The sequence below is a fragment of the Vibrio cholerae ATCC 14035 genome, from assembly GCF_000621645.1.
In the GTDB taxonomy this organism is placed as follows: domain Bacteria; phylum Pseudomonadota; class Gammaproteobacteria; order Enterobacterales; family Vibrionaceae; genus Vibrio; species Vibrio cholerae.
In genome coordinates, this window is record NZ_JHXR01000018.1 from 1 (window position 1) to 95492 (window position 95492).

A 95492-nucleotide genomic window follows, 5' to 3' on the forward strand; every position below is an offset into this window, starting at 1 on the left:
CCCGAATTTCTATTTGCTCAGGGGTCATAGGTGAAGCTTTAGGTGTTTTCCCTTGGCGTTCTTCTCTAAGCTGGCGAACCCATTTATCCATCGTGGACTTGCCCACATTCATGGCTTGGGCTGCTTCCGTCACTGAGTAATTTTGGTCTAAGACTAGCTGCGCTGCTTCTAACTTAAATTCTGCGCTAAATAGTCGTCTTGTACGTTTTGTCATAATGTCACCTGTTAACTTATGAGGTGATGATATCACCTCTAACTAAGTGACCAAATTCACTATGCCACTACAATTAGCAACAAGAGATGACTTACCATTTCCCGATGATCCAGTTAGTGACAAAACTCGACAGTCACTATCACTTGACCTTACCGACTCTAAGAAATCCCAGATCTCTTTTTGTATGTCATCTCTACCTATAAAGTCTTTTGGACGACAGGGCTTAGGATCCATGATGTCATCTGCCAACACGATACCACTGACGACTTCTCTAGTTACTGGCTGTGATAAGGAAGAGTTTTCGATATTAGAATTCTGTTTATCTTGATACTGCCTAATGTCTAATTCTTCTAGCTTACCTTCAGTATCTAATATTTCTCTCACTCTCTCGGTATTAACAGAATGTCCTTGCCTTACGTATGCTATCAAAGCTGTTGGAGAGCCATTTGAGCTTTCCTGAAATAACCATACAGGGTCGATTTCAGGATGTATCAAGAGAGTTGCGGATGAGATGTTGGCTTGTAGGTTAAGATTATCAATATTTGCAACTAAACCGCTTACTTCCAGTGCAGATAAGATTTCATCACTATCATAAAAGGAAAAGTCTATTCCTTTTGTTATAAAGTTTTCGTAAGTGGTTTGTGCATCCTTGCCTAACTTGACTGTCGAAAATAGAGCAATCTTGTCAAAGTCTCCTCGAAATGACTGCGCAAAACATAAATCAACAATTTTTGAGTCAATGGTGCTCTTGTCGTTGTAAAACTTACATTCTACATATACTTTTTTGCTGGACGGCTTATGCACCGCCTCTACATCAACTTCCATCCCAGATCTTCTAACTTCCCAGCCAGTGATCTCGTATGATTGCTTGCGCAGTATTTGAGCACACAATTTTTCAAAAAAAGCCCCTTTCTTTGAAGTGGTGTAATCAGAAGGGACACTTATTATTATGCTTTTTTCCAAGGGTAAGATAGAACTCATAAGTATTTCATGCAGTTATGTTTTCCAGTAATCTACACTATATGAAACTCAATTTGAACAGCCTCTCAACATCGCTCCAATAGCAAACGCAAAAAACGATACCTGATTAGTGAAAAGCACCTGCTCTAAATAACTTTGGGGCATCTTTGATTCTGACTGATTTGTGCAACAGGCTGTTGCAAAATTGGATACTAGAGTTTGTCCAACAGCCTGTTGGACAAATTATTCTTATGAAGGTTTGCAGCTATCTAAACACATTTTGGGGCAGAACTGATTTAGGACAACCTGACAGATTGCATTCAGACTAATTCATCTAATGTGGCTAAAAACATATCTTTACTCTTCCTCCAAAGATATGTTTTTCAGTGCCTTATCTAAGGTCGGTCTTGATACACCAAAATGTTTTGCTACTTCAGTTTTGGTGATTGAACCGCTAAGTAGCATACCAGCAGCTAATCTCATGTCTTTCCTAGACATACTTGGCTTTCTACCTACATTTTTCCCGCGCCTTTTGGCTGCGGCTAAGCCTGCCTTGGTTCTTTCGCTAATCAGAGAACGTTCAAATTGCGCGATAGCACCGAAAATGTGAAAGATCAGTTCTCCCGCAGGGCTTGAAGTATCAATTGCTTCCGCAATTGATACAAACCCAATGTTTCGCTCTTTTAACCCGTTAACTGTTTCGATAAGGTGAGGCAGGCTTCGTCCCAGTCGATCTAAGCGCCATACAACGAAGACATCTCCTTCACGTAGGTTGTCGAGTGCTTTTTCAAGCTCAGGGCGGTTAAAAGTTTTTCCAGACGCTTTTTCAGTGTATATCTTGTCACACCCCATTTCATTTAGAGCGTCGAGTTGTAGGTGAAGCTCTTGATCATTTGTTGAGACACGGGCATAGCCAATTTTCATAGTATGTTGGTTCCCAAACGGTGTAAAACAAAGCAATAGTTACTTTACATCAGTTTATTTACATATTGTTTTACACTATCGTCAAGGTTTATCTGTTTATTTTGAGTGTTATATGGAGTGTAAATAAATTGACCAGTTTGTTTACACTCTCTACCGTGAGTTAGATCGCTACGCTAACAATACTAATTCAATTTCTCACGCTTTTTGAAGGCTAAAATATTGTCTTGAGATCCCATGTCTTGCACATCAATAATTACTTCAACATGCTTGTTTTCTTCAGGTATGTCATTCCACATGGCAACATTCATTTGATGCATTCTTGCGGCTTGAGACTTTAAAAGTTCTTTGTAATGAGCAAGTCTTCCATCTTTCTGCTCTAACTCTGCTTTGAGTCTTTTTACTTCCTCTTTAGCTTTTTCTAAATCCTCTCTAGCTTTGATATAAATCGGGTGAGCACGCACAACTTCACCTGACACATCGCTCGATCCATGAATACGCTCTGCTTCTGCGTCTTCAATCATTTTTTTTGTTTCGGGATAACGCTTTGCTGCACCATTAGATAGCCCAGCCTCTTTTTCAACATTAGCAACAACAATCTTGAGTTTGTTGGCACTTAGTTTTCGCTTCAACTCCCTGTGGGTCGGCTGTTTGTCAATAAGACGCTTCAGAGCTTCTCTCAACTGCTTTTCTGTTGAGCTTAATTCCGTTCTATCTGTCATGTCTTACGCCACCATTATCGTGTTTATAACTAAACTCCGCACATCTTCTGCAAACTCATACTTATCATGGTCGAATCCCAAATCATCCATGATCGCCTCTGCCGCTTTTACCTGCATAAAGTATTTAGTTGCGGCACTGGAGTTCAAGTCACCGCATTCTTTTAGAAACTCAATATTTCTCATCGCATCCATGCGAGAAGATTCGGCATAAACAGCGTTTTCAATAAAATCGTATTCGCAGTCCACACACTCACTTAAATCAATATTGATGCGCATTGAACATTGAGTGTTGGTGCAATACATACTAGGAGCAACGGCATGTAAGTGCGCCTTACCGTTAGTTAACTGATCAATCCAATAATCAATTGATAACTTGCGTTTGTTTACCCCATTTTCAAAATAGCTTTCACCTTCACGACTGATTTCAGCAACCATTGCTTGACCTTTGCCACCTGCAATCCGTTCACCGTTCGCCATTTTTTGATATATGCGAGCAAAAATTTCAGCCTTTTGAGTGATCCGCTCTTTGCTAATTTCACTGTAAAGCTGTTCAAATGAATGGGCATTACGGGCATACCATCTCGTCATCGCCATCGACAAATGTGACAACTGTTGCTTCAAAGCAGGGAAAGAACATAGCTCATAACCAATTAGGTAATAAGCAAGTGAGCGTCTTGTCTGATGTGTCGTAAAGTGAAACTTATCTCCCAGTTTAAAGGACTTCTGGGCTGGGTCTGAGGCTTGTAAATAGCCCATATCTTCAACCGTCAGAATAAAATCAAATTTGTCTTTATTAAAATTATTTTTGATTGATTTACCTAGCGCCGCCTTTTTTACAGGCTTGAAATATTGATTGTTAGCCAAATTTGCGAACATTCGATGTCTGTCCTTTTCTGGAAACCTGTTTCGATAAGGCGTATGAATGGAATTTAACACATGAAATGCTTTCCAACCCATTTCGGTGGTAACAAAGGTGTCGTTTTTGGTTTGGCTGTTTAGTGTAATTTTTGATTGGCGTGTACTTAAAAAGTAAATAGTTTCATTACCAGTATCGGACTCACAGCCATTTTTATCGAACATCATTTTTTGCGTCCCGTAGACAGGGCTAATTTTGTACAACTCGTCTACACGCATCCCTGATAGCGCTAAACATAACCACGAGGCTTTTGCGCTCAAACCGACCAAATACCTTTTAAAATCACTCCACCCATAACAAGTGTCACCAATCCATACTTTGAAGTTCTTAATTACACTTTGACGTGGCTCAATAAAGGTTTCAAGCGAGATGAATATTTTCATCCATCGTGGATCTTCACCTTTATCAGCCAAGGCAACCCCTTCATTGTCTAGCGCTTGGGTAAATCGTTCCCATGTTTTTCGATACCCTTTAATAGGTGAATAACTATATCCATTTCTTATTTTCAAAGTTCTATTTATTACTTCATTATCATAATAGGAAATCATCTTCTCAACCGCTTGTTCGATTTCATCTCTCAATCCATAGGCGTTTACGACATCTTTGCTGTACTCTGTCAATGCCGAAAAATAGATCCTAGGAGGGATCACTAATTTACCTTCCGACACCTCAGGTCTTGTGTTAAACATCTTATGAGTCAGATGCGAAAAGTTAACCTTGAAGGGCAGTAAGCCTTTTAAAGCGGGAAAAGAGTTTAACCCTCTAAATGGGTGGCTTTTAGATATTTCAAAACATCCTTCATCAACCAAAATTTCAAGGTGCTCTAGATTTAACTCTTCAAATGAAGTGATGCCACGCTTAATAAGTTGAGCAATATCATTCCGAAGAACGTTTACTTTAGTTTTGATGGAACCCAGCTCTATGTGCTTAGCTGAAAACCACATATAAGCTAATGCCGCGCATTTCATTTGATTAACCAAGTGACGCTCATTTTGACGAAGAGCAATGACATTCTCACCTTGTTCTAGCTCAATATTAAAATACAGGTTCGCTATGCCTTTTGCTTTACAAGCAGACTCTCTAAACGCCCATAGATCTTCCTCAAACAAGATAGTCTTTTTCTCATCTTGATAGACAACCATCTTGTCTAATTCTTCCCAGTTACCTCGCAGTAGTGCAGGGAGAAGTACCTGCTGCAAATAATCTTCTTGATCGCCAATGGAGCGCATAGCACCTAATGTTAAGTCTAGATTTTGTGGGTTTTCAAAAGTCAACATAGGTATGCTCCTTATAGAAACTGAGTAACGGAAGATAACGAGTGAAAAAGCGGATAACGTCCTTTTTCTTCAAGTAAATCTTCAGCTTTCTCGATAGTTTCAAAAGGAAGGTCATCAAGATGTTCTTGAAAGCGTTCTATCTTTGACTGGATAACCGAAGCGCGTTCTGGGTATCGATCAATAGCCTCACTAAACACATCGAGAAAGCTCAGTAATTTATAAATTGCGTAAGGGTCATCAACGAGTTTGGCGCTTTTACAAAAAGGGCAAAGATCGTATTGATAGCAGGTGATGTCGTCCCCCTCTTTAATAATTCCCATTTCCTCTGCAAATTTACGCGCTGCATAATGCCAATCTTTCTCTGAATTCAAATCAATTTTACCGTCACAACTAATGCCGTTTGGGTTCGTTGGTTGATTGCGTTTTTTCCAAACCTCGTACTCTAATACGGGAATTTTTAGCTCTGCCTTGACCGATTCTATGGCTTCATTGCGTGTCTCGCCTTCTGCTATGCGAGATAGCGCCATTAGTCCTTGCGAGACTTGCTTATTGTTTTGCACAGGGTGCCCGTTACGGTATTTTTTATCAGCCGTGTCAATGCTGTGCTGCAAAATCTTTTGGGCGGTCATTCCACGCTCTTCTGGTTTGTATTCTAAATCAGAGTGAGTAACACGAATTCGTCGAGAGTTAATGTTTAGAAAGTAATCACCATAACCAATACCGCAATAACTTAACATGCTCGCGCTAATAGGAACCTCACCTTCCTGCCACTGATAAGTCATTGACTTTGTACCTAAAGGCAGTAAGAAAGGAGGTTTGGTTGCATTAGAGTGTCTACCTATACCACCAAGACTACGTTCCTTTGGTAACGGGTTTCTAGTTGCTGCATGACATTCAACTAATTGAAGAAAAGGTAGGTGTTTGGCTGTAACAGTAAATTCGCCTTCCGAGCCATCGACATATTTAAAGGAAACAGTGATCTCTCCATTAGCATCTTTCTCAGCATAGTGCAGTGGTATCAGTGCGTTTCGAAGTGAAACATCCGTCATACATGATAAAGCTGCGTAAGCTATAGGGGTTGATCTTTTTGTTGCAGTTCTTTTATTAAGATAGATGACCTGTTTATTCATTGTCCTTGCGCCATCTTCTCTCTGGGTCCAATTGAAGATGGGCATATTTTGATTCTCAACAATGTCGGTGTAGGTTTTTATCAAATGCTCGGTTAATTCACCTCTTCGGCTAGAAAGCAAATTTAAGTTCTGCGATAGTTTCAATAAAGCATGACTCACATTGACCTTGTCTTTTTCTCCTTCTTTATCAAGAAAATATATCAATGTATCAAAAGGATCATTGCTATAGGATTTAGAGAGGAGTTCGAGAGTTTGAATAAAAGTGATTCCGTCTATTTTTCCAACAGCGTCGCGCTTATTGATTTCGGCAACAATAAACCCTGCCTCTTTTTCAATAGCTTCGGGATGCAAGTTTTCATCTGAACCTGCAAACAACGCTTTTACGTCTTTTGAAGCGCGACTTTTGTAAGCACGAACTTGAGCAGTTTTCGATGTGCGACCTTCTACCTTCGATGTAATCACTTTAATGGGATGGCGAACATCTTTTATTACTGTGTCGTTAAATGCAGTGTAGTAGGCAAATAGGGTGTAAGCTGCCGCCATGCATTGATTAAACGGACTCACAGAGCCGTCCTTGCCCCTCAGTGTAATTGTGATGTCCCGACCATTATTTCTATCAACTACAATGCCTTCTAAGCATTGAGGCGGAGGGGCTTCGGGGTTTTCCTCTTTAAACGCAATAAGTTGAGTTGCTAGAGAGAAAAAGAATAGTTGAGTTCGTTTAACTAATGCATACCATTCACTTGATGTATACGGCTGTGTTGATGATTCACTATTCTTTATTGAGAAGGGTTTAAGCGTGGCTTGCCACTCTGACACATCAAAATCAAGCACTGTAAGTAGTGTATCGAGTAAGGTCTTTTGGATAAAAGCAGTGTCCTCCAACAAGCCAGCCTCTTCACCGTCATGATACTGAAAGTGATATCTTTTGGGCTCATTAGCCGCGTTAACTAAACGCCACAATTGACCTGAGTTACCAACGTAAGAAAGGTATCCCCCCTGAGAAAAAGGGTCGAGCATATTAAAGTCACAAAAAGAAATATACTGCTTTAAACTCGCTAATTTAACTCTTATATAGGCTTCACTACTTTGATTTTTTCTCTCTTGATTAACCCACGCCCTTAGCTTTTGCATCCTATTCAATCGAGACGGTTGTACTAATGGTTTTTGAGGGTCACACTGCTCATGGCACCAATCAAGAAGGTTATATTTGATACTGTATGCCATCCCTCGTTGATGCAATTCAAAGCTCAAGTCTAATGAAGTGACATTATCCTTAGTCTTTAGTTGTGTGATTGGTTTATGTTGATTTCTGGAAACAGATAAGCGACTTTTTGCCATGTGATCATCTCAACGTTTGTTGTGCGAATTGATTTTTACGCTGAGCGAATTCCGACCAGGTTTTATCGTCATTCATGTAGCTAATATATTTTTGGGTAGTAGCGGTACTTTCATGCCCCATTAAATCAGCCAACTCCGACATCAGTGCTTCAAAGGGCTTGCGTGTTTGAATGTGTTTGTTGTACAGCCAGTCAGTTGCGAAAGTGGCACGTAAATCATGAGTGGCAAAATAAATATCAAATCCGCTAATAATCAAATCATTGCGTACCGCTTCCACATACTTTTGAATTGTATTTGGGGCGTAGATACTGCCATTCGATTGAACGAATAGATGGTTATGGCGTAATAATCCGCTTTCAATTGCATCCTTCCTTACCTTGCTTAGCTTGTACTCGTACAAAAGATCCATAACATAGTCTGGGATTTCAATCGTTCTATCTTTTCTGTATTTGGTTAGGCAGCCGTTAATACGCTCACCAATTGGCACTTTAACCACTTTAGCTTTTGGTTTATCTACGACAGAAGCAGGAAAGGTTATCAGTTCCTCCAATCTCAACCCAACCTCCGTTTTTAAGTACAGCATAAGGGCTTTAGTGTCAGATGAATTTTTAACATCGAGATATCGGTAAAGTGCTTGTTTTTCATCTTCACGGAGTGGACGAAGCTCTCGGATATCAGCATCTTGAGGCTTCTGTATATTTTTGAATGGTTTAGTGAGACCTGTTGTATACACGATAATATCTTTACCGTGATAGCCATTAAGATGTGAGAGCATGTCATGTTGCGCTCTCTTATTTTTGTTCCGTATGCGAACTTTCTTTGCCGAAAACTCAAATGGGCGGAAGGTCTTGCTGATTGGAACGATCCGTTGGCGGTGAAGGTAGGTGTAGTAAGCGACAACTTTTAGCACATAGCTCGACGCAGTACTGGGAGAGCCTCCGATTTTTCCGTTTTCATCTTTGATATAAAGATTCTCTAATAGATAATCACGATATCTAACGACTGGACTTTCTTCTATCTTCTCGGTGCAGTCATATATTGTTAAGGAGCGCTTCTCTTCAACCAACACACCTGTTCTTGGGTCAATATGTTCAGGGATTTCTAAGTTCATCCAACGATAGAAGCTTAATAACGCGACTGCATGGGATTCAATTGTCTTAACGGAGGATATATCAGGATTTGACAATAAAGAGTGGAGGTATAAGTTCACTGGCACCACATTCATGCCATCGGGGTCAATTAAAATCGGAAGTGCATGAATAAATGATTTTGAATTGCCTTTTACTTCATGGATGATCTCGCCACTGACAGGGTCTGGCCTGCTTATATATGAAGGATATTTATCCGTATTGACCCACATAAGGCAGTAATCAACACCGAAATCATCTGGAAACGAACCATTCTGTTCAATCACATTGCTACCACAACTAGCTCACGTTATGGTTTTAGCCTAGTCTCACAGAATCCTTCTGTCTAATTTTTATACCAATAACTCTCTAACTTGTGACTCTAACAAAATTCCCAACCTTAGTTCCGGAGTTACACCGGATTCCCTTTTCAGCCATTTTTAGCCATCCAGGCATCTAAATAGCACCAGCTTGGCGCTGATAGTATTGAGTGAATGAAAAATTGTCCAGTACAGATTCCGATCCGCTAGGCTTTACACTGAATATCCCAATCAATATTTGGGCAAAACTGGACAAGCGGCCGAGATTGAATAAAATCTGCGCTCTTTCTGTAATAGCCCATAAAAAGGTACCCGAATGGCGACTCTTGATGTAAACCCTGAACTCTACCAAGCTCAATTGGCAGACAAAATCGCCCGTTTAAAAGCGATGTTTGTTGATTACTCCATGCCTGAGCTGGAAGTGTTTGAGTCGCCAGTGGCGAATTATCGTATGCGTGCTGAATTTCGGATTTGGCATGAAGGCGATGACATGTACTACATCATGTTTAATCAAGAGACGCGCGAAAAGTACCGCGTGGATCAATTTCCAGCGGCGAGCCGCCTGATTAACGATTTGATGCCTCTGCTGATGGATGCGATGAAAGGCAGCCCTATTCTGCGCCATAAACTGTTTCAGGTTGATTTCCTCTCAACCCTCAGTGGCGAGATTTTGGTTTCACTGCTGTACCATCGACAGCTCAGCGAAGAATGGATCACTGCGGCGCAAGCACTCAAACAGCGCCTAAACGATGAAGGGTTCAACCTGAACTTAATCGGCCGTGCTCGCAAAATGAAAGTAGTGCTGGATCGTGATTACGTGGTGGAGAATTTACAGGTCAATGGCCAGCCTTATGTATATAAGCAAGTCGAAAACAGTTTTACCCAACCTAATGCGAAGGTCGCCGAAAAAATGTTGGAGTGGGCGGTCGATTGTACTCAAGAGAGCAAGGGGGATTTGCTTGAACTGTATTGCGGTAACGGCAACTTCTCACTCGCGTTAGCGCAAAACTTTGAGCGTGTACTGGCAACCGAATTAGCCAAACCTTCTGTAGAAGCCGCGCAATTTAATATTGCCGCGAACCAGATCGGCAACGTGCAGATCATTCGCATGTCAGCAGAAGAGTTTACTCAGGCGATGGAAGGTAAACGCGAATTCAATCGTTTGAAGGATGCGGGAGTCGATCTGCAAAGCTACCGTTGCAACACTATTTTTGTCGACCCACCACGCTCAGGCATGGATATCGACACTTGTAAAATGGTGCAAGGTTATGAGCGCATTCTGTACATCTCTTGTAACCCAGAAACGCTGCAAGAGAACTTACAAGTCTTGGGGGAAACCCATCAAGTGGTGCGCTTTGCTCTCTTCGACCAATTTCCTTACACCCACCACATGGAAGCGGGCGTGATGTTAGAGCGCAAAAAGTAACCGCATAAAAAACGAGCCAGATGGCTCGTTTTTTGTTTAGCGTGGCTTACCGATGTAACCGAGCTTACGCCCAATCCAAAAGATCAGGAGCAGTACTATGACGATGGAGAAAAAGTTCGACCCTTCTTGCGGGTATTGTGCTTTGATAAAAGCCGAGTGACCAAAAGCCCCGACGAAGAAACAGGCGAGACCGACTAATGGCACCTCTTCCGCCACCGGATGAGCCAAATACTCTTGATAAAGCATCTGAGCTGAGAGTACTAAAGCTATCAAAGCAAACAGAGAAAATGGCACTGAACTCATGGTGAGCCATGAAAGCAAAGCATCACTGCACATTCCCGCGACCAGCGCCAGTATTAATGTTTTACGCTCTGCGCGAGTGGACTGAACGTTGTTTTCTCTCGACATCTCTCTTTCCTTTTTCCTCTTTTATTTTGGATATTGCACTTATTCCAACGCGCCTTTCAGGCGATGACGTTCACGCTCTTTACGATACCAATGTGCCCCTTTGGCCAGCATGCGCAGTTGCATGATCAAACGCTCGGCCAGTTCATCGCGTTCACGGCGATCCAAATCGAGCGCTTCTGCGCCTGAACTAAAGACCAAGGTGACGGAAGCTTCTGCTTGAGTCATCGCCTCTTCCCGCGTCATCCCTGTGGCAACCAGATATTCGGTGAGCTCAGCCGCAAAGTGTTGAATTTCACGCACTACCGCCGCTCGAAACTCGCAGGAAGTGCCAGAACGTTCTCGCAACAACAAACGAAATACGTTAGGGCTGCTCTCAATGAACTCCATAAAGGTTTCCACTGAAGTGCGGATCACACTGCCTTCCTTGACGATGCGCTGGCGAGCTTGACGCATCAACTGACGCAATAACAGACCACCTTCATCCACCATGGTTAAACCCAGTTCATCCATGTCTTTGAAGTGACGATAAAACGAGGTCGGCGCAATGCCCGCTTCTCGGGCGACTTCACGTAGACTCAGGTTAGAGAAACTTCGGTCAGCGCTCAGTTGGCTAAACGCGGCATCAATTAAAGAGCGGCGCGTCTTTTCTTTTTGTTGTGCTCGGATTCCCAACGATTTCATTCCAATCAGTTCTCAGCTAAGTCGAAAAATGTGGTTCATACTATAACCTGATTGGTTGGCTTGTCTAAGCAACAAAGCTCGTCAGTATGAGACAGCAGCCATTTTCGCAACCGGATACCAGATAATAATGGTGCTGATGCTAACTCAATGTAATCAAAAGCGATTGGAATCAAGCAAGGTTGAGTACCTGTTTTGCAATGAAGGCGTGATCCCCTCCACTCTCTGCACCTTGCAGCATGTTTCCAGGTCAGGGAATGCGTTAAAATCTCGCAACAGCAATGTTAAGCAAATATAACAAGGATTCACTATGGGACAGAAAAACCACTTTGACGTCATTGTGATCGGTAGCGGTCCGGGCGGAGAAGGGGCAGCCATGGGGCTGACCAAAGGGGGAAAAAATGTCGCTATCATAGAAAAAGAGAGCAGTGTAGGCGGAGGTTGTACTCATTGGGGCACCATCCCATCGAAAGCCCTACGTCACGCGGTAAGCCGCATTATTGAGTTCAATAGCAACCCGCTGTTTTGCAAAAACAACTCCAGCATTCACGCTACGTTTTCGACCATTTTAAGTCACGCCAAAAGCGTGATTGATAAACAAACACGCCTGCGCCAAGGCTTTTACGATCGCAATCAATGCACGCTGATTTTTGGCGCTGCGCACTTTATTGATGCTCACACCGTAGCAGTCAAAAAAGCCGATGGCAGCATCGACACCTACAGTGCCGATAAATTTGTTATCGCCACCGGTTCACGCCCTTATCATCCGAAAGATGTCGATTTTGGTCACCCGCGTATTTATGACAGCGACTCGATTCTGAACCTCGAACATGATCCTCGCCATATCATTATTTACGGTGCTGGGGTGATTGGTTGTGAATACGCCTCTATCTTCCGCGGCCTGGATGTCAAAACGGATCTGATCAACACCCGTGATCGCTTACTGTCGTTTCTGGATAATGAAGTCTCTGATGCGCTCTCTTACCACTTTTGGAACAGTGGTGTGGTGATCCGCAATGATGAAACTTACGACAAGGTGGAAGGCACCAGCGATGGGGTGATCGTCCATCTGAAATCGGGCAAAAAAATGCGCGCCGATTGCTTGTTGTACGCCAACGGGCGCACTGGTAATACTGATAAGCTCAATTTAGAGTCGGTTGGCTTACAAGCCGATTCGCGAGGCCAGTTAGTCGTCAACGCCAATTACCAGACTCAAGTGGAACACATTTATGCGGTGGGTGATGTCATTGGTTACCCAAGCCTTGCCAGCGCCGCTTATGACCAAGGTCGGTTTGTCGCGCAAGCCATCATTCATGGCCAAGCGGCACATTTGTTGACTGAAGATATCCCAACCGGTATCTATACCATCCCTGAGATCAGCTCCGTGGGTCGTACCGAGCAAGAGCTGACGGCGGCTAAAGTGCCTTATGAAGTGGGACGCGCTTCTTTCAAACATTTGGCGCGCGCGCAAATTGCGGGCAAAGATATCGGCAGCTTAAAAATCCTGTTCCATCGCGAAACCAAAGAGATTTTAGGTATTCACTGCTTTGGTGAGCGTGCCGCAGAAATCATTCATATCGGCCAAGCGATCATGGAACAAAAAGGGGAAGCCAATACCATTGAGTATTTCGTGAACACCACCTTTAACTACCCGACGATGGCCGAAGCCTTCCGTGTTGCAGCCTTAAATGGTCTTAATCGACTGTTTTAATACGCTAGAGTCAAACTACTTAGAGTTGCAGGTAGACGGCAAGTGAGTTCATCCCCATGTGCATAGATACACTATGTGATTGGGGTGAACGAACGTAGCCAACACCGCTGCAGCTTCAAGTAGGAAGGGTATATAGATAGAGACAAAAAAGGTCTGGCATTGACCAGACCTTTTCTTATCAAGCTGTTACGCAATGTGAAATCAGAACTCGCCCACCGCTTCTTTCAGCTTACGCATGGCGTTTTTCTCAAGCTGACGAATACGCTCCGCAGAAACACCATACATTTCCGCCAAATCTTGCAGTGTGGTTTTGTTGTCATCATCCAACCAACGAGCACGCACAATGTGTTGGCTACGCTCATCAAGACTTGCCAGCGCCATGCTGAGGCGCTGTGTGGTATGCGCTTCCCAGTTTTCGGCTTCTAGGTTATCAGCTAAGTCAGAGTGCTTATCTTCGAGGTACAGCACAGGCGCAGTGTAGGCCATGCCGTTTTCGTCATCCTCGGCGGACATCTCAAACGCAGCATCTTGGGCTGCCAGACGAGATTCCATTTCACGCACTTCAGCAGGCTCAACACCCAGCTCGCGCGCTACCGTTTCGACTTCGCCGTTATTAAACCAGCCAAGGCGTTTTTTCGATTTACGCAGATTAAAGAACAGTTTGCGCTGTGCTTTGGTGGTGGCGATTTTCACAATACGCCAGTTACGTAGCACATATTCATGAATTTCGGCTTTAATCCAGTGCACCGCAAACGACACCAGTCTTACCCCCATCTCAGGGTTAAAGCGTTTAACCGCTTTCATCAGACCGATATTGCCCTCTTGCACTAAGTCCGCCATTGGCAAGCCATAACCGGAATAACCACGAGCAACGTGAACAACAAATCGTAGGTGCGACAAGATCAAGCCTTTCGCAGCATCGATATCCCCTTTGTAATGTAATCGCTCTGCCAGCTCGCGCTCTTCATCAGCACTCAGCATCGGGTAACCGTTTACTGAACGGATGTAGCTATCTAAGCTGTCTTGGGAAACAAGAGCCATTGGATACGCTTGGTTAGTCATTCAATTCCTCATCATTCTCTGATCTGGATACGCTGTTTTACCGCAACAAGCTTGAACCTAAAATGAACAGGTTTCAAGTTTGACTTGTCATTATGCATAAACAAAAGGGCAACTCAAGTCAAGCACTGCCTCAACCTTGAATCAGCCACCCATTTATGACCACCATCACTTAAACAGGTTCAATTTCTTTTAGATGGCGTTTCGCCGACACTTTCGCCGCCACGCAGCCTAAAAAGACGCCGAGCATTAAAAGCAGTAATGATTCATCCCAGCCGAGGCCAATCAAACGGAAACGGCTGTCATACAATTGAGCGAGCGCTTCCACCGCACCATTGAGTAAAATCGTCATCAAGGCCGTTAATAGCCAGGCTGCCACGGCGCCGAGTAAACCAAACCACATCCCTGAATAGAGATAAGGACGCAGAATATACGCATCGGTCGCACCGATGAGTTTCATGGTTTGGATTTCTTCTTTGTTGGCTTGTACGTTAAAACGTAGCGTATTGCCCACAATCAAAAAAACCGACATCAACATCAAGCTGGATAAGCTAATCACCACGATAGTCGCCAAATGGCGAATCGCATCTAAACGGGCAAACCAATCTTCATCCATGCGCACATCGGTCACCCCCTCTTCTGCTTGTAGGGCTTTGGCAAGCGTTTGGATCTGCTCTCGACTGTCCACTTTAGGCGTCACCACTAATACCGCGGGCAAGGTGGCGTTATCGAGTAGGCTGATCGCTTGCTCAAAGCCAGCATACTGGCTTAAATCATCCAAACCTTGCTGCGGTGAGATGTATTTCACTTTGGCAATTTCATCACGCCGCTCCAAATCATCTTTCAAAACGATGATCCGAGGTTCTGGTGTATCGATGTGCAGATAAACACTGAGCTGAGAAGGCTCAGCCACTCGCTCAGCCACCGAGGCGATATTTTTACTCAGCAAGTACAAACTGGCGGGTAGCGCCAACGCCATAGAAATTACCGCCAAAGTCAAAATGTTGCCCAGTGGACGTCGCCACAAGGCGGCAAACGATGCTTTCGCCTGTTTGAAATGAATGGCGAGAAAACTGTCGGTTTTGGCTCGCTTCACATCACGCGGTTTGCTTTTGGTACTTTTGGTGGTTTTGCTGATTTTTTGATTGCCCGGCTTAACGGCCATAATCCGCTACCTCACTTAAAAAACCCTGATTGAGTTCTAGATGACGATATTGCGGACGCGAATTCACCAAATGAATATCGTGCGTCGCCAGCAGTATTGTGACCCCAGCGCGATTGAACTCTTCAAACAGACGCAGTACTCGGCTGGAAAGCTCAGGATCAAGGTTGCCTGTCGGCTCATCAGCCAGCAGTAGCGTTGGGCGGTTCACCACCGCGCGAGCAATCCCGACTCGCTGCTGTTCCCCACCAGAGAGCTGGCTTGGTAAGCAGCGGGCTTTATCGAGCAATCCGGTTTTATCGAGCGCCGCCGAAACACGACGTTTAATTTCATTTTCCGAGATCGATTCAATGCGCATCGGTAACGCGACATTGTCATAGATGCTGCGATCCATCAAAAGGCGATGGTCTTGAAACACAATCCCAATATTGCGGCGTAAAAAGGGAATATCCTTGTTTGGGATCCGAGTAATATCATGACCATTGAAACTGATTTTGCCATCGGTTGGACGCTCAATCGCACAAATCAGCTTAAGTAGGGTACTTTTCCCTGCCCCAGAATGGCCGCCCAAAAAGGCCATTTCACCACGCCGCAAGTGGAAATCCACTTTCTGTAGCGCTTGTCGTCCACCTCGATACGCTTTACTGACTTGCTGAAACCTGATCACGCCGTCTCCCCCTGACAAGGCTGGCACACTGTGCCAACTGAGATTGGTTTATTCTTCGCGGCTAAATAGCGCGTCGATAAACTCTTGTGTTGCAAATGGACGTAAGTCGTCAATTTTCTCGCCGACACCGATATAACGGATTGGGATCTGGAATTGATCGGCAATCGCGAAAATCACGCCACCTTTAGCGGTGCCATCAAGCTTAGTTAAGGTAATGCCCGTGATGGGCGCTACATCACTAAACAATTTGGCCTGACTGATCGCGTTTTGTCCGGTACCCGCATCCAGCGTCAACATGATTTCATGTGGCGCACTGTCATCAATCTTCTTCATCACGCGCACAATCTTGCGCAGCTCTTCCATCAGGTTACTTTTGTTTTGCAGACGGCCTGCGGTATCCGCAATCACCACGTCAATCCCGCGCGCTTTCGCCGCTTCAATCGCATCATAAATGACGGAGGCACTGTCGGCGCCAGTATGCTGAGCGATGACAGGCACTTGATTGCGCTCTCCCCACACTTGCAACTGCTCAACCGCTGCAGCACGGAAGGTATCGCCCGCTGCCAACATCACTTTCTTGCCTTGCGCTTGGAACTGTTTAGCCAGTTTACCGATCGTGGTAGTTTTACCCACCCCATTCACGCCCACCATCAAGATCACGTAAGGTTTTTTCTCAGTGTCGATCACCAATGGCTGCTCGACCTGAGAGAGAATCTCGGCCATCTCTTCTTTCAGCAGACCGTACAGCGCTTCCCCATCACGCAGTTGCTGGCGAGAAGCTCTGGCGGTCAAATTAGCGATGATTTTGCTGGTCGTATCCATGCCGACATCGGCAATCAGCAGTTGTTCTTCGAGCTCTTCGAACAGGTCATCATCAATCTTTTTGCCTTTAAACAGGCCAAAGAAGCCAGCGCCAATATTCGCTTTGGTGCGGCTCAAACTGCGCTTTAAGCGCGCAAAGAAACTTTCGGTCGGTTTCTCTTGTTCAACAATACGTGCAGGTTCAACCGTGGCTGTTTCTGTTTCTGTTTCTGTTTCTGTTTCTGTTTCTGTTTCTGTTTCTGTTAACGCAGTTTCCGTTTGAATCGCCACCGCTTCAACATCGGCTTGGCTTTGTGGTTCATCCTGCGTTTGAGTATCCGTTGCAGTGGTTTGGCTTTTCTCTTCGTCACCAAATCCAAGCCATGACAACAAGCCACGCTTCTTTTTTTCCGTCATCTGGAGCTATCCTGAATCGCTTTATTTTAATACAGACTTTTCTTGGCCATTATTGCGGCCCCGAAAAGAAAAAATGACAAAGCAGTGAAAACTTTTTGCTTCGCTTGGTACACTTTGCCCAGTTTTTTATGTTAACTCGGGTTGTCACGCCAAATGGCTGACAAGCGAGGTATAGTAACACTTAATTAGCGGTCAAAAAATCTATGCAAAGACGTCGCCAGCCAAACCCATCACAAAAAAAGGCCCCTACAGGGCAAGTTCGGATTATCAGCGGTCTGTGGCGCGGCCGAAAATTGCCCGTGCATGATGCCGAAGGACTGCGCCCGACGACCGATCGAGTGAAAGAAACGCTGTTTAACTGGCTTGCTCAAGAAGTGCCAAATGCTCGCTGTCTCGATCTTTTTGCCGGTTCTGGCGGGCTAGGCTTCGAGTGTGCATCACGCCAAGCCAACCAAGTAACCATGCTTGAGCTGAACCCGCTCGCCTTTCAGCAACTCAAAACTAATGTACAGAGCCTGAAAGCAGAAAATATTGAGCTTATTCACACGGATGCACTCGCCTTTCTGCGACAATCGGGTAAACCTTATGACGTGGTGTTTATTGACCCACCTTTTCGACAAGGTTTATTACAGGAAACCACTCAGTTACTCGAGCAAAACGGTTGGCTCGCGCCACAAGCGATGATTTATATTGAGTGCGAAAAAGAGCTGCCACTGACGGAGTTGCCTCCTCATTGGCATCTACATCGAGAAAAGAGTGCCGGACAAGTCTGTTATCGGCTGTTTATAAGGGAAGAACAATGAAAGCACTACTCTGGTTAGCGAAAGCGGCGATTGGTTTTGTATGGCTGGTTTTGCTGTTCAACATCGTGATGCCTTTTCCGGGTAATGCCGCCATCGCACTCTACATCATGACCGCATTTTTGCTCTTCATGCATGGTTTACAGATGTTGATTTTCATTGGCGCGTTTGGCGATAAAGTACCACTGAAGCGCTGGGAAAAGTGGTCAATTCTGATCTTTGGCATTTTTGCCCTGTTGGATATTCGCCGTAAATACATGATGTAAAAAAACCGCCGCGAGGCGGTTTTTTTACATCATAGACCGTGAATATGACTAAAACACGATCGACGCTGAGATCAAGGCTTGGGCTATCAAGTAGGAGCTGGAGATAAGAGTGTGCCCCCAAGGAAGTGGACGCCGATAATCGTGGATGGCTAATAACGTGGCCGAGAGGATATAAACCAGACATCCTAAGAAACCAGCGCCAGAAGCCACGGTGGCCTCTTGTAGCCACAGTTCACCCGCAGCCCACGTCATCTGTACTAACATCAACCCCATAATGGTGACCGGGAAGATTAAGGTATCAATTTGTGGCAGTAACAAAAAAAACGCCACTATGCTTGCCGCCACCAGTAATGCGGGCAACCACCACACCATACTCCCCGACAATTGCACCCAGAATGCTTTACTAAACAGCAGTTGCGCGACTAAAAACAGCACAAAGCTGGCTTTGTGGTAGCGATGATTTAGCCGCAGTCCATGCGCAAACATCGACACCGCCAAACCAAGAGAGATAAAAATCACCTCTGGCGTGGCATGACTGTGCTGCTCCCACACAATAATTGTCAGTAACAGGAGGCTGAAGATTCGAAAGAATATCGCTTGCTTAAGCTTCTGATTTTCATAAGCAGAAATGCTGATAAACCCCGACAACACGACAGAAATCCAGCTCAACATGCTCATACCCCTAACTCAAACTGCCGCCAGTGTAGGGATCTGACTTTTGATGTCCAGTTATGAAAGTAAAAAGTTGGATCTTGCTAGCGAATCCTTACTTGAGCTGCTATATAAAATAGTAATTACTCAATAAAATTACAAAACAAGAAAACTTGCCACCAACCAAACCAAGACAACAAATCAACACCAAACAAATGAAACACAATCAAAACAAAATAAAAAAACGAAAAATCCACCAAACCAAAACTGCAAAATAAAAACAAAAACCCAATAAAAACAACAACAAAAAAAATCAAAAAATTGAAAACAACCAACTAAACAGATAAATGAAAAATAACTGCCATTTTTAAAGATATAAAAACAGATAAAGGATAAAAACACAACTCAATTGATAACCAATCTCAACAACATGGAAATAATTCTCATAAAGTGGTAATTTACTAAAACCTGACAATCGATCCAAAACAAACCGTAATAACCACAACCAGAACAAATAACAACCTACCAACAAACAATAAAAAACACTATAAAATCAATAAAATAAATACAATATTGAATTAAAAATCAGCATTTAGCTTATGATTAAAACAGCGTAAAAGTGTGACTTTTCTTACGTTAAAAAGCCCCCTACGAGCAAAAGAACTGTGTTTTTTAAACTTTAATCAACGATCTATTGATCAAGCTGGGTAAATGATCTATTCTTTTTTTACAGAATGAGTAATCAACCAAAGGAGCAGTGTTATGATTTCTTCATCTCAAAAACAAGGACTTGTTATGATCGCAGTAATCATTGGTTTAATGACACTGCCCATGATGTACTAAGTTAATGTTTTTAAAATAAAAAAGGACGCATCGCGTCCTTTTTTATTGGTTCAATGTTCGATTACTGAAAATGTTGAGATAACTCTTCCCAATGCCAGTAATAGAAAAATAGGGCTCCTAAGGTCATCAACATCATCAGCATAAAAGCAATCCGCCACACAAACTTCCCACTTCTTGGCGTGAGCTCATCTTCGCACTCTTGGCATACCGCGAGAAAAGCTTTGCGATCATCTAAGCGATAATCATCTTCATGCACCACTTTGTTACGAATCGTCGCCACATAACGCAGCTTTTTAATCACGTCATGGGGTAAACGTTCTTCACAACTGGTAATCAATTGATGCAATCCCTTGCCTTCTGCATGGTATTGTTCGCGCAATAAGGTTTCGAGTTTGCGCGTTCGTAGAACAACTTGCTCAATTTCTGACATTTCCGCCCTCCTGCGCCTTCTCTCTTTATTTTCTAGCAGCCAGAGTCACATTATCCAATTGTTAGCCGTTCAATGGCTGATAAAGTGTGAGATAAGCCGAAAAAATCCCTTTGATTACTGCCGCACATCTCTTTCTCACCACAAACTGCTTGGAAAAATACGTCATTCGCTAAAATAGCGGCGTATTCAGAATAGGAGGCTGTTATGCCCTTCACTTTATTGATCAGTTTAGCGTTATTGATTATTGCGGCAGTTTGGTTTTTTAGCCACTTCTACCGCCGCCACATGCAAGGAGAAAATGCTCCACAGCGTAGTGCCGAAGTGACCATACTGGATAAGCAAGCGATCGACATTCCTCACCCTCTTCCCGGCCAAGATGACCAAGAGTTTTGGATTTACGTACAAAAAGGACGTTTAGGGCCAAAACGCGAGTTTCAGGTTGGCATTCATTACTATCATGCACTCAATCCAGGAGACAAAGGCGTACTAACTTACCAAGGACAACGCTTTTTGCACTTTGCCTTGAAGCGTTAAAATCTGGTTCTTGAGAACAGCCATTAAGACGATTAAACCATACTCTTTATAATGGATTAATAGTCTATGCCTATCAGAAAAATCAGATAATCCAAATTTCTTCCATATCTGAACTACACTATTCTTTGTTCATCCCGATAGGGGAAATAAAAAACTGAGAGGTGTAAAAATGGCAACGAATTTGATTGGTCTTGATACCACACAAAGTCAAAAACTGGCGAATGCGCTCAACAACTTGCTGGCCAACTATCAAGTGTTCTATATGAATACTCGCGGTTACCACTGGAATATTCAAGGTAAGGAGTTTTTCGAACTGCACGCTAAGTTTGAAGAGATTTATACCGACTTACAGCTAAAAATCGATGAACTGGCAGAGCGTATTTTAACGCTGAGCGCTCGACCCATGCACAGCTTTAGCGGTTACCTCAAAGCGGCACAAATCAAAGAGCATACCGACTCAATTGATGGCCGTAGCAGCATGCAGGGATTGGTGGATGGTTTTAGCATTCTGCTCCACCAACAACGAGACATTCTTGAGCTTGCCGGCGAAACCGGGGATGAAGGGACGTCAGCGCTGATGAGTGATTACATCCGCGAGCAAGAGAAATTGGTGTGGATGCTTAACGCTTGGCTGAAATAACTCACCGCTCTGACACGCTCACTAAATCTAAGGTGCAGGAAGGTTAATCTATTTGGTCGGTCAGCCTTTATCATCCTACACCCTCAGAGTCGGGCTGGCCGACCATCTCTCCCCAAATGACTTGCCGTTGCTGCCAACATCGCTGCCGCGTCAAGTTGAAAAGGTGCATTAACTTATCACTAAATTAATCGATTGATGTCCTGGCTCCAACGCTGGGCTTCAATCAATTCCTGACGGACATCTTCCAGATCAAAACCCAGTTCTAGGCAGTGCTGCTCCACACCTTGCCAATCGGCTTTTTCAAAACATTCCTCAAGATCGAGCAAAGTACCCAGTGGCCCTTCACGCTCTCGCAGTGCTAACTTCACATCATCGGCCAGCGGCAGTTGCTCCACCAATTGCTCAATTGAGGTATCGAGCAAGGCATCCAGCACAGAAAACATGCCAATCAGAAACGCTTGTTCACGATGCGCTTTAAAATGTGTATGCGTCGCCATCAACTGGCAAAACTGCGCTCTTTGTAACGACAAGTTGTAAAGCTCCTTGGGCTTTTTGGAGGAGATATAAGACGCGACCGCCAAAGAGACGAAAATGCGCAGTTTGTCCTGTCCAAGATAAACCAAGGCTTGGCGAAATGAGGAGATGGAGACCGAGATCCGATCCGACATAGTGTTTACGAAACGCAGCAGCTTGTAGGAGAGCGCAATGTCCTGCGCGACCAAGCGCTCTACTCGCACATAATCGACTTCAGGCTGACAGACTTCGCGAAACAGCTGCATGGCAATCACATGCTCTGGACTGACGTAGCGCTGTTTAATGATTTCTGGCTTACTGAAAAAATAGCCTTGGAAGAAGGTAAAACCCGCATGACGCGCTTGATGAAACTCATCTTCGGTTTCGACTCGTTCTGCCAAAAATCGGCGACGACTTCCCTGAGCCAGTCGACCACGCACAAATTCACACGCTTTATCGAGCCCCATTGCCATGATGTCGATTTTGACTATCTGTACGTAGGGTAAAAAGCGCTCCCAAGCGGGTGAATACACAAAATCATCTAACGCGAGCAGATAACCTCGCTGACTCAGCTCTTGTACCGCCTCAAAAAGATCATCGGTCGGTTGGCACGTTTCCAAAATTTCTACCACGATCTGCTCACGCGGCAGAGTCAGCGGCAAACGTCGAATTAAGCTTTTATGGGGAAAGTTGATAAAACAGCGCGAGCGGGCAATTCTCGGGTTGGTACCAAGGGATAAAAAGTTTTCAACAATCAGACGGTAGGTAGCACGATCGGCATCCATGTACTCAGGAAACGCGTTTTTTTCTCCATCTCGAAACAGCAGCTCATAACCTAGCGTGTGTCGCTTTGCATTCAATATCGGTTGGCGTGCTACATAAGTTGTGTACATGGTGTCCTCAAAGGGTTGCTTACGCTTTGGCGGTAGCCAACAGCATTCCGCAGCCCATAAACATCGAACCAAACAGTTTATTCATTCTGGTCATTATGTTAGGTGAACGAATATAGCGACCTAGCTGCGCAGCCAGTGCCGTGTATCCGAACATGACAATCGCATCAATAGTAACGGTTGTGATACCCAGAACCAAGAACTGCGGCCAATGATCTCTAGTGGGATCAATAAACTGCGGAAATAATGCCACTAAGAAAACGATTGATTTGGGATTGGTCAGGTTAATCAGTACTGCTTTACGCAGCAGGGCGGCTTGTGAGAGTTCATGAGAAGTTGTGGTAGCCGTTAGGGGGGCTCTATCTCGCCATTTCTGAATACCCAGCCATACTAAATAAGCCGCGCCAATCCATTTGATCAGAGTGAACGCCAACGCAGATTGTGCCACCAAAGCGCCAATTCCAATGCCGACCAACACTATATGACAAGCAAGACCGATTTGTAGGCCGATAATCGCCCCTAATGAGTGGCGTGTACCATAACTTAAACCATTGCTGATCGAGTTAACCGTGCCTGAACCGGGCGCCAGACTAAACACCACCGCGGTCAGTAGATAGGCAAGCCAAACATGGATATCCATTGCAATTCCTCATTCCTGACTTATGCTAGCCCAATGAGGTCAAACACTGATTCGCACAACCCCATTGCCAACTTATGAACCCTGAAAAAAATCTTTATCCTTATACGCAAGAGTCGAGTTTGGAGCAAGCTCTCAACTTTGAGATAGCTCAAGTGTGGCACACTCGAAGCGAAGGAACCTATCGCAGTTTTGATAAAACGCACATTTATTGGTGTAGTCTCAAGCATCCTGAGCATCAAAAAGCCGTAGTGATTGTGAATGGCAGGATTGAATCTGCGTGGAAATATCAAGAGCTGTGTTATGACCTATTCCGCCAAGGTTTTGATGTTTATACCTATGATCACCGTGGTCAAGGACGGTCAGAACGTCTGACTGAAGATAGACAAATAGGCCATGTACATGAGTTTCAAGATTACGTGACTGACTTAAAAGCCTTAGTCGAGCATTTCGATCTCGGTCACTACCAAGAGCGCTTTTTATTAGCCCATTCTATGGGTGGCGCGATTGCTACGCGCTATATCCAGACCACTCCAGCGCACCCCTTTAGCGCACTGGCCCTGAGTGCTCCGATGTTTGGCGTGAATATGCCTTGGTATTTAAGGCCATGGGCTTTGCTCATCACTCAAATTATGGCTGCCGTTACCCTAAAACCCAGTTACGCTCCGGGTTATGGCCCTTATCACGCTAAACCCTTTCATCTCAACCTGCTCACCCACAGTGAAACCCGCTATCAGTTGTTTCGTGAACTGTATGAAGCGCACCCTGAACTGCAAATTGGAGGGCCGAGTCACCGCTGGGTTTGGCAGAGCTTAATGGCGACCAAACAGTGTTTGCAGTTAACCCGACAAATCAAAATCCCCATGCTGATCTTACAAGCTGGCGAAGAAGCGATTGTGTGTAATCGGGCGCAAATCCGGCTCTTCAAAAAGCTGTCTCGCACCCAAAAACGTGCCGCTTTATGCCGCATAGCAGGAGCCAGACATGAACTGCTTTTTGAACAAGATGCCTACCGAAATCAGACGTTAGACCATATTTTGCGTTTTTTCGCCGACAGTACTATCGACCATAAAAGACAGCACCATCGACCATAGAAATTGAGGAAAAGCGCAAAGAGAGGTTTACCCTCTTTTTCCGCATTTAATTCCACTACACTAGGCAACCTAAGGGTGACGGCTCATCCGGCCAACCGAGAAACAGAGAGTTTTATGACCACTTCAGCACACAAACATCCGTATAAAATCGTGGCGTCGGATCTCGACGGCACCTTACTCGCCCCGAACCATCAGTTGAGCGAATTTTCGAAACAGACTTTGAAACAGCTGCACGATAAAGGATTTACCTTTATTTTCGCGACAGGCCGTCACCACATTGATGTCGCGGGGATTCGTGAAATCGCGGGGATTCCTGCGTATATGATCACCTCAAACGGTGCGCGAGTGCATGACCAGAATGACCAACTGATGTACAGCAAAAACGTACCGCAAGATTTGGTGCAAGCCATCATCGATGTCGTTAAACACGATAAGCAGTTGTTCGTGCATCTGTACCGTAATGACGAATGGATGCTCAATAAAGAAGATGAGATCCTGCGCGACTTCCATGAAGACTCTGGTTTTACCTATCGCGTCTTTGATGTCAATAACGCCCCAACCGATGGCATCGCGAAAATTTTCTTCACTCAAGAAGACCAAGATCATGAACATTTGGTGCAGTACGAAACCTTACTGAATCAGCGCTTTGGCGATAAACTCAACGTTGCTTTTTCAACACCTTGGTGCCTAGAAGTCATGTGTGCGGGCGTATCAAAAGGCGATGCGCTGCAAGCTGTGGCCGAATCTCTTCACCTTGGCCTTGAAAACTGTATCGCGTTTGGGGACGGCATGAATGATGTCGAAATGCTCTCAATGGCCGGAAAAGGCTTAGTTATGGGCACCGCCCATGAAAAAGTGTTTAACGCCCTGCCGGATAATGAAGTGATCGGCAGTAACGCCGATGATGCGGTGGCGCATTACCTGCATCAGCATCTGTTTTAACCCGATTCACGTCTCACTCGGTGCCTATTGCGCTCAGGTTAAGCCGTAAAAGCGCATCACCTGAGCATCACTCAACGGCAGCCTAACGCTGCCGTTGGCTATTTTCTGCACCGTTCCTTAGCCACTCACCGCGCAAAATGGCGAAACCGCTCTCAAACAATACGTTCCTTTGTTTGCACTCTGTCAATTGAACCCTGTGACGGTTTAGCTTGTCTTTCAGTTTGTGCGATAATTTTTGCGACCAAACATCCCCTATTCCATCTCGAGCCAAAGGAATTGATCAATGAGAGCCTTGCCCTTCTGCGCCATGTCGCTCGCTATGCTGTTGCAAGCGTGCACCAACACCACCTCCGTCAGTGTCGAGCCTGACTCCGCTCCAATTATTCCAGCGACCCTCGATAAACCGGAAACCATTCAACCACAGAGCTTTATGCTGCGTGGCGAGGTGGTCGTGGGCCATGAGGTGCGACGCTTTACGCCCTGTGGCAGCCATCAGCAATACTGGCTCAATCTCTCGCCAGAGCAACTGAATGAAGCGATGGCGCTGAATCGTAGTCCTTACCAACCTCTGTATGGTGAGCTTGTCGGCACACTCACGCCACCAAGCCAAACGGGGTTTAACGGTGATTATGTGGCGCGAATTGAGGTGCAGAGCATCAATCAACTGAGCAATGAAAGCCGCGGCTGTGAGCAGCCTCTTAGCCCAACCCGTGCGTTTGGTAATGAGCCTTTTTGGTCAATGCGCTTTGTAGATGGCGGGCTACAATTCCAACCTATGGGCGGTGACAAGCAACAATTTTCGATCACACGCAGTCAACTGAGCCAAGATAAACGACGCTACCAATTTGATGGTGGTGAACTGCTGTTAGAACAAGGGCAATGTCGCGATGGTATGAGCGATAACCTTTACCAATGGCGCTCTAAACTCACCCTAAAAGGCGGCCAATACCAAGGCTGTGCGACCTTAGCTAATCTTGATCCTACCCTTGAATGGAGCGGCGTCTACTTTGCCAGCTCGACTGAACAGACGGGCTTTAGTGTCAGCTTAACCTTGGAAAAAGATCACACCGCGCAGACTCGCTATGAGTATGCCAATGGCGAACCGGCTGTCGTGGAGCAAGGCTACTGGCAGCAGCTCAACCCCAATCAGATCCAAGTGGTGATGACTCGCCACCAGCAGCAGTACTTGCTCTCCGAGCGCATTTTCACTCGTGAGGGTTATCAGCTAACAGCGACACAAGAGAAGGTTGGTCAATCGGTTTATAACATCGCCGATGGAGGTTTAGTGCTGTTTCGCTCTCTGGTCGAGTTGAATGAAAGCGCTGTGCCCCCTGCCGTAGGACAAGCGGCCATTCACGCTCAGCAAATCGCAGGACGCGCTGACTATGAAGAAGATGTCGATCAGGCGATTCGCCGCTATTTTAACTTGCACCAAACGTCGCCAGACAATACGCAATATCGCTGGTTGAAGTACGATCTCAACGGTGATGAACAACCGGAACTGCTGGTGCAACTAGACTGGTGTGGTACTGGCGGCTGTACTTTGCTGATTTTCGATCAACACAATCAGCAGTGGCGTTTCAATAGCCGCATCACTCTCGTACAAAACCCGATCCGTTTAGGTAAACAGACCCATCATGGCTGGCAAGACTTACTGTTCAGTGTCAGTGGCGGCGGCGCGAAACCCGCTATACACCGTTTACAATACAACGGCATCAGCTACCCGACGAACCCAAGTGTGGCACCAGAAGCCAACGCCGAGCAAATCAGCCAAGTGGTACTGTTTGCCGATGGCCTCTCGCCAAGACAGTCAGGCATTAAACTATGAATGCGGCGTGTCCGGACTGCGGGCTTAAATTTCAATGCCTCTGCTCCGCCGTCCCTAGCTTCCACGCGCCGTTTCAACTCTCGCTGCTCACTCACGATAATGAGTGGCAGCGCGAAACCAATACTGGGCGCTGGCTGGTGAAATCCATGGCCGAGTGCCAAGCCTATACATGGAGCCGAGTCGCGGCTAATACTGAGTTACAAGCGCGCCTCACCCAACCCAACGCTCGCTCGTTTCTGGTTTACCCATCCGAAGAGAGCGTGGAATTAACCGATGCACTCCGCTCGCTGCGCGAAGATGAGATCGCGCATTTTATTGTGCTCGATGCCACTTGGCAGGAAGCGCGCAAAATGGAGCGTAAAAGCCCTTGGCTAGCCGATGTTCCGAGAGTTCACCTTACCACCGATCACGTGTCGGCGTATCGGCTCAGGCGCAATCAACAGCCGGGCAATCTCTGCACCCTTGAGGTGGGATTAATGCTACTGCGCCATTTCAACGCCGAGGCTTCAGCTGAGGCCTTGGAGCAGTTTTATCACTATTCGATGAACGCTTTTAAAGCCGACAAAAGCGGTCATCGTTGGATTGAACGGTAAATATCAAGATGGGATGACGCGTCTATCTTGCGTTAACCCAAGCGTGAAGGTCGACCCAAGAAATAGCCTTGTAAATAATCCACACCCATATCTTCACTGATGCGACAAACCGTCTGGTTATGGACAAACTCCGCCACGGTTTTCGCATTCAGTACCTGACACAATTTCACGAGCTGCTCGGCAATCCGGCGCTGCTTCACATCCTGATCAATATTGCGGATCAAGCTGCCATCGAGCTTAATCACCTGCGGCTCAAGCTTCACTATCTCATCAATATTGGAATAACCACTGCCAAAATCATCGACAATGATGGTCGCGCCCAGTGTGCGGAAATGGTTACACACTTCAATCATCCGCCCGTAATCTTTGATTTGTTCGCTCTCCAACACTTCGAGCCCGACACGGGCGGGATCGGCCACCGATTTGATTGCCGCTTCCAAATGCTGCAAGGTGCGCTCACTCATCAAATCTTGCGGTGAAAGATTGATCGAAAACGCCTCCGGGCGATGACGCATCATATTGAAGGTATGCGTTATCATCTGCCGGCTCAAACGAGTATAGAGGTGAGTATCGGTGATGATCGGGAGAAAATTCCCAGGCAAGATAATTTCCCCTTCATCTTCAATCCGCACTAAACATTCGTAGGAAGCCACAATGTGACTACGCGCCTGACAAATCGGCTGCGCATAAACCACCACATCATCACGTACCACCGCGCGGCTAACCCGCGATAGCCAATTCAGCCGCTCCTGACGAACACTTTCTTGCACTTTTAAACGCGCTGCATTACAGAAATGGTGGTTGTTGTTAAACGCGTAGCGGCGTGCTTCGATAGCACGCAGCAATAGCTCATCCGGCGAATGCTCTGCAAAATCGCCCTGACTGACTAACCCAGCGCACAACGAGATCGACAGATAATCCACATTCGGTAAACCGTAGGGCTCGAAGTTGACGTGCTCCAACTGCTCCACAAACTGATAGAAATGGCTATGAATACTTTTCCCGTCCAGCTTGGCACGAAAAACCGTTGCCCACTCACCGACCCCAATCGCATACAAACCGCTCTGCCCTGCCAATTTCTGATCCAAAAAGACCTGAAACTGTTCACTCAAATCACGAAGCAGCTTATCGCCTACCGGATAACCGTACTTCTCATTGATCTGATTGAAGTTGGTCACTTTCAGGGCGATTAGGTGCTCATTGGCCGCGAAGTTCGCCAATCGCTCACGTAACACCACTCGATTGGGTAAGCCGGTACGTCGGTCACGCCGGTAACTCGCCGTCAGTAATGAGGTTTGAGCGCGGATCTGCTGTGCCAAATTGTCCGTCATGGCATCCAAATCATGAAACGCATGGCGGATCAAATTAAACAGAGGGGACGTCATCCCTTCCGGATAACTCGGCAAGGGGATTGGGACAAGATCGTCACGCACCGCCCCTTCACGCAAGGCAAGAAACGTCATGCTATGATGCATCACTTGCTGCTGACCATGCTCATACAGCAGCTCTCCCCAACAGTAACAACCATCGGTCGGCGCCACCGCCTGAAGCGGTTGTAACTCGTGATTCTCATGCATGAAGTTTAAACGCAGCGCACAGTTAAACACCCACACTTGTTGGCACTGCTTGGCTTGTAGTTGCTGCGCGGTGAGATAGACCCGCTCTAGGGTTAAACTCGGGTGATCAAAACAAAAGCGCACTTCATCTTGCAGCGCCAGTGGGCGGTTAAACCTCAGTCCGCCTTCCTCCGCCAGCCCGAGCGGCAGATAAAGATCTTGGTGGCGGCATTCCCCTTTCATCAGTGGAAAACTGATCAGCCAGTCATGGGGTAAGTCGGCTTGCGCGCCCAAATTGTGCTGATAAATCGCCTCTATCGGCTCATCATCCAAACGTAAGACCCGATCTCCCTCCACGGCTGTGACCCGATAGGTGCGCCCAACAGGCTGCCACTCAGTGTAACCACCCGTCTCGACATAAAGCGCTTCGCCATGCAGCGCAATAGCCACACTGGCGTTTTGATAACAAGCCTCATCGAGCAAAACCCAGCGACCACTGGGAGTTTGTTTGGCGGCTCCACCAGCGACGGGCACTGGTGCACCCTGCGTGTCGCGTAAGGCAAATCGTGCGACTTGCAAGGTATCCATCTGCCAAGAAAAACAGACCACTGCTCGAGACATGCTAGTGAGCTCGAGCTGGCGAGCTAAACGCTCCGCGTCGGCAGCCTCATCGTCACTGTAATCCACAACAGCACGGCTAAGATAAGTTTGCTCAAACACGGTGATTTGCAGCAACGTCACCTGATGGTGCACTTCCCCTTGGAAAATCACCTCTTCGGTACTGCATCCAAGCAGGCAAGCTTGTGGATGGCGACTACGGATGAGCCGCGCAAGCTGCACGACATGCTCGCGACTCAAAGGAGAGAAAATTTGCACTAAGATGGATTGCCCATGAGGAAGATCCATCGTTTCGAGCACCTGATTGGCCGATGCTAAATCTGGGATGAGACGCGAGACCGTAAACATAAAGAGCTGATAAGCCAGTGAAATGTTTAGGCATTATGCAATGCAATCGTTACCGCAGACTATACTCAATAACCATGCAATGTGATTTTTGTGACTCGATGTTATGCACCTAGTTAACTATCAGAAGTAATTCCGAGAGACGCTCGATCTCCACGTCGGGTAATACGCTCGCTTTGGCGAGCCGACGAATACTCTGCCCTTGATCGTTAAACCAGCAGGCTTGAAAACCATTTTGCCGCGCCCCTAGCACATCGGTTTGTAAATGATCCCCGACATGCAAGATTGAACGGGGCTCAAGCTGAAGCTGTTGTGCTGCTTGTGCAAAGAGATCGGGATACGGTTTGGCACGGCCGTCTGGCCCTGCGCGCAATACCGTTTGGAAATAGCCACTTAAACCAATTTTTTCTATCTGGACATTGCCATTGGTGATCGCAATCAGCGGCACTTTAGCCGCTAACTGAGCCAACACCCGATGCGTTTCGGCAGGAACATCGACTTGATTACGCCAGCGCATCACTTGCTCAAGCGTCTCGCTCGCCGCTTGCTCCGCCTCTGGCTGCGCATAGCCTAATTCCAGTAAACCATGCTGCACCTGTAAATAACGCCATTGGCTCACATCATGGCACTGCTCCGGAAAGCGGCGCGCTATATCACGCTTCATCGCCAGCCACCAAGCCAAAGGACGCGTCGCCGTAATGGGATGCTCACTTAACAACCACTCAGTGACTTTTTCCTCGACCTGTTTGATGACCGGACGGTTATCGTAAAGGGTATCGTCCAAATCAAACGTCAGTGCTTGAATCGAAGCCAATGGGCGGTAAAACAGCATGGTTAGTCATCCTTATTCTTTTTGCGCGCCCGAGGATGCGCTTGGTCATACACCTGAGCCAGATGTTGAAAATCGAGGTGGGTATAGATTTGCGTTGTCGCGATGTTCTCGTGCCCAAGTAGCTCCTGCACCGCACGCAGGTTATTGCTCGATTCCAGCATATGGGTGGCAAACGAGTGGCGCAATTTATGTGGGCTGATATGACTGGCAACCGCCTGTTTTTGGCCCCATTCGGCCATGCGTTTTTGCACACTACGGTGTGAAATACGGGTACCGAGTTTGGACACAAACAGCGCCGTTTCTGCGCTATCCGCCAATTGACTGCGCAATTTGAGCCATTTACCGACCCACTCTTGTGCCTGTCCAGCAAACCACACTTTGCGCTCTTTGTTGCCTTTACCGATGACGCGGATCTCACCTTCGCTTAGATTAACGTCTTTGATATCAATCGAAACTAGCTCAGCCAAACGTAAACCCGCGCCGTACATCAGCTCCATGATCGCCCGATCGCGAATCGAAAGCGGATCATCATCGGTCACTTCCAGTAACTGCGCCATTTCATCAACATCGAGATTTTTCGGTAAAGTACGCTGCTTGCGCGGCGCAGAGACGCCTTTCGCAGGGTTAGCCTGAAGCTCGCCACGTAAAATCAGAAAATCCAGGAAACTGCGCAATGAAGACAAACGCGTCGCGATACTGCTGGCTTTCATCCCCTGCCTTTTCCCCTGCATCACCAATTGACGCACCCACGCCGAATCAAGCTGTGTCCAGTGGGTGAGCCCAACCTGTACTAAGTACTGGGTCATGGTTTCCAACTGCTGCTTATAATTGCGCTGGGTATACAGGCTCAACCCTTTTTCCGTATGCAGGTAGGCGTAAAAACGCTCCAGCGGTTGAGCCAACGCATCAGGAAGCGGGGTGCGTTCGTCGTTCTTCATCGTGTGACTGCCAAGGTAATGTCTCGATCAGATGAGCTAAGACTAACGCCAGATGGCGCAAAAACAAGGTATCCATACTCGGCTGAAAGTGGCCGCCATCTTCACTGGCGAAGGCCAAAATTCCCAACGGCGCTTGGCGCTGCAAAGGTAACACCACATACGAACCCATTTCTGGCGCGGGCCTATCCCCCAGCAGACGTTGCCGATCCGCTTGGCGTAAGCGACCTAAATAAGCCGATTTGCCATTAAAATGATTGGTCGCAAAGCGCTGCCAATCCTCACTGGCTAAACCGTATTTTTCATCATGACGCTGCAGCAGGCGCACGTAAGCACGCAGATTGAGTTCACGCGCTTTGGCTTCAATCGCGTGTAACACCGCTTGCAGCGACGAGCATTTTAGAATCTGCTCTTGCAGATCCATAAACTCATGGAAAGTACGATCGTTATTTGCCGCGAGCGACATCAAGGCGGTGATCTCCTCTTCGAGAGAGTCTATCCGCTGGCGCTGACGCGCTAACTGCACATGAGCGAGCGATACCGCGCCCGTTTGGGTCGGTAAGGCTAAACGTTCGACCAGATGAGGATGATGCTGAAAAAAATCGGGATGTTCATAAAGATACTCTGCCACCACTTGGGCAGTCAGAGCATCCGCCGTTACCTGAGACAAAATTGAACCTCAATTAGCAAGAGATTTGGCCATCGTAGATATGAGTAGCCGGGCCTGTCATATACAGCGGTTTGCCGGGGCCTTGCCAGTGGATTTCCAGCTCACCACCGGGAAGATGGACACGAACTTGCTCATCCAGTAAACCTTGCAAAATGCCTACCGCAACCGCGGCGCACGCGCCACTGCCACAAGCTTGAGTTTCGCCCGCACCACGTTCATACACGCGCAAATTGATCTCATCACGGCTCACGACCTGCATAAAACCGGCGTTGACGCGCTCAGGGAAACGCTCGTGCGATTCCAAAAGCGGCCCTAAGGTTTCTACCGCAGCAGTGCGGATATCGTCCACCACAGTCACTACATGCGGGTTGCCCATACTCACCGCGCCGCAAAACAAGGTGTGTTCACCGACACGCAGAATGTAGGTTTTTTCGCTCTGTTTGGCGCGAAATGGGATCTTGTTCGGCTCAAACTCCGGCACACCCATGTTCACGGTGATCAGATCTTCCTCTTCCACATTGAGTACCATTTTGCCTTTCTTGGTACTGACATGGATGGTGTACTTGTTGGTTAACCCTTTCATGCGTACAAAACGGGCAAAACAGCGCGCGCCATTGCCACACTGCTCCACTTCGCTGCCATCGGCATTGAAAATGCGGTAATGGAAATCCGATTCTGGATCGTAAGGCGCTTCAACCACCAACAATTGATCAAAGCCGACTCCCGTATGGCGATCCGCCAGACGGCGGATCAATTCCGGAGAGAAGAAGACGTTTTGGGTAATACAGTCCACGACCATAAAGTCGTTGCCCAAACCGTGCATTTTAGAAAAATGGAAATGCATAGAAGATAACTTTACTCCGGTAATACCGATTCTAACGCCCACAAGCTGCTAAGCTCTTCACGCTGACGCACCAAATAGGTTTTATTGCCATCAACCATGACTTCAGCCACTCGCGGACGGGTATTGTAATTCGACGACATGGTAAACCCATACGCACCAGAAGAGCGCACCGCCAGTAAATCCCCCTCTTGCAACACTAAGTCGCGATCTTTCCCTAGGAAATCACTGGTTTCACACACCGGGCCAACCAAATCATAAGTTTGGGCTTCGCCTTGGCGCGGACGCAGTGGAATGATGTCTTGCCACGCTTGGTATAGCGCCGGGCGGATCAAATCGTTCATCGCCGCATCAATGATCGCGAAGTTTTTGTGCTCAGTGTGTTTGAGAAACTCCACCTTAGTCACCAATACTCCCGCGTTAGCCGCAATCGCGCGTCCCGGTTCAAAAATCAGCTCTAAATCGCGGTGGCGCTCTAGGCGGTCCAGCAATGCTTTGGCGTATTCCGAAGGCTGCGGAGGCAGTTCATCACGATAAACCACCCCTAAACCACCGCCGACATCCAAGTGGCGGATATGAATGCCTTCCGCTTTCAGCGAATCAATCAGTGCCAGTAAACGGTCAGTCGCATCAATAAACGGTGCGAGAGCGGTTAGCTGTGAGCCGATATGGCAGTCAATACCATGTACATCGAGGTTGGGTAAGCTGTGCGCTAAGCGATATACCTGCGCTGCGCGGTCAAAGGTGATACCAAATTTGTTATCACGTAGACCCGTTGAAATGTAAGGGTGAGTTTTGGCATCCACATCAGGATTGATGCGCAGTGAAATCGGCGCTTTAACACCAAGCTCGCCAGCCACTTTATTCAGGCGCTGCAGCTCAGGCTCCGATTCCACGTTAAAGCATTTGATCTTCAATTGCAGGGCGCGCTTCATCTCAGCTTCGGTTTTACCCACACCAGAGAATACCACCTTGCTTGGGTCACCACCGGCGGCCAATACACGCTCTAATTCGCCAACGGAGACGATATCAAAACCTGAACCCAAACGAGCTAAAGTATTCAATACCCCTAAGTTAGAGTTGGCTTTCACCGCATAACAAATTAGGTGAGGATAATCACCGACTGATTTATCAAACGCGTGCCAATGGCGCTCAAGTGTCGCTCTTGAGTAAACATAAAGCGGTGTACCGTACTGGTTTGCCAAATCGGCGAGTGGAACTTGCTCAGCCCACAACTGACCATCTTCCTGATAATTGAAGTAATCCAAAATGCTTTCCCTTTTATTCTTAGTAGCGTGATTTACTGACTTTGCTCACTTTGTTTTGCATCATCAGGCATATACAGTGGCCCAGTTTGCCCGCATCCCGCTAACGCGAGAGCCGACAACAAAAACAGTGCAGTGAATTTCTTTTTCATTTTGCATATCGTGCTTATTGAATCAATGCCCCCTATAATCGCACCACGATTAGGAAAAGCAATAGGATAGATAGGATGAACGAAACTGAATTTCATCAACTCGTCGATAGCCAGCTAGAGCGTATAGAGGCCGCGATTGATGAGGCCGGCGCGGATATCGACTACGAAACGTCAGGCAATGTGATGACACTCGAGTTTGATGATGGCAGCCAAATCATCATTAACCGCCAAGAACCGATGCGTGAAATCTGGCTGGCCTCCAAATCAGGTGGCTACCATTTCAAATCGATTGATGGCGAATGGATCTGTTCAAAAACTGGGCTTGAGCTGCTCACTCTGCTCAAGCAAGAGTGTGATAAGCACGCCGATGAGCCGATTGATTGGGTTTAAGCACGAAAGTCGCTTAGGCATGCTGCCACTGACGCATAATAAAAAAGAGCACGATTGTGCTCTTTTTTATTGATAAGGATTTAGAAAACCTGAGACGTCAACGAGTTAGGCATTGACCACTTGCGAAGGCTTGGAATACACAGCGCTGTCGTTACGGTACGGCACCACGTACGTTTCTCCCTCTTCAGGGTGGATGATTTGGTAATACTGCGGCAAGTTAAAATTGATGCTTTTCGCGCCGAGTTTATTGCTGTCATCCAACATCGAGGTGTAGAAGCTGTTGACGCTGGCAATCATTTCGTCTTTTTCGCCATTAAACTGGTGATAGACTTCAACGCGGTTGGCCTCATCAAGCACATAGATGTTGAAACCTTTCTCGGTATCTTCAAAGAAGAACTGCACCAAACCTTCACTGGCAAAACTATCCACCACCGCTGGCAATGGGTAATCTTGATCGCGATCGAGCATCAGTAAAGGCGAGCCCTTGAGCTTATTGGTTGAGATGCTGCGATAGAAATCAACCGAGTTCTCCAACTTCTGAACCGAAACACCACGACGTTCAAAGAACAAACCATACATCTGATCGCCCATGCGCAGCGCTTTGAAACGACGACGTTTCTCTTGCTCCATCGGCTTGAGGCGCAAATCGATACACTCAGCCAACAGTTGATAAACCAAGTTACGCATCACGCCGCGCAAGTTTTTGCTGTAGCAGAACACATCCACCGATTCTGGCGGCAGCGCATCCTGATGCATTTTTCCAAGCACGGTTTTCAACGCATCAAGCATGGCCGTCTGGCCTTCAAAATGCAGGGTACGCACTTCTTGCCACGAGTTGCGATACACCAAATCGACACTGCCGACTAAGCATTTCTGCTCAGCACCAAAACTAAAAATATCGATATTTTTCAGGTCGACTTTCAGCGCTTTCCCACTCAATTCACTGGTTGGGTCGTGTTCAAAATTGATGAACATGGCAAGCTGGCTAATCTCACAAGGATTGGCCAGCGCTTGCATAGTAGGGCGACGCTTACGCAGCGAAAAGGTATTACGCAGATCGCTGACCATTTGGTAGAACTTGTCGATGTCCAGCTGCGCTTCACGCACCACCGCATGCAAACGAGTCGACTCAGTGATCAGGCCATTAAAAAAGGCCCAAGCCACCAATTTACTCAAGTATTCGTTGTGCTCAAGATACGGCTGACCAATCAAGCGCTGCGCCTGCAGCGGCTGCTTGTAGAGATACCAACCGGGCTTATTGGTGCGTCCAGCACAAACCTCAATAAAACTTAAATCGGGCTCATGCAGGTCTGGGGAAATTTGTGGGTTGAGCAGTGTGACTTTCCCCGGCAGCACTTCAAACGCCGCGTACAGTTTACGCGCCAAAATCGAGATATCTTGTGGGCTAATGGCCGAGGTGATGTCATTACGACGCGCAAACTGGATCAGGTTACGATAGCTGAGCATCAAGGCATCAAGCAGTGCGTGGTGCACGACCTTCACTTGCTCGACTTTCCAGTGACGACGGTTATCGAGCTCGGCAATCAAATCTGCGCTCCATTGCCATTCGCTGGTCAGTTCCCGTAACGCTTCACGACGCCAAGGCATCGAGCCGACGCCCGGCTCACGCGACAACTTCTCATGGGTTTTGAGATAGAAACAGCGGCGCACTAAATCAAGGCGCGTGCTATCACCAATTCGCACCAAATAGCGCGTCACTTTCTCTAACATCTGATAGTAAGAGTCCATGCCGTACAGATCCGGTTCATCGGCAAAGAAACGGCGTTTGCTGTCGATACTCAACAGTTGAGTGTGCGGGTACTCCCACGAATAGGCTTCAAGCAAAATGGCTTTCAGTACCGATTTATAAGGCGAGTCAATGCTCTTATACAGTTGCCACAAGTTCGCGCCAAAGTACTCTTCAGCCGGAATGCGGTTTAACTTGCCAAAATCGATCCATTCATTGCAGTTCAAATACCCATTTGAACAGAGCTCGTGAACATATTCGTCGTAGCACTCTTCCATTTCTGGTGGCACGATTTGCCACAGCAGTCGCTTGCCCGCTAAGCGCACCGCAGAGCGATAAAACTCATCCAATAATAATAAGTGCTGTGATGAACCACAGTTTTCACCGCTTAACGCTTCGGAATGGTTATGGCGAAAACGCTCTTCATTCATGATGAAGAAATTGGCTTCAACACCCTGACTTTTCGCCCAATCGGTAATGAGCAGACATTTACTGGAGAGGTTGTCGCGCGCCTCACAACTCATTTGAGCAGAGACACAGACCCAAATATCCAGATCGCTCGATGTGCTTTGACCGATCGATGAGGTACTGCCCATCGTATACAAGCCTAAAATCGCCGGATTGTCAGCTGGCGTTAACGGCTCGCCGAGCGTCAACTGAGCATCATCGATGAATTGCTGCTGGATAGGATTGGCTTCAAACAGATGGATACCGAAAGGCGTATCAGCAGAAAAATAACCGGGGATCAGAGGATGATTAAATTGAAATAGTGCGGGAATGAGGTGGAAAACACGTTGACTTTGCAAATCCATAAGAGCCAGCGCACGCTCAATACGTTGCCGGTTTAGCTTATCAAGTCTATGGATTAAGGTCTGAGTATAAGCCTGCAAGTTTGCTTCCCTGATATGACAGATAAAAGCCGCTTTTTGGTTATGTTTTACGCGACCATGCCAACAAAACGTGATCAATCTAACACTTCTTTCCGGTTTGGTAAAGCGCTCTTGGAAGCACATCACACCAAACTAAACACTTATCAACACAAAACAGCATAAATGATTACAGTGTTGTTGCAAATTGCCGTTTTGTAAGTATCGCCAAGATAATAAATGCGAGTCGAATCACACAATCAAGCGGGAAAACGACATTCTTCTGCGCAAAATCGTTCCGACTCGAACTAGTTGTAAGCATTTTAAGCCCCAAGTGATAGGATTAGGCGATTTTAAAACAGATGGATAGGAACATCATAATGACCGAGACGCCGATTCGCATTGCAACCCGCCAGAGTCCACTGGCTTTGTGGCAAGCCAACTATGTTAAAGACGCCTTAATGGCAGCCCACCCCGGACTGCAGGTGGAGTTGGTGACTATGGTCACGCGCGGCGATGTGATTCTGGATACTCCACTGGCTAAAGTGGGCGGTAAAGGCTTATTCGTGAAAGAGCTGGAAATTGCCATGCTCGAAGGGCGCGCCGATTTAGCCGTGCATTCAATGAAAGATGTTCCGGTCGATTTCCCTGACGGTCTGGGCTTAGTCACCATCTGCGAACGGGAAGATCCGCGTGATGCGTTTGTCTCAAATACCTACGCCAAGATTGAAGATCTGCCCTCGGGCGCTATCGTCGGTACCTGCAGTTTACGCCGTCAATGCCAACTCAAAGCGGCACGGCCAGATTTAGTGATTAAAGAGCTGCGCGGCAACGTGGGGACTCGCCTAAGTAAGCTTGATGCGGGCGAATACGATGCCATCATTTTAGCGGCAGCAGGCCTAAAACGCCTTGAGCTCGAAAGCCGTATTCGTAGCTTTATTGAACCGGAACAGTCCCTACCTGCAGTTGGCCAAGGTGCCGTTGGTATTGAATGTCGCGTGAATGATCAACGCGTGCGCGCCCTACTCGCACCTCTTAACCATGCTGATACCGCCGATCGAGTGCGCTGCGAACGCGCGATGAATCTCACGTTACAAGGTGGCTGTCAGGTGCCGATTGGTAGCTATGCACTGCTGGAGGGTGACACTATTTGGCTACGCGCTCTTGTGGGTGAACCCGATGGTTCGCAAATCGTGCGCGGCGAAATTCGCGGACCTCGCACACAAGCTGAGCAACTTGGCATCACGCTGGCTGAGCAACTGCTTAGCCAAGGAGCCAAAGAGATCTTGGAGCGTCTCTACTGTGACCACGAATAATGGTAAGCCTATGTCCGCACGCATAGACTGATTGCTTATCTCGCATTGATTGAGAGTGTTATGACAGTACTGGTCACTCGTCCTGATGAACAAGGCGCAGAGCTGTGCCAGCTGCTGCACCAGCAGGGCATCCCCGCCCTGCACCATCCGCTACTCGCCATCTCTGCCAGCCCTCAACTTGCTGCGCTGGCAGAAGATTTATCTTCATTCGATATCATCATTGCCGTCAGTCAACATGCCGTCATCTTCAGTGACCAATTTCTGCAACATCGCCGAATTTGTTGGCCAAATAACGCTATTTACCTTGCCGTTGGTCAAAAAACCGCGCATGTTTTCAGCAAAGCCTGCCAACAATCAGTAGACTATCCAGAAATAAGCGATAGTGAACATCTGCTGGCACTCAGTATGCTGCGTGATGTCGCAGGTAAGAAGGTATTGATCTTACGTGGTAATGGTGGTCGTGAGCTGATTTATTCCACCTTAGTGGAAAGAGGAGCGACTGTGCGCTATCAAGAAGCGTATTGTCGGCACGAGCGGCCATTTGCCGCCGCCGAGTGTGTCCAAAAATGGCAGTTGGCGAAGGTCGACTCACTGGTGATCACCAGCAGTGAGCAGTTGGCTTTTTTTATCCGTCAGTTCGAGACATCACACTTGCCATGGGTGCAGCAGTTAACTTTGCTCGTACCCAGCCAACGGATTGCCACTCTCGCCCACCAACTAGGATTTCATCGCATCGTGGTCACGCTAAGTGCTGCTAATCGCGATTTAGTCGCGGCATTGATGCCCGAAAAACCAACAGGAACTCTGAGCAATGACCAACAACAATAAACCGCAACAAGAACCTGAAATCACAGTAAACCCAAGCTCGGCAGCGGTGACTCCCCCGACCGCGCCCGACAAACAAGATAGCCCAGCGCCAAACCAACCGGCGGCCAAGAAAACCTTGGACAGCACACCAGCTCAAGACAAGCCGCCACAACCAAACTCGCAAGGGAAAAAGTTGGCGAGCGTGGCGCTTTTGCTGGTATTAGCGCTCGGCGCAGGTTTTGCCTATGTGCATCAGCAGCAAAAAAGTGAATTTAACAACCAGTTGCAAGCCGTACGCGCAGAGCTGAAACAGACTCGTGATGCGCTCAATGCGCAGTTGGAACAAACGGTATCGAAAGCCACGTCACAAGCCACTGAGATTACTCATCGCGCAGAAACCGTGCTGGAACAGCAACAAAAAAGTATTGAAAGCTTGCAGCTCGCCGTGGCGGATATTAAAGGCCGTCGCCCAAATGATTGGCTACTTGCAGAAGCGGATTACTTGGTCAAGCTCGCGGGTCGCAAGCTGTTTCTTGAGCACGATGTGGAAACCGCAACTCAATTGATGGAAAGTGCCGATCAGCGCATCGCTGCGCTTAATGACCCTAGCCTCACGGCGCTGCGTAAAGCGATGGCCAATGACATCACTACCCTGAAAAATATCCCGCTCATTGACCGCGATGGCTTAGTGCTGCGCCTCATCAGCTTGCAACAGCAGATCGATAGCTTACCGCTGGCCAATGCCATCTTGCCTGCCGATCAGCCACAAACAAGCCAAGCGGTATCAGAAAACATCGATGACTGGCAAACCAACCTGAAAAATTCGCTCAAAGCGTTTGCCGATAACTTCATCACTTTCCGCTCACGTGATGGCAATGTGATCCCTCTTCTCTCTCCTACTCAGCATTTTTATTTGCGAGAGAATCTGCAGGCCAAGTTAGAAACGGCGATCAAAGGGGTGTACACGGAACAACAAACACTCTATCGCATCGCTCTCGACACAGCCGCCCAGTGGTCAACATCGTTCTTCAATCCAGACGATAAAGCCGTACAAAGCTTTAACGCAGCGTTGGCCCAGCTCGCCGAGCAGCAAGTGCAAGTGGAATACCCCGTTAAATTACAGGCTCAGCAACAGCTCGCCGATGTGATCAACGAACGCTTGCGCCGCAGTGTTTCACCACTAACCACGGGGGCTGAGCAATGATTCGTCTCATATTCCTCTTTGTTGTCTTAGGACTTGGCCTGTTTGTGGGAACGCAATACGCTGGCCAACAAGGCTATGTGCTGATCTCGATCGCCAATCGCACCATTGAAATGAGTGTCACCACTTTAGTGATTTTTATCATTGGAGCATTGGCTGCCCTGTTCGCTCTAGAGTTTTTGGTGAAAAAAATCCTCTACACCAGCTTTCACACTTGGAACTGGTTTAGCGTGCGTAAGCAGCGTCGCTCACGCCGTTATACCAATGAAGGGATCATCAAACTGCTGGAAGGCGATTGGACACAAGCCGAGAAGAAAGTGACTCGTTGGGCCAATCACCACGATATGCCGCTGCTTTGCTATCTTGTCGCTTCAGAAGCCGCCAATGGTATGGGCGATCGAGCTAAGCGCGATCGTTACTTAGCGCTGGCCGCTCAGCAAAATAACTCGACTTTGGCGGTGGAGCTGACACGCGCCAAACAACAACTGGGTGATGGCGATAACCAAGCTGCCCTTGAAACCTTAACTCAACTGCAGCGCAATCACCCGCACAATACGGTGGTGCTCAACTTGCTCAAGCAGTGTTATCAAGCCCTTGGCGAGTGGCAACCACTGTTGGCCTTGCTGCCCAAACTGGTCAAAGCGAAACGTCTGAGCAATGAGGAAGCGCAGCAACTGGAAATCACCGCTCAGCGTGGCATTTTGCAAGACATTGCCAGCCCAAAAGGCAGTGAAGGCTTGATGCAACATTGGGCTCAGCTGTCACGTAAACTGAAAGCGGAGCCGGAACTTTTGATGTGCTTTATCACTCAGCTTATTCAACGCAAAGCTGACTATGAGGCCTTCTCAATGATCAAAGAGAGCTTGAAGAAACAAGCGACTCCTGAGCTGTACGCGCTACTGCCGGAGCTCAATATCAGCGATCGCCATCCCCTGATTGCCTTGCTGCAAGAAGCGCTGCGTCGGGATGGCAATAATGCCGAAGCACATAGCGCTTTGGGTCAACTGTATCTGCGTGAGAAACATTGGGCTGATGCGCAGAAACATCTCGAAAAAGCGCTGTCACTGCGCTCTAGCGTCTCCGACTATGCCTATTTGGCTGATGCACTGGAAAAGCAGAATTTCACGCGTGCCGCACACGATGTTTCTCGTAAAGCGCTCTCTTTGCTGGAGTCACCTTCCGCTCAGTCATCCTGAATTAAAATCAGAGCACAAACAACAAGGCCACCGCATGCGGTGGCCTTGTTGTGGAATGCGGTCTTAAATGACTCGCGAGAACTGCTGCTGACGCGCCCGCTCACGCAAGTATTTATCAAAACACATACAGATGTTGCGAATTAACAAACGCCCACGCAGCGTCACTTCAATCATGCGTTCATCCACCGTCACCAACCCATCGTCGATAAAGGTTTGTAGCAGAGCTAAATCTTGGCGGAAGTAGTGATTGAAACGCAGATTAAACTCACGCTCAATCGCTGTTTTATCAAGCTTGAAATTACAAATCAGCTGCTTAATCACTTCACGGCGCAGTAAATCATCCTTATCTAGTGTCACACCTTTCCACAAGGCATGACGCATCTCATTGACTTGCGCATAGTATTTTTTCAGCTCTTTCTGGTTTTGTGCATAGGCATCGCCCACCATGGAAATCGCCGAAACCCCAAAGCCGACTAAGTCACATTCACCTTGGGTGGTATAGCCTTGGAAGTTACGGTGCAAGATACCACTGCGCTGAGCAATCGCTAGCTCATCATCCGGCAAGGCAAAGTGATCCATACCGATGAACTGATACCCCGCGCCTGTTAGCGTGGTGATTGTCTGCTGTAAAATCGCCAGTTTTTCTTCGGCGGCAGGTAAATCGGCTTCTTTAATTTTGCGCTGCGCTGCGAACAGTTGCGGCATGTGCGCGTAGTTAAATACCGACAAACGCCCCGGTTGCATGGTCAGCACTTGTTGCAACGTCTGGGCAAAGGTTACTGCGGTTTGCTTAGGTAAGCCGTAAATGAGGTCAAGGTTGGTCGAACGAAAACCCAGCTGTTTAGCGCGTTCAACCAGATCAAAAATGAACTGCTCATCTTGCTCACGGTTAACCAGCTTCTGCACTTCTTTATTGAAATCCTGCACCCCGATGCTGACTCGGTTAAAGCCTTCTTGGCGCAGGTGATCAAGCACCTCTAACTGGATTTCACGCGGATCGATTTCAATACTGATTTCCGCCTCATCGGCGAAGTGAAACTCGCTACGCAGCAGCGTCATCAAACGACTGATTTGAGCGTTGGTCAAGAACGTCGGCGTACCACCACCGAAGTGGAGTTGAGTGACGTTTCTTCCGATTAATAGTGAGGCGCGTTGACGAATTTCATGCTCAAGCACATCAAGGTACTCATCCGCTTTGTGCGAATGACGAGTGATCACCTTGTTACAACCACAGTAGTAACAAAGCTTATGGCAAAACGGGATATGAATGTACAGCGATAATGGTCGCTCTGGGTACTGAGTACAGGCCATATCAAAGTCAGCGATGGTAAAGGCTTCATGGAACTCAACCGCAGTCGGGTATGAAGTGTAACGCGGACCGGAGTAGTTGTACTTATCCAGAATGGCCTGATCCCATACGATCTGTTGGCTGGGTACGACATACGACGACATAATGAATCTTTCCGTTTTGCTCAATTCTTGACGGGCTATTCTGCCACACGACATTGACGAACGTCGGGCGGCAGAACAGGATCTGGCAACAAAATATTCGATTCTGCTAGCGCGATCACTCCCCCTTTCGGGTTAGTTTCACACCATCTGAATCGCGATTTGATTATTCAGCGGCTGAATGCGCTGCTTGAGAGCGGTGAGTTCGACAATGATCGCATCTTGCAGACGACTTTCTGCTTTGGTGCGCTCCAGATTCTGTTTCATCCGCTCTTGCTTGGGGAGTTGTTGGCGCGCTTCACCACGCGGCATATTTTTCACCACATGGTACAGCTCGCTGATGGCGGGATACTCTTGTTCAAAATTGATGCGCTGCTCACCTTGTACGTAATCCATAATGCAATAGACGCGGATACTGATTTCAGAGAGATCACACTGTCCCTGAATCCCCGCCATACAAAGGATATTAACGCTGTCAAAGATGTTGGCGTTACGCTTTTCAATCGCTAACTGTTGCTGTTGCCGCTGTAGCGCCTGCTGCTTTTTCACTTGCCACAGCAAGTAAGCTGCATAGCTGGCCAATGCCACGATAATGGCACCGCCCACACTAGCCAGTAGCATCCCGTTCATCACCGCTCCTTAATCTTGGTACTTATCCACATCCAGCTGCTCAAACTCAGACAATAGATCGTCTTCAGTTTTGCGCTTTTTAGTCGGTTTTGACTGTGGTGCCGGCGCTGGCTCTGGTTCATCGTCGAGCAAGCCCAACTGCTCCATCAGCACTTCAATGCGATCCAGCTTCTCATCCACGTATTTCTGCAAGCCAATCCCGAGCTTTTCGCCGTTGTCGAGTCGGTCGAGCAGCACGTTGAGTTGCGCGTCTTTCTCTAGCATCGCTAGCTCTTGCTCAGCCGCCAGTTTGCGCTCTTGCTTATTGAGCTTCTTCGGCTCTGCCACAATCAATGGAATCGGCTTTTTGCTACCCAAACGCGGGTCGCGCTTTTGCGCCGCTTGGCGCACTTGGCTTTCACTGCCTTCTGAATGGCGGCTGCCTGACTTTAAGCCTTTACGCTTTTTCAGTTTTTTACGCAGGCGGCTTTCCAATTCGGATTCGCTGCGTGTACGTACCACGACCAGTTGATCGTTACTGTTGGTACCCGGTTTTCTCGATTTTTTTGAGCGACTCATTACTGGGTTTTCCTCAGTAAAATTACATCATTACCAATAAATTCAAGTTCGAGCTGATCCCGCTCCGCCAGATACTGAAACGTAGCACGACTAAAAAAGATCACATGGGTGAGATCATTCTTGTAGTGCCAACCAGCAAACGCGTCTAAGTCTTTGACCATTTTTGTCATCAGACCAATCCAGCCGCCTGGCTTAACTAAATTTAACCATTGCTGCCACACTCGGTGCGGATCGTGCAGATGCTCAATCACCTCGGTCGCAGTCATAAAATCATATTGACGGTTCAACACTTGCGTATCTGGATGATAGAAAATGTCGTACAACGCCATGCTGTGTCCCGCCTCTTCTAACATGAGAGACAAGGTTGGACCCGGCCCACAGCCAAAATCTAGCCCTTGTGATTGGGGAGGCACTCTCTCAAGCATAGGAGAACAGACGCGTGATAAAAAGCGTCGATAGCCCTCATCACTCGGAATATTCTGATGCAAGTCATAGAAGCCCTTTTCGCGCTCCGCACTTAAGCGTTGCTCAGGATTTACATACACCAGTTCGCACTGCTGACATTGAAAATAGTCGCGCTGCTTATCAGCAAAATACGCTTGGCTATTTTCACTGTGACATAACGGGCATAGATGCATGCTGACCTCCTCCAACGGGATGCGCAACATACCAGAAACTGCCTTGAGAGTGGAGTGTAAAAGGCGATTTTCTCATCAGCCTAAACAAAAAACGCTGAATTGTTCGATGCGTTACCCCAAAAGAGGTGGGCAAGCCATAAAAAGCAACAGCCCTAGTAAGGTCACTAGGGCTGTTTAGTCATCTTTGCTCGTTTTGTCTAACTAGTGTAGGCCACCTACGTATTTGGATAGGATATCGATATCCGCATCGGTCAGCTTATGTGCCACATCACGCATCATTTCGTTCATATCGTTCGCACGAGTGCCGGAACGGAACTTTTCTAGCTGCGCTTTAATGTAGTCAGCATGCTGGCCTGAAATTTTTGGAAAGCCTGATAACTCCGTACCATTACCGCGCGGACCATGACACGCAATACAAGCGGTCAGCCCACGTGATGCATCCCCAGCGGTATAAAGTACTTTACCTTGGGCCACGACATCTTCCGGTGTGGTATTGCCAGAGATAGGCATAGAGGCATAGTATGCTGCCAAGTCAGCGATATCTTCATCGCTCAGTGGCATCGCCATTGCACTCATCACAGGATCATAACGGCCCTGTTTTCCGCCGCTGGAAGCACCCAATTTCAGTTCCTTGAGTTGTTTCTCAAGATACTTCTCATGTTGCCCTGCCAGTTTAGGGTAAATGGTTAACGGGCTGTTGCCGTCTGCACCGTGGCAGGCAGCACAGGTTAGAGATTTGGCTTTACCAGCTTCGATACTACCTTGGGCCCATACAGAGCAGCTGGCTAAAACACTCAAGATTAGCGCTAATTTCTTCATGACATTCCATTTATAATTATCAAGCTTCCAGTACCACTCTGAGGTACCTCTCATGGTACAATAGGCGACCTTATGCCGAGCACGGTTATTTTACACAATTTCACAAAAAAGTAATCAATCGACTACACAAAGTCGAGATGGAGTTAACACAGTGAGCGTAAAAATTCATTACCAAAACACGCATTTCATTACCAGTGCGCCTGATATTCGCCATCTTCCTGAAGATGAAGGTATCGAAATTGCGTTTGCAGGACGCTCTAATACTGGTAAGTCAAGTTCCCTTAATCGCCTGACCAACCAGAAAAATCTGGCCAAAACCAGTAAGACTCCGGGTCGTACGCAGTTGATTAACCTTTTTAAAGTAGCAGACGGCTGTCATATCGTCGATTTGCCCGGATATGGCTTTGCTCAAGTCCCGCTAGAGATGAAGCTCAAGTGGCAGCGAGCCCTTGGTGAATACTTACAAAAGCGCCAAAGCCTAAAAGGCTTAGTGGTACTGATGGATATTCGTCATCCGATGAAAGACCTCGATCAGCAACTGATCATCTGGGCGGTAGAGTGCGGAATTCCAGTACAGGTGATGCTGACTAAAGCGGATAAGCTAAAAAGTGGCGCTCGTAAAGCACAAGTATTGAAAGTGCGTGAAGAGGCAAAAACCTTTGGTGGCGATGTGGCCGTTGATGCTTTCTCTTCATTAAGCGGAATTGGTGTCGATACTCTGCGCGCCAAACTGGATGAGTGGTATGCACCGATGTTGGCAGCTCTTGCCGAACAAGAAGAAGGCGAGCAGCCTGAATCGTCTACCGACCAATAGTCTTAACACTATGTCACGACAAACCTCGCTCATGCGGGGTTTTTTATTACCACAATTCAGAGATGTCACTCAGGGCTGTCGATGGTAGGCCAACAAATATGAGGGAAAGCAACAAAATCCCCACCATCCTGGTGGGGCAACGGGAGAGAAAACGGTTTTTATTGTTATGGCCCAAGCATTTCGCAAACGCGGCTCTTTTTCAAGTCGGCACAAAATGCTCAAGATCAGATGACTCAAGATAGCTTAACCCTTGCTGCTCTTGGCTTTCAGCATCGTTCGACGGCTTAAATGCTGTGTTTTAGAGACTTGATTTCTCGTTAGAAATAATAAAAGTGTGAATGGTGTTTAGTTACAGAATGGAGTGTTTTTGTCGAATCAATCCGCTTAAAGCACATAAGCGACCGACCACAAAATAAGCAGAGATATAGGCTAAAAGCGGGAGTGCCAACGTGGAATAGCGCCCAATAAAAAACGCCCCAGTCAAATGGTGACTGGGGCGGCTGAATCAGCCTAATCCAATAACGTGAAACAAAAGGTCTGAAAGATAGAACATCTTACCTCTGTACCCTACGCGAGCTAATGTACAACAATTGGTCAGAATTGAAAATATTTTTTGTAGTTTTTTTTCATTAAATTTTAGTTAAACAACATAACTGTCTGAGCTAGGTAAACTTTTTTTAGTGATAAAAAAAGCCAGCGAACGTGCGCTGGCTCATGTATTTCTTCAGTTTCGCTGGAAAATCGAGCTAGTGCGCCTGCTCCCAGTTGTCGCCGTGGCCGGCTTCGGCCACTAAAGGTACTGCAAGCTCGGCCGCTGACTCCATCAGCTGTTGTACTTTACTTTCAATTTCGGATAAAGATGACTCTTTAACTTCAAAGACCAATTCATCGTGTACTTGCATCAGCAATTTGACTCGGCCATCACCTTCCCGCTCAATCCACTCATCCACCAACAACATGGCTTTTTTGATGATGTCTGCCGCGGTGCCTTGCATCGGTGCGTTGATCGCTGCCCGCTCAGCCGCTTTGCGACGCATAGCGTTACGTGAGGTGATTTCCGGCAAATGTAAGCGACGACCGAAGATGGTTTCGACATAACCCAATTGTGCAGCACGGCTACGCGTATCTTCCATGTACTGCATCACGCCGGGATAACGCTCAAAGTATTTATCCATATACTCTTGTGCTTCACCGCGTGGAATACCGAGCTGTTTTGCCAGACCAAACGCACTCATGCCGTAGATCAAACCAAAGTTCACCGCTTTCGCTCGGCGACGCTGCTCACTGCTCACTTGATCAATCGGCACACCAATGATTTCTGCTGCTGTCGCCGCATGGATATCTTTCCCATCACGGAAAGCATCCAATAACGCCTGATCGCCCGACAGGTGCGCCATGATGCGCAGCTCGATTTGCGAGTAGTCGACCGCCATGATTTTCCAACCATGCGGAGCAACAAACGCTTGGCGAATACGGCGTCCTTCTTCATTACGCACTGGAATGTTCTGCAAGTTAGGATCAGTGGAGGAGAGACGCCCAGTGGCCGTCACTGCTTGATGATAGGAAGTATGCACGCGCCCTGTACTTGGGTTAATCATCTTCGGCAACTTATCGGTATAGGTCGATTTGAGTTTGGCCAGACCGCGGTACTCAATCAGAACCTTGGGCAGTGGGTAATCCAAAGCCAGCTCTTGCAACACTTCTTCATTGGTTGAAGGGGTACCGGATGGCGTTTTTTGCAAGACAGGCAGCTTCATCTGCTCAAACAAAATGGTTTGTAGCTGCTTCGGCGAGCTTAAGTTGAACGGCTGACCTGCCAACTCATAAGCATTTTGTTCTAATTGATCTAAACGTAACGCAATTTCTTGCGATTGGGCACTGAGCAGCATGTCGTCGATCATCACGCCCGTACGTTCAATACGTGATAGCACAGGTACCAGCGGCATTTCGATTTCGCGATACACTTGCTCAAGCTTAGCGTCTTGCTCAATCAACGGATGAATTCGCTGATGCAGACGCAACGTCACATCCGCATCTTCTGCCGCGTATTGTGCCGCTTCTTCTAAAGCGATTTGGTTAAAGGTGAGCTGGTTCTTACCCTTACCTGCCACTTGTTCAAACGAGATACAGCTGTGCTGTAAAAAACGCAGCGCTAAACTATCCATATCATGTTTGCCGCCCACGCTGTTATAGACGTAGGATTGCAGCATAGTGTCATGGCGAATACCACGCAGCTCAACGCCGTAGCGCGCCATCACGCTCGCATCGTATTTGAGGTTTTGGCCCACTTTGGCTTTGCTTTCATCTTCAAGCAGAGGTTTTAGCTGGGCAATCACCCAGTCGCGCTCCAACTGCTGCGGCGCATCCAGATAATCGTGCGCAACTGGCAGATAAGCCGCTTCACCTTCGGCAACTGCAAACGACATCCCCACCAAATTGGCGACCATGTAATCAAGGTTGTCGGTTTCCGTATCAAAGGCAAACAGCTCGGCTTGTTTTAACTTCTCTAACCAAAGCTGGAAGTCTTGTTCGTTTAGGATGGTTTGATACTGGCTGCGATCGATGTGGGCCGCAGGGCTTTCAGGAATCGCAGCCGCATGAGTTGCTGCGGTTGAAACAGTAACTGAAGAGGTTTTCGTTTGCTCGTCCGCCGTCACAATACCTGTACCACCATCAAGCAATTCGGTCAGCCAAGATTTAAAGGTGAGCTTACCGTAGAGCGACATCAACGCATCTCGATCTGGCGTTTGCTTTAGCAGGGTTTGCGGAGATTCCTCAAGCTCGACATCACATTTGATGGTGGCGAGTTGATAAGAAAGCTTGGCATTACCGCGGTTCTCTTCCAGCTTTTGTGCCATGGTTTTTGAGCCACGGAAGCCTAAAGCAGCGATTTTATCGAGGTTGGCGTACAGCGCTTCTAAGCCGCCAATCCCTTGCAAAAGTGCGGTCGCGGTTTTTTCACCCACCCCAGGTACGCCCGGAATGTTATCCACTTTATCACCCATCAAGGCGAGGTAGTCGATAATAAGCTCTGGCGGGATACCGAATTTTTCAATCACACCTTCGCGATCCAGCACGACGTTGGTCATGGTATTGATCAGGGTAATATTATCATCCACCAACTGCGCCATATCTTTATCGCCGGTACTGATCAAAACAGGCATACCAGCTTGTGAGGCTTGGCGCGCCAACGTACCAATCACATCGTCAGCTTCTACACCTTCAATCGCCAACAGCGGTAAACCCATAGCGCGAATAACTTGGTGTAAAGGTTCAACCTGACAGCGCAACTCATCTGGCATAGGAGGACGATGAGCCTTGTATTGATCGTACATCTCATCACGGAAGGTTTTTCCCTTGGCATCAAAAATCACCGCCATGCGATCCGAAGCGAACTGGCGCATCATGCTGCGAATCATGTTTACCACACCATAGATGGCGTTGGTTGGGATTTCACCATTACTCATGGTGCCCGGGTAAGCATGAAATGCGCGATAAAGGTAAGAGGAGCCGTCGATCAAAATCAATGGATTGTCAGGTATATGAGCCATAGAAGGATTATCCAAACGTAAGTAAATGAGCCTAGGATGCCACGACTAATGCTTGGATTCCATGTTGTTACCGTTTTTGGCTCATTCAGGGGATATCCGACCCACTTATCCAACCCTACATTCTGTGGATAACTCTGTTTATAGATTTATTTATGTCGATTTAAAACCGATAAATTTACTGCATGATTAATTTTTAAGTTAATGTTTTTAAACAATAAAAAAAAGGATCGACTGAAAATAAAATGATCTTTTGCGGATCGTAAATTGTGGAAAAGACACTCGCTGCCCTTTTGCTCACTCTGCTTACGTGATGGATTGGCCAGTGGATGAGTGCAGTGAAACTTCATACTTGTCCACTCATTGCTGGGATAATATTAAGCTTCAGTGGATAACTTCATGAGCGAGAGCGAGAACCATAACATAAAAAGAAAAAGCGACACCCGAAGATGTCGCCTAGCAAACGAGGTCAAAGCCAATTTTTTGATTCGCTTTACCAAAAAGCTAAAAATTACACTGGAAGCAATGTGAGCAATGTCGTGTCAAAAAGAACCTGCTCAAGTTCGGCCGTTTCGCTACCGCATATCGATGACTCGATAAAGGGTGACTTAACGTCCTGGTGAACCTTCACTTGTTCCCTAAGACGTGGTTAATAATAATAGTTCTCATTTAATAGTCAACACCCAAATGAGAAAAAATCTCATTTATTTTTTAGAGCACTTTAACAAAGTGGATTCGGCTCTCGATGATGGATTCCTTTTTCTCATAATCCTCAATGAGATAACCATTTTTTATCAACAACCGTAACATGGCGGGAAACTGATTACGCGATTTCACTTTGATACGTTGATACCCCTGCTCTAACGCCCATTTTTCTTGCACGTCAAGTAAGCGCTGCGCGACACCATGCCCTCGTGCGGCAGGAGTCACACCACCAAACCAGCTGTAGAACGTTTTATTATCGAGCTCGTAACCCATTTTAAAACCTAGCAATTCGCTCTCATTTTCTGCAACGAGCACTAAGCAAGTCTTATCGTTCAGCCTAGCTTGTAAGCTCTGTTCCGTCTCTTTCTGCGCAAACTCATGAATTTTTTCAACGATTTGTACAATTTCACTCAGGGAACCTTCACGAATTAACATCATTTTTCCTCAAACAATCGCCATCGCTAAAAACAGTGGTTTAGAGATGTTAAAAAGGCTGACTTACGTCAGCCTTGAGCTTTGCTTTATTAGCGCGGTGTATTCTTTACTTTTTAGGTAAGAACTGCGCGGCTTTTGCGCTGTCTTCCGCCAACCACTCAGCCACCTCTTTCGCAAAGTAAGTCAAAATGCCATCTGCACCTGCACGTTTGAAGCAGAGTAAAGATTCGAATACCGTTTCCCGCTCTTTCAACCAACCATTCATGATTGCCGCTTTGTGCATCGCATACTCACCGGAAACTTGGTAAGCGAAGGTCGGTACCTGCAACTCGGTTTTGACACGGCGCACCACATCTAGATAGGGCATGCCGGGCTTCACCATCACCATGTCCGCACCTTCATTGATGTCCATCGCGACTTCATGCAAAGCTTCATCGGAATTGGCGGGGTCCATTTGGTAGTTTTTCTTGTTGCCACCTTTTAAATTCGCAGATGACCCGACCGCATCACGGAATGGCCCATAGTAATTCGAGGCATATTTAGCGGAATAAGCCATGATTTGAGTATGAATGTACCCCGCCTCTTCCAATGCTTGACGAATGCGCCCAATACGGCCATCCATCATATCGGAAGGGGCAACCACATCCGCACCAGCTTGAGCATGCGACAGTGCTTGCTTCACTAGCACTTCCGTTGTTTCATCATTCAACACATAACCTTGCTCATCGATGATGCCGTCTTGTCCATGAGTTGTGAATGGATCCAATGCCACATCAGTGATCACGCCCATTTGCGGCACATGCTCTTTCAGCGCACGCACTGCGCGTTGAACTAAGCCTTCAGGGTTGTAAGCTTCGGCAGCACATAGGCTTTTTGCATCCTGATTGACCACAGGAAACAGAGCAATCGCAGGCACACCGAGGTTAGCGAGATACTGTGCTTCTTCCAGCATTAAATCGATGGATAAACGTTCTACGCCCGGCATGGAATCGACTTTTTCACGGCGATCTTTACCCATCAAAATAAACATCGGGTAGATCAGATCGTTCACCGACAACTGGTTTTCGGCCACAAGGCGACGGCTGAAATCATGTTTACGCAGGCGGCGTAAACGACGCCCAGGAAATTGACCTTGAATGGATACCGACACTCTATTCTCCTTCTTATGTGGTCAGTGCCTGAAAAATCAGGTGCTGAGGGAAGTGCTGGGCAAAATCATATCACTCTCGGCTCGGCATGCTAGCGGCAAAGCAGGAAAAAGCCAAAAATGACCTCGTGCTCACACTCACGTATACTCGCCACAAAACCGAATGTTGAGATGATCCGATGATTGATACCCATGCCCACGTTTATGCCAGTGAATTTGACCATGACCGCGATGAGGTGATCGCTCGCGCTAGACAAGTCGGTATTGAAAAAATCTTGATGCCTAATATTGACCTCAATTCCATTGCGCCCATGTTGGCAACAGAAAAAGCCTACCCAGATCTTTGCCATTCGATGATGGGACTCCACCCTTGCTATGTGGATGCCAATGTAAAACAGACTTTAGCGACCATTTATGAGTGGTTTTCTCGCCACACTTTTATTGCCGTGGGCGAAATCGGTATCGACCTATATTGGGATAAGACTTTTAAAGCCGAACAAGAAATGGCGTTTTTAACCCAACTCAACTGGGCAAAAGAGCTGGATTTGCCCGTGGTCATTCACACCCGAGATTCGCTCAACGAGACATTAGCATTACTCAAGCAAGCGCAAGATGGTCGCTTACGCGGTGTTTTTCACTGCTTTGGCGGCAGTGTCGACGAGGCAAAAGCGATCAATGATCTTGGTTTTCATCTCGGCATTGGCGGAGTCAGTACTTTTAAAAATAGCGGCATGGATCAAGTGATCCCGCAACTCGATCTCAACTACGTGATTTTAGAAACGGACTGTCCCTATTTAGCCCCCGTCCCCCACCGTGGAAAACGTAATGAACCTATGTTAACCCATCTCATCAGTGAGAAAGTTGCACAGCTTCGTTCACTCCCTCTCGGCGAGGTTATCAAAATTACCAACAACAATTCTAAGGCATTGTTTGGACTGGATAAATGACAGTTTTATTAATTTAATTTCATAGCATTTTATTGAACCAAGATCACTTTCATTTCCTATGCAGCAAATGTAATATTCGTAACAATTTTTCATGGTTAACTTATATATTATGCTCAATTGTACTCACACGAATCATTTGCAACGTAAACGGCGCACACTGTGGCAAAAGCTGATTGGTATTAAAGAAGTCTACATCTGCAGAGAGTGCGGACATATCATCAAGATCAAATAGTGGCTGCTTTGCTGTGAGAGCATAGTGGCCTTATTAGCCTCTCTTTTGCACTAAGCTCATCGTCAATCAAGCTTCGATAAGTGAGCGAATGACTTGCCCGTGCAGGTCATTCTGGGTTTGTGCCTTTCCCCCTTCCTGTGACTTCCCACGAAAGACTCCACTCAAACGTTCAATTGCGCTGCAGTGATCCGATTTTAGATCGCACTCGGGATCTCGTTGCGCAAATCTACCTGTGGATAACTCTGTGATAAATTTCTTTATTCACTGTCATCAAACCGCCTATTTCAAGGCTTTATTACAATTCATCGATTGGGGATACTTTCAAAATTACCCACAGCAAAATCAGGATCATCGCTACATATTGTGGATCGAAAATCACAAAACCACTTTATCAACGCAATTCACAGGATTACCCACAGGTGCTGTCATTTTAATCACAAGTGGATAACCCTACTCTTGTCCAGTACTTGTCTAAACTTGAATAGGTTACAATTAGCCCGATTCGGCATGCCAAATGAGAGCAAACCTATGGACCATTTTTTACACATCGACGTTAATGCAGCACAAGCCATGATGGAGCAGAAACAGGCTCATTTAGTCGATATTCGCGACCCACAATCTTTTCAACTCGCTCATGCTAAAAACGCTTACCACCTGACAAACCAGTCTATGGTGCAATTCATGGAACAAGCTGAGTTTGATCAGCCGGTTTTAGTCATGTGTTATCACGGCATAAGTAGCCAAGGCGCAGCCCAATATCTGGTTAACCAAGGATTTGAAGAGGTGTATAGTGTCGATGGCGGCTTTGAAGCCTGGCATCGTGCCAATCTCCCCATCGAAGCGAGTTAAGGACTAATGCATTTACTGACCACTTTTAACAATCCGCGTGCGGCACAAGCTTTTATCGATTACATGGCCGCCCACCACATTGAAATTCAGATGATGCCGGATGCAGGTGGTCAGTTCACTCTTTGGGTAATCCAAGATCAACACATCGAAACCGCACAAGCTGAACTCGCGCTGTTTTTAGAGAACCCTTATGCGGAAAAATACCAAGCCGCCTCATGGGAAGTCGCTGATCAAAAGCGCCCCCAATTTCATTACGCATCGCCCAATTTACTCAGTCTGATTAAAGCCAAAGCTGGAGTGTTTACGCTGTTTATTATGGCGCTATGCATCATCATCTTTACTCTGCAAACGTTTGGTGCGGGAGATGAGGTGTTTAATGCATTACATTTTCCCGCTCTTGCTGGCCAGCAATGGCAAATTTGGCGCTGGGTTAGTCATGCTTTACTGCACTTTTCCGTCATGCATATTGCCTTTAACTTACTCTGGTGGTGGCAATTTGGGGGCGATCTTGAACAGCGCCTTGGCAGTGTCAGACTGATTAAGCTGTTTGTGGTGTCCGCGATTATCTCTGGAGCTGGTCAATACTGGGTTGAAGGCGCGAATTTTGGAGGCCTATCCGGTGTTGTCTATGCTTTGGCTGGGTATCTGTGGATTCTTGGTCAGCGCGCCCCCCAACTGGGTTTATCCATTCCAAGATCCTTGATGGGCTTTATGCTGATCTGGTTAGTGTTAGGTTATGTGCAGCCGTTTATGGCGATTGCCAATACCGCTCATTTAGCTGGCTTAATCAGCGGTGTCGTACTGGCATGGTTCGACAGCCAGCGCGACCAGCAAGCTTAAGCATTTCCTCCTTTCTTGCGCCGCTTCTCTTTGAGTCGCGATCACGGTCAGCACGTATGCTGATCGTAAAACGGCTCACCGACTTGTACTAATCACCCAACCTCTGCTATGAGTTAGTATCGAATGTGCAACATAATGCTTGTCAGTTCTGTGCTGTCCTGACTGCGTTGTGCCTTAGTGTTGCCATAAGATCACGCGATCAATGATCGCATGCCCTAACAACTTGCTGCGACGGCAGAGGGCCAGTGAGACCATCGTTACAAGCATAGATAAACTCTGTGACTGGACGAAACGAACACGGCATCCAGCGTGACCGCTTCAAGTAGAAAAGGGAAATAAAAACATCAGTTGGTCCCATCCAAGGAGAGCAGGTTATGGGTTTATTGGCACGTCTTTTCTCTACAGCACCACATCATCCGACGCAACCAGCGGAGGTTAAGCCAGACCCGCTGATGCAATCTCCGGTAACCACCGAGACGACGGCATTACAGCCAGAACCACAGGTTGCGCCTTATCAAACTGACCTTGCGCTCACCACGCCAGAGTCAGACCTCACACCCCAAGTCAATCAAGCTTTTGTTCAGGTGATTCGTGAACATCTGGCACTGTTGGAATGTGAGCCCAACGGCACGATTTGCTATGCCAGTGATGCGTTTGCTCATCTCTGTCGGGTATCGGCTGAAGCGATGGTCGGAGCGGATTTTGCGAACTTATGGCGCACTCATCAGCAGCCATCTGTGCAGCGCTTGCTGCAGGATGCTAAAAAAGGACACCCTGTTTCTGCCGAATTACAGCTCAGCCGCTCGCAAGAGGCAATCTGGATAAAAGCGGATCTGTATCCCATCAAGGCGATAAACGGTCAATTACAAAACGTGGTGGTACTGTTGCAAGATATCACTGCGGCCAAGCTGGAAAAAATTGACCGTAGTGGTCAAATGAATGCGGTCAATCTCACCCAAGCCGTGATTGAATTTACGCTCGATGGCACCATTCTGACTGCAAATCAGAATTTTCTGCAAACGGTGGGCTATCAGTTGGATGAGATCCAAGGGCGGCACCACAGCATGTTTGTTGATGAGCAGTATAAACAGAGTCAAGAGTACCAACATTTCTGGCAGCGTTTGCGCTCCGGCGAATTCTTTGTCGACGAATACAAACGTTTCGGCAAAGGGGGGAAAGAGATCTGGATCCAAGCCAGCTATAACCCGATTATGGACAGCGAGGGTAAACCGTATAAGGTTGTCAAATATGCCACCAACGTGACTCAGCGTAAGATGGTGGTCAATGAAGTCAAACGCGTCATGACGGCGCTCTCCAGCGGCGATCTCAGTGCACAACTCACGCATCCTTTTGAAGGTGAATTTGCTGAGCTCGGTGAGGTGATCAGTCAATTCATTGTCACATTGCGTCAAATCATTACTGACATCAACAGCGTCGCCGCGACCATCAAGCTAGCAGCGACGGAGATTTCCAATGGCAATACCGACCTCTCTAGCCGAACCGAGCAACAAGCCTCCAATCTGGAGCAAACGGCCTCCAGCATGGAAGAGCTAAACAGCACGGTGCGACAAAACTCGGATAACGCCATGCAGGCGAACATCCTTGCGGGTAAAGCCACGGAAATCGCCGCCAGCGGTGGAGAACTGATTGAGCAAGTGGTAGTGACTATGGCCTCGATTAACGAATCCGCGCAAAAGATCGCCGATATTATAGGTGTGATCGATGGTATTGCTTTCCAAACCAATATTCTGGCACTCAATGCTGCGGTAGAGGCCGCTAGAGCCGGTGAACAAGGCCGCGGATTTTCCGTAGTCGCCTCCGAAGTACGCTCACTCGCACAGCGCTCAGCCAATGCAGCGAAAGATATTAAGGCGCTCATCTCAGATTCCGTGAGTAAAATCAGCAATGGGAATGAATTGGTGGATCGCTCCGGCAGCACCATGAAAGACATAGTCGTGTCGATCAAGCGAGTCCATGATTTGATGGCCGATATCGCCTCAGCGTCAGCCGAGCAGGCAACGGGGATCAATGAAGTGAACCAAGCAGTCAATCAGATGGATGAGATGACCCAACAAAATGCCGCACTCGTCGAAGAGGCAGCCGCGGCTTCAGAAAGCCTATTAGCACAGGCCGAGCAGCTCTATGACCATGTCGCTATGTTCAGATTGCCAGATCAGGACACGAGCGCCCCATCACTGTTGAAAGCGGTCAATAAGCGCCCGCAATCCGCACCAGTGACTCGACATCCGGCCAGCCACATCGCTAAAACGCCAGCAAAAATCACGGCCAAAGCCAGCTCGAGGGCACAACCCGTTATGCAGGTCGCGCACGATGAAGAATGGGAGAGTTTTTGAGCCTGGGTTGGATGAAACCATGATGCAGCAGACATCGATACTCTGAGAGTAAAAAAGCGGCAACCGCCGCTTTTTTGTTTACTGACTCGTCGCTGAGCGATGCACCCAACACAATCCGATTATTGGTAGATGTATTTCGTAAACAGCAGATCCGCGATCACAGTACGCCCTACCTCTGGCAACAGGATGTTGTTGAGGCGATTGACAAGCGACTTACGCAAATCCTCACGGCCCGCTAAGGATTTGATGGTGTCTTCGGTTTGCTTACCGAGCAGCTCAACCACGGCATCACGAATCAAAGGTTGATGCTGCTCCACAACGGGGAGATCTGCAGCATTGGCGACCATAATATCGATCCGTACTTGGATATAACCCAATTTGTTACCTTTGGTAAAAAAATTGGTGGTGAGATCAGGTTCTAAAGTGAAATAAGCCAACTGAGGTACAGCAGATTTCTCTTCCGCATGGCTATGGAAAGGAACAATGAAGCTCAAAGCGAGCATTATTTGGACGACGTAACGTTTTAGCATATTTCTGTCTGCTCTTTATTCTGTTCGCAATACTCGAACCGCCGGAGTCTTGTTACAATAGAGCATCCATTTGGTAAATAAAATGCTTTCCGCGTTCGAACTCTTTGGTTTGGAATCAAAATCTGAGCTTTATTGTATACCCAAACTCGGTGGTATTGCAGGTAGCTAGGGTAATCGGGTAAAGCGTCAAATTGAATAATAGTATGAATCAATTAACTTCGCTCTATTTAGCCGCACTGAATCGCGTCACTTGGCAACAGCCTGATGACATTGAATTTCCAGCCCCTTTAGCTCAGCAATGGCTACTCGAACAAGGCTCTCTTTCGCGCCGAATGGCGACGCAGTGTGAGCATCTGACCGTAGATTTATTAAGTAACCAAATCATGCTGGCGGACACCCTGAGCTATGATGAAACTCAACTGCTCGCCTCTGAAGAGTATCTTCTACGCCAAGTGATTATTTATGGCGACCAACAACCTTGGGTATTTGGCCATACTTTGATCCCTCGCTCATCCATGCACAATCAGCCGTTTGATTTCACCCAACAAGGGAAAATTCCACTAGGTCTCACCGTATTTAGTGCGGATAATGTTAAGCGAGATGCACTGCAAGTTGGCTGGGTAGAGACAGAACTCGGACGACTATTAGCCCGTCGCTCTCGCTTATGGATGAACAACAAACCCATGTTAGTGACGGAGCTGTTTCTCGCCACATCCCCGATTTACTCTAAGGAGAGAGTGTAAATGACCGCTGTAAAAGCGCGCGCTTACTGGCAACTGATGCGCATGGATCGCCCGATTGGCTCCCTACTCTTACTTTGGCCTACTCTGTGGGCGCTGCTTTTAGCCGCTCAAGGCTTGCCGGATCTTCGCGTCTTAGTCGTGTTTGTGTTAGGGGTTTTTTTAATGCGCTCGGCTGGGTGTGTGATCAACGATTACGCCGACCGCCATGTCGATGGCCATGTGAAGCGCACGAGCCAACGTCCATTGCCCGCAGGGTTAGTTTCGGCCAAAGAAGCCTTACTGTTATTTGTTCTTCTTGCTGTCAGCTCGTTCTTACTCGTGTTGACTATGAATACCCTAACTATCCAGCTCTCTTTTATCGGTATTCTGTTAGCCTTTGTTTACCCGTTTATGAAGCGCTTCACTCACCTGCCTCAACTGGTGCTTGGCCTCGCGTTCAGTTGGTCGATTCCTATGGCTTGGGCTGCTCAAGCAAATACGCTGACTCCACAAGTCTGGGTACTGTTTTTGATTAATGCGTTATGGACGATTGCTTACGACACTCAATACGCCATGGTCGACCGAGATGATGATGTGAAAATTGGCATCAAATCGACCGCGATCTTATTCGGGCGTTGGGATAAACGCATCATTGGCCTACTGCAATTGGCCACTTTGAGTTTACTGGTCGCTCTAGGCCAAGGTTTAGCGCTTGGCACCAGTTACTACTGGGGTCTACTGATCGCAGCGGGGCTGTTTGCTTACCAACAACATTTGATCCGTTATCGCGAACGTATGCCTTGTTTTCAGGCGTTTTTAAATAACAACTATGTAGGAATGGCCATCACCGCAGGCATTCTGCTCAGCGTTTGGTAATCCCAGCTTAAGGCAAAAGAAAAGGCATCCGCAGGATGCCTTTTTCATTCGGTTCGATTGGCTAGAACACAATCGTTACGCGTCAACCTGACACAAGCTTTCTTGAATCGTCATGCGCACTTCTGGGTAGATCAGCGCATAAAGCTGGCGAGAGAGCGGCTTCGCTGTTTCTAATACGCAACGCCCCTGATCATCGAGATATCCCTGCTCTTGCAACGTCACGAATAGCGAAGCAAATACCCCTTTGTCAAAGAACTCAGGCGCATTAATGCCATGCAAACGACCAAGACGCTGCGCCACTTCCTGACTCTTCTCTTCCAGCTCTGCTTTACCCAAATGTGGGCAGCTCACCAGCAGGTTCAGCGCAATCGCATAACGCTGCAGTGTTTCGGAGATAATGCGCCCCAGCAGCATCAGCACTTGAGTTTGCGCTTGATTCAGGGTGACGGTTTTCCCTTCCACCGTGACCAAACCTTGGCGTGCTAGCTCTGCCACATAACGCAGTACCAGATCGTTGAGTTCTTCTGCCTCAAAACGCAAAAACAGCTCTTGTTTCAGGAAAGGATAGATTTGTGCAACGGTCGCTTGCACCTTTTCCAGCGATACGCTTTGCTGACGAATCAACAACTGAGCGATCAGCGATGGCAGAGCCAACAGGTGGATAATGTTGTTGCGATAATAAGTCATCAGGATCGATTGGTTGCGATCCAGCGAAATAATGTCGCCCATGGTATCGGTTTCCACCACAAACTTATCCAACGACTCCGCATGTTCAACCAGCTTTTCTGCACTCTCACTCGGCAGCGTTGATGTGGCTGAATACGGCACATTGCGCAGCAGCGATAAGTAACAATCCACCTGCTTAATCAGGTTGTCACGCGCCAAGGCACGCTGACGGGAAGCCAGCAGCGCCGTCGCACACAAGGTCATCGCATTCACTGCCGCGGCATCGTTGATGTGTGTCATCATACGGGTCGCGAGTTTATTCACCGTTGGCGTCATCCATTGCGGCTTGCTCTCGCCCATCGGGTCAATATCTTGCGTCCATTGCGGTACGGTTTCATTCAAAAACTGGTTGAGTGGGATCGGCTCACCGAAGTTCACGTAACCTTGACCAAAATTGCGCAGCTTACGCAACGTGCGCAGCACTAAACCCGCATTCTCTTTCTCTTTACGTTTGCCGCGTAACTCTTTGGCGTAAGTACCTACTTCCATCACATGCTCATAGCCGATGTAGACTGGGACCAAAGTCACTGGACGATTCAGGCCACGCAACATAGCTTGAATGGTCATCGCCAACATGCCAGTTTTCGCTGGCAGCAAGCGACCGGTACGCGAGCGGCCACCTTCGCTGAAGTATTCCACCGAATAGCCTTTCGCAAACAACTCAGCAAGATATTCACGAAAAATCGTTGAATAAAGAGGCGCACCTTTAAAGCTGCGACGAATGAAGAACGCGCCGCCGCGGCGGAAAATCGGCCCGGCAGGGAAAAAGTTCAGGTTGATCCCAGCAGCAATATGCGGCGGCACCATGCCTTCATGATAAAGCACATAAGAAAGCAGTAAGTAATCCATATGGCTACGGTGACAAGGCACGTAGACAATCTCATGGCCATCTTGCGCCAAGCGACGCACGGTGGCCGCGTTATTGATGTTCAACCCTTGATAGATGCGGTTCCACAACCAACCTAAAATGCGATCGCCTTTTTTCACCAGCGAATAGGAAAAATCCGCCGCGATCTCATCCAGAATGTCGTGCGCTTCTTTGCGCGCTTTCTCAAGCGGGATCTGTTTGGATTTCGCTTCGTCCGCAATCGCTTTTTCAATCGCAGGAGAGTTCATCAAGCGGGCAAACAGTTGTGCTCGCTGCGGCAAATTGGGGCCTGACGCCGCCAGTTTTTGCCGTGAGAAGTGAATGCGTGCTACACGAGCCAATTTGTGCGCGATCGAGGCATCAGTGCCGTGGGTATCCGCCATGTAACGCATCGACACCACAGGGCTAAAACGCACCAAGCAGTCACGGCCAGAAGCCAAAACGGCCAGCGCTTTCTCCGGACCATTCAACGCTTGCAAATAGGGTCTTTCTTGCCCTTCTTTGCCCGGTTTACGTCCCCACAAAACCGTTGCTGGAATCACCTGCACATCCAACTCACTGTCGAGCTTATGTTCGGTCAGCAGCTCAGAAAACAGCGCAATAGAGTCACTCGGCACATGTTGATCGCTACTCAGCAGCGTTGGGCGCGAAGCAATAAACACATAGCGCTGGAAAGCTTTGCCATTCAGCATCAAAGGCTCTAAAGGGTCAGGCAGCCCAGCTTCTTTGGCATGTGTTTGCAACGTCAGCAAGTCGACGTTGGAGCGAAACGGTAAGGCGTAAATCACCGGTTTATGAGTATCGATATCCAGATCTTGGATCGGATTAGACGGAATCGCCGTCCCTTTCACCAGCACCGACATCGGCAACTTCAGTAGTGAACGGGATAATAGGTGTCCTGAAGACATAGAGTTCAAAGCCTCAAGATTCTTGAAATAAGCGCGACAGTACGTCTGCTTTCACGGCCAACGCGAGAGCTCACCATCGTGCGGTATCGTTTTTTGCGCGCCAAGAATACCAGAAACTGGTCAAACCTTTTAATTTAATTGCTTACATGCGCAGCATTTCCGAGTGAAATGGGAGGCAGCCATACCGTCTTTGAAGCCATTATGGAGGACGCAATCCAGTGGCTAACTTCACAATCACACAAAAAACAAGCAATTGGCTTTGCAATTCTCATTGCACTGGATATACTCACAGTCAACTGTATAAAAAGACAGGTGACTCATGAAGCCGTTAACCCCTCGCCAACAAGAAGTGTTTGATCTGATCAAAAGTAAGATCGATGAAACCGGAATGCCCCCAACCCGCGCCGAAATTGCTAAAGAGCTGGGTTTTCGTTCGGCCAATGCGGCTGAAGAACACCTCAAAGCACTGGCTCGTAAACAAGTGATTGAAATGGTGCCCGGAGCCTCACGCGGGATCCGCATCCTCGTCGATAACGCCGCAAACGAAGAAGAAGCCGAAACTGGCTTGCCTTTGATTGGCCGCGTTGCCGCGGGTGAACCGATTCTTGCTCAAGAGCATGTGGAAGCACACTACCAAGTCGATCCAAGCATGTTCCGCCCGCAAGCCGATTTTCTGCTGCGTGTACATGGCGAAAGTATGAAGAACATCGGCATCCTCGATGGTGACTTACTTGCTGTGCACAAAACACAAGATGTACGCAACGGCCAAGTCGTGGTGGCGCGCGTAGAAGATGACGTCACGGTGAAACGTCTGGAACGCAAAGGTTCCAAAGTTTTCCTGCATGCGGAAAATGAAGAGTTTGCGCCAATCGAAGTCGATTTAGCCGCGCAATCGCTCACCATTGAAGGCATTGCAGTCGGCGTCATTCGCAACAGCACTTGGATGTAAGGATTGTTGAGATAAATTCTCAACAACTTGCCTTCTTATTTGAGATTCATTATCATCTTCCTATCCCAGCATAGGAAGATGAGCATGCGCCACTCAGATTCACCCACCTCAGACCCATACCAAGTTCCTGCGAATTTGGTTCAGCCACTTTGGCTGCGCAGCCGAGAAAGCTTGGTCGATAATGGCTTGGTGTATGATCCGATTGCCGCCAATGCTTGTCGTCGTTGCGCTTTAGCGCAAGACTGCCTGACGGGCGATATCGCTCAAAAGCAGTTACTGCATGTCACGCTAACTCAGCTTTGTGACCAACAAGTTCGCCACTTTCTTGATACTCATCCTGATGGCTGGATCATTAATGTCGGTGCAGGCCTCGACACCCGTTTTTATCGAGTAGATAACGGCCGCTGCCACTGGATTGAGTGGGATATCACTGAAAACCTGTTATGGCGTGAGAAGCTATTTCACCGTAGTGAGCGCTATCAACTGGTGTGTGGTGATGTGATGCAACCACAAGGACTTGCCGAACTGCCGATCCCTGAATTCGCTCCTGTGCTGTTGGTCTGTGAACATGCCTTGCTCGATTGCGATGCTCAGCAAGTGGCGCGTTTCGTGCGCTCTATCGGATTGCATTTTGCCAAAGCCAGCGCCTGCCTTGTGGTGGCGGGAGATAAAACCTCTAGCTATCTAGGCCAAAAACTGGGCTGTGAAGCTTATGCCCACGGGTTTACCTGCGCAGGTGATGCCATCATCAATTGCTTGCCGTGGGCGAAATCGGTACGCACATTTTCCCCACTGGATCGCCATTGTGATCGCTGGAAATTTTGGCAACGCGCGATTGCACGCTCCGGCATTTACAAAACACGCTTAACCCCTGTTGTTGTTAACCTAGATTGGTAACCCGCCATCTCGGTCATGTCATAGCCCAACCATCCCCACTCAGTTACACTAACCACAAGTCGTTACTGAGGTGTTCTGTGTGTCACTGATTTTGCAAACGTTGAAACAACCAAATGTGCATCGCCAAGTGCTGGCGATCGCGCTGCCTATGGTGCTGTCTAACATTACCGTTCCACTGCTCGGCTTGGTCGATGCTGCGGTGATCGGTCATCTCGAACACGCTTGGTATTTAGGCGGCGTGGCACTCGGCAGCACTATGATTAGCGTGACATTCTGGCTGCTCGGCTTTTTACGCATGTCGACCACAGGCTTGACCGCCCAAGCGCACGGTGCGCAAAATTCACAGCAGCTTGCTCGAGTTTTACTGCAAGGCAGCGTCATTGCACTGGGTTTAGCCGCACTGTTTTTACTGTTTCATCGCCCTGTCGCCGAACTGATTTTTCACTTCAGCGATGCCAGCAGCGAAGTCAAAACCTACGCTGAAACATATTTCTACCTTCGTGCTTGGAGTGCTCCAGCCGCACTCCTTAACTTTGTGCTATTGGGCTGGTTACTCGGTACGCAAAATGCCCGCGCCCCGATGTGGATGGTGATCATTACCAACCTGACCAATATTGTGCTCGATCTACTGTTGGTACTCGGGCTTGGGCTGAAAGTCGAAGGAGCCGCCATTGCGTCGGTTATCGCCGATTATGCTGGTCTCTTGTTTGGCCTCCTGTGCGTGGCGCGTTACTGGCGGCAGCATCAGCTCCCAGCCCCTTTCTCTTTCATCCCCTCTCTCAGCAAAGAGCTTTCCCGTTTAGTGGCGCTCAATCGTGACATCTTCCTCCGCTCACTCTGCCTGCAAGCCGTATTTAGCTTTATGACCTTTCAAGGCACAGCGTTAGGAGATGACATCGTCGCTGCTAATGCGGTGCTGATGAGCTTTTTGATGATGATTTCCTATGGCATGGATGGATTTGCCTACGCGATGGAAGCCATGGTCGGTAAAGCAATTGGTGCCAAGGATGATCGCCAACTGCGTACTGCCATGATTAGCAGTACCTTTTGGGCTACCATGATCTGTTTGCTGTTAAGCCTGATCTTCTTAGGTTTTGGATCGGATCTGATCCAGATGATCACTAACATTCCGAGCGTTCAAGCAACGGCGGAACATTATCTGCCTTGGCTGGTCGCCATGCCATTAATCGCCGTGTGGTGTTTTCTATTGGATGGTGTGTTTATCGGCGCGACCAAAGGCAAAGAGATGCGAAATAGCATGGCTGTTTCGGCCGTAGCGTTCTTTGCCATTTACGGGTTCATGACACACTACGGTAATCACGCTCTGTGGCTAGCCATGCTCAGCTTTATGGCACTGCGTGGTTTTACCTTAGGGGCTACCTTTTATACTCAATGGCGCGCGGGGACTTTTTTACCGGCTCGCTTTTCCATTTAAACCACCTCCGATCGTTTAAGTAGCAGCTGTTTAGATATCGCCATCCCGAAACATAGCAAAGCCCGCTGGCAGGTAAAACACCGAGCCAGCAGGCGCTTACCTCAACTAATCAAAAGGCTGAGGCTTAGGTGTATTATCGTTGGATGGCGGTAAAATGGGTAAAGCAAAGCTTGGTTGCTCTCCTGTTAAGGTATGCAAGAAAGCCACTATCTTACCGTTTTCATCATCGGTAAATTTACGCCCTAGCTGTAAACGCCCCATGATATCCACAGCGTCTTTAAGCGTGGCCGCTTCTCCGTCATGGAAGTAGGGATACGTTAACGCCACATTGCGCAGTGTCGGGACTTTAAATTTAAAGCGATCGGCGTCAGCGCCGGTTACCGCACTGAGTCCTTCGACTTTATTGTTGGTTTGATACGGTTCAATCAAACCCATTTTTTGGAACGAATTGCCACCTAACGCACTGCCGTTATGACAAGCCACGCAGCCCGAGTTTTTAAACAATTCATAGCCTGCCAGCTCTTGAGCCGTTATCGCGCTATCATCCCCCATTAACCATTGGTCAAAACGTGAGTATGGGGTCACTAAGGTCTTTTCAAACTCCGCAATCGCTTCAGTCACTTGATCGATATCGAGGGTTGGCTTACCAAACACTAGACGAAACTCACTCACGTAAGCTGGGATTGATTGCAACACATCAATGGCTAACGTATGCGTAAAAGCCATTTCACCCGGATTGGCAATCGGCCCACCCGCCTGCTCTTTCAGATCGGCCGCTCGACCATCCCAAAATTGGGCGATATTCAAACTGGAATTGAGCACAGTCGGTGAGTTGATTGGACCTTGTTGCCAGTTATGACCGATGGACGTTTTTAAGTTATCACTGCCGCCCATGCTCAAGTTATGGCATGAGTTACACGAGATAAACCCTGACTTGGATAAGCGCGGATCAAAGTACAGTTTTTTACCCAACTCGGCTTTTCCAATGTGGATTTCCTGCGCAGGTAAAATGGGGGAAACAGGTTCGTTTCTTGGCGATGCCGCAAAAGCATACCCAGCGAGGGAGAGGGATATCGCTAAGCTCAGCGAGGTAAGAACGACTTTCATAATGGCTTCCTTGTTTTATGTTATTGGTTTTATTGTGGCTTTACGTTGCTGACATGTGTTACGGCTCCTGATGTGCAACTGAATCTATGCTCTAAGCGTTTACGAATCGCTTTAAATTAGAGCCTGCTTATATGAATAGTAGAAATTCGCCGCGGTGCGAACACTAACCAAGATAGATTTGCTTTAAATCAAAGATGGCGATGACAACATCATCAAAAAGCGAAGTCGGTCAAACTTTGTGCTGATCCAAAAACAAAGGGCACCGATAAGGTGCCCTTCTTGACTTTACGCAGCGCTCAAAGCACGGCTCTTTATTCTTCTTCCTCTTGTCCTTCATCGGCTTCATCACGGGTATAAAAACGAGCGAAGAACAAACCAACTTCAAACAACAAGCACATAGGTATGGCGAGTAGCGTTTGCGAAATCATATCCGGCGGCGTCAGTAACATACCAACTACAAACGCACCAACGATAATGTATGGACGCTTTTCCGATAGGCTTTTAGGCGTGGTTGCGCCCGTCCAGCACAGCAGAATGATCGCAACTGGCACTTCAAACGCGATACCAAAGGCTAGAAACAGCGCCAATACAAAATCGAGATAACTCGCGATATCGGTCGCGAACTCCACACCACCGAGTGAAATGGCGGTGAAAAATCCAAACACCAGCGGAAACACCACAAAATAGGCAAACGCGACACCGCAGTAAAACAGCAGCGAGCTAGAGACCAGCAGTGGGAAGATTAAACGCCGTTCGTGCTTATATAAACCGGGAGCCACAAAAGCCCACACCTGATACAAAATGAAAGGCACCGCGAGAAACACCGCGGCAATCAACGTCAGTTTTAAAGGCGTGAAAAAGGGTGAAGCCACATCGGTCGCAATCATGGTTGCGCCCGCGGGAAGTCGCTCGACTAGGGGTTTTGAGACAAACTCGTAAATTTCATTCGAGAAATAGATCAAGCCAATAAATATCACCACCACAGCCGCCACCGCTTTGAGTAGGCGATTACGCAGTTCCAACAAATGGCTGATCAAAGGTTGGGTCTGTTCAACGGAAGACATGCAAACCTCATGTAACAGATCAAAAAAGAGTTATCACATCAGTACTGAAACCTAGGATAACTCTTGATAAAGAGAGCTTAAAAAACGCTTATTCGGCCTTTTTTTCCGCCGGTTGCGACGCGCTATCGAGGCGAACATCGGGCTCTGTAGCCGAACTGGGGTTGCTACTGGTAGAGCTAGCTTCACTGCTCGGCGTTGCGGCGTAAGGACGCTGCACTTCCTGCGCGGCTTGCTTGAGTGATTCCACCGATTTTTGCAGTTCAGGAGATAAATTTTGCATCCCCATCTGCTCGGCTTTGCGCAGGTTTTCTTGCAACTCCTGCACTTTCAACTCATGCGCTAACTCATCCTTCACGCTATTGGCCATGCTTTTCGCTGCAGAGACAAACTTTGCCACGCTGCGAATCGCATGGGGTAATCGCTCAGGGCCAAGCACCACCAGCGCCACAATAGCGATCAATACCAGTTCCCAAAAACCGATATCAAACACGACTTATGCCTGCTCTTTGTCTTTTTTCACTTCAGCAGACGCATTGGTTTTGGCCTGCTCAAGATTTTTGGTTTCGAAGTCAGCATCTTTCTGATTTGCTGCGCTGTTTGACTCTTCTTCCGACATGGCTTTCTTAAAGCCTTTGACCGCGCTGCCCAAATCACTGCCAATACCACGCAGTTTCTTAGTGCCAAACAGCAATACCACGATCACTGCAATGATAAGAAGTTGCCAAATACTGATACCACCCATCTCTTTTACCTCGGGTTATGTGTGAACAAATCTTCGAACTTATCGACGCGACAAGGCGCTTACTGGCGATAAGCTCGCCAACTCAATAGCCAACATAACACGCCAATGGTCGCGCTACCGATCGCTAAAGGTTCTAATTGGTTGGAGATCCATATCGCCGAGCATACGACTAATGTGGCTCCAACACCAAACAAAAACTTTCCCGTCCCTTGTTGGCGTTTGGATTGGCGATAACCTTGATAAAGATTATCTAAACGCTGATTCAAGTTACGACCTTGCTTTAAGCTGTCATACAACAATTCTGGCAGCTCAGGCATTTTTTCAAACCATAAGGGCGCACGCTCTTTCAATGCATGCAAGAAAGCTTGTGGCCCCACTTGGTTAGCCATCCACTTTTCTAAAAACGGTTTGGCGGTTTGCCATAAATCGAGTTGTGGGTAGAGCTGACGCCCCAAGCCTTCGACATACAGCAGTGTTTTTTGCAGCAAAACTAACTGCGGCTGCACTTCCATATTGAAGCGTCGCGCGGTGTTAAACAGATTCAGTAACACGTGACCAAATGAAATCTCACACAGCGGTTTGGCGAAAATCGGCTCACACACCATGCGGATCGCCACTTCAAACTCATCAACATTGGTATCCAGTGGTACCCAACCGGAATCGACGTGCAGTTGCGCTACGCGGCGATAGTCACGATTGAAGAAGGCGAGGAAGTTTTCGGCCAGATAGCGCTTATCTTCGCTATTCAGTGTCCCGACTATGCCGCAGTCCAAACCAATCCATTGCGGGTTTTCAGGATGGTTAGGATTGACGAACACGTTACCCGGATGCATATCCGCATGGAAGAAACTGTCGCGAAACACTTGGGTGAAAAACACACTCACGCCACGTTCCGCCAGTAACTTCATATTGGTACCGTTGGCATGAAGTCCTGCCAAGTCAGAAACTTGGATGCCGTATATTCGCTCAGAAACCATGACAGTTTCATTACAGAAATCAGTTAACACCTCAGGGACATACAACTCTTCGCTGTTTTCGAAGTTGCGGCGCAGCTGAATCGCATTGGCCGCTTCACGGCGCAGGTCCAACTCATCGAGCAAGGTTTTCTCGTATTCGCGTACCACTTCCACCGGTTTTAAGCGGCGTGCTTCCGGCAGCGCTTTAGCCACAATGCGTGCCACGCGATACATCAGCTTGATGTCGGCATCAATCTGCGGACGAATATCCGGACGAATCACTTTCAGCACCACATCACGACCATTACTCTTGAGCTTGGCGGTGTGTACTTGGGCTATCGACGCGGAAGCTAATGGTTTGATATCAAAGTCATCGAACCAAGTTTCCAGCGGTGCACCGAGTTCTTCTTCAATCAATTGCTTGGCTTGTAGGCCATCAAACGGCGCAACTTTATCTTGCAACATAGCCAAGGGATCGGCGATGTACGGCGGAAATAGGTCACGGCGAGTCGACATCATCTGCCCAAACTTGATCCACACCGGGCCAAGTTCTTGCAGTGCCAAACGTAAACGATCGCCTAACGCTTTATCGGCGTGTTGATTGCGCAGCCAAAAAAGAGATTTACGCGCCAGTAGCGGCGCTCGGGTCAGATGATGCTCTGGCAACAGCTCATCTAAGCCATATTCGAGTTGAACTTTAACTATCCGGTATAAACGTTTCAGCTCTGCAGGTTTCATGCTTTTTCCAGTAACTGGTTCAAACGCGCTTCTAAACGCGCAGCGTGACTTTTCACGTCATCCACTTGATCGCAAAAATAGGCAATTTCCAACGGTGGCGGCGCAATCCGCCACTCTTCAGTGAGCACCTGTGCCAAGTGGTTTTGATGCTTATGCGCTTGCTGTTTTAGCGCGCCGACGATGCTTTTCACACCATGCACGACACTGTGTGCCACCACATCACCCGTGATGCGCGATAACCACTCTTCCACATCCGGTTTGCAATCGGTCATCAGCTCGGAAAACTTCTGCGCCAGTTGGATATCGCCTTCCAGCTCTAGCTTATCTTGCTTGATCAACTGGGTAATATTGGCTTGCTCACGCAACTGAGGAAGAATCGAGAGGTTTAATGCCAGATAGCAATCCGGCTGGCCTTCAAAGCCGGTCATCACATCGATGCGCTGACTGAACACAAAGGTCAGGGATTGATTTAACTCTCGCAGATGCAGCGAAATCACTTTGCCTTTCAGGCGCAGCAGTTTGCGGCCTAACGCCGGATCATCGTTGATGAGCGTATTGAGCGTGGTTTCAATCACCGCGGTCAGCAAAGGAGACAGTGGCATGGTTGCAAGCAATGACATAGCAGCCCTTAAAATTTGTAACCACGATGCAGCGCCACAATGCCGCCGGTCAGGTTGTAATAAGTGGTTTGTTCAAAACCCGCCTCTTCCATCATGCCTTTTAGAGTCTCTTGATCCGGATGCATGCGGATCGACTCAGCAAGATAGCGATAGCTGTCTGCATCATTGGCAATCAGTTGCCCCATCTTAGGCAAAATATGGAACGAGTAAGTGTCATAAAGCTTAGACAGCGGCTCAAGGATCGGCTTAGAAAACTCCAGCACCAACAGGCGGCCGCCGGGTTTCAATACACGGAACATCGAACGCAGCGCTTTATCTTTGTCGGTCACGTTACGCAGACAGAAACTGATGGTGATGCAGTCAAAATAGTTGTCTGGGAAAGGCAGTTCTTCGGCGTTGGCTTGCACGTAATGCACATTACCGACCACGCCGCTGTCGCGCAGTTTATCGCGGCCAACATTGAGCATAGAGTTATTGATATCGGCCAAAATCACATGGCCTTTCTCGCCCACAATACGCGAGAATTTCGCGGTTAAATCGCCTGTACCGCCGCCCAAATCGAGAATGCGTTGTCCCGGACGTGCGCCTGAACAATCGATGGTAAAGCGCTTCCATAAACGGTGGATACCGCCCGACATCAGGTCATTCATGATGTCGTATTTGGCCGCAACCGAGTGAAACACTTGCGCGACTTTATGCACTTTTTCATCTTTACGTACGGTTTCAAACCCAAAGTGGGTCGTTTCCTGATTGTCTGTTGCAGAGTTTGCTAGCACGTTGGTGTCCGTCATTATTTTTCCTCTTTGGCCGTCATGACTGCGGCGACTGCGGGCGATTAGTTTACTTTATCCTCAATCGGATGTCTTTCTACTAAAGGGGCATTTTCCTGATCCGGCGCTTGTTGTGCGCGTTCAATCAATGGCTGAGGGATAGAACGTTTGATTTCCACCCCAAGCTGTTTGAAGCTTTCCGCCTGACGAATCGCGTTACCACGCCCAGTCACCAGCTTATTCATCGCCCCTTGGTAGCTCTGATTGGCTTTATCCAGCGCGCCGCCTAGCCCTTCCATGTCTTCTACGAACAAACGCAGCTTATCGTACAACTTGCTAGCACGTTCGGCGATCAGCTGCGCATTTTGATTCTGCCGCTCGTTGCGCCATAAGTTATCAATGGTGCGCAGCGCCACCAGCAAAGTGGTGGGGCTCACCAAAATAATGTTCTGCTCCATCGCGTCGTTGACCAAGCTTGGGTCGGCTTGAATCGCGACTTGAAACGCGGGTTCAACCGGAATAAACATCAGCACGTAATCGAGGCTCTGAATGCCTTTGAGTTGATGGTAATCTTTCTGCCCTAGCCCACGAATATGGTTACGAAGCGCAAGTAAGTGCTCACGTAATGCGCTATCTCGCTCACTATCGGTTTCCGCATGGAAGTAACGCTCATACGCGACCAAAGCCATTTTCGAGTCGATCACTACCTGTTTGTTTTGCGGCAAATGGACAATCACATCTGGCTGATAACGCTTACCCGCTTCGTTTTGTAAGCTGACTTGAGTTTGGTATTCATGCCCTTCGCGCAGCCCAGATTCCGCTAGCACACGCGCCAACACCACTTCGCCCCAGTTGCCTTGCTGCTTGTTATCCCCTTTCAGCGCTTGAGTCAGGTTGACCGCTTCTTTGGCCATCTGCTCATTAAGGCGCTGCAAGTTACGCAGTTCATGCACTAAGGTGTGACGCTCTTTGGCTTCGTGGTTAAAGCTATCATTGACCTGTTTTTTAAAACCTTCGAGCTGCTCTTTAAGTGGTGTGAGCAAACCTTCCAAACTCTGGCGGTTTTGCACATCGACCGTGGCGGTTTTGTGCTCAAACACCTGATTGGCTAAATGCTCAAATTGCTGCTTTAGGCGCTCTTCGGCTCGTTCAAGCAGCTGCAATTTTTCTTGGCTCGCCACCAACTGCTGCTGATGACGCGCTTCTTGTTCACGCAATTGGCTTTCTAACTCGGCTTTCGCGGCGCGCACTTGGTTTAGCTCATCGGCATACTGCTGGCGCTCTTGTTTCACCGCCTCAAAGTAACGCAGCTTTTCCAGCACTGCCATTAACTTGCCGTGTGATTGCTTGAGTTCAAATTCGTTTTTGTCACGTAACGCATCCAGCTCATCCAACTCTTGCTGCGCGGTAGTGAGCTGCTCATTAAGCTGCTGAATTTGCTGCGCATGCCAGTGGCTCTGCTGCTCAAGTTGTTGCTCAAGCAATTGGGTTTTCAGTTGGTAGCGCTGCTTGACCCACCAGCCGATCGCCACCCCAGTGGCGCCTGCACTCACTAACGCCGACCACAATGCGCTTTGATTTTCAAAAATCCATTGCATGTTGAACACTTACTGTGATTTATCTCGATCAAAATGGTATTTCGGCACTGGATAAATGTCCAGTTTGTTGCGCGTTTATTCTCCCCTAGACTAGCGAAAAACAAGGATAAGAGAGTTTCAGGATGAATGAAAAACGCGCGTTGAGTTTGGGCTTGGCTTCGGTGCTGTTGTGGTCAACGGTCGCGACTGCCTTTAAATTGACGCTGGCCGAGTTAAACCCGCTGCAAATGGTGACCGTGGCGAGCATTGTCTCCGCACTCGCGTTACTGGTGATTTGTGCTGCGATGGACAAGCTTAAGCTGATCGTCCCCACTTTACTGGCAAATCCGTTTTACTACCTGTTGCTTGGATTGATTAACCCACTCGCCTATTACCTGATTTTGTTTAAAGCCTATTCGCTGCTACCCGCTTCACAAGCGCAAGCCATCAACTACAGTTGGGCGATTACTCTCACCTTGATGGCGGCACTGTTTCTCGGCCAACGCATTCGTAAACAAGATTGGATCGCCTGTGCAATGAGTTATCTCGGTGTGGTGGTGATCGCCACAAAAGGCGATCTGCTCGGCCTGCAATTTGAAAGTCCACTCGGGGTTGGTCTCGCCCTGCTGTCGACTCTGCTGTGGGCGGGATATTGGATTCTCAACACCAAAAATAAAGCTGATCCGATCGTTGGGGTGTTACTCGGCTTTCTGCTGGCAATCCCGTTTGCACTGGCGCTGTGTTGGCACGAAAACCTCAATTGGCAAGGCATCACCACCCAAGGTTGGTTAGCGGTCACTTACGTGGGACTGTTTGAAATGGGCATTACGTTTGTACTCTGGCTCAGCGCACTGAAAAATACCCAGAACACCGCACGCATCAGTAACCTGATTTTTGCTTCGCCTTTTATTTCGCTGTTTCTACTCGCGACCATCATTGGCGAAGCGATCCACCCAACCACTTTGATCGGTTTAGTGCTGATTATTGCGGGACTTGTGGTTCAGCAGTGGCAAGGCCGTAAAGCGCAACCTAGCGAAGCAAAACTTAACCCCTAAACCCACTGGCCGGCGACGTAGCCACTCGACCAAGCCCATTGGAAGTTATAGCCGCCGAGCCAGCCAGTCACATCCATCACTTCACCGATAAAGAATAAGCCTTTGACGGTTTTGCACTCCATGGTTTTGGATGAGAGGCAATCGGTATCCACGCCACCAAGCGTCACCTCTGCGGTGCGATAGCCTTCGGTACCGTTTGGCACAATCGACCACTGCTCTAAACGGGTTTGCACCGCGTCGAGCTCTTTGGGGGAATACTGTTTCAGCGGTTTATCGGCAAACAGTTGGCGTTCAATCAGCACTTCAACCAGCCGCTTGGGCAACACTTTCGATAAGGTATTTTTCAAACTCTGGTTCGGGTGCGCTTCTTTTTCACTACTCAACAACTCAGCCAAATCCACGTCGGGGACTAAATTGGTGGTAATGGTTTGTCCTGGCGTCCAATAAGAGGAAATTTGCAGCACCGCGGGGCCAGATAAGCCGCGGTGAGTAAAGAGCAAGGCTTCTTTGAAGGTTTTACCGCATTCTGCGCGCATCTCAACAGGAATCGCCACACCCGATAACGGCGCGAAATCTTCCTTATCTTGCACATGCAACGTAAATGGCACTAAACCTGCGCTGGTACTGATCACGGGCAAGCCAAACTGCTCTGCAATTTTGTAGCCAAACGGCGTGGCACCCAGTTTCGGCATCGATAAACCGCCGGTGGCAACCACCAGCGACGCGCACTCAATCTCACCTATGGTGGTTTGCAGAGTAAAACCTTGCTCGGTGTGGGCTATGGCGCTGATTTCAACTTGATAGCGCTGCTCGATATTCGGTTGGTCACACTCGCTGAGTAGCATGTCTACAATCTCTTTGGCCGAATCAAGACAAAACAGCTGACCGTGATCGCGCTCTTCAAAGGCAATACCGTATTTGCTGACCAGCGAGATAAAATCCCAGTTGGTGTATTGCGACAGCGCCGATTTCACAAAGTGTGGGTTTTGGCACAAGTAGTTCGCCGCCGAGACATCGTAATTGGTGAAATTACAGCGTCCACCACCGGAAATCAGAATTTTTCGCCCCGGTTTTTTAGCATGATCGAGCAGCAATACCTGACGGCCGTGTCGCGCCGCCTGTGCTGCGCACATCAATCCCGCCGCACCTGCGCCAATAATTACCACATCGACTGTTTTGCTCATCACTGCCACCTAATCGCATAAAAAAAGGATGTGCTGAGTGCACATCCTTACTCACTTGGGCGGCTATTCTAACGGCAAATCGCTACTCTGCCAACGCAATGCACGTGTTGGCAAACCGCATTCGAAAAGCTCTCCGGCGCACTAAAGCATAAACGCGACGACAGTGGTGAGCACCAACAGTGAACCCGATAAAATGAACAGCTCACGTACCCGATCGCACTTACCAGTAAACACAGGATCATGATGGTGGTGATACTCACGACTTTTCAGGTAATGGTATAAACGCACCTGCTTAGTCACATTGCCATGGGTGGTGAAAAAGCCGCGCCCATCGACTTGTTGATAAAGGAGCGGGTGAGCTTCACGCATGATGTAAATAAGCGAGCGCAGCGCTGTCACATAACGTGCTACATTAATCGCAGTCACGAGCATAAGCGCAAATAGAATGGTATCTCCACTGATCATCTTTTCCTCCCTACATCTTGTGTTGAGAATGCCCAGAGAAAAAGACGATCGCTTCAGTTTGTCTTTTTGCTGATCTTACTCAGCAGGGGCATCCATGACAGAAGATGAGCCTTTTTTTGCCAATGCAGCTAGATCTTTATCGATAAAGAACAACGCCTTACCATCTTCACCGACCAGCTCTAGCTTATCTAAAATCCCTTTAAACAACTTCTCTTCTTCGTGCTGTTCAGCCACGTACCACTGAAGGAAGTTAAATGTTGAGTAGTCTTGGGAGGTGAACGCCACATGAGCCAGTTTATTAATCTGTTGCGTGATCTTCTGTTCATGTTGGTACGTCTCACGAAACACTTCACCCAGTGAAGCAAAATCGTGGCGTGGCGCAGCGATCGCACCAAGGATTGGCAATGCACCGGTTTCACTCACATAAGTGAACAGACGCTGCATGTGCTGCATTTCTTCTACCGCGTGAGCGCGTAAAAACTCTGCAGCTCCGTCAAATCCTTTGTCTTCACACCAAGCACTCATTTGTAAGTATAGATTGGATGAAAAAAATTCGAGGTTAATTTGCTCATTGAGATGTTCTACCATCGCTTGCGACAACATAAAAAACTCCTGATTCACTCTAACTATTTGAACGCACTATAGCATGTTCGGTAGTTATTGTAGTCATCACCTAACCCATCGCCATCAAACTGAGATCGCTGCGACAAAAAAATCGCCACTCCAGTGCTACGCTGTGTTTAGTCACCCGAATAGGAGTCAGTACAATGAGTTATCAACATCTTTTGGTTGCGGTCGACCTGTCTGAAGACAGCAAACTGCTGGTTGAAAAAGCGGTGGCTCTGGCCAAACCTCTCAATGCGGAAGTCTCATTTATTCATATCGACGTGAACTACGCCGAGCTGTACACGGGCCTTATCGACATTAATTTGGCCGAAACGCAACATCACGCGATGGAAGCTTCACAAAAGCAACTGCAGGATTTGGCGCAGCATGCCAATTACCCCATCAAGCATACCTTGGTCGGTAGCGGCGATTTAACCAATGAGCTGTGCGAAACCATCAGCGAGTTTAACGTGGATTTACTGGTGTGTGGCCATCACCAAGATTTCTGGAGCAAACTGCTCTCTTCCACACGGCAACTGATCAACAGCTCGCCAGTGGATATGTTAGTCATTCCACTCAACGACTGACGAACAGAAAATACTCAGGTAGACTGCTGATTTCCATTCACTCATTCAATAGCGTTATGGTTTATCTTTCAGCAGTCACCCTGTTATGGGCATTTTCATTTAGCCTGATCGGCGTTTATCTCGCTGGTCAGGTTGATTCTTGGTTTGCCGTTTGGATGCGAGTGGCTCTCGCGAGTTTAGTCTTCATTCCCTTTCTGCGTTTCAAAGGTGTACCGCGCGCCCTGATTGCCAAATTAATGGCGATTGGCGGCGTTCAGCTTGGCTTGATGTACTGTTTCTACTATCAGTCTTTCTTGCTGCTCTCGGTTCCCGAAGTCTTACTGTTTACCGTTTTTACCCCGATTTATGTCACGCTGATTTACGATTTTCTTAAAGGGCGTTTCTCGCCTTGGTATTTAGTGACCGCTTTTATCGCTGTGCTCGGTGCCGTGTTCATTAAATTCGCTGGCATTAATGAACACTTCGTGACCGGTTTTCTTGTCGTGCAGGGAGCCAACCTCTGCTTTGCGATTGGCCAAGTCGGCTACAAATATGTGATGGAACAAGAGTCTACCGAATTGCCCCAACACACGGTATTTGGCTATTTCTATCTAGGCGCTTTGCTGGTGGCCAGCGTTGCTTTTCTGCTGCTGGGTAATCCGGAAAAGCTCCCGACGACCTCAGTGCAATGGAGCATCTTGGTCTATTTGGGACTGATTGCTTCTGGGCTTGGTTACTTTGCTTGGAACAAAGGCGCCTGCATGGTCAACGCGGGAGCGTTAGCCATCATGAATAACGCTTTGGTACCCGCAGGCTTGGTGGTAAATATTCTGATTTGGAACCGCGAAGTCGATTTGGTGCGCTTATCGCTAGGTGGTGCGATTATTCTTGGCTCGCTGTGGATTAATGAAACTTGGGTGAAACGCCGAGTAGAAAGGGATTATCAGCGTCAAGGTTTGCTCTAACCGAGATGAAATGACTCATCAAGAGACGCAAAAGCCCATCGGAGATGGGCTTTTTTAGGTCTGCGATAGTTGACACTTCAGCGCAATGATTCAGCTCAATGCATGCTCTGCGCTGTCGCTCTCTCTACCACTGGTGTTGGATGCCTTTGTCCAACTTTGCCTTCTAGCAGTTGCTGCTTTTTCATTAACTTACGCTGCTTTTTAAGCACTTTTTCCAGCTTTTTGTGGAATTTGCGCTGCTTTTTAAGGCTGGCTTTGGGAAGCAGGCTGACCACCCCACTTTCATGAGCAGGAAGTGCCACCACAGTCGCTACGGGCGCCGGAAGACTCATGGCTTGCGGTTTACACAAGCTTTTTTTATCCCCCGCCACGCGCGCACAAGCCCGACACAAAAACTGCGGCTCAGCGACCAGACGCTCAATTTCACTTAGGGAAGTCGCAATCTCATGACGACTGAGTTTGCATAGACGTTTAGCCACAACCACTCCAGCTAAAATACGAATTATTCTCAGACGCAGATATTACGCCCTTCATCCAAAAACACAAGTCAGATTGTGGTGTGCCCTCGCTTCGTGAGCAAAGCGGCTTGATTGGCCAGCGCGCTATTCGCCACTCATCGCGGCAATCACATAAACATCAAACCGGTTTTTCTTGGTTTCCATCGCCATGCTCGGTTTTCGATTACCCAGCCACGGCGCGTAATCAGGCCGCTTAACCACAACCCGTTTTTGCGCCAGTTGCAACGCAGGTTCAAGCAGAGCATCGGCATCATTATCCGCCCCCACCAGAGACTGAAATACGCGCATCTCTTTTTTGACCAAGGCGGTTTTTTTCTTATTTTCGGGGTGTGGATACATGGGGTCGAGGTAGACCACATCGGGCGAAGTAAAATTCGGATCGGAGGCCAATTGCTGCAGTGCATCATGGCTTGAGGCGTGCAGCAGACTGATGCGCTCACTGACCCAGGCACCGATTTCATCATCTTGTTTGGCGCGCTGTAAACCATCTTCCAGTAAGGCGGCAACCACAGGATGTCGTTCTACCATCTGTACCCGACAGCCCAAGGACGCCAACACAAACGCATCACGGCCTAAACCCGCCGTTGCATCTAAAACCACTGGCGTGACGCCTTTATTTAGCCCAGCCGCTTTGGCGATCGATTGCCCTTTACCACCACCAAATTTGCGGCGGTGTGCGACTGCACCTTCTACCCAATCGACGTAAATGGCCCCCAGTTTAGGTTCATCTAATTTGCGTAGCTCAAGGCGCTCTTCGCTGAGTACCAAAGCAAATGGGCTATCATCACTGGCTTGCAGTTGCCAACGCGCAGCAATCTGCTCCAACTCTTGCGCACGTTGAGGCGCTTGGCAAATCAGTTGAATCAACAAGGGAACTCCGAAAACCGAGATAAAACGGCGCTCAGTGTAGCGGATTTTATCGGCAAACCCTACGCTTTCTCTTTGAGTTGCTCGGCAACCCAATCAGCGATCGGTTGTGGGCGGCTGAATAGATAGCCTTGCGCGTAATCCACACCAATCTGCTGCAAAGCCTCAAGTATCTGCTGGTTTTCAACAAACTCCGCCACGGTGCTTTTGCCCATCTGCTTGGTCAATTCATGGATAGAGCGGACCATCAAGCGATCCATCTCATTTTTGTCCATATCACACACAAAAATGCCATCAATTTTGACGATATCGACCGGCAGTTTCTGCAGATAACCGAACGAGGAGAGCCCCGAGCCAAAATCATCCAGAGCCAACACGCAACCTAAGCTTTTGAGCTGAGATAACACTTTGATCGCTTGATTGAGATTGCGCATCGCAGCCGTTTCGGTGATTTCAAAACAGACTTTACTGCATGGAATGCGGCTATCGCGCAATCTTTCGAGCAGAAAGGCCACAAAATCTGGATTGCCAATCGAGTTACCCGATAGGTTAATCGAAACGCGCCCCAGTTTATCTAACACTTGCGGACGCGCTTCCAACCAGTTAAAGGTCTGCTCGACAATTTTCCGATCCAGACGGTGCGCCAAATTATAACGCTCAGAGGCGGGAACGAAAATGCCCGGTGAAACGTACTCCCCTGCGGCGTTTTTAATTCGCACTAAGACTTCGAAATGAAGCAACACATCGGGTTGATTGAGCGGCACAATGCGCTGAGCAAATAGCTCAATTCGCTCATTGGCGAGCGCATCGTGCACTAGATTCACCGACTCCATTTCCAATTGGCGCCGGCGCAAATCCTCATCATCCTGTCGATAGAGGTTGAAGCGATTGCGTCCTTCCTCTTTGGCGGCATGGCACGCCGTATCCGCTTGTGCATGCACCATTTGTGGTGATGTCGCAGTATGGTCAATCATACGGATCCCGATCGAACAGGTCAGATTAAAGCGAATATGCTCCCAGACAAACGCCACTTCACTGAGCGCATGGATAATACTTTGCGCCACCAACACTGCATCACGCTCGGTGCAATCACGCAGTAATACGGAAAACTCATCGCCGCCCATACGCGCCAAGGTGGCTTTAAAGGGCAACACATCTTCCAGCATGCTCGCACAGAACTGAATCGCGCCATCGCCTGCATCATGGCCCGCGGTATCGTTGAGCACTTTAAGCTGATCGAGATCGAGATACAGCATGGCGTGGGTGCGTAATTGACTGTCGGTTTCTTTCAGCGCCTTGGCCAGTTCTAGCTCAAACTGGTTTCGGTTTAGAGTGTGGGTCAATAAATCATAGCGAGCTTGATACGCCAGTTGGTCGGCAAGCTGGCGGGTTTCGGTAATGTCTTCCCCAACGATTAACAGCGTGCCCGTTTCGACCAGCGGACGAATGTTCTCCCGTACCCACACCGTTTCACCGGAGTGATGGCGATAACACACTTCTCGCCGCCAAACAGAAGAAGCATGGCGGCTCGGTAGCAGTAGCATCTGCCTTGGTGTCAGTACCTCTTCATCTTGATAAAAATCGCGGATATGGTGCCCAAGCATGACATCGGCGGGATAACCCAGCAGCTGTTCAGCAAAATGATTCACTTGTTGAATGTGGTTACGCTCATCCAAGGTTAGCATCATCACTGGCTGCTGATCGTAATAATGGCGAAGGCTGGCTTCACGCTGAAAGAGTTTATCTTCGGTAATTTTTCGCCAAGTAATGTCTTGTGCTTCAAGCAGAATTTGCGACTCTTCGCGAGTCGGTAGCGGCTTAAACTGACACTCCAGCACGATGGCTCCAAGCTCAGGATGCCAAATTTCGGCGTTAAACTGGCGAGTTTGCGGCACTGACTCAGAGAAATAGTTCTGAATGTGTTCGACCGCTGAATCCTCCCAACCTTTGTGCTGCCAGATCGGTCTTAGCAAACTTTCACCATGTCGATACAGCAGTCCCTGTAACTTGCCATTGCAGGAAATAATCCGACCTTCTAAGTCAAAGATACCGATGTAGTGTGTGCTTTGATCAAAGATCGACTCCAGTAATTTTTGGTTGGTGCGTAAGCGTTGAATATAGTGGTACTGGCGCACTGTTAAGATGCTTAAAACCATGATGGCGACAAGCGCCACAATCCACAACATGGCGTTTGCTGCAAGCTCGCTGTCCCATGGCACGCGACTCGTTCCTAGATTGTCTAACGGTTGGCTCGATAAGGTTGGTTCTTGCGCGACTAGGTTGGCCGTCCAAAAGCAGCCCAACCCAACAGCAAGAGGCAGCGCATATTTGTTGTACCAGTGTCGCAATCGGCTCAAGTCAGACTCCAAGGTTAAACAATCGTTTTAATGGTGGTAAAGTAAGCACACTTTAATTTCATGTCGGCATGACTGTCAGGAAAGACAATGCAAACCACCACCAAACTCGATGAATTGGATCGCGCCATCCTGAAAATTCTAATGGACGATGCTCGCACGCCTTACGCAGAAATGGCCAAACAGTTTAATGTTAGTCCAGCTACGATTCACGTGCGAATAGAGAAGATGAAAGCGGCCGATATTATCCAAGGCACCGAAGTGGTCGTAAATACCAAAAAGCTCGGTTATGACGTCTGTTGTTTTATTGGGATTAATTTGAATGCCGCGCGTGATTACCATTCAGCGCTCGCCAAACTGAATGCACTGGATGAAGTGGTTGAAGCTTATTACACCACCGGAGCTTATAACATTTTCGTCAAGCTGATGTGCCGCTCGATTGAAGAACTGCAGCATGTATTGATCGACAAACTGCAAGCCATCGATGAAGTACAATCCACCGAAACGCTGATTTCCCTGCAAAACCCGATCAGCCGTAACGTTAATCCTTAACGGTATAACGGATCGCTGAGTATCACTAAGCCTTGTCATTGACTTATCGTGGTACACGAACAAGGCGATATAGGGAATGAGCGTTCGATTAGCGTTTTTGTAAGTAATTCAGAAGCTCTTCCGCAGAGATGCCCTGTTTAGCGAGTTCTTTAGCCATGGTTTCGACTTGCTCGCCCTTGCGTGACTCGATCACTTGCTGGAACTGGTAAACCAGATCGCGTAGCACGGTCAGTGGCACTTGCTTGGCCGCACTGCGAATACGTTCACTGCTTTGATTGCCTAATTCATTAAGCAACTTGCCATACATCACCTTTTCTGGAGATTCATCAAGTTGTTCCAGAATGCGAGCCATTTCATAGGTGGTTAGAGACATGGTGTTTTGGATTCCAAACGGTTAGTCAGTATCGAAGAGGCAAACAATATACACAGGATGCACGCTGAGTAAAATAGCCTCAGCGTGAATTTATCTTGTTCTATCAACACTCAGAGACACTGGCGTGCCAACGAAAACCAAGCGGTGAGAATAAAATGAGTAACGCAGGTGCCGCTAGCCACATGGTCAAACCGATCAGTAGTTGCGGCTCAGGCATAATGCGTTGCAACGTACCGACCAATAGCCCAGAACCACTCATCTGGAATAGTCCGAGCAATGCCGCCGCCGTACCGGCTTTATCGCCAAACGGAGCTAACGCTTTACCGGCGGCTGCGCCCAGTATCCATGCAAAACCAATCGATGATAAAAACACTGGCAACATGAACGCCAGTGCGCTTGCCTGATTACGCAGCACCAGCATTAGACTGCCAGCGATCATTAACGTAGTAATGCCAATGATCAAAGACCAACGAGTACCCAATTTATCCATCACTTTGGGGGCCGTCATGCAGGCAATGATATTGATCACCGCATTAACGCCAAACCAGAAGGTGAATTCATTCATGCTGAGCTGTAAACGCTCCATGAGAATCACTGGCGCGGAGGTCACGTAAGCGAGAATCACCGCCATCGCCAGCAGACACAGCGATGCGTGGAAGAGGAAGGTCGGCGCTTTTAATACGGCGGCATAACGAGAGAGCTTAAAGACGGCAGGTCGACTGCCCATGTACGGATTACTCTCCTGCAGACGTAGAGCCATGGCTAACCCTACCAGCAGCGCAAATCCGGTCATAAAACTGAAGTTTGCTCGCCAACCGAATTGCTGAGTTAACCAACTGCCCAGAATCGGCGCGAGTGCCGGAATAAAACAGATCGCTCCATTGAGGTAACTGATCATCTTACCGCTGCGTTGCGGCCCAAATAAATCGCGAACTGTTGCAAAAGCTGCTACGGAAGTCGCACACGCTCCTAAGCCTTGTAGCAACCGAGCCATTAACATCCATTCAATACTTTGAGCACTCCACGCCAATAAAGCGCTCAAGGCATAAATGCTAATGCCCCCTAATGCAACAGTTCGTCGACCATACTTATCTGCTAATGGGCCAGCAAATAACTGCCCGACGCCCATCGCAAACAAAAACCAGGTAATCGTATCTTGTGCTAAAGCGTGTTCCACGTGAAACGCTTGTGATATTTGAGGCAATGCCGGTAGATAAATATCGATCGCCAATGGGCTAAATAGAACGAGTAGTGTCAGTAGCACCATTTGCTGCTTACTGACCTGAGATGGCATTGCTTGTTTCACTTCACACTCCGACTGAATTTTAAAGATCGGTGCATGATACGTGGCTCAAGATATGCTAAACAGTGGTATATCGTCATTGCTGTTATTCTATTTTGGAAAAACTCATGCAAATTGAAAAATTGGCCCGTATCGATCTCAATCTACTGGTCTGTTTAAAAGTATTGATTGAAGAGTTAAGCGTCACGCGCGCGGCTGCACGTTTATGTCTGAGCCAATCGGCCGTGAGTAAATCCTTAGCCAAGCTACGCGAGCAGTTTGACGACCCGTTGTTTGTTCGCACGTCTTATGGACTGAATGCGACCCCGAAGGCGCTCTTCTTAAAACCCAAACTGGATGTGTTGGTGAATCAGCTTGAGCTACTAACTCAGCCCGCACATTTCTCCCCCCAATCCAGCGAATATCGCTTTCAGATCGCGGCGGTCGAAAGTGTTTATCCATTGATCATGCCCTACTTTTTACCGACGATTTTTCGCCACGGTCCTCATCTGAGCATCAGCACCCATGCATGGACTGAACAAACCTTCCGTAAATTACAAGTTGGCGAACTGGATTTCGGTCTGACTGGTAAAGACATTGATATCAATGATGCGAAGTTGACCTTATTGCCTCCTGCTGACATTTGTGAACAAGAGATCTACCGCGATAATCAGCGCTGTGTGGTGCGCCGCGGCCACCCGGTACTTCAGTATGATTGGAATTTATCCAGCTATCTCAACCTCCGTCATGTACAAGTGCGCTGTGATGGAAATGATCGCTGGCTGCTGGATTATCGATTAGCCGATCTCGGCTATGAGCGCGACATTGCGATTACCGTACCAGACTTCAATAGTGCAGCCAGTTTGTGCACCTATACGGACTTTATTTTTACCGCACCGAGCCACTTTACTCACTGGGTCGCCAAGCAGATGGATCTGGTTGAATTACCATTACCGATGGAGTTTCCACCTATGGCATACACACTATTTTGGCATCGTGAACGAGAGAATGACCCTGCGCTGCGCTGGTTACGAGAACTGATACAAACCAATACGCTTCATTTACGCTGAGTTGATAGTCGGATATTTGCGCAGCGTACACAAAAAGAGTAGCTTATTCGCTCTCGTCCACTTGCTGTATGTGGTTCGTATAATCCATACACAAGAGATAACAAGGACTGTTTAGAAAAAGGATCACTTCAGATGTCAAACCTACACTCTCAACGCCTCGCGGATTTTCGCCACTGGCTACACACCCAGCAACTTGATGCCTTCATTGTTCCTCATGAAGATGAATATCTTGGGGAATACGTTCCTGAGCATAATGAGCGCTTACACTGGTTAACTGGGTTTACAGGTTCCGCGGGAGCCGCCATCGTTACCCTCTCCGGCGCAGCGATTTTTGTTGATGGCCGCTATACCGTTCAAGTCCGCAAACAAGTGTCTAGTGAGCTATTCGAATATTGCCACTTGATCGAACAACCTTATTTAAACTGGCTCGTCACTCAACTGCCCGCAGGAGCGAAAGTGGGTTACGATCCTCGCATGCACCGTGGTAGCTGGCTAACACAGGCACAAAAACAGCTCGCAGGAAAAATTAACTTGTGTGCAGTCAGCAGTAACCCGATTGATTTACTCTGGCAGGATCGTCCAGTTCCCGCAGCCTCTGAAATGCGCTTAATACCTCTTGATCGTGTTGGACAAAGCAGCCTTGAAAAGCGTCAATCGATCGCCAGCACTCTGCGCGACAAAAACGCCGATTGCGTCGTGTTGACCGAACTAGATTCTATCGCATGGCTACTCAATATCCGCGGTTTAGATGTATCTCGCTTACCCGTGTTGCTTTCTCACGCCATTGTCCATAACGACAGCAGTGTGGATTTCTTTTTCGATCCGGCGCGCTTGGCAACCGATTTTGATGCCCATGTAGCAGGTACGGTTCGCGTGCATCATCCGGATCAGCTTGAAGCTCAACTGCATCAACTCTCTGGTCGCCGCGTCATGCTCGATTCTGCGACCAGCAATGCATGGTTCACACTCACCTTACAAAATGCGGGCGCTGAACTGCTCAACGAAGCGGATCCATGCCTCCTGCCGAAAGCGGCAAAAAATAACACGGAAATTGCAGGCATGCGTGCCTGTCATATTCGCGATGGTGCAGCTATGGTGCAATTTCTCGCTTGGCTGGACAATGAAGTGGCTAATGGTCGCCTGCATAATGAGGCCGAGCTGGCGGATCGACTTGAAGCCTTCCGTCGCCAAGACCCAACCTTGGTTGACTTGAGTTTTGATACGATTTCAGCAGCTGGTACAAACGCCGCTATGTGCCACTACAACCACCAAAATCAGCCTGAGCCGGGTCAGCTTTCTATGGATAGCCTGTATTTAGTCGATTCTGGTGGCCAGTACCTTGATGGAACCACAGACATTACTCGTACGGTGGCCATTGGCCAGGTCAGCGCAGAGATGAAGCAACAATTCACCTTAGTACTCAAAGGTCACATTGCCTTGGCTCGCGCTCGCTTCCCGAAAGGCACAACAGGTTCACAACTTGATGTTTTGGCCAGACAGCACTTATGGGCACAAGGTTACGACTACGATCATGGTACTGGCCATGGTGTCGGCCATTTCTTAAGTGTACATGAAGGGCCACAGCGTATCGCGAAGGTTCACAATAGTGTGGCTTTGCGCCCCGGAATGGTGCTTTCCAATGAGCCGGGTTATTACCGTGCCGATGCGTTCGGCATTCGAATCGAGAACTTAGAGCTGGTCACCGAGTTTGCAACTCAGGGCGATTTCTCTGTACTTGGTTTTGAATCATTGACTCGTTGCCCTATCGATAAACGTGCGATTGAGGTGAATTTGCTGACTAAGCCGGAACTCCATTGGCTCAATCAGTATCATCAAAAAGTGTGGGATGAAGTGAGTCCGCTTATCAAAGAGGCTCACGTCCGTGAGTGGTTGCAACAAGCCACCTCACCCTTGAGTCACGTATAAACTGGCTGGTTATCCGCATAGAATAGAAAAGAAAACCGTCGTATGGCGGTTTTCTTTTTGTTGCTGCTATTTGTTTTGTCGCTATCGTGGATGGGATTTAGCCTCGAGAAATCGCAGTTCTACTCCAAGTTTCAACCCAGAAAAGGCTCTATCCGAATCTCAAATGCCGTTTTTGTAAAATACAAGCTTTGGGTTTCACGTGAAACATTAATTTGAGTGAAACATTAGCCTGAATAGGCTCGATGCCAGTCATGCCATACCACTTGTAAACCTTGCTCCATTAACGCGCTACTCACCTCTGCGGCAGAACGCTCATCACTTACCGCAAACTGCTCTAACTCAACCTTAGGGTCTGAATACCCTCCCGGCTGAGTTTTAGACGCTGCAGACATTGAGGTAATCCCGAGCTTAGCCACTTGATCACGAAACATCGGTGACTCGCGGGTAGACAAAGAAAGCTCAACCTCGCTATTGAACAGACGAAATGCACAAATCAACTGCACAAGTTGTCGATCCGTCATCACTGATTTCGGCTGTAAAGCGCCCTCACACGGGCGTAAACGCGGAAAAGAAATTGAGTAGCGCGTCTTCCAATATTGTCGCTCAAGATAATCCAGATGCGCCGCAACAAAAATGCTGTCAGTTCGCCAGTCCTCAAGCCCAATCAGCGCGCCAATACCAATTTTATCGATGCCCGCTCTAGCCAACCTATCGGGTGTTTCGAGTCGATACCAAAAATCGGTTTTCTTGCCTCGCAAATGATGCTGCGCATAAGTCGAAGGATGGTACGTTTCTTGGTAAACCATCACCGCATCCAACCCGAGCCCAATTAACTCGGCATACTCTTCTTGCTGCAACGGCTGAACTTCCATCGCAACATAATGAAAAGCTTGCTTGATGATAGGCAGTGCCCGACGGAAGTATTCGATACCCACTTTGGTTTCATGCTCTCCGGTCACCAGCAAAACGCTATCAAAACCCATTCGTTTAATCGCCGCGATCTCTCGTTCAATCTCCACTTCATTCAGTGTTTTACGCTTGATTCGGTTATCCATTGAAAAACCGCAATAGGTACAGGAATTCGAACAGAGATTAGAGAGGTAGAGCGGAATGTACATCGACATGGTATTGCCAAAACGTTGACGAGTGGCCTGATAAGCCATTTGCGCCATTGTTTCCAGATAAGGCTCTGCTGAAGGTGAAATCAGCGCTTTGAAATCGTCTAACGTCCGTTTAGGTGAAGATAAAGCGCGTTCAACATCCCGCGCTGTCTTACCATAAATCGATAGCCGACTGTCATCCCAGCCTAATTGTTGGAAGTGGGTAATGAAGCTCATGATACAAAATCCAAAAATCCAGTTAATGGACTTGATGCCGTCGCCATTTTTACTCGTGATGGCAAGCCGGATTCATAAGCCATTCGCCCAGCTTCGACCGCTAGCTTAAAGGCTTTTGCCATAGCGATGGGGTCATGCGCCGCGGCAATAGCGGTATTCACTAACACAGCGTCGGCGCCAAGCTCCATCGCTTGCGCAGCATCGGATGGCGACCCAATCCCCGCATCGACAATGACCGGCACCTTGGCTTGGTCAATGATGATTTCAAGAAAGGTTTTCGACGCCAAGCCTTGATTGCTGCCAATCGGTGAACCGAGGGGCATAACCGCAGCGCAGCCAACCTCTTCCAATCTTTTGCACAAGACAGGGTCAGCATGACAATACGGCAACACAATAAAACCTTGCTTCACCAATTGTTCTGCCGCAAGCAGGGTTTCGATGGGATCGGGCATTAGATATTTGGGATCAGGATGAATCTCCAACTTAAGCCAGTTCGTGGCTAAGGCTTCTCGGGCTAGCTCGGCGGCATACACCGCATCAGCAGCATTTTTGGCTCCAGATGTGTTAGGTAAGAGATTCATCTGCATACTGAGTAGCGGCGCAAGAATGTCATCGTCGCGCTGAGCCAAATCAATCCGCTTTAACGCCATGGTCACCAACTCTGAACCTGAGGCGGCCAATGCTTCAGCCATGACATGGCGATTAGAGAATTTTCCAGTCCCAGTAAACAGTCTGGATTGAAACGTTTTATCTGCAATCTTGAGCATCTGATTTAGCCTCCTGCTATCGCTTGGAAAAGGGAAATCTCATCCCCTGAATTAAGCTTGGTGTGTTGCCATTCACTTCTTGGGACAACCTGCCCATTGAGACTGAAGACGCAACCTTGGTTAGGCAGGCTGAGCTGCGCATGTAAATGGAATAATGAGCTAGAAATATCAGTCTGGATAGCTTGCTGATTCAAGTAGATAGTCATTAGCACGGTTGCGGCTCCTTCGGTTGTGCAGGTGACGATACGCTGCAAACTGGGCAAACCTTATCTGGATGAAGCTGTAAGCTCTGCCAGTTCATAGATTTACCGTCAAAGCGCAGTAATTGGTTAGCAGGAAAATGGGCGCTCCCCATCAGAGCATGCAGTGCGATTAAGGCTTGTCCGTTACCAATCATACCGACAACAGGGCCAATAACGCCTCGGTCACTGCAGCGTTGGCGCTCTGCCATATCCGGTACGACACACTGATAGCAAGGTGTAGATTGGCGATAGTCAAACGCCATGAGATGCCCTTCCCACCCAATGACGGCACCGCTGATGAGTGGCCGCTGCGCTGCATAACAGGCTCGATTAATTGCGTGGCGGGTTGGAAGGTTATCACTACAATCCAACACCAAATCCACTTGGTTGATTTCTAAGTTCAGGATCAGCTCATCTACTTCCCGAGCAATCACCCGCACTCGTACTTCTGAATTGAGTTCACGCAAGTGCCGAGCAAGAAGCTCGGCTTTATTGTGACCAATTTGTGCCTCGTGATAGCAAATCTGACGGTGTAAGTTGTGTAACTCCAGCCTATCACTATCCGCGATAATCACTTGTCCAACACCTGCACCAACCAAGTAAGGGGCCACCACATTACCAAGCCCCCCGCAGCCAACTATCAACACACGTGAATTAAGCAGTTTTTGCTGCCCTTCCTCTCCAAGCTCAGCAAGGCTGATCTGCCTTTGATAGCGAAGAAACTGTTTATCTGTGAGCATCCGCTACCTCCATAGCCAAGTAACTGAGTGGCTCGCATGACTCGCTGGCTGGCATCAACTTGTACTCCGCATCTACAAAATCGGCAAAAGCAGAACTCAACGCTTGTACTGCAAGGCTAGGATCCGGTGACTCGGTAATAGCCCGCACCACTGCAACCGCCGTGACGCCACAATCGAGAACATCGCGAATGTTTCTGCAATCAATACCACCAATCGCCACCGTTGGAATGCCATGTTGTCCTTGGTGAGGCATTTGATTAACCAACCGCTGATAGGCGGCCAATCGCACTAGCCCTTGTGGTTTTGATGGCATCTGTTTAGTGGTCGTGGGAAAAATGTGCCCAAGGGCGATGTAGCTAGGCTGTATTCCTGCGGCTATCAGTAACTCATAATAACCATGCGTCGAAAGCCCCAATCGAATACCTGCATCTAATAGCTCGGTTAAATTCGCACTCGTCAAATCCTCTTGACCAAGGTGCACACCATAAGCCTGATGCTTAATGGCTAATTGCCAATGATCATTTATAAAAACCTGTGCGTTGAATTCACGACCTAACGCGATGGCTCGGATAATCTGTGCTTCCAAATCACCCTGCTTAGGATCTTTAATTCGCAGCTGAACCGTTCTAACACCGAGCTTCAGAAGATGCTCAATCCAATTCACATCATCCACTACGGGATAGAGATTAAATTTTGCTTTATCAATCGTTGGAAATGCTCTGGTGGTTAGAAATACTTGGGTAGATAGAGAGCGAATGTTAGATTGCACTGCAGGGAAACGCTCGAATTGCGTTGGCCATGTTTCACGTGAAACGCTATCCCCTTGAGTGATTGCCGCTCTTGCAATGCACAAACCATCTCCAATCGAAAAATCTAAGGTCAACGTAGCTAAAACCCAAGCAAGATGCTGATTTACCTTACTATTTAATCGATGGTTCTCTGATGGATAAACAATAAGTTGCTCTGCAGCATGCCCATACTGCCACTTATCCAGCGTAAAACCATATTCATCATGAAGACCTACAGTCACCGTGCAGCGAGCGTTACACATCATTGCCTCGGGTAACACTCGGTTTTCAGACACATAGTCTAGGTAGTAGTCGCAAGGCTCAAAACCCTCCTTTTGAGAGCACAAACTACTGCCAATTCGCAAAGACTCTTCACTCTTCTCTAAAATAAACTGAGCCTCAGAGCCCACATCCAAACGGATATGCTGAATAGCGACCCCTTGTTCCTTGGCTTGCAACAGTGCGTATTGCACGTGACCGATTAAGGCTGATAGGTGACGTGGAAAAACCAAACGTACCATGACTTACTCCTCGATCGGCTCTTTCACCAAAGGATGATAGAGTTCAGCACCTGAGGCTAAAAACTCACGAGACTTATCTTGCATCGCCAGCTGTATAGATTCTGCAGGCATAACCAAGTCAATGACGGTGGTGTCTAATGTCTGGTTATTTGCGTAATCCCTGACCTCTTGCGAGATCTTCATCGAGCAGAATTTGGGGCCACACATAGAGCAAAAGTGCGCGACTTTGCCCGATTCCTGCGGTAGGGTCTCATCATGGAAAGCGCGTGCTGTGACGGGATCAAGCGCAAGATTGAACTGGTCTTCCCAACGAAACTCAAAACGTGCTTTTGATAATGCATTATCACGAATTTGCGCTCCCGGATGCCCTTTCGCCAAATCTGCTGCATGAGCCGCTAACTTATAAGTAATCAATCCTGTTTTGACATCTTCTTTGTTTGGCAGCCCCAAATGTTCTTTAGGTGTGACATAGCAGAGCATGGCGCAGCCAAACCAACCAATCATGGCCGCACCGATACCGGAGGTAATGTGATCATAACCCGGGGCAATATCGGTAGTTAATGGACCAAGGGTATAGAATGGCGCCTCATGACAATGCTTAAGCTGCTCATCCATATTGGCTTTAATTAAGTGCATAGGTACATGACCCGGCCCTTCAATCATGACCTGCACATCATATTCCCAAGCTATTTGGGTTAGCTCACCAAGGGTACGTAACTCAGCAAATTGCGCTTCATCGTTAGCATCAGCAATCGAGCCAGGACGAAGTCCATCCCCTAGAGATAGAGCCACATCATATTGCGCACAAATCTCACAGATTTCGCGAAAATGGGTATAAAGGAAATTCTCTTGATGGTGAGAAAGACACCATTTCGCAATAATCGAGCCGCCACGAGAAACGATGCCCGTTACGCGCTTGGCTGTCATCGGCACATAACGCAATAGCAAGCCCGCATGAATTGTAAAATAGTCCACACCTTGCTCAGCTTGCTCTAGTAAGGTATCGCGCATCACTTCCCATGTGAGGTTTTCTGCTACACCATTCACTTTTTCCAGCGCCTGATACATAGGTACAGTACCAATTGGCACGGGGCTATTACGTAAGATCCACTCGCGGGTTTCATGGATATTTCGCCCTGTCGACAGATCCATCACAGTATCTGCGCCCCAGCGGGTCGCCCAAACTAACTTCTCGACTTCTTCTTCAATAGAAGAGCTAACAGAAGAGTTACCGATATTGGCATTCACCTTAACCAAGAAATTGCGGCCAATAATCATGGGTTCAGATTCAGGATGATTAATATTGCATGGGATGATGGCGCGCCCTTCTGCAATCTCACGACGCACAAACTCAGGAGTAATCAGATCGGGTAAATGAGCACCAAAATTCTGCCCAGCATGCTGCTGAAGTAGACTTGGATCTTGATGAGCAAGACGACGAGAGTTTTCACGGATCGCCACAAACTCCATTTCCGGCGTAATGATTCCCTGCCGTGCGTAATGTAACTGAGTGACTCGATGCTGGCCCATCGCTCGGCGAATTCGCGGTAAATGGCCATAACGCAGTTCATCTAGAGTTTCATCCGCTAAGCGTTCACGGGCGAAATGAGAGCTCATACTAGGCAGAATGTGCGTATCTCGACGCTCTTCAATCCACTCCTCTCTGAGCTTAGGAAGCCCCTTGTAGAGATCAATATCATGTGAAGGGTCAGTATAGACGCCAGATGTGTCATACACACAGATAGGCTCATTGGGCTCAAAGATGGGTGCATCTTTACTGCCACCGACCAAAGTATCGCTGAGAGTAATTTCTCTGACAGGCACCCGAATATCAGGGCGAGAGCCTAATAGGTAAGATTTTTGAGAGTTAGGATAGGGTTCAACAGAAAGGGTATCAATAAAGCGCTTGGCTTCCAGTCTTGCTTGTTTACGGTTCGACATAGCATTTCCTTTTTAATAAGAGGGAGAAATGCTTGACGGAAAGATGCTATGAGAGATGAGTCGACAGGTAAGTACGCTATTAATAACAATAGGTCACCTAAGAGAGTCTTCTCTTGTTCCCTTCGCAGGTATTAACCTGATCAGGTTCAACGGATCCCGAATAAACGGTCTCAGCCCAATGGCACTCCGACAAGTGGAAGCATTATAGATAAAGCTTATTCGTTAACCAAGTAAAATGGCTGTTTCATTGATCAACTTTTCATTAACCAGTGAAAACCAATCCACGCAGCAGAAATACTTAAAATGACATTCAACAGTACATTCGCCCCCATTTTAAAAAAAGCGCCCTGCTGCATTAAAAGCACGTTATCCATAGAAAACGTCGAGAAAGTCGTTAATGCTCCGAGAAAACCAAGGCCAATCACTTGTTTCCATGGGTAAGGGCTTAACCACTCATTTTCAACACAAGCGATCAAAACCCCCATAATAAATGACCCCACCACATTAACGGTCAGTGTTCCAATCGGGAAACCACGCCCAAATAAAGTGACGCATATTTCGGACACTAAGAAACGAGCGCAAGCACCAACCGCGCCGCCTAAAGCAATAAAACCCAATATCGCGAATGACATGCCGATTCCTTTATCTACCAACTAAGAGGGTATTCTAAACACTCCTCGGTATAAAGCGCAAAACTTCAACGAAATAATAGATTGAGCAAAAACAATGTGGCGGATTGCCGTTAACAATAAGGAGAAAAATAGAAAAGTTACATGCGTCACTTAATCACAAAAACTCTTAGGACGAGATTAATTAAATGGCAGATAAAGAAAAACCTCAGCATTTCTGCTGAGCTTCGATATATGGCAGGGGTGGAGAGATTCGAACTCCCAACACGCGGATTTGGAATCCGCTGCTCTGCCAATTGGAGCTACACCCCTGTAGTTTTTTGAGCTTAAGCTCGAATAAGTGGCGGAGCGGACGGGACTCGAACCCGCGACCCCCGGCGTGACAGGCCGGTATTCTAACCGACTGAACTACCGCTCCGCTGTCTGGTTAGACGTTTCGTCTACTTTTTTTGCCTTTAGATTTTTCTTAAAAATCTAAAAACAACAAGTTAAAGCCTGGCGATGTTCTACTCTCACATGGGGAGACCCCACACTACCATCGACGCTGTTTCGTTTCACTTCTGAGTTCGGGATGGAATCAGGTGGGTCCAAAACGCTATGGTCGCCAAGCAAATTCTGTTTTTGATTTCACTTTTTCTT

90 protein-coding genes, 2 tRNA genes, 1 rRNA gene, 1 pseudogene and 1 riboswitch are annotated in these 95492 nt (G+C 47.9%); of the genes and pseudogenes, 31 read left to right on the forward strand and 63 right to left on the reverse strand.

Going from position 1 to position 95492, the window contains the following annotated elements:
* From T411_RS0111035 to T411_RS0111065, 7 genes are all read right to left on the reverse strand, one after another.
* The coding region (locus T411_RS0111035) for a transposase (RefSeq protein WP_027694892.1) at window positions 1-214 on the reverse strand (214 nt) is incomplete at its 3' end.
* 42 nt (window positions 215-256) lie between these two features.
* Window positions 257-1195 (reverse strand): restriction endonuclease, encoded by a 939-nt coding sequence (locus T411_RS0111040; protein ID WP_000095020.1) that lies wholly within the window; start codon window positions 1193-1195, stop codon window positions 257-259.
* A gap of 336 nt (window positions 1196-1531) precedes the next feature.
* Entirely contained in the window at window positions 1532-2098 is a 567-nt protein-coding gene (locus T411_RS0111045) for a recombinase family protein (RefSeq protein WP_000690639.1), read from the reverse strand.
* A 182-nt stretch (window positions 2099-2280) separates the two neighbouring features.
* A complete protein-coding gene (locus T411_RS0111050) occupies window positions 2281-2817 on the reverse strand; it encodes a hypothetical protein (RefSeq protein ID WP_000132160.1) in 537 nt (178 codons plus the stop codon).
* A 3-nt stretch (window positions 2818-2820) separates the two neighbouring features.
* Window positions 2821-5010: a hypothetical protein gene (locus T411_RS0111055; protein ID WP_000955020.1), complete on the reverse strand. Its 2190-nt coding sequence runs from the start codon at window positions 5008-5010 to the stop codon at window positions 2821-2823.
* Window positions 5011-5021: 11 nt separating this feature from the next.
* Window positions 5022-7481, reverse strand: coding sequence for a hypothetical protein (locus tag T411_RS0111060; RefSeq protein WP_001911923.1), 2460 nt, complete (start codon window positions 7479-7481; stop codon window positions 5022-5024).
* 4 nt (window positions 7482-7485) lie between these two features.
* A complete protein-coding gene (locus tag T411_RS0111065) occupies window positions 7486-8895 on the reverse strand; it encodes a tyrosine-type recombinase/integrase (RefSeq protein WP_000572558.1) in 1410 nt (469 codons plus the stop codon).
* A gap of 349 nt (window positions 8896-9244) precedes the next feature.
* Between T411_RS0111065 and trmA the strand changes: the two genes are divergently transcribed.
* On the forward strand, window positions 9245-10354 hold the full coding sequence (gene trmA, locus T411_RS0111070) for a tRNA (uridine(54)-C5)-methyltransferase TrmA (RefSeq protein WP_000212218.1): 1110 nt from the start codon (window positions 9245-9247) through the stop codon (window positions 10352-10354).
* Window positions 10355-10390: 36 nt separating this feature from the next.
* On the opposite strand, the gene T411_RS0111075 is transcribed toward trmA, so the two are convergent.
* Together T411_RS0111075 and fabR are read right to left on the reverse strand one after the other, a co-directional pair.
* Window positions 10391-10762: a YijD family membrane protein gene (locus tag T411_RS0111075; RefSeq protein ID WP_000085813.1), complete on the reverse strand. Its 372-nt coding sequence runs from the start codon at window positions 10760-10762 to the stop codon at window positions 10391-10393.
* Between the two features lie 39 nt (window positions 10763-10801).
* Window positions 10802-11443, reverse strand: coding sequence for an HTH-type transcriptional repressor FabR (fabR, locus tag T411_RS0111080; RefSeq protein WP_000838364.1), 642 nt, complete (start codon window positions 11441-11443; stop codon window positions 10802-10804).
* A gap of 307 nt (window positions 11444-11750) precedes the next feature.
* On the opposite strand from fabR, the gene sthA reads away from it, so the two are divergent.
* On the forward strand, window positions 11751-13151 hold the full coding sequence (sthA, locus tag T411_RS0111085; RefSeq protein ID WP_000529898.1) for a Si-specific NAD(P)(+) transhydrogenase: 1401 nt from the start codon (window positions 11751-11753) through the stop codon (window positions 13149-13151).
* A gap of 201 nt (window positions 13152-13352) precedes the next feature.
* On the opposite strand, the gene rpoH is transcribed toward sthA, so the two are convergent.
* The 4 genes from rpoH to ftsY form a co-directional block, all read right to left on the reverse strand.
* Window positions 13353-14213, reverse strand: coding sequence for an RNA polymerase sigma factor RpoH (gene rpoH, locus T411_RS0111090; RefSeq protein WP_000184359.1), 861 nt, complete (start codon window positions 14211-14213; stop codon window positions 13353-13355).
* Between the two features lie 169 nt (window positions 14214-14382).
* On the reverse strand, window positions 14383-15375 hold the full coding sequence (gene ftsX / locus T411_RS0111095; protein ID WP_000279340.1) for a permease-like cell division protein FtsX: 993 nt from the start codon (window positions 15373-15375) through the stop codon (window positions 14383-14385).
* A complete protein-coding gene (ftsE, locus tag T411_RS0111100; RefSeq protein WP_000617864.1) occupies window positions 15365-16039 on the reverse strand; it encodes a cell division ATP-binding protein FtsE in 675 nt (224 codons plus the stop codon). Before ftsE ends, ftsX begins: the two co-directional genes overlap by 11 nt.
* Before the next feature lie 48 nt (window positions 16040-16087).
* Window positions 16088-17257, reverse strand: a complete 1170-nt coding sequence (gene ftsY / locus T411_RS0111105; RefSeq protein WP_000136718.1) for a signal recognition particle-docking protein FtsY — start codon at window positions 17255-17257, stop codon at window positions 16088-16090.
* A 203-nt stretch (window positions 17258-17460) separates the two neighbouring features.
* Here ftsY and rsmD point away from each other — a divergent pair, with 203 nt between their 5' ends.
* Together rsmD and T411_RS0111115 are read left to right on the forward strand one after the other, a co-directional pair.
* Entirely contained in the window at window positions 17461-18060 is a 600-nt protein-coding gene (gene rsmD / locus T411_RS0111110; RefSeq protein ID WP_001189766.1) for a 16S rRNA (guanine(966)-N(2))-methyltransferase RsmD, read from the forward strand.
* The gene (locus T411_RS0111115) at window positions 18057-18323 is read left to right on the forward strand and encodes a DUF1145 domain-containing protein (protein ID WP_000645840.1); all 267 of its coding nucleotides are present in this window, start codon (window positions 18057-18059) and stop codon (window positions 18321-18323) included. Before rsmD ends, T411_RS0111115 begins: the two co-directional genes overlap by 4 nt.
* 48 nt (window positions 18324-18371) lie before the next feature.
* On the opposite strand, the gene T411_RS0111120 is transcribed toward T411_RS0111115, so the two are convergent.
* From T411_RS0111120 to T411_RS0111135, 3 genes and pseudogenes are all read right to left on the reverse strand, one after another.
* Window positions 18372-19001 carry a lysoplasmalogenase gene (locus T411_RS0111120; RefSeq protein ID WP_000062274.1) on the reverse strand — a complete coding sequence of 210 codons (630 nt, stop codon included), beginning with the start codon at window positions 18999-19001 and terminating at the stop codon, window positions 18372-18374.
* A gap of 116 nt (window positions 19002-19117) precedes the next feature.
* A pseudogene (locus T411_RS01000000119320) lies at window positions 19118-19376 on the reverse strand (hypothetical protein).
* Window positions 19377-19878: 502 nt separating this feature from the next.
* Window positions 19879-20247 carry a DUF4145 domain-containing protein gene (locus T411_RS0111135; RefSeq protein ID WP_001289435.1) on the reverse strand — a complete coding sequence of 123 codons (369 nt, stop codon included), beginning with the start codon at window positions 20245-20247 and terminating at the stop codon, window positions 19879-19881.
* Between the two features lie 204 nt (window positions 20248-20451).
* On the opposite strand from T411_RS0111135, the gene T411_RS0111140 reads away from it, so the two are divergent.
* Window positions 20452-20781, forward strand: a complete 330-nt coding sequence (locus T411_RS0111140; RefSeq protein WP_001117042.1) for a DUF2500 domain-containing protein — start codon at window positions 20452-20454, stop codon at window positions 20779-20781.
* A 169-nt stretch (window positions 20782-20950) separates the two neighbouring features.
* On the forward strand, window positions 20951-21421 hold the full coding sequence (locus tag T411_RS0111145; protein ID WP_000224703.1) for a Dps family protein: 471 nt from the start codon (window positions 20951-20953) through the stop codon (window positions 21419-21421).
* A 179-nt stretch (window positions 21422-21600) separates the two neighbouring features.
* On the opposite strand, the gene T411_RS0111150 is transcribed toward T411_RS0111145, so the two are convergent.
* Complete coding sequence (locus T411_RS0111150) at window positions 21601-22827, reverse strand: EAL and HDOD domain-containing protein (protein WP_000288841.1); 1227 nt, start codon at window positions 22825-22827, stop codon at window positions 21601-21603.
* Between the two features lie 19 nt (window positions 22828-22846).
* Window positions 22847-23464 (reverse strand): homoserine/homoserine lactone efflux protein, encoded by a 618-nt coding sequence (gene rhtB, locus T411_RS0111155; RefSeq protein ID WP_000351233.1) that lies wholly within the window; start codon window positions 23462-23464, stop codon window positions 22847-22849.
* A 74-nt stretch (window positions 23465-23538) separates the two neighbouring features.
* Here rhtB and T411_RS0111160 point away from each other — a divergent pair, with 74 nt between their 5' ends.
* From T411_RS0111160 to T411_RS0111175, 4 genes are all read left to right on the forward strand, one after another.
* Window positions 23539-24555: an alpha/beta fold hydrolase gene (locus T411_RS0111160; protein ID WP_001067680.1), complete on the forward strand. Its 1017-nt coding sequence runs from the start codon at window positions 23539-23541 to the stop codon at window positions 24553-24555.
* A 114-nt stretch (window positions 24556-24669) separates the two neighbouring features.
* A complete protein-coding gene (locus T411_RS0111165) occupies window positions 24670-25497 on the forward strand; it encodes a Cof-type HAD-IIB family hydrolase (RefSeq protein WP_000213463.1) in 828 nt (275 codons plus the stop codon).
* Between the two features lie 283 nt (window positions 25498-25780).
* Window positions 25781-27325, forward strand: a complete 1545-nt coding sequence (locus T411_RS0111170) for a COG3650 family protein (protein ID WP_001884305.1) — start codon at window positions 25781-25783, stop codon at window positions 27323-27325.
* Complete coding sequence (locus T411_RS0111175; RefSeq protein ID WP_000990418.1) at window positions 27322-27918, forward strand: tRNA-uridine aminocarboxypropyltransferase; 597 nt, start codon at window positions 27322-27324, stop codon at window positions 27916-27918. The genes T411_RS0111170 and T411_RS0111175 overlap by 4 nt, the downstream gene beginning before the upstream one ends.
* Before the next feature lie 32 nt (window positions 27919-27950).
* Here the strand turns inward: T411_RS0111175 and cdpA are convergent, their stop codons facing one another.
* The 7 genes from cdpA to lptM form a co-directional block, all read right to left on the reverse strand.
* Window positions 27951-30440 carry a cyclic di-GMP phosphodiesterase CdpA gene (gene cdpA / locus T411_RS0111180; RefSeq protein ID WP_000495583.1) on the reverse strand — a complete coding sequence of 830 codons (2490 nt, stop codon included), beginning with the start codon at window positions 30438-30440 and terminating at the stop codon, window positions 27951-27953.
* A gap of 109 nt (window positions 30441-30549) precedes the next feature.
* Entirely contained in the window at window positions 30550-31269 is a 720-nt protein-coding gene (gene yigB / locus T411_RS0111185) for a 5-amino-6-(5-phospho-D-ribitylamino)uracil phosphatase YigB (protein ID WP_000899908.1), read from the reverse strand.
* A gap of 2 nt (window positions 31270-31271) precedes the next feature.
* A complete protein-coding gene (gene xerC, locus T411_RS0111190) occupies window positions 31272-32207 on the reverse strand; it encodes a tyrosine recombinase XerC (RefSeq protein ID WP_000786732.1) in 936 nt (311 codons plus the stop codon).
* On the reverse strand, window positions 32176-32874 hold the full coding sequence (locus tag T411_RS0111195; protein WP_000084657.1) for a DUF484 family protein: 699 nt from the start codon (window positions 32872-32874) through the stop codon (window positions 32176-32178). Before T411_RS0111195 ends, xerC begins: the two co-directional genes overlap by 32 nt.
* Before the next feature lie 13 nt (window positions 32875-32887).
* Window positions 32888-33718, reverse strand: a complete 831-nt coding sequence (gene dapF / locus T411_RS0111200) for a diaminopimelate epimerase (protein ID WP_000545404.1) — start codon at window positions 33716-33718, stop codon at window positions 32888-32890.
* A gap of 11 nt (window positions 33719-33729) precedes the next feature.
* Window positions 33730-34983 (reverse strand): diaminopimelate decarboxylase, encoded by a 1254-nt coding sequence (lysA, locus tag T411_RS0111205; protein WP_000384387.1) that lies wholly within the window; start codon window positions 34981-34983, stop codon window positions 33730-33732.
* A gap of 32 nt (window positions 34984-35015) precedes the next feature.
* Window positions 35016-35132: an LPS translocon maturation chaperone LptM gene (gene lptM, locus T411_RS1000000121575; RefSeq protein WP_000726424.1), complete on the reverse strand. Its 117-nt coding sequence runs from the start codon at window positions 35130-35132 to the stop codon at window positions 35016-35018.
* Between the two features lie 75 nt (window positions 35133-35207).
* Here lptM and cyaY point away from each other — a divergent pair, with 75 nt between their 5' ends.
* Window positions 35208-35522 (forward strand): iron donor protein CyaY, encoded by a 315-nt coding sequence (gene cyaY, locus T411_RS0111215; RefSeq protein ID WP_001005953.1) that lies wholly within the window; start codon window positions 35208-35210, stop codon window positions 35520-35522.
* Between the two features lie 105 nt (window positions 35523-35627).
* On the opposite strand, the gene T411_RS0111220 is transcribed toward cyaY, so the two are convergent.
* Complete coding sequence (locus T411_RS0111220) at window positions 35628-38159, reverse strand: class I adenylate cyclase (protein ID WP_001149662.1); 2532 nt, start codon at window positions 38157-38159, stop codon at window positions 35628-35630.
* Window positions 38160-38515: 356 nt separating this feature from the next.
* Between T411_RS0111220 and hemC the strand changes: the two genes are divergently transcribed.
* From hemC to T411_RS0111245, 4 genes are read left to right on the forward strand one after another with little or no spacing between them, the layout of a single operon-like run.
* On the forward strand, window positions 38516-39451 hold the full coding sequence (gene hemC / locus T411_RS0111230) for a hydroxymethylbilane synthase (RefSeq protein ID WP_000141022.1): 936 nt from the start codon (window positions 38516-38518) through the stop codon (window positions 39449-39451).
* A gap of 60 nt (window positions 39452-39511) precedes the next feature.
* Window positions 39512-40279 (forward strand): uroporphyrinogen-III synthase, encoded by a 768-nt coding sequence (locus T411_RS0111235; protein WP_000217494.1) that lies wholly within the window; start codon window positions 39512-39514, stop codon window positions 40277-40279.
* A complete protein-coding gene (locus tag T411_RS0111240; RefSeq protein WP_000183814.1) occupies window positions 40263-41462 on the forward strand; it encodes a uroporphyrinogen-III C-methyltransferase in 1200 nt (399 codons plus the stop codon). Before T411_RS0111235 ends, T411_RS0111240 begins: the two co-directional genes overlap by 17 nt.
* The gene (locus tag T411_RS0111245) at window positions 41459-42655 is read left to right on the forward strand and encodes a heme biosynthesis protein HemY (RefSeq protein ID WP_000620221.1); all 1197 of its coding nucleotides are present in this window, start codon (window positions 41459-41461) and stop codon (window positions 42653-42655) included. The genes T411_RS0111240 and T411_RS0111245 overlap by 4 nt, the downstream gene beginning before the upstream one ends.
* Window positions 42656-42718: 63 nt before the next feature.
* On the opposite strand, the gene hemN is transcribed toward T411_RS0111245, so the two are convergent.
* The 5 genes from hemN to T411_RS0111270 form a co-directional block, all read right to left on the reverse strand.
* Complete coding sequence (hemN, locus tag T411_RS0111250) at window positions 42719-44107, reverse strand: oxygen-independent coproporphyrinogen III oxidase (RefSeq protein WP_000100652.1); 1389 nt, start codon at window positions 44105-44107, stop codon at window positions 42719-42721.
* A 138-nt stretch (window positions 44108-44245) separates the two neighbouring features.
* On the reverse strand, window positions 44246-44734 hold the full coding sequence (locus T411_RS0111255; protein WP_001013982.1) for a DUF2489 domain-containing protein: 489 nt from the start codon (window positions 44732-44734) through the stop codon (window positions 44246-44248).
* 9 nt (window positions 44735-44743) lie between these two features.
* Window positions 44744-45292, reverse strand: a complete 549-nt coding sequence (gene yihI, locus T411_RS0111260) for a Der GTPase-activating protein YihI (RefSeq protein WP_000091428.1) — start codon at window positions 45290-45292, stop codon at window positions 44744-44746.
* Window positions 45292-45930, reverse strand: a complete 639-nt coding sequence (locus T411_RS0111265) for a class I SAM-dependent methyltransferase (RefSeq protein ID WP_000549852.1) — start codon at window positions 45928-45930, stop codon at window positions 45292-45294. Before T411_RS0111265 ends, yihI begins: the two co-directional genes overlap by 1 nt.
* A gap of 201 nt (window positions 45931-46131) precedes the next feature.
* Window positions 46132-46749, reverse strand: a complete 618-nt coding sequence (locus T411_RS0111270; protein ID WP_000731839.1) for a c-type cytochrome — start codon at window positions 46747-46749, stop codon at window positions 46132-46134.
* Window positions 46750-46900: 151 nt separating this feature from the next.
* Between T411_RS0111270 and yihA the strand changes: the two genes are divergently transcribed.
* Window positions 46901-47563, forward strand: a complete 663-nt coding sequence (yihA, locus tag T411_RS0111275) for a ribosome biogenesis GTP-binding protein YihA/YsxC (protein ID WP_000111639.1) — start codon at window positions 46901-46903, stop codon at window positions 47561-47563.
* Window positions 47564-48068: 505 nt separating this feature from the next.
* On the opposite strand, the gene spfP is transcribed toward yihA, so the two are convergent.
* From spfP to hemB, 4 genes are all read right to left on the reverse strand, one after another.
* Entirely contained in the window at window positions 48069-48116 is a 48-nt protein-coding gene (gene spfP, locus T411_RS1000000121620) for a small protein SpfP (protein WP_438356636.1), read from the reverse strand.
* 193 nt (window positions 48117-48309) lie between these two features.
* Entirely contained in the window at window positions 48310-51114 is a 2805-nt protein-coding gene (polA, locus tag T411_RS0111280; RefSeq protein ID WP_000940284.1) for a DNA polymerase I, read from the reverse strand.
* Window positions 51115-51822: 708 nt separating this feature from the next.
* On the reverse strand, window positions 51823-52251 hold the full coding sequence (locus T411_RS0111285) for a GNAT family N-acetyltransferase (RefSeq protein ID WP_000908387.1): 429 nt from the start codon (window positions 52249-52251) through the stop codon (window positions 51823-51825).
* Window positions 52252-52357: 106 nt separating this feature from the next.
* Window positions 52358-53401 (reverse strand): porphobilinogen synthase, encoded by a 1044-nt coding sequence (hemB, locus tag T411_RS0111290; RefSeq protein ID WP_000116550.1) that lies wholly within the window; start codon window positions 53399-53401, stop codon window positions 52358-52360.
* A 176-nt stretch (window positions 53402-53577) separates the two neighbouring features.
* Here hemB and T411_RS0111295 point away from each other — a divergent pair, with 176 nt between their 5' ends.
* From T411_RS0111295 to T411_RS0111315, 4 genes are all read left to right on the forward strand, one after another.
* On the forward strand, window positions 53578-54345 hold the full coding sequence (locus T411_RS0111295; RefSeq protein ID WP_000567380.1) for a TatD family hydrolase: 768 nt from the start codon (window positions 53578-53580) through the stop codon (window positions 54343-54345).
* A gap of 760 nt (window positions 54346-55105) precedes the next feature.
* Window positions 55106-55426, forward strand: a complete 321-nt coding sequence (gene glpE, locus T411_RS0111300; protein WP_000349528.1) for a thiosulfate sulfurtransferase GlpE — start codon at window positions 55106-55108, stop codon at window positions 55424-55426.
* A gap of 6 nt (window positions 55427-55432) precedes the next feature.
* Window positions 55433-56266 carry a rhomboid family intramembrane serine protease GlpG gene (gene glpG, locus T411_RS0111305; protein WP_000550456.1) on the forward strand — a complete coding sequence of 278 codons (834 nt, stop codon included), beginning with the start codon at window positions 55433-55435 and terminating at the stop codon, window positions 56264-56266.
* 374 nt (window positions 56267-56640) lie between these two features.
* The gene (locus tag T411_RS0111315) at window positions 56641-58620 is read left to right on the forward strand and encodes a methyl-accepting chemotaxis protein (protein ID WP_000523648.1); all 1980 of its coding nucleotides are present in this window, start codon (window positions 56641-56643) and stop codon (window positions 58618-58620) included.
* 119 nt (window positions 58621-58739) lie between these two features.
* Here T411_RS0111315 and T411_RS0111320 read toward each other — a convergent pair whose 3' ends face one another.
* On the reverse strand, window positions 58740-59150 hold the full coding sequence (locus tag T411_RS0111320) for a flagellar basal body-associated protein FliL (protein ID WP_000920145.1): 411 nt from the start codon (window positions 59148-59150) through the stop codon (window positions 58740-58742).
* Between the two features lie 203 nt (window positions 59151-59353).
* Here T411_RS0111320 and T411_RS0111325 point away from each other — a divergent pair, with 203 nt between their 5' ends.
* Window positions 59354-59893, forward strand: coding sequence for a chorismate lyase (locus tag T411_RS0111325; RefSeq protein WP_001072873.1), 540 nt, complete (start codon window positions 59354-59356; stop codon window positions 59891-59893).
* A complete protein-coding gene (gene ubiA / locus T411_RS0111330) occupies window positions 59894-60748 on the forward strand; it encodes a 4-hydroxybenzoate octaprenyltransferase (protein WP_000127681.1) in 855 nt (284 codons plus the stop codon).
* Window positions 60749-60823: 75 nt separating this feature from the next.
* Here the strand turns inward: ubiA and plsB are convergent, their stop codons facing one another.
* Window positions 60824-63250 carry a glycerol-3-phosphate 1-O-acyltransferase PlsB gene (gene plsB / locus T411_RS0111335; RefSeq protein WP_001907999.1) on the reverse strand — a complete coding sequence of 809 codons (2427 nt, stop codon included), beginning with the start codon at window positions 63248-63250 and terminating at the stop codon, window positions 60824-60826.
* Window positions 63251-63569: 319 nt separating this feature from the next.
* Between plsB and lexA the strand changes: the two genes are divergently transcribed.
* The 3 genes from lexA to dinF all read left to right on the forward strand — a co-directional run bounded on the left by lexA (window position 63570) and on the right by dinF (window position 66531).
* Window positions 63570-64199, forward strand: coding sequence for a transcriptional repressor LexA (gene lexA, locus T411_RS0111340; RefSeq protein ID WP_000803693.1), 630 nt, complete (start codon window positions 63570-63572; stop codon window positions 64197-64199).
* An 84-nt stretch (window positions 64200-64283) separates the two neighbouring features.
* A complete protein-coding gene (locus T411_RS0111345; RefSeq protein ID WP_001216392.1) occupies window positions 64284-65096 on the forward strand; it encodes a class I SAM-dependent methyltransferase in 813 nt (270 codons plus the stop codon).
* 79 nt (window positions 65097-65175) lie between these two features.
* Window positions 65176-66531 (forward strand): MATE family efflux transporter DinF, encoded by a 1356-nt coding sequence (dinF, locus tag T411_RS0111350; RefSeq protein WP_001911977.1) that lies wholly within the window; start codon window positions 65176-65178, stop codon window positions 66529-66531.
* A 105-nt stretch (window positions 66532-66636) separates the two neighbouring features.
* On the opposite strand, the gene T411_RS0111355 is transcribed toward dinF, so the two are convergent.
* The 8 genes from T411_RS0111355 to rmuC all read right to left on the reverse strand — a co-directional run bounded on the left by T411_RS0111355 (window position 66637) and on the right by rmuC (window position 74126).
* Window positions 66637-67638 (reverse strand): cytochrome-c peroxidase, encoded by a 1002-nt coding sequence (locus T411_RS0111355; protein ID WP_000869721.1) that lies wholly within the window; start codon window positions 67636-67638, stop codon window positions 66637-66639.
* 311 nt (window positions 67639-67949) lie between these two features.
* A complete protein-coding gene (gene tatC, locus T411_RS0111360) occupies window positions 67950-68702 on the reverse strand; it encodes a twin-arginine translocase subunit TatC (protein WP_000099888.1) in 753 nt (250 codons plus the stop codon).
* Between the two features lie 88 nt (window positions 68703-68790).
* The gene (gene tatB, locus T411_RS0111365; RefSeq protein ID WP_000459621.1) at window positions 68791-69192 is read right to left on the reverse strand and encodes a Sec-independent protein translocase protein TatB; all 402 of its coding nucleotides are present in this window, start codon (window positions 69190-69192) and stop codon (window positions 68791-68793) included.
* Window positions 69193-69195: 3 nt separating this feature from the next.
* A complete protein-coding gene (gene tatA / locus T411_RS0111370) occupies window positions 69196-69444 on the reverse strand; it encodes a Sec-independent protein translocase subunit TatA (RefSeq protein ID WP_000508969.1) in 249 nt (82 codons plus the stop codon).
* Window positions 69445-69503: 59 nt separating this feature from the next.
* Window positions 69504-71138: a ubiquinone biosynthesis regulatory protein kinase UbiB gene (ubiB, locus tag T411_RS0111375; RefSeq protein WP_000801149.1), complete on the reverse strand. Its 1635-nt coding sequence runs from the start codon at window positions 71136-71138 to the stop codon at window positions 69504-69506.
* Window positions 71135-71740, reverse strand: a complete 606-nt coding sequence (locus tag T411_RS0111380; RefSeq protein WP_001918068.1) for a ubiquinone biosynthesis accessory factor UbiJ — start codon at window positions 71738-71740, stop codon at window positions 71135-71137. The genes ubiB and T411_RS0111380 overlap by 4 nt, the downstream gene beginning before the upstream one ends.
* Before the next feature lie 26 nt (window positions 71741-71766).
* Entirely contained in the window at window positions 71767-72549 is a 783-nt protein-coding gene (gene ubiE, locus T411_RS0111385) for a bifunctional demethylmenaquinone methyltransferase/2-methoxy-6-polyprenyl-1,4-benzoquinol methylase UbiE (RefSeq protein WP_000132703.1), read from the reverse strand.
* A gap of 44 nt (window positions 72550-72593) precedes the next feature.
* Window positions 72594-74126, reverse strand: a complete 1533-nt coding sequence (rmuC, locus tag T411_RS0111390; protein WP_001198579.1) for a DNA recombination protein RmuC — start codon at window positions 74124-74126, stop codon at window positions 72594-72596.
* A 122-nt stretch (window positions 74127-74248) separates the two neighbouring features.
* On the opposite strand from rmuC, the gene T411_RS0111395 reads away from it, so the two are divergent.
* A complete protein-coding gene (locus T411_RS0111395; RefSeq protein ID WP_001003303.1) occupies window positions 74249-75160 on the forward strand; it encodes a DMT family transporter in 912 nt (303 codons plus the stop codon).
* Here T411_RS0111395 and T411_RS0111400 read toward each other — a convergent pair.
* The 3 genes from T411_RS0111400 to ftnA form a co-directional block, all read right to left on the reverse strand.
* The gene (locus T411_RS0111400; RefSeq protein WP_000047952.1) at window positions 75157-76344 is read right to left on the reverse strand and encodes a BaiN/RdsA family NAD(P)/FAD-dependent oxidoreductase; all 1188 of its coding nucleotides are present in this window, start codon (window positions 76342-76344) and stop codon (window positions 75157-75159) included. The two genes, T411_RS0111395 and T411_RS0111400, sit on opposite strands and share 4 nt — an antisense overlap.
* A gap of 141 nt (window positions 76345-76485) precedes the next feature.
* Window positions 76486-76809, reverse strand: coding sequence for a universal stress protein UspB (gene uspB / locus T411_RS0111405; protein ID WP_000623073.1), 324 nt, complete (start codon window positions 76807-76809; stop codon window positions 76486-76488).
* 75 nt (window positions 76810-76884) lie between these two features.
* Window positions 76885-77412, reverse strand: a complete 528-nt coding sequence (ftnA, locus tag T411_RS0111410) for a non-heme ferritin (protein WP_000951035.1) — start codon at window positions 77410-77412, stop codon at window positions 76885-76887.
* Between the two features lie 164 nt (window positions 77413-77576).
* Between ftnA and uspA the strand changes: the two genes are divergently transcribed.
* Window positions 77577-78002 carry a universal stress protein UspA gene (gene uspA / locus T411_RS0111415; RefSeq protein WP_000121736.1) on the forward strand — a complete coding sequence of 142 codons (426 nt, stop codon included), beginning with the start codon at window positions 77577-77579 and terminating at the stop codon, window positions 78000-78002.
* A gap of 56 nt (window positions 78003-78058) precedes the next feature.
* The gene (locus tag T411_RS0111420) at window positions 78059-78946 is read left to right on the forward strand and encodes a carboxylate/amino acid/amine transporter (protein ID WP_000262779.1); all 888 of its coding nucleotides are present in this window, start codon (window positions 78059-78061) and stop codon (window positions 78944-78946) included.
* Window positions 78947-79041: 95 nt separating this feature from the next.
* Here T411_RS0111420 and T411_RS0111425 read toward each other — a convergent pair whose 3' ends face one another.
* From T411_RS0111425 to T411_RS0111435, 3 genes are all read right to left on the reverse strand, one after another.
* The gene (locus tag T411_RS0111425; protein ID WP_001129197.1) at window positions 79042-79425 is read right to left on the reverse strand and encodes a hypothetical protein; all 384 of its coding nucleotides are present in this window, start codon (window positions 79423-79425) and stop codon (window positions 79042-79044) included.
* Between the two features lie 123 nt (window positions 79426-79548).
* Window positions 79549-80334 carry a class I SAM-dependent methyltransferase gene (locus T411_RS0111430; RefSeq protein WP_000908213.1) on the reverse strand — a complete coding sequence of 262 codons (786 nt, stop codon included), beginning with the start codon at window positions 80332-80334 and terminating at the stop codon, window positions 79549-79551.
* A gap of 59 nt (window positions 80335-80393) precedes the next feature.
* A complete protein-coding gene (locus tag T411_RS0111435; protein ID WP_001911260.1) occupies window positions 80394-82550 on the reverse strand; it encodes a sensor domain-containing protein in 2157 nt (718 codons plus the stop codon).
* Between the two features lie 225 nt (window positions 82551-82775).
* On the opposite strand from T411_RS0111435, the gene asnC reads away from it, so the two are divergent.
* Window positions 82776-83237 (forward strand): transcriptional regulator AsnC, encoded by a 462-nt coding sequence (gene asnC, locus T411_RS0111440; protein ID WP_001195187.1) that lies wholly within the window; start codon window positions 82776-82778, stop codon window positions 83235-83237.
* An 88-nt stretch (window positions 83238-83325) separates the two neighbouring features.
* Here asnC and tsrA read toward each other — a convergent pair whose 3' ends face one another.
* Both tsrA and T411_RS0111450 read right to left on the reverse strand, forming a co-directional pair.
* Window positions 83326-83610 carry an H-NS-like global regulator TsrA gene (tsrA, locus tag T411_RS0111445; RefSeq protein ID WP_000060371.1) on the reverse strand — a complete coding sequence of 95 codons (285 nt, stop codon included), beginning with the start codon at window positions 83608-83610 and terminating at the stop codon, window positions 83326-83328.
* A 103-nt stretch (window positions 83611-83713) separates the two neighbouring features.
* Entirely contained in the window at window positions 83714-84904 is a 1191-nt protein-coding gene (locus T411_RS0111450) for a multidrug effflux MFS transporter (protein WP_001140085.1), read from the reverse strand.
* Between the two features lie 116 nt (window positions 84905-85020).
* Here T411_RS0111450 and T411_RS0111455 point away from each other — a divergent pair, with 116 nt between their 5' ends.
* Window positions 85021-85962: a LysR substrate-binding domain-containing protein gene (locus T411_RS0111455; RefSeq protein WP_001165357.1), complete on the forward strand. Its 942-nt coding sequence runs from the start codon at window positions 85021-85023 to the stop codon at window positions 85960-85962.
* A gap of 132 nt (window positions 85963-86094) precedes the next feature.
* Entirely contained in the window at window positions 86095-87888 is a 1794-nt protein-coding gene (locus tag T411_RS0111460; protein ID WP_000067249.1) for an aminopeptidase P family protein, read from the forward strand.
* Window positions 87889-88112: 224 nt separating this feature from the next.
* Here T411_RS0111460 and thiH read toward each other — a convergent pair whose 3' ends face one another.
* From thiH to rrf, 10 genes are all read right to left on the reverse strand, one after another.
* On the reverse strand, window positions 88113-89225 hold the full coding sequence (gene thiH / locus T411_RS0111465; protein WP_000008477.1) for a 2-iminoacetate synthase ThiH: 1113 nt from the start codon (window positions 89223-89225) through the stop codon (window positions 88113-88115).
* Complete coding sequence (locus T411_RS0111470; RefSeq protein ID WP_000912209.1) at window positions 89222-89992, reverse strand: thiazole synthase; 771 nt, start codon at window positions 89990-89992, stop codon at window positions 89222-89224. The genes thiH and T411_RS0111470 overlap by 4 nt, the downstream gene beginning before the upstream one ends.
* Before the next feature lie 5 nt (window positions 89993-89997).
* Window positions 89998-90198 carry a sulfur carrier protein ThiS gene (gene thiS, locus T411_RS0111475; protein ID WP_000158354.1) on the reverse strand — a complete coding sequence of 67 codons (201 nt, stop codon included), beginning with the start codon at window positions 90196-90198 and terminating at the stop codon, window positions 89998-90000.
* The gene (thiF, locus tag T411_RS0111480; protein WP_000954514.1) at window positions 90198-90974 is read right to left on the reverse strand and encodes a thiazole biosynthesis adenylyltransferase ThiF; all 777 of its coding nucleotides are present in this window, start codon (window positions 90972-90974) and stop codon (window positions 90198-90200) included. The genes thiS and thiF overlap by 1 nt, the downstream gene beginning before the upstream one ends.
* Window positions 90961-92283 carry a thiamine phosphate synthase gene (locus T411_RS0111485; protein ID WP_000251960.1) on the reverse strand — a complete coding sequence of 441 codons (1323 nt, stop codon included), beginning with the start codon at window positions 92281-92283 and terminating at the stop codon, window positions 90961-90963. Before T411_RS0111485 ends, thiF begins: the two co-directional genes overlap by 14 nt.
* Window positions 92284-92286: 3 nt before the next feature.
* Entirely contained in the window at window positions 92287-94224 is a 1938-nt protein-coding gene (gene thiC, locus T411_RS0111490) for a phosphomethylpyrimidine synthase ThiC (RefSeq protein ID WP_000071109.1), read from the reverse strand.
* Window positions 94225-94324: 100 nt separating this feature from the next.
* Window positions 94325-94423: riboswitch (TPP riboswitch) on the reverse strand.
* Window positions 94424-94475: 52 nt separating this feature from the next.
* Complete coding sequence (gene crcB / locus T411_RS0111495) at window positions 94476-94856, reverse strand: fluoride efflux transporter CrcB (RefSeq protein WP_000006444.1); 381 nt, start codon at window positions 94854-94856, stop codon at window positions 94476-94478.
* A 232-nt stretch (window positions 94857-95088) separates the two neighbouring features.
* Window positions 95089-95165 (reverse strand) — tRNA-Trp (locus T411_RS0111500).
* Window positions 95166-95194: 29 nt separating this feature from the next.
* A tRNA-Asp gene (locus T411_RS0111505) sits at window positions 95195-95271 on the reverse strand.
* Window positions 95272-95346: 75 nt separating this feature from the next.
* Window positions 95347-95462 (reverse strand): 5S ribosomal RNA (gene rrf, locus T411_RS0111510).
* Window positions 95463-95492 lie beyond the last annotated feature (30 nt).

Bases quoted from the DNA above. Each gene is read 5' to 3' on its own strand.
- T411_RS0111040 (WP_000095020.1), bottom strand. From the start codon at position 1,195: ATGAGTTCTATCTTACCCTTGGAAAAAAGCATAATAATAAGTGTCCCT.
- T411_RS0111045 (WP_000690639.1), bottom strand. From the start codon at position 2,098: ATGAAAATTGGCTATGCCCGTGTCTCAACAAATGATCAAGAGCTTCAC.
- T411_RS0111050 (WP_000132160.1), bottom strand. From the start codon at position 2,817: ATGACAGATAGAACGGAATTAAGCTCAACAGAAAAGCAGTTGAGAGAA.
- T411_RS0111055 (WP_000955020.1), bottom strand. From the start codon at position 5,010: ATGTTGACTTTTGAAAACCCACAAAATCTAGACTTAACATTAGGTGCT.
- T411_RS0111060 (WP_001911923.1), bottom strand. From the start codon at position 7,481: ATGGCAAAAAGTCGCTTATCTGTTTCCAGAAATCAACATAAACCAATC.
- trmA (WP_000212218.1), top strand. From the start codon at position 9,245: ATGGCGACTCTTGATGTAAACCCTGAACTCTACCAAGCTCAATTGGCA.
- T411_RS0111075 (WP_000085813.1), bottom strand. From the start codon at position 10,762: ATGTCGAGAGAAAACAACGTTCAGTCCACTCGCGCAGAGCGTAAAACA.
- fabR (WP_000838364.1), bottom strand. From the start codon at position 11,443: ATGAAATCGTTGGGAATCCGAGCACAACAAAAAGAAAAGACGCGCCGC.
- sthA (WP_000529898.1), top strand. From the start codon at position 11,751: ATGGGACAGAAAAACCACTTTGACGTCATTGTGATCGGTAGCGGTCCG.
- rpoH (WP_000184359.1), bottom strand. From the start codon at position 14,213: ATGACTAACCAAGCGTATCCAATGGCTCTTGTTTCCCAAGACAGCTTA.
- ftsX (WP_000279340.1), bottom strand. From the start codon at position 15,375: ATGGCCGTTAAGCCGGGCAATCAAAAAATCAGCAAAACCACCAAAAGT.
- ftsY (WP_000136718.1), bottom strand. From the start codon at position 17,257: ATGACGGAAAAAAAGAAGCGTGGCTTGTTGTCATGGCTTGGATTTGGT.
- rsmD (WP_001189766.1), top strand. From the start codon at position 17,461: ATGCAAAGACGTCGCCAGCCAAACCCATCACAAAAAAAGGCCCCTACA.
- T411_RS0111115 (WP_000645840.1), top strand. From the start codon at position 18,057: ATGAAAGCACTACTCTGGTTAGCGAAAGCGGCGATTGGTTTTGTATGG.
- T411_RS0111120 (WP_000062274.1), bottom strand. From the start codon at position 19,001: ATGAGCATGTTGAGCTGGATTTCTGTCGTGTTGTCGGGGTTTATCAGC.
- T411_RS0111135 (WP_001289435.1), bottom strand. From the start codon at position 20,247: ATGTCAGAAATTGAGCAAGTTGTTCTACGAACGCGCAAACTCGAAACC.
- T411_RS0111140 (WP_001117042.1), top strand. From the start codon at position 20,452: ATGCCCTTCACTTTATTGATCAGTTTAGCGTTATTGATTATTGCGGCA.
- T411_RS0111145 (WP_000224703.1), top strand. From the start codon at position 20,951: ATGGCAACGAATTTGATTGGTCTTGATACCACACAAAGTCAAAAACTG.
- T411_RS0111150 (WP_000288841.1), bottom strand. From the start codon at position 22,827: ATGTACACAACTTATGTAGCACGCCAACCGATATTGAATGCAAAGCGA.
- rhtB (WP_000351233.1), bottom strand. From the start codon at position 23,464: ATGGATATCCATGTTTGGCTTGCCTATCTACTGACCGCGGTGGTGTTT.
- T411_RS0111160 (WP_001067680.1), top strand. From the start codon at position 23,539: ATGAACCCTGAAAAAAATCTTTATCCTTATACGCAAGAGTCGAGTTTG.
- T411_RS0111165 (WP_000213463.1), top strand. From the start codon at position 24,670: ATGACCACTTCAGCACACAAACATCCGTATAAAATCGTGGCGTCGGAT.
- T411_RS0111170 (WP_001884305.1), top strand. From the start codon at position 25,781: ATGAGAGCCTTGCCCTTCTGCGCCATGTCGCTCGCTATGCTGTTGCAA.
- T411_RS0111175 (WP_000990418.1), top strand. From the start codon at position 27,322: ATGAATGCGGCGTGTCCGGACTGCGGGCTTAAATTTCAATGCCTCTGC.
- cdpA (WP_000495583.1), bottom strand. From the start codon at position 30,440: ATGTTTACGGTCTCGCGTCTCATCCCAGATTTAGCATCGGCCAATCAG.
- yigB (WP_000899908.1), bottom strand. From the start codon at position 31,269: ATGCTGTTTTACCGCCCATTGGCTTCGATTCAAGCACTGACGTTTGAT.
- xerC (WP_000786732.1), bottom strand. From the start codon at position 32,207: ATGAAGAACGACGAACGCACCCCGCTTCCTGATGCGTTGGCTCAACCG.
- dapF (WP_000545404.1), bottom strand. From the start codon at position 33,718: ATGCATTTCCATTTTTCTAAAATGCACGGTTTGGGCAACGACTTTATG.
- lptM (WP_000726424.1), bottom strand. From the start codon at position 35,132: ATGAAAAAGAAATTCACTGCACTGTTTTTGTTGTCGGCTCTCGCGTTA.
- cyaY (WP_001005953.1), top strand. From the start codon at position 35,208: ATGAACGAAACTGAATTTCATCAACTCGTCGATAGCCAGCTAGAGCGT.
- hemC (WP_000141022.1), top strand. From the start codon at position 38,516: ATGACCGAGACGCCGATTCGCATTGCAACCCGCCAGAGTCCACTGGCT.
- T411_RS0111235 (WP_000217494.1), top strand. From the start codon at position 39,512: ATGACAGTACTGGTCACTCGTCCTGATGAACAAGGCGCAGAGCTGTGC.
- T411_RS0111240 (WP_000183814.1), top strand. From the start codon at position 40,263: ATGACCAACAACAATAAACCGCAACAAGAACCTGAAATCACAGTAAAC.
- T411_RS0111245 (WP_000620221.1), top strand. From the start codon at position 41,459: ATGATTCGTCTCATATTCCTCTTTGTTGTCTTAGGACTTGGCCTGTTT.
- hemN (WP_000100652.1), bottom strand. From the start codon at position 44,107: ATGTCGTCGTATGTCGTACCCAGCCAACAGATCGTATGGGATCAGGCC.
- T411_RS0111255 (WP_001013982.1), bottom strand. From the start codon at position 44,734: ATGAACGGGATGCTACTGGCTAGTGTGGGCGGTGCCATTATCGTGGCA.
- yihI (WP_000091428.1), bottom strand. From the start codon at position 45,292: ATGAGTCGCTCAAAAAAATCGAGAAAACCGGGTACCAACAGTAACGAT.
- T411_RS0111265 (WP_000549852.1), bottom strand. From the start codon at position 45,930: ATGCATCTATGCCCGTTATGTCACAGTGAAAATAGCCAAGCGTATTTT.
- T411_RS0111270 (WP_000731839.1), bottom strand. From the start codon at position 46,749: ATGAAGAAATTAGCGCTAATCTTGAGTGTTTTAGCCAGCTGCTCTGTA.
- polA (WP_000940284.1), bottom strand. From the start codon at position 51,114: ATGGCTCATATACCTGACAATCCATTGATTTTGATCGACGGCTCCTCT.
- T411_RS0111285 (WP_000908387.1), bottom strand. From the start codon at position 52,251: ATGTTAATTCGTGAAGGTTCCCTGAGTGAAATTGTACAAATCGTTGAA.
- T411_RS0111295 (WP_000567380.1), top strand. From the start codon at position 53,578: ATGATTGATACCCATGCCCACGTTTATGCCAGTGAATTTGACCATGAC.
- glpE (WP_000349528.1), top strand. From the start codon at position 55,106: ATGGACCATTTTTTACACATCGACGTTAATGCAGCACAAGCCATGATG.
- glpG (WP_000550456.1), top strand. From the start codon at position 55,433: ATGCATTTACTGACCACTTTTAACAATCCGCGTGCGGCACAAGCTTTT.
- T411_RS0111315 (WP_000523648.1), top strand. From the start codon at position 56,641: ATGGGTTTATTGGCACGTCTTTTCTCTACAGCACCACATCATCCGACG.
- T411_RS0111320 (WP_000920145.1), bottom strand. From the start codon at position 59,150: ATGCTAAAACGTTACGTCGTCCAAATAATGCTCGCTTTGAGCTTCATT.
- T411_RS0111325 (WP_001072873.1), top strand. From the start codon at position 59,354: ATGAATCAATTAACTTCGCTCTATTTAGCCGCACTGAATCGCGTCACT.
- ubiA (WP_000127681.1), top strand. From the start codon at position 59,894: ATGACCGCTGTAAAAGCGCGCGCTTACTGGCAACTGATGCGCATGGAT.
- plsB (WP_001907999.1), bottom strand. From the start codon at position 63,250: ATGTCTTCAGGACACCTATTATCCCGTTCACTACTGAAGTTGCCGATG.
- lexA (WP_000803693.1), top strand. From the start codon at position 63,570: ATGAAGCCGTTAACCCCTCGCCAACAAGAAGTGTTTGATCTGATCAAA.
- T411_RS0111345 (WP_001216392.1), top strand. From the start codon at position 64,284: ATGCGCCACTCAGATTCACCCACCTCAGACCCATACCAAGTTCCTGCG.
- T411_RS0111355 (WP_000869721.1), bottom strand. From the start codon at position 67,638: ATGAAAGTCGTTCTTACCTCGCTGAGCTTAGCGATATCCCTCTCCCTC.
- tatC (WP_000099888.1), bottom strand. From the start codon at position 68,702: ATGTCTTCCGTTGAACAGACCCAACCTTTGATCAGCCATTTGTTGGAA.
- tatA (WP_000508969.1), bottom strand. From the start codon at position 69,444: ATGGGTGGTATCAGTATTTGGCAACTTCTTATCATTGCAGTGATCGTG.
- ubiB (WP_000801149.1), bottom strand. From the start codon at position 71,138: ATGAAACCTGCAGAGCTGAAACGTTTATACCGGATAGTTAAAGTTCAA.
- T411_RS0111380 (WP_001918068.1), bottom strand. From the start codon at position 71,740: ATGCCACTGTCTCCTTTGCTGACCGCGGTGATTGAAACCACGCTCAAT.
- ubiE (WP_000132703.1), bottom strand. From the start codon at position 72,549: ATGACGGACACCAACGTGCTAGCAAACTCTGCAACAGACAATCAGGAA.
- rmuC (WP_001198579.1), bottom strand. From the start codon at position 74,126: ATGCAATGGATTTTTGAAAATCAAAGCGCATTGTGGTCGGCGTTAGTG.
- T411_RS0111395 (WP_001003303.1), top strand. From the start codon at position 74,249: ATGAATGAAAAACGCGCGTTGAGTTTGGGCTTGGCTTCGGTGCTGTTG.
- T411_RS0111400 (WP_000047952.1), bottom strand. From the start codon at position 76,344: ATGAGCAAAACAGTCGATGTGGTAATTATTGGCGCAGGTGCGGCGGGA.
- uspB (WP_000623073.1), bottom strand. From the start codon at position 76,809: ATGATCAGTGGAGATACCATTCTATTTGCGCTTATGCTCGTGACTGCG.
- ftnA (WP_000951035.1), bottom strand. From the start codon at position 77,412: ATGTTGTCGCAAGCGATGGTAGAACATCTCAATGAGCAAATTAACCTC.
- uspA (WP_000121736.1), top strand. From the start codon at position 77,577: ATGAGTTATCAACATCTTTTGGTTGCGGTCGACCTGTCTGAAGACAGC.
- T411_RS0111420 (WP_000262779.1), top strand. From the start codon at position 78,059: ATGGTTTATCTTTCAGCAGTCACCCTGTTATGGGCATTTTCATTTAGC.
- asnC (WP_001195187.1), top strand. From the start codon at position 82,776: ATGCAAACCACCACCAAACTCGATGAATTGGATCGCGCCATCCTGAAA.
- tsrA (WP_000060371.1), bottom strand. From the start codon at position 83,610: ATGTCTCTAACCACCTATGAAATGGCTCGCATTCTGGAACAACTTGAT.
- T411_RS0111450 (WP_001140085.1), bottom strand. From the start codon at position 84,904: ATGCCATCTCAGGTCAGTAAGCAGCAAATGGTGCTACTGACACTACTC.
- T411_RS0111455 (WP_001165357.1), top strand. From the start codon at position 85,021: ATGCAAATTGAAAAATTGGCCCGTATCGATCTCAATCTACTGGTCTGT.
- T411_RS0111460 (WP_000067249.1), top strand. From the start codon at position 86,095: ATGTCAAACCTACACTCTCAACGCCTCGCGGATTTTCGCCACTGGCTA.
- thiH (WP_000008477.1), bottom strand. From the start codon at position 89,225: ATGAGCTTCATTACCCACTTCCAACAATTAGGCTGGGATGACAGTCGG.
- T411_RS0111470 (WP_000912209.1), bottom strand. From the start codon at position 89,992: ATGCTCAAGATTGCAGATAAAACGTTTCAATCCAGACTGTTTACTGGG.
- thiS (WP_000158354.1), bottom strand. From the start codon at position 90,198: ATGACTATCTACTTGAATCAGCAAGCTATCCAGACTGATATTTCTAGC.
- thiF (WP_000954514.1), bottom strand. From the start codon at position 90,974: ATGCTCACAGATAAACAGTTTCTTCGCTATCAAAGGCAGATCAGCCTT.
- T411_RS0111485 (WP_000251960.1), bottom strand. From the start codon at position 92,283: ATGGTACGTTTGGTTTTTCCACGTCACCTATCAGCCTTAATCGGTCAC.
- thiC (WP_000071109.1), bottom strand. From the start codon at position 94,224: ATGTCGAACCGTAAACAAGCAAGACTGGAAGCCAAGCGCTTTATTGAT.
- crcB (WP_000006444.1), bottom strand. From the start codon at position 94,856: ATGTCATTCGCGATATTGGGTTTTATTGCTTTAGGCGGCGCGGTTGGT.